The sequence below is a fragment of the Thalassospira xianhensis MCCC 1A02616 genome, assembly GCF_003326475.1.
In the GTDB taxonomy this organism is placed as follows: Bacteria; Pseudomonadota; Alphaproteobacteria; order Rhodospirillales; family Thalassospiraceae; genus Thalassospira; species Thalassospira xianhensis.
The window spans coordinates 57,047-172,389 of sequence record NZ_JPWA01000004.1 but is presented as its reverse complement, the minus strand read 5'-3'; the positions used below and the strand labels follow the sequence as shown (position 1 = coordinate 172,389).

Genomic DNA, 115,343 nt, shown 5'->3' with positions numbered 1-115,343 from the left:
CGTTAAAAGCCTGATCGCCAAGCATGACATCAAGTGTGATTGGAAACCCGGCATTCTGCATGCGGATCATCGCGAACGGTTCGTTGCCGGAACCCATGAATATACCGAAAAGCTTCAGACCGAATATGGCTATGACGCAATCCGAAGCGTGGGCCGGGATGAAATCCGCGACATGCTGGGTTCTGAATTCTATCACGGCGGATCGCTTGATATGGGTGCGGGGCATATTCACCCGCTGAACTTCGCATTGGGTATTGCCGATGCGGCGCGTGCAGCCGGGGCGCAGATTTTTGAAAATGCGACGGTTACAGGCTATGACAACAGTGAAAAGGTTGTTGTCAAAACGTCATCAGGCCATCGGGTGACAGCGGATATGATGGTGCTGGGTTGCAACGGGTATCTTGACGGGTTGGAAGACCGGGTTGCCAGACGGGTGATGCCGATCAACAATTTCGTTATCGCGACCGAGCCATTGGGCGATGATCTGGCGCGGGAATTGATCCGCGATGATGTTGCCGTCGCGGATTCAAAATTCGTGATCAATTATTATCGTCTGTCGGCCGATAAACGCATGTTGTTTGGCGGCGGGGAGACGTATAGCTATCACTTCCCCAAAAACATCAAATCCTTTGTTGCCCCGCATATGCTGGAAGTTTATCCGCAGCTTAAAGACGTTAAAATCGATTATGGCTGGGGCGGGACGCTTGCGATTACGATGAACCGTATGCCGTTCTTCCGCAAGGTCGAGGACCGGGTATTCACCGCGACCGGGTATTCAGGGCATGGGGTGGCAATGGCGACACTGGCGGGGCAGATCATGGCCGATGCGGTATCGGGCACGATGGAACGGTTTGATGTGATGTCAAATATCAGCATTCCAAGCTTCCCGGGCGGGAAGGCACTGCGCTATCCATTCCTGGTCCTTGCCATGACCTGGTATTCAATCCGCGACAGGCTGTAAAGTTTTCAGGATGCTTCGGCTGATGCGTGTGCGCTGCCGCTCGTCACGCCACTGGCGGTAAGGCGGGCCTTGGTCTTCTGCCAGATGGCTGGATTGACAGTCAAAATACCTGCGTCGGTAAATGATACGTCATATCCGCGATTAATGGCTGCCTGCATCGTTGCTTTGACGCAGTAATTGCCATCCAGACCGACGATTTGCAGTCTGCCGACTTTCTGGCGTTCCAGAACGCGTTCGAGTTCGGGGGCGGTAAAGGCATCGGCACGCGCCTTGGTGATATCGTGATCGATATCACCGTTCAGGCGGGAATCAAGATCAAGGCCAACTGATTTCGGGCTGCCACGCCCCTTGTTCAACAGCTTTACCAGAAGATTGATGTACCAGCCCTTGAATATCTGACGAACCGAGATCACCGGCTGGCCGGTTTCGTTGGCAATTTCAACAAGTTCGTTGATCGCGGAAATCGTTTTTTCGACCATGGCCGGGTCATAGGCATTTTTGCCCGTGGCCAGCGTAAAATCTTCTTGCAGATCAATGATGACAAGGGCGCTGTTGGGGCGTTGCGAAAAGTCTATTTTCTTGCCCTTTGTCGGGCTCAGATGACGCTTGTGGCCATAAATCGTATAGGTGGTAATCAGGGCTAGAATGATGACTGCTCCGATGCCAAACCAAAGCCACATATCGTCTTTCTCCGCTCTCGTCCGTCGTACTTTGCAATCGGTCTGGCACATAGCAATCTTGCAGGGCTGCCAATATAAGCCCTTTGATTTGCCAGTTCAGTGCGCGTGAAGATTGCCCCCGTCTAGTAATAACACGTAACAATATTTTGTTCGGAGCAGGACAACGTTGTCAACATGTCGGTCTTAAGAAAGATGATAAAAAGTTTTGCAGTGTGCTGATTACTATGAGTTCTGGCCTATTTCGGGGACCATGCCGAAACCGGATCGTAACGTTCGCCTTTACCCAGAATGACACCATTGTGCGCAGCGATCCCGATTTCGAAACTTGATGCAATCCGAAGGGCGCGTTCCATGAAATGGCGTGCGGCAGCCGTTTCACAGTATTCTGAAAGTGTTTCGGCAAATAACTCAAGCCAGCGATCAAAATGGTTCCGGTCGATCCTGAGTGTCAGGTGCTTTTGCATCGGGCGGCCGTCATAGGCACCACTGGCAAGTGCCACAGATGCCCAGAACATGCACATCCGTTCCAGATGGTGATCCCAATCAGTAATTTTTTCCGCGAATACCGGGCCCAGCATCGCGTCATCGCGCACCTTTGCGTAAAAGCCATGCACGATATTTTTGATCATGTCGTGATCAATGCCTGTTTCCTCGCGGATTTTTCGGGTCGCGATTTCGCGGCGTTCTTTGATTTCGGCAAGGGTCGGTTGATCTGACATGGTCGTCTCGTGCTCGATAAGGATTGATCCGGGCAATAGCGCAAAGGCTGGGGCCGCGACATGACATAGGTCAGTTTGCCCGATTACGCAAACTCGTCACGCAAACCATAATATCGATAGGCGAGGCTGCGGCCGATCCGCCGGAACCTTGCCAGCGGGAAACGATCGGGCGGTGTACCCATGATCGCACCGACGTCATCCGGGCCCTTGATACCAAGGATTTGCTGACCCAGCATTTTCCCGGCCACACTTCCAAGTGCGACGCCATTGCCATGCCATGCAAGCCCCGTCCAGACATCCCGATGCCCCGGAACCCGTCCCACATAGGGGCGGAACGATTGTGACAGACAGGCAAGCCCGTTCCAGTGGTGGGTGATTTCAACATCCTGCCATGCCGGGAACATCCGGTGAAAATGCGACAACAGGTGCCGTTTTGCGGCATCAAAGGCCGTCGGGGTTGCCGTGATACCGCCACGCCCACCAAACATGAAGCGATTGTCGGGCAGCTTGCGGAAATAGTGCAGCAGAATGCGGCTATCAAATGCCATCAGGTCGCTGGTCCAGCCTTGGTCGGCAAGTTCACTATTGGACATCGGACGCGTGACAAGGATACCGGAAAACACCGGCATCAATCGCCCACCAATCCAGTCGGGCAGGTTTTCGGCACTGTAGCCGTTGGTGGCGACGATGACCTTTTTCGCCGAAATTCGCACATTTTTGCAGGTCAGGATGTAACCGTCCCCGGTGTCTTGGAGGTCTTCGATGGTCGCCTGTTCGAATATCCGAACACCTTTGGTCGTGCAGGTGCGGTGCAACCCGGCAAGATATTTTAAGGGATGTAGTCCAAAGCCCTGTTTGACATGCAATCCTGCATGGGTTTCCCGAGCATAAAGGCCGCGTTCACGAAGCTGATCCTTTGTCAGGAATTCGGTTTCGATACCGGTGAAATGGGCATTTTCGGCTGCCTCTTCACGCAATTCTTTCACGCGGTTGGCCTTGTGCGCCAGTATGACTTCGCCGTCCGAATGACGATCCGCATCGACATTCCACTCTTCAAGCCGTGATCCGACAAGGTCGATTGCAGCACGCTGAAGCTTGGCAAAATGGCGTGTTTGGTCATCACCAAACTGTTTGGCAAGCTGGGCATAGCTTTTGCCGCTTCCGCCCATGCAGCAAAATCCGCCATTGCGCCCCGATGCGCCCCAACCTGAACGTCCTGCATCAAAAACGGCAACATCAACGCCATTCTCCGCCAGTTCCAGTGCGGCCGACAGCCCCGTATATCCGCCCCCGATAATCACAACATCAGCTGTGACCGTGCCGTCATCCGGCATTTTATCGCAATCGGGAAGGGGGGCCGCACTGCCAACCCAATAGCTGTCAGGCAGTGTAGAGGTCTGATAGGCCGGGGCCTGATAAAGTCGTTTGAGCATGATGAACTCTTTTGGGGCGAAGGCGGGAAAATAGCAAACACCCGGCGGATATTATATCGCGCCGGGTGTTTGTGTAATGTCTTGATTCAAATCGGAACTTACATTTTACCGATTTTCTTGGCCGTGGCATCAAAGGCTGCCCGGGCACGTTTGACCAATTCATCGACTTCGCCATGCGTGATGCAAAGCGGCGGCGATGTCACCATCCGATCACCGCAGGCCCGCATGATCACGCCATGTTCAACACAGGCATCGCGGCAAATGGTGCCAACCGTGCCCGGCTTGTCGAACGGTTTGCGCGTTGCCTTGTTATCGACCAGCGGAATACCGGCAATCAGACCGACGGTTTCAACCGCACCGACCAGTGGGTGATCTGCAAGGGTTTTGAGCTTTTCGGCAAAATACGGACCGATATCGTCACGAACACGCTCAACCAGTTTTTCATCACGAATGATGCGGATATTTTCCAGCGCAACCGCGGCAGCTGCCGGGTGGCCGGAATAGGTAAAGCCGTGTGTGAACTCGCCGCATTCATTGATCAGGACATCAGCAACCCGTTCGCCCACCATGACAGCCGAAATCGGAAGGTAACCCGATGACATGCCTTTTGCCATTGGCATCAGGTCCGGTTTGATATCGAACGTGTCCGAACCAAACCAGTTACCGGTGCGGCCAAAGCCGCAAATGACCTCATCAGCAATCAAAAGGATATCATATTTTTTGCAGATGCGTTGAATTTCCGGCCAGTAGGTTGATGGCGGAATGATCACGCCACCGGCGCCCTGGATTGGTTCACCAATGAAGGCTCCGACGCGATCCGCACCGAGTTCTTCTATTTTTTCTTCGAGCTTGCGCGCCGCAATCAGGCCGAATTCTTCGGGCGTATGATCGCCGCCTTCACCGTACCAGTATGGCTGATCTATATGAGCGACATCGGGCAGAAGCGGCCCGCCCTGCGAATGCATTCCGGCCATCCCGCCAAGCGACGCCCCGGCAATGGTTGAGCCGTGATAGGCATTCTTGCGGCTGATGATGTAGGTGCGTTCCGCCTGACCTTTAAGCTTCCAGTATTGCCGGACCATACGGACAACCGTGTCGTTCGCTTCCGAGCCGGAATTGGCATAAAAGACGTGGTCCAAACCATCGGGCGTAATTTCGGCAAGAACTTTGGAAAGCTCGATCGCAGGCGTGTTCGCGCACTGGAAGAAGTTGTTGTAGTAGGGCAGTTCAAGCATCTGGTTATAAGCGGCTTCGGCAAGTTCCTTGCGGCCATAACCGACATTGACGCACCACAGGCCAGCCATGCCGTCCAGATACTGTTTACCATGCGAATCTTCGATGAATACGCCTTTGGCGCGTGTAATCACGCGTGTGCCACGACTGTTTAGGTCGGCCGTATCGGTAAACGGATGAATATGGTGCTGCTGATCGATATCCTGCCAATAGGCGGTTTTGTCGAAATTATTCATAACGTCTCCTGACAGCGGTAGTCGCCTGCTTTGTGCGATATGTTGAACATCTGAGACAAGTGTTCGTTTTTTTGAACACCTTTGCAAGGGGAAATTTTATGAAACAAATTTGTCGTTCTGGAGCCAAATTTGATATGGGCTGGTTGTTTCAAACCATTCTTAATATCCATGGCAGTCGCGTCAGGGATTTATTTTGCAGTGCATTATTTGCACGATATATCGAACGAGGGGCTTGACCGCAATCATTGGGCGGGGCACGATGAAAAAGTGAATAAATAGGCTTTTCTGGGAGTATTAGACGATGAACAAGTCGTTCGTCGAAGACAGTAGGGCGGAAGCTCAACGATTCTTTGAAGCAAATCCGGATATCGAACTTGTCGAATTACTCATTCCTGACGTGAATGGGGTGTTCCGGGGCAAGCGAATCAGCAAGCAGAAGTTTCTCAAAAGCTTTCATGAAGGCATCAACATGCCGGGTTCTGTGTGTCTGGTGGATATCACCGGCGATAACCCGGAAGGCACCGGCCTGCTTTGGTCCAGTGGCGATCAGGACAATATTGCCCGGCCGATCCCGGGAACCCTGCATGCGGTTCCGTACGGTGAACTGCCTTTGGCGCAGGTCATGATGAGCCTGTATAATCTGGACGGTACCAAATTCTTTGCCGATCCGCGCAATGTGTTGCAGGGGGTTGTCGACCGTTTGGCTGCTGACGGTTTTTATCCGACTGTCGCGCTGGAACTTGAATTCTATCTTGCCGATCAGAATGAACAAACCGCTGCACCGTTGCCACCTGCGCCACTTGGTGGCGGGATCGCATCGGACGGTGTTCAGGTCTATGGCCTGCAGCAGATCGAGGATTTCGAAAAAGTCCTTCATGACGCGGTTGCCGAACTGAACCGGCAGGGCATTCCAGCTGATACAATCGTTGCCGAAGCCGGGCCCGGCCAGTTTGAAATCAATCTGGGGCATGTTAATGACCCGATGCAGGCGGCTGATCACGCGATGCAGCTAAAACGCGTTGTCAAAGGCATTGCCTGGGATCACGGCGTGACAGCAACATTCATGGCCAAACCCTATTCCGATCAGGCGGGCAACGGATTGCACGTCCATGTGTCGTTGCGTGACAAGGAAGGCAAGAACGTCCTTTCGCCCAAGGGGGACGAGGATGTTTCGGACCTCCTGTTGAACGCGATTGGCGGTTTGCAGGCGTCAATGTTTGAAAGCATGGCGATTTTTGCGCCCAACCCGAATTCGTATCGCCGGTTCCAGAACAAGGCCTATGCGCCGATGTCTCCAAACTGGGGGCTTAACAACCGTACGGTTGCCTTGCGTATTCCGGCAGGTAGCCCGGAAGCGGCACGTATCGAACATCGTGTATCGGGTGCGGATGCCAACCCGTATCTGGTTCTTGCCTGTGTTTTGGCGGGCATGCATTACGGCATGAAGAACAAGCTTGATCCCGGTGACCCGATTGTCGGCAATGGCTATGAACAGCATGGCGGGCGGATCGTCCCGCGCAGCATGATTTCTGCACTTGATCGTTTTGTCGAGGGTGACATCGTCAAGGAATATCTGGGCGAGCGGTTTGTCGAGGTTTTCGATATCTGCCGACGTTCCGAATATGACGAATTCTTTTCCGAGGTCACGCCGCTTGAATACCGCTGGTATCTTGACGCGGTATAACGCAACTTTTGCAAAATGGTCGCCGACAAGAGCGACCGACAGGGAAGAGACCGGATGTCACAAAAGGTTGGGGACCGCCTGAAAGCTGTACGTACCATGTACGGGTTGTCCCAGCGTGAACTGGCGCGTCGCGCCGGTGTCACGAACAGCACGATCTCGACGATTGAACAGAACCGGGTCAGCCCGTCGGTTGATAGTCTTGCCAAGGTTCTGGCAGGTATCCCCATGAGCCTGATCAATTTCTTTACGATAGATCTGGAAAACGGCGAGGAGATTTTCTTTCGCAAGGAAGACCTAGTCGAGCTTTCCGATGGCACAATGTCGATGCGTCTTGTCGGTGCAACCCGCAAGGACCGCAATCTGCGCGTCCTTCATGAAATCTATCCGCCCGGCGGCGATACCGGTGACAATCTGATCGTCCAGAAGGGCGAGGAAGCCGGTGTTGTTGTCCGTGGCAAGCTTGAGGTCACGGTGGGCGAACGGGTTCAGGTTCTTGGACCGGGTGATGCCTATTACTTTAATGCGGAAATCCCGCACCGGTTTCGCAATGCGGGCGACATTGAATGCGAAGTCGTCAGTGCCGCAACACCACCGTCATACTGATTGCACAATCATCATGTTTGAATATCGCGCGGAACAAACCAAACGCGCGATCCGTCAGGAGGATTTCCGATGACAAACCAGTTGAATTTCGAACAGCTGAGCGCACAGGCTGCAAGTCTGACGATCCGCAATAAGGCGTTTATCAATGGTGTCTATGTTGATGCCGCATCTGGCAAGACATTCGATTGCATCAGCCCGCGCGATGGCACTGTTCTGACCAAGGTCGCCGAATGCGATGTGGAGGACGTCAATCGCGCGGTGGCATCGGCCCGTGCGGTCTTTGAAAAAGGCAGTTGGTCGGAAGCATCCCCGGGCAAGCGCAAGGCAGTGATGATGAAGTTTGCCGATCTGATGGAAAAGCATGCTGCCGAACTGGCGCTGCTTGAAAGTCTTGATATGGGCAAGCCGATCAGCCTTGCGTCGGGTGATGACATTCCGTTGTCCTATAAATGCATTCGCTGGTATGCCGAGGCGATCGACAAGATTTATGACGAAATTTCACCGGGTGAAGCACGCGCAATCGGCATGATCACGCGGGAACCGCTTGGCGTTGTTGCCGCGGTCGTGCCGTGGAACTTCCCGTTGATGATGGCGGTCTGGAAGCTTGGCCCGGCATTGGCGATGGGCAACTCGATCATTCTGAAACCTGCCGAACAATCGCCATTGACCGCAATACGTGTCGCGGAGCTGGCGGTAGAAGCGGGCATTCCTGCCGGTGTTCTGAACGTTCTGCCGGGCTTTGGTCCGACGGCGGGCAAGGCGCTTGGCTTGCATCCGGATGTCGATTGCGTGACCTTTACCGGCTCGGGCGAGGTGGGCAAACTGTTCCTGCAATATTCCGGTCAGTCGAACATGAAACGCGTCTGGCTGGAATGCGGTGGCAAAAGCCCGAATATCGTTCTGGCCGATTGCCCCGACATGGACGCGGCAGCAGAAGCTGCAGCAGGCGGCATTTTCTATAATCAGGGCGAGGTTTGCACAGCCGGTTCGCGCCTGATTGTCGAAGAAAGCATCAAGGACGAATTCATCGAGAAAGTGGTTGCAGCAGGGCGCAAAATGCAGCCGGGTGACCCCCTGGACCCGAACAGTCAGATGGGCGCGATTGTCGATGAAAATCAGATGAACCGCGTTCTGGGCTATATCGAGAAGGGGGCGGCAGAGGGTGCAAAACTTTGCACCGGCGGCAAGCGTGCACGCACCGAGTCCGGTGGCTATTATGTCGAACCAACCGTTTTTGATGCGGTCAAAAACGACATGACAATTGCCAAGGAAGAAATCTTTGGCCCGGTTTTGTCGGTGATTTCGGTCAAGGATTGGAAAGAGGCTGTTCAGACGGCAAATGATACGCCATATGGACTTGCTGCGGCAGTTTGGACGCGCGATATCAACAAGGCCCATCTGGCGGCTAAAAAGCTGCGTGCCGGTCTTGTCTGGGTCAATTGCTGGGACGGAGGATCCATCACCATGCCGTTTGGCGGTTACAAGCAATCGGGCACCGGTCGCGACCGTTCGCTGCATGCGATGGACAAATATTGTGAAATCAAGTCGACCTGGATTGCACTGGGCGACGCCTGAGGTTCGGAAAGGACAAGGGGACGAATTATGAGCAGTACCGGGGTTATTGATACCAAAGGCGGCGACAACGCTTTTACTGCAAAATCCGTGCATCAGAATACCAGCGAGCCGATGTATTCAGGTGCGCTGTCATTCATGCGCCGCAAATATACCCGTGATCTTACGGGCATTGATGTTGCGGTAACCGGTATTCCCTTTGATCTTGCAACGTCAAGCCGTCCCGGTACGCGCCTTGGTCCGCAGGGGGTGCGCCGAGCGTCGGTAAATCTTGCATGGGCACCGCATTTCCCGTCCGGGCGCGATATTTTTGGTGAACTGGCCGTGATCGACTATGGCGATATGGTGATTGATCCCGGTTATCCGCATAAGATCCCGGAAATGATTGAGGATCACGCACGCGATATCGTTAGCTCGGGTGCGAAAATGTTGACCATCGGCGGCGATCATTTCATCAGCTACCCGATCCTGAAAGCTCATGCCGAAAAGTACGGCAAGGGGATTTCGCTGATCCAGTTCGATGCCCATTCCGACACATGGGAAGATGACGGCGATCGTATCGATCATGGCACCATGTTCTGGCATGCGGCAAAGAATGGCATTGTTGACGCGGCGAAATCGATTCAGGTTGGCATCCGCACGCATAATGAATCTACCCACGGATATAACATCCTGTATGGGCCGGATGTGCAGGCGATGTCGATTGATCAGATCGTTGCCAAAATCAAGGACGTGGTCGGTGATAATCACGCCTATATCACCTTTGATATTGATGGGCTTGATCCGTGCTATGCCCCGGGCACTGGTACGCCAGTACTGGGCGGGTTGACCAGTCATCAGGCGGTTTCGATCCTGCGCGGTCTTGCCGGGGGGATCAACCTGATAGGGTCGGATGTGGTCGAAGTTTCTCCACCTTATGATGTTTCGGACATTACATCATTGGCCGGGGCGACAATTGCGTGGGAAATGCTGAACATCCATGCGGTAAACCGAAAGCCGTAAACACGCGATTATAAAGAATTCAAAAAGGGGCCGGTATTTTGTCAATACCGGCCCTTTGCTTTTGGGGGCTGCTGTGATGTTATTGCACCCGATCAGTGTATTGGAGGAAAGATATGAAACCGGTTTCAATTTCGCTTTTGACGATTTGTGGCATTGATGAACTGCCAACCCATCAGACCAGATCGGTTTCGCATGTGCTTTCCGTCCTTGATCCGGAGCGTCCTGACCCGGATGCCTTTGCGGCATATGCGCCGCATGAACGTACCATTCTGCGCTTCCACGATATTATCGAGGAGCTACCGGGCCAGATAGCCCCGACATCTGCCCATGTTGAAGAGGTTCTTGCCTTTGGCGAGGGGCTTAAAAACACGGTTGATGCCCGTAAGGACGGGCATTTGCTGGTGCATTGCCATATGGGCGTATCACGTTCGACCGCGGCGATGCTAACCCTGATGGCGCAGACCCAGCCTGACGTGGCAGAAGATGAACTGTTTGCCACTCTTCGTGCCATTCGTCCGATTGCATGGCCAAATTCGCGCATGATTGCCTTTGCCGATAATCTGCTTGGCCGAGACGGCAAATTGACCGCAGCCCTTAACCGCCATTACCGCTATCAGCTTGAACATGACGATCATTTCGATGAGTGGATGACGTCGCTTGGCCGCGTGCGTGAAGTGGCACTTGGAAAAGCTGCCTGAAGTTGCAGTGTTACACCCGGAAATCAGCCACTTTGTGATCAAAGTGGCTTTTCCTTTGCCTGTCGAATTGAATCGATTTAAAAACGTCGCGTCCCACAGCAAATGATAATGCCCGCAACCCCGTTGCCGGGAGACATAAACGGAGAAACGCTATGAGCGCAAAAGCAGTTTGCCTTGGGGAATTGCTGATCGATTTTGTTCCGACCGTAACTGGCACCGGCCTTGCCGATGCGCCGGCATTTGCCAAGGCCGCAGGCGGTGCGCCGGGCAATGTGGCTGTGGGATTGCAGCGGCTTGGCATTGAAACGGGTTTTATCGGTAAGCTTGGCGATGATGCATTCGGTCATTTTCTGGTCGATACGCTCAAAGCCGACAATGTCGATACATCGGGCATTGTCCTGACCAAAGAAGCCCTGACAGGGCTTGCCTTTGTTTCATTGCGGGCCGATGGCGAACGCGAATTTTCTTTCTATCGCAGCCCGTCGGCCGACATGTTGCTGTCCCCATCCGATCTGAATCAGGACATGCTGAAGGGATGCGCGCTGTTTCACTATGGCACGCTTTGCATGATCGACGATGATCCGCGCGCGGCGACGCTTGCGGCCATCGACATTGCACGTGAAAACGGCGCCATCATTTCATGTGATCCGAACCTGCGCCTGCCGCTTTGGCCCAGTGCGGATGCCGCACGTGACATGCTGCGTCTTGCGATTACCAAGGCGGATGTTGTCAAAATTTCCGACGACGAAGTCGCCTTTATCACCGGCAAGGATGATCTTGAGGCTGGCGTAAGGGAATTGTGGTGCGATCACTGGAAACTGATGATCGTGACGTCGGGTCCGAAAGGCAGCCGGTTCTTTACCCCTGATTTCGAAGGCTCGGCCAAGCCGTTCAAGGTTACCGCTGTTGATGCGACCGGGGCAGGGGACGGTTTTACTGCAGGCTTCCTGTCACGTTTGCTCAAAGATCCGGAATTGTTGAAATCTGCGGAAAAGGTCGAAGCTGCCTGTCGCTTTGCCAATGCGGTTGGCGCCATTACCGCAACCAAACGCGGTGCAATTGCCGCCCTTCCGACCGAGGAACAGGTTTTGGAATTTCTTTCCGCGAATTGATTGCGCGGATAATATTCATGCGATGGCAATCCTGTTCCCGCCGGGTTGCCATCAAAATGTCCCACAAACTGTCCCACAAATGGTCGTATCGGCGTGTTAGTGTTTTGACATGACGTCGATATTGTTTGCTATCTGTTTGAAGCCGAGGGTGGAATGTCCACAGAAAATCTGACGACCTGCTGGGAAAAGCTTGATCGACTGGGCGCGGAAGTTTCCAAAAGTCTGAATTTGCGCAAGGCCTTTGCCAATGATCCGGCACGGTTCAACCGTTTCCACGTTACGCAGGATGATCTGTTTATCGATTATTCGAAAAACCTGATCACCGATGATGTGATGGCAGCACTACGTGAATTGGCAGAAACGGCCAACGTCGAAAGCTGGCGTGAACGGATGTTCGCCGGTGACCGGATCAATGTCACCGAAAATCGCGCTGTTCTTCATACGGCACTTCGCAATCTGGATGGCAATCCGGTGATGGTCGATGGCAAGGACGTTATGCCTGACGTCAAAGAAGTCTTGGCACGTATGAAACGCTTTGCCGTGCGTGTGCATACCGGCGACTGGAAAGGCCATACCGGCAAGGCGATCACCGATGTTGTCAATATCGGTATTGGCGGTTCCGACCTTGGCCCGGTCATGGTGAACGAGGCACTCCGCCCGTATCATATCGACGGCATTCGTTGCCATTTTGTTTCCAACGTGGATGGCGCGCATATCGTTGATACGCTCAAAGATCTTGACGCGGAAACGACGCTTTTCATCATTGCATCCAAAACCTTCACCACCGACGAAACCCTGACCAATGCCTATTCGGCGCGCGACTGGCTGGTGGGTTTGCTGAAAGACGAGGGGGCAGTTGCCAAGCATTTCGTCGCTGTATCGACTGCCTTGGACAAGGTCGCCGAATTCGGCATCGATACCAAAAATGCATTCGGATTCTGGGACTGGGTCGGCGGACGGTACAGCCTTTGGTCGGCGATTGGATTGCCGATCATTCTGGCGGTTGGTTACGAGAAGTTTGAAGAATTGCTCCGTGGTGCGCAGGCGATGGATAACCATTTCCGTTCTGCACCGCTTGACCAGAACATTCCGGTGACACTGGCCCTGATCGGGGTGTGGTATCGTAATATTCTGGGGGCTTCCAGTCAGGCGATCCTGCCTTATGACCAGCATCTGTCGCGCCTTCCGGCCTATTTGCAGCAGGCCGATATGGAAAGTAACGGCAAATCAGTTACCCGCGATGGCAAGCCGATCTATTATGAAACCGGTCCGATCATCTGGGGCGAACCCGGCACCAACGGCCAGCACGCCTTTTATCAGTTGATCCATCAGGGTGCAGAACTGATCCCGGTTGATTTCATCGTTGCGGCGAATGCCTTGCACCCGTTATCGAACCACCATGACAAACTGGTCGCAAACTGCTTTGCGCAGGCCGAAGCCCTGATGCGCGGCAAGACAGAGGCGGAAGTCCGCGATGAACTTGCCGGTGGCAATCTGTCCCCGGCCGAGATTGATGTTCTGGCCCCGCAAAAGGTCTTTGCCGGGAACAAGCCCAGTACCATGATCCTCTATAAGCAGCTTGATCCCTTTACGATGGGGCGTCTGGTCGCAATGTATGAACATAAAATCTTTGTTCAGGGGATTATCTGGAACGTCAATTCCTATGACCAGTGGGGTGTTGAGCTTGGCAAACAACTTGCCAAGGAATTGCTGCCAATGGTTCAGGGGAATGAAACTGCCGATAGCCGTGACGCTTCAACCGCCGGTCTGATCCATCAGTTGCATGCCCTTCGGGATTAATTTTGATCCGACAAATCTGTGGATTTATGGGGCGGTGTCAGCCTGACTGGCACTGCCCTTGTTGTTTGCGCGATGATCCCGACAACGGGCAGAGCAATATTTGACATAGTCCCAGCAATTACGCCATTTGCGCCTCCAGGCAAACGGTCGATTACAGGTCAGGCAGGTTTTGTGTGGCAGGTCTGATTTTGCAGGCCTTTGACCATTGGCATTTCGGCGCATCCCAAATTACCCGATCAGTGTCTCGATCATGGCATGGGCCGCGCATTTTCCGCTGCGCCATGCGGCTTCCACCCTTGCACCAAGACACCAATCGCCCGCGGCAATGACGCGCCCGTTCATGCCGCTAAGATGACTTTTTCCAAGCGGTTTGATCGTGCGGGCATATCGCCAGCGATGCGTGTTTATGAACACCACATCGGGAAGCTTTGCACCACTTGCCTCGCGCAGCTTATCAAGCAATCGGGATGCGATGCGTTCCTTGTCCTCTTCAAGGTTGTCGCGGGACCATTCCGGACTGGCATGCAAAACCCAAAGATCGGGGGATGGCTTGTGGATCAGATGACGGTGATCGCCACTGCGCGCTGCCCAGCTTATCGCCGGATCAGGATGGATCATTGCGTCAAATGCCGTTGGCAACGGTTTGGCAAAGGCAATCATCACAGCCCAGCATGGGGCCATTTCAACATCGGCAATCGGATCAAATCGTGCGGCAAGCGGTTGCAGCAATTCTGCCGATTGCGGGGCTGGCGCGGTAACGATCACACCGTCAAACGGGCCGAATTCACCATCCATATCGTCATGCAGGACAAAATTGCGCGGTCCGGCGGTTTCGATACGGATAATGCGGTGTTGCTTGCAGATTTCAAACGGTGCCAGAAGCGGGGTGATCAGTTTATTCATCTGGGGTGCGCCCTGATACCAGATATCTTTGGCGGCATTGCCGTCTGTGATTGATTGCGATGGCATATGCAGGTGCGCCAAAGCTCCGCGATGTAGGTTCGGGTTCCAGTTCCGGGCTGCTTTCCGGTTTTCAGCCTGATGCAGGAATGCCTTAAAATCAGGATTGAGGGCGGTGACATATTGGGTACCGTGATTGAAATCGCCAAATTTGGTGCGCCGTGTTGCCAGACGTCCGCCCGTGCCGCGGCTTTTTTCAAAGACCGTTACATTGATGCCGACCCGGTGAAACGTAGATGCTGCCTTTAAACCGGCCATTCCTGCACCGATAATGGCGATCCTGATTGTGGCCATTTTTGTTCTTCCTGCGTGAAAATTATCAACCTTTGATGTCTTACGCTGGCCGATGGCGTTTGGAGCATCGTGCAGTGCCCGATATTTATGAAACTGTCACCTTGTCGTCATCAAACTGTTACGCGTTATCAGCAGGTTATCTGCCACGATTAAACCGAACATCAGGGGGAATTTATGCGTTATTCTTTAATGGCGACTGTGGCGATGTCTGTGCTTCTCGGGGCTTGTGGTACGGCATCTCATTCGAGCAACATGGCCATGACGGTCGATACGGCTTCACCGGCGGCCAAACCGCTTTCGATTGTGCCGATGGGTGAATATCGCAGCGGTCTTTTTGACGAAGGTGCGGCTGAAATCCCGGCTTATGATCCGGCAAACAAGCGCATTTTCGTTGTGAATGGTGGTGAAAAGGCAATCGATATTCTCGATATGTCGACCCCGGACAAACTCGCCAAACTTGGCTCGATCAAACTTGAAACCTGGGGGAAGGCAGCAAACAGCGTTGCCATCCATGGCAACATCGTTGCCGCCGCGGTCGAGAATGACGACAAACAGGCACCGGGCAAGGCAGTCTTCTTTGATACCAATGGTGATTTCATTGCTGCGGTAACTGTCGGCTCGTTGCCTGACATGATCAAGTTTACCCCGGATGGTAAATACGTTTTGGTTGCGAACGAAGGGGAGCCGAATGACGCATTCGACAATGATCCCGAAGGCAGCATTTCGATTATTCCGGTGTCCGGAAATCTTGCCGATCTGTCGGATGCCGATGTGCGAAATATTTCCTTCGCATTCCTGAACGGGCCGGACCTGCCATATGGCATGCGCACGTCAAACCCGGGCACTTCGAGCGTGGCACAGGATGTCGAGCCGGAATATATCGCCGTCTCGAAAGACAGCAAAACGGCCTATGTTTCGCTTCAGGAAAACAACGCGGTGGCGATCATCGACATTGAGACCGCAAATGTTATTCGGGTTGCCGGTCTTGGCTTCAAGGATCATTCGGTCAACGCGTTTGATGCCAGCGACAAGGACGGCGAAATCAACATTCGCACCTGGCCGGTCATGGGAATGTATATGCCAGATACGATCGATACGATCGAAATCGGCGGCAAAACCTGGGTCCTGACGGCAAACGAGGGGGATTCCCGCGATTACGACGGTTACAGCGAAGAAACCCGTGTTGGCAAACTGCCCCTTGATCCGGTCGCATTCCCGAATGCTAGCTCCTTGCAGAAGGACGAAAACCTTGGACGTCTGAAAACGACCACGGCGCAGGGGGATACGGATGGTGATGGTGATTTCGACGTGATCTATAGCTATGGCGCACGTTCGTTCTCCGTCCTTGATGCCGATGGTAATATGGTCTTTGACAGTGGTGACAAGTTTGAGCAGTACATGGCCGCTAATTACGGCAATGTGTTCAATGCATCTGACACCGAGAACTACAGCCGTGATGACCGTTCTGATGATAAGGGGCCGGAACCCGAAGGTCTGGCAACCGGTTACGTCAATGGTACGCCTTATGCTTTCATTGGTCTGGAACGCCAGGGCGGATTTATGGTCTATGACCTGACAAATCCGACCAATCCGCAATTCGTGACCTATCATTCAGATCGTCGTTTTTCCGGTAATCCGGAAGCAGGTACTGCGGGTGAACTTGCACCGGAAGGCATGCTGTTTGTTGATCCAAAAGATAGCCCGACGGGCAACGCCATGCTGATCGTAGCAAGCGAAGTATCGGGCAGCACGAAAGTTTATGACCTGAAATAGGTTGTATAAGTCTCTGCATGCAAAGGATTTGTAGATCAAAAGCCGGGGATTCTCTCCCCGGCTTTTTCATTTATCCCGTCCGTTTGGTAAAATGGTTCAATACTGCAACGATATGAACTAAACTCCGCGCCACGGTCCGGTTACGGACCTGTCGACCGAAGGGAGGCGGAGACTGAGTACGCGACGTGAACCCCATATTCTGGTTGTCGATGACGATCAGGAAATCCAGAAGCTTCTGAAAAAATTCCTGCTCCAGCACGGGTTTCGTATCACCACCGTTTCCGACGGGGCGGAGATGCATCGTGCGCTTCGCGACTGGAATATTGATCTGGTGATCCTTGATATCATGTTACCCGGCGAGGATGGTTTTGCGCTGTGCCGGGATGTGCGCCGCAATTCCAAGGTACCGATTGTCATGCTGACCGCGGTGGGCGAGGATACGGACCGTATTCTTGGTCTGGAACTGGGTGCAGATGACTATCTGACCAAGCCGTTCAATCCGCGCGAATTGCTGGCACGTATTCGTGCCGTGTTCCGCCGTTTTGAAACCGGCACCGTGACACAGGTCCATCACGAAGAAACCAAGACCCAGAAAATCCTGTTTGCCGACTGGACGCTCGACATTGGATCACGCGAATTGCGCGATCTGGATGATGTTGCCGTGCATTTGTCGACCGGGGAATTTTCGCTGTTGCTGGCGCTGGTAAAGCATAACAAGCGTGCGCTTTCGCGTGAACAGCTTGTTGATATCGTACGCGGTCAAAGCTCGATCCCCTTTGATCGCAGTATCGATATCCAGATCAGCCGCCTGCGCCGGAAAATTGAAAAAGATGCCAAAAATCCCAAACTGATCAAAACAGTGCGCGGGATCGGCTATCAGTTCTGCGCCGATACGAGGACCGTCTAGGAATTCGATCCATGACAGATCAGATTGGTGCGTTTTCCGAATATATGCGGCGGTTCAAGCCCCGCACGCTGGGCGGACGCATCTTTATGATCATGATGGTCGGTGGTGTCATCATCGCCGGGATCAGTTCAATCGCATCGAAATACATTATCGAACGAAGCGAACGGATCAGCCGTGCCTATACGCTGGGCTTTACCATTCGCGAACTGATCCTGATCGCGGAAAGCCCGGAATTACAGGGAAATATCGTTGATATAGCCGCGCGTGACGGGCTTTCTGTCCGTGTTCTGCCACCTGACGACATCGGTACAATTCTTCTGTTTTCGCGCCCGGCACAACATATCGCAATGCCTGCGCGTCTGGCTGATACAGGCTGGCCAACATCGGTAAAGGTCCATTTTCGTCGTGGTCGCCTTGGTTCCGAACAGCGTGACCTGATTGAAACGGCCGAAAATCCCAGCCTGTTTTTTGCCGGTCTATCGCGCGAAATAGCACGTCAGGGGTTAGAAGCCCGTATCGAGATCATGTTGCCATCAGGCATGCGGATGCTGCTTAATCATCCGGTACTTTGGGCGGATTATGCATCGCCATCCATGGTTTTTCTGATTTTTCTGGTCGGGGTTATCGCGGTGTTGGCGGTATTCGCTGCCTTGGCCGACCTTCTGGCCGGGCCTTTCAAAAATCTGACCGAGGCGATCATTCGTCAGGGCGACGAAGTCGAAGGCCCCCCGGTCGAGGAACGCGGCCCGACCGAGGCAAGATCAATGGCCGCGGCCTATAACGGATTGCGCGAACGGATTTCACGCATGCTGGGGGATAGAACCCGCATGCTGGCCGCGATTTCACACGATTTGCGCACGCCCAGTACGCGCCTGCGCCTGCGTGCGGAATTTATCGATAATGATGAGTTGCGCGAAACCGTATTGCGTGACCTTGATGAAATGGACGGGCTTTTGAATGATGCGCTCGATTTCCTTGGTGACTGGATTCACAAGGAAGAAGAGCGCACAGTTGATTTCACATCGGTTCTCGAAGCGATTTGCGACGATTACGCCGATCTTGGTCGACCTGTCAGTTTTGAGGGTCCTCAGCCGCTTCGGTTCAGTTCGGTGCATACGGTTTTTGGGGGCGGGGATGAAGCGCATTCATTTGGCGACAAGCGTAGCATCCGTCTGACCTGTCGGCCGGGAACCTTAAAACGTGCCTTCACCAACCTGATCGAAAATGCCCTGAAATACGGTTATCGCGCCTATGTCAGTCTGGATGCGACAGCCGACACGGTTCTTATTTCCATTCGGGACGAGGGGCCGGGCATTGCCGAGGAACATCAGGAAAATGTTTTTTTGCCATTCTTCCGTGTCGAGGGATCACGCGCGCGTACCACCGGCGGCAGTGGGCTTGGCCTGTCGATTGTGAAAACGGTTATAGATGCCCATGACGGTACGGTACGGCTACGCAATTTGCCCAGACGCGGGCTTGAGGTCACGATTGCATTGCCACGGCGCGTCGCCAAAACCTGATACCAAAAAGGCCCGGAAACATCCGGGCGTTTTTGGTATCAGGGGGATCAAGGTGATACCCCAAAGAGAAGAAAGAACGGCGGGTGGCCCCCAGAACCACCCGCCGATCAGATCAGATCCGAAGTTCCGTTACCGGATCAAACAGACTGATCTGAGACATGTCGGCCGAGAATGTCATGATCTCGCCCGGTTGCGGTGCCCGGTCTGGCCGGACGCGCGCAACGATTTCCTTTCCGCCGATTTCGACAACCGTCATGGTGTCGGCACCGGTCGGCTCAATGACTTCGACCTTACAGTCGAAATTGAAATATTGGCTGCCCGGTTGGTCGGAGCCGGTACGCTTGTGCGTAAGGCCTTCCGGACGGATGCCAAAAACGACATCTTTACCGACATAGCCTTGATAGCTTTCCGGTGCATCTTTCAGCGGCAGAATGATCGGGTCGTTATCGCGTTTGATCGATACGGCCAGATTGCCATTGTCATTGATCAGGGTTGCATTGATGAAGTTCATCGACGGCGAACCGATGAAGCCGGCAACAAAAATGTTGTTCGGGCGTTCGTAGATATTCTGCGGCGTATCGAACTGCTGCAGGATGCCATCTTTCATGACCGCAATGCGCGAGGCAAGGGTCATGGCTTCGATCTGGTCGTGGGTCACGTAAACGATGGTGGCACCGAGACGCTGATGCAGTTTTTTGATCTCGGTACGCATATCGACGCGCAGCTTGGCATCAAGGTTCGAGAGCGGTTCGTCGAACAGGAAGATGTCCGGATCACGAACCAGCGCCCGGCCCATTGCAACGCGCTGGCGCTGACCACCCGAAAGCTGGGATGGCTTACGATCCAGCAGGGCTTCGATCTGCAGCAGTTTGGCAACATCGGCGACGGCCTTGTCGCGTTCTGCCGCCGAAACACCACGGATTTCAAGGCCGAAGGTGATGTTCTTGCGAACGGTCATATTCGGGTAAAGCGCGTAGGACTGGAACACCATCGCGATGTTGCGGTCCTTGGGATGCACGTCGTTGATCACGCGATCACCGATGCGGATTTCCCCGTCGCTGGAACCCTCAAGACCTGCAATCAGGTTCAGAAGGGTGGATTTGCCGCAACCCGACGGGCCGACCAGAACCAGGAACTCGCCGTCTTCAATAGCAATATTGATTTCTTTGAGAACCTCGACAGGACCGAAGGCCTTGCGAACTTTATCAAGGGTGAGTGATGCCATTTGCTTATCCCTTCACCGAACCGGCGGTCAGGCCGCGGACGAAGTATTTTCCGGCCAGAACATAAACAAGCAGGGTCGGCAGACCGGTCAGCAGAGCTGTGGCCATATCGACATTGTACTGTTTCACGCCGGTCGTGGTGTTGACGATATTGTTGAGTGCGACAGTCATCGGTGCATTGTCGCCAGAGGCGAAGGAGGCACCGAAAAGGAAGTCGTTCCAGATCTGGGTGAACTGCCAGATCACCGACACCACGATGATCGGTGTCGAAATCGGCAGAATGATACGCCAGAAAATGGTGAAGAAACCTGCGCCGTCGATGGTGGCTGCCTTCACCAGTTCATCCGGGATCGAAACATAGTAATTGCGGAAGAACAGGGTGGTGAAGCACAGGCCGTAAACGACATGCACAAGAACAAGACCGGTGGTCGAGCTGGCAAGGCCAAGTGACCCCAGAACCTGTGACATCGGCAGCAGCACAACCTGAAACGGAATGAAGCAACCAAACAGCAGCAGGGCAAAGACGATATTAGCCCCTTTAAAACGCCATTTGGTCAGGGCATATCCGTTGATCGCACCAAGGAAGGTCGAAATCAGAACCGCCGGAACCGCCATTTTGACCGAGTTCCAGAAGTAAATTTTAATGCCTGAACATTCAACGCCGACACAGGCTTCATTCCACGCATAGGTCCAGGCATCGAACGTGATGACGCGCGGCAGCGAAATGAGTGAGCCTTCCCGGATTTCATCGAGCGACTTCAACGAGGTCGAAATCATCACGAAAAGCGGGAACAGATAGTAGGCGGCAAACAGGATCAGAACGAGATATAGCAACCCGCGCAGTATGGTATGTTTCCAGCCTGCGTCGTGGCTGTAATGCTGAATATCAGCCATTTTTCTTGCCTCCGCGCAGTTCGGAATACAGATACGGCACAATGATTGCCATTACGGTCGCCAGCATCATCATGGCACTTGCGGCACCCACACCCAGCTGGTTGCGCTGGAAGGCCATCGTGTACATGAAGGTTGCTGGAAGATCGGACGAATAGCCGGGGCCGCCGCCGGTAAGTGCAATGACAAGGTCGAAGCTTTTAACGGCCAGATGGGCCAGAACAACAATGGCACTGAGGAAAACCGGACGGATCGACGGGATGATAATGCCGAAATAGATGCGGGGCAGGCTGGCACCATCCATATAGGCTGCGCGAATGATGTCCTGATCGACGCCGCGCAATGCCGCAAGGAACATTGCCATTACAAAACCCGATGCCTGCCAGACGGCTGCGATCACGACGGTATAGATCGCCATGTCCGAATTCACCAGCCAATCGAATTTGAAGCTGGTCCAGCCAAGGTCATGCATCATGCTTTCCAGACCAAGGCCCGGATTGAGAAGCCATTTCCATACGGTGCCGGTCACGATAAATGACAGCGCCATCGGATAAAGGAAAATAGTGCGAAGTACGCCTTCGGCGCGAATGCGCTGATCCAGAAGGACTGCAAGCAGGCAGCCAAGAAACAGGCAGATAACGATAAAGAGACCGCCGAAAATCAGCAGATTCTCGATGGCAACATGCCAGCGTTCCATTTGCCAGAGGCGTTCGTATTGCCGCAGACCAGCCCAATCCCAGACCGGAAGCATGCGCGATTTCGAAAACGCCATATAGCCTGTCCACAGGATGAACCCGTAGACAAAAAACAGGGACGCAGCAAAGGACGGTGCAACAACGATCTTCGAAAGATGGCGTTGGATGCTGGCCGTCAGGTTGCTTTCGGTGCTTGAAGAAGCCCCCATACCCTTTGCCTCAAACAATTAAAGTAGCGGGAATCCGGCCCCGGAAATGTCCGGGGCCGGCGCGTTGTCAGTCAATGTGACTGCACAGGTCAGATGAGATTAGTCTTTGGCCAGTTCAACTGCTTCGACAAGACGCTCGACGGCTTCGTCGGACGACATTTCGGAGTTGAAGTGGGCGGTCACGACGTCAACGATCGCACCCGAAAGGTGACCGCGAAGCGCCATGCCGTGTGCCATGGACGGCAGGAAGCCACCAGCGTCCTGTGCTGCCAGAAGGTCAGCTTCGGATTTCTTTGCGCAATCGTCGAATTTGTCGAGTGCTACACCAAGACGGGCCGGAATCGACCCCTTAAGAAGGTTGAAGGTTTCCTGGAATTTCTCACCAACGATCAGTTCTGCAAGCAGTTTCTGACCTTCGACCTTGTCATCGCCGGAAACATTGAACATCGCGAAGCTGTCAACGTTGAACAGGTAACCGTGTTCGGACGGGGTTGCCGAGCAGATGAAGTCTTTGCCCGGGACTTTACCCGCTGCAAGGAATTCGCCTTTTGCCCAGTCACCCATGATCTGCATGGCGGCATCGCCATTCATGACCATTGCAGTTGCAAGGTTCCAGTCACGGCCCGGGAAGTCGGCATCGACATAACCGCGGATTTTGCGCATCTGGTCGAACACGGCTTTCATCGTGTCGGATTTCAGCGCGTCCTCGTCGAGGTCAACCAGAGCCTGCTGGTAGAATTCCGGACCGCCAAGACCGAGAACGACGGTTTCAAAGACGGTTGCATCCTGCCACGGCTGGCCGCCATGCGCGACTGGTGTGATGCCAGCAGCTTTCAGCTTGTCGGCAAGGGCGTTGAATTCGTCCCAGGTTTTCGGCGCTTCGGTGGCACCAACTTTGGCCAGCAATTCCGGGTTTGCCCAGATCCAGTCAACACGGTGAATGTTTACCGGAACGGCAACATAGTCGCCTTCATACTTCATGACGCTCTGAATTGCCGGCGGGATCACCTTGTCCCAGCCTTCAGCTTCGGCAACGTCATTGAGATCAGCGAGTGCACCCTGTTCGGCCCAATCCTGGATCGCCGGGCCTTTAAGCTGAACGGCAGCCGGGGCATCGCCCGACAGAACACGCGAACGCAGCACGGTCATGGCTGCGTCACCGCCACCACCGGCAACCGGGCTATCAACCCATTTGCCACCATGTGCTTCGAAATCTTCTTTAAGGGCAGCTACGGCTTTGGCTTCCCCGCCCGAAGTCCACCAATGAAGGACTTCGGCAGTCGGTTCGGCATGTGCAAAGCTTGCAGTCGCGAGAGCAGAGAACGCCACACCGGTGGCGAGAATGGTTTTGCGCAGATTCATTTAAGGTTTCCTCCCTGGCTTTAAACCAATTGCAGCGACAACATGCTGCCAAGGGGAACCCTTTGCACTCACAAAACTGTAACAGGGCGTTTCCAGAATGCGAACTGAAACAAACTGTTACAAAAATGGCATTATATCTTTGGATTATATTGCGGAGCAGCAAAGATGATTAGCGTATTTCGTTGCAAGACAGTTATTCCAGTGATGCACAATTCGATCAAATCTGCTCGAATTTGTAACAGCCACTAACAAAAAGTGCAGATTCAATTTAATGCGGGACCTTCAGGCTGACCGTCATGTACGGGGCAGGAGGAGCCTTGCGTTAAATGGATATGACTTGAATTGCTGCTGCAACGTTTCCGCCTTTGATCGAAGATCTCAAGATGCCTTGACATCAAATGGCTTGGCACTATTAATCGCAGTCATGAAAAACGTTATTTGCCTGTTTGCTGATTTCTATTACGGCCCTGCCACATAAGGCGGGAGCGTTTTCTATGTTCAACCGCTGCGTCGTCGGCGGTTGATTTTAAAAGGCAGGCACCGGCATCGCAGCTCTTCGGAGACAGACGATGCCTTTTTTATTTCCAGATCATCCGACGATAGGGATTTTCGGGTTCGGCGCCTTTGGGCGTTTGACAGCCATGCATCTGGCGGATCATTTTCCGCTTTTGGTGCATGACATTAATCCGGATGCCGTTTCGGCATGTGTGTCGGCAGTAACGCCCGGAAACATTCGGGCGGCTGACAGTATAAACGTGGCGAAATGCGATATCGTCATTTTGGCTGTGCCGGTTACAGAAATGAGGGCGTTGATCACACGGATTTCACCGCATTTGCGTGCGGGAGCCATTGTTCTGGATGTCGGGTCCGTGAAAATGGAACCAGCTCGGGCAATGCTTGAGGGGCTTCCCAATCATGTGGATATTATCGGGACCCATCCGTTGTTCGGTCCGCAAAGTGCCCGGGACGGTATTGCCGGGCTCAAGATCGCGATATGTCCTGTTCGGGGCCGCAAATTCCGCCGAATTGCGGCGTTCCTGCGCCACGTTCTGCGGCTTAAGGTGTTCGTTGTTACACCAGATGAGCATGACCGCGAGGCTGCCGTCGTGCAGGGGATGACACACCTGATTGCCAAGGTCCTGGTCCGGATGGATCCGTTGCCTGTGCGCATGACAACGGCAAGCTTTGATTTGCTGTTAAAGGCCACCGAAATGGTACGTTACGATGCGCCAAGCGTTTTCTGGGCGATTGAAAATGCGAACCCTTATGCTGGTGCCGTGCGGGAACAGTTCTTTGAATTGGCAATGGGCGTGCGTGACCAACTTGCCGGTGACAAATGTGCTGTTGTCACGGTAACCGCAGAATGAGTGGGGAGGTCGTGATTGGCTATGTTGCGTTGCCGCATGTCAGATGTGCGCTGAAATATATGATTTGTTTCAATTTTTCTTCTGATCAGGGCCGTAGTTTCACAATTGAACCCATTCAATTGTGACATTTTGGAATAGATGATATGCAATCTTTGGCAGTTGAGACATATGTCACTTGGGAGCATATTGCATTACAGAAAGTGAAGTGATGAACGCGCCGACCAAAACGCGGAAGACCCGCAGGCAAGCGTTCTTATTCTTATCCCAAGGAGGTTCAACATGTTCCTGTCCAGTATTCTCGTTGCTGTTCGCCGTTGGGCCTATGCACGCTCTGTCGCGAACGAACTCTACAATCTCGACAAGCGTGACCTGGATGATGTCGGGATTTCGCACTGGCAGATCAAAGACGTAGCGCGCAAAGCTGCTCGTGACGCGATCGCTTAAGCCAGACTGAATTTCGACAGCGCCAGTTTGTAGGCAGCTGTGTAAGCAGAAGCCGGACATTTCGTCCGGCTTTTTGTTTTTCTGTCTTCTGAATATGCCGCTGTTTTTCAGATGATCCGAGCTACCACAGGCTTGGCTGATGTGATGGCTTTGGGATTTTTCCGGTATCCATCTGTGTCAGGAAATGTTCGGCCTGTTCAATTAGTGCCGTTTTACTGTTCCCATTCATACGCGACCAATTGCGATATGGCATAGCAAGGCGCGGATTTCTGCCGAGTTTATCGACATTACGATCCAGGAAGTGCCAGTAAAGTGCGTTAAAGGGGCATGCATCGGACTCTGTGTTCTTATTGGGATTGTATTGGCAAGCCGAACAGTAATCAGACATCCGGTTGATGTATTTTCCACTCGCAGCATAGGGCTTGGACGCCATTTTTCCGCCGTCGGCATAAAGTGCCATGCCAAAGGTGTTGGGAAGTTCCACCCATTCAAACGCGTCGATATAAACTGCCAGATACCATTCACCGACTTCCTTTGGGTCCAGACCCGATAGAAGCGCAAAGTTGCCAATTACCATCAATCGCTGAATGTGATGGGCGTAGGCATTGTCGAGTGTTTCGGTGATGGCCCGATGCAGGCAGTTCATTGCAACGTCACCATCCCAGAAAAAGGCGGGCAGGGGGCGCCTGCCATCAAAATAGCTGCCTTTTCCGTATTCCGGCCCCATGTGCCAGTAAAGACCACGGACATATTCACGCCAACCGAGAATCTGACGAATAAAGCCTTCGGCGGCGTTAATCGGCACATTACCGTTGCGATAGGCAACTTCGGCGGCACGGCACACTTCATCGGGAAGCAAAAGGCCAACATTGATGTAGCCGCTTAGTAGGCTATGATAAACAGTACTGCTTTTTACTGTCATCGCATCCTGATAGTCGCCAAATAGCGGCAATCGATGTTCGATAAAGTGATCAAGAGCTTCTAGTGCATCCTGTCGGGTAACCGCCCAACCGAAACTTTCATGCTTCCCACTAGCATTTGGGAAATCTTCTACAACACGTTCCAGCAATGCCTGCGTGATCGTGTCCGGTTTGAAGGTCAGGGGACTTGGCAGCCGGTGGTCATCGGGAAGACGTTCGCGATTATCGTGATCAAAATTCCATTGATCGCCGACCGGTTTTCCGTCCGGCTCCATCAATATGCCAGTCGTACGTCGCAGTTGCCGATAGAAATACTCCATACGGAGTTCCTTTCGGTTTTCAGCAAACTCCGCAAATGCCGAAAGCGGGGCAAAGAAACGATCATCTTCGCGAACATCAAGCGTGATATCAAATGTGTCGGCCCATTTTTCGACCTCGCTGAGTATTCGCCATTCACTTGGCTCCGTGACGATCACCTGTTTCACCGGGTGATGTTTCAATGCCAGTTTCAGGGCATCGGTAAAGCTATTGGTCGGCTGGTTCTCATAATCGAAATAACAAACCGCGAAACCCTTTTCACGTAATTCCTGAGCGAAATGGCGCATCGCAGACAGAATGAAGACAATTTTCTGCCTGTGATGGGCGACATAGTTTGCCTCGCTGTTCGGTTCCGCCATTACAATCAAGTCGTGATCAGGATCGGCATCCCTTAAACTTGCCAATGAAACAGACAGCTGATCACCAAGTATGAAACGGATTGATTTGATGGCAGACATTTAACGGGCGACCTCCGGCAGCGAAAATCATAATTCCGACTCGTACGCGAAAAAAGGTCCCAGAGATTGGTTGAAACAAACAAAAACAACCGAAAACGGGCGGATCGATTTTCATTCGCAATGGTTGCTGCGCGAATGATTTTTACTTGTGTGCCGTGAATTGAGAATTAGCGTAAAAATCGGCTAAATTATTGATAATGGTAATCAAAGGCGCGGTTTTCCCTTGAAAATGGGGATGGTCGATCCCACTATTCGAGCAGCCCAATCATCAGGAGTGCCACCATGAAGGGTGATCCCAAGATCATCGGTTATCTCAATCGCGTGCTGACCAACCAGTTAACGGCGATTAACCAGTATTTCCTGCATGCCCGTATGCTCCGCGACTGGGGCGTGGAAGAAATGGGCGAGTACGAATACAAACTTTCGATCAAGGAAATGAAACGTGCCGATGACACCATTGAGCGCATTCTGTTCCTTGAAGGCCTGCCCAATCTTCAGAATTTGAACAAGCTTATGATCGGCGAGAATGTCGAGGAAATCGTTTCCTGCGATATGAAGTTCGAACTGGCAAGTCTGCCGCTTCTGCGCGAGGCGATTACCGCCTGCGAAAAAGCCGAAGATTTCGTAACCCGCGATCTTCTAGTCAAATTTCTTGAAGATCAGGAAGAACATGTCGACTGGCTGGAAACAGAGCAGTGGCAGATCGAAAATGTCGGGATGCAGAATTACATTCAAAGCCGTTCTGGCGACGGCGACTAACACAGCAGGAGCTTAAACGCCATGAAGGGTAACAAGAAGGTTATCGACGCGCTGAACAAACAGCTTACGGCTGAATTGTCTGCTGCAGACCAGTACAACACCCATGCCGAGATGTATCTCGATTGGGGTTTGCATGCGCTTTATACCCGGATGCACCATGAAAAGGACGAAGAGCTCGAGCATGCAAAACGCCTGATCGAACGTATTCTGTTCCTTGAAGGTGTGCCCGATACCGCGTCGCGCAGTCCGATCAAGATCGGCAAAACCGTGCCAGAGATGATGAAAAATGATCTTGAGCACGAATATCATGTGATCGATCTTCTGAAAAAGGCGATCAAACTTGCCGAAAAGGAAGAAGATTATCAGACGCGTAATATGCTGACCACCTTGCTGGATGACAGCGAAGAAGATCATGCATATTGGCTTGAGCAGCAGATCCGTCTGATCGATATGATGGGCCTGCCGAACTATATCCAGTTCCGCGCTGTTGGTGAACCGAATCCGCACGGTTAAGGTTGCCCAACATCATTCGAAAACCCCGGCATTGTCCGGGGTTTTTTATTGTTTATCAGATGCTTGGTGGTGAATTGATAATGCACAATTAATTCGCCCGTTTTCCGCTTGACCTTCCAGTTGCTGGAAGCTCTATGGTCACCCATATCAAGTTATTGATCATGGAATGGTGACCAAAATGGATAGGCGATCAGAACCCGACATCTCCGAGACTGGTGGCAATGGTGCGCCCGGTTTGACAAAAACTGTGGGTGAAGGGGCGCGTGACGAAGTGACCCTGCAAATCGGTGGGATGAGCTGCGCATCCTGTGCTGGGCGAATTGAAAAGGCATTGGGAAAGCTGCCCGGTGTATCGTCCGTCGTGAACCTTGCGCTGAATTCTGCACATATCACCTTTGATCGTAATCAGACGTCTGTCGGGAAACTGGCCGACACCATTCGTTCTGCAGGATATTCCGTAGCGGATGAAAGCCGGTCTTTCGATATTGATGGCATGACTTGTGCCAATTGTGCGCTTCGTGTGGAAAAGGCATTGGGCAAGCTGCCCGGCATTACCGAAGCCAATGTTAATTTTGCGCTGGAACGTGCCGATATCCGTACTTTACCCGGGCAGCTTGATGATGCGGATGTCATCGCTGCTGTTGAGAAGGCTGGCTATCACGCGGTTTCACGTAACAAGTCCGATCCCGCCAACGGACAGCAAGATATCGAAAAAAACGGTTTCGATAAATCGCTTCTATGGTTGGGGGCGTCAATCATCCTGACCGCGCCGCTGGTTGCCCAGATGATCTGGATGTATCTGGGGATCAATTATCATTTGAACCCGTGGGCTGAACTGGCCCTTGCGACCCCGGTGCAGTTTCTGATCGGTTGGCGGTTCTATCGCGGTGCATGGATGGCGCTGCGTAACGCCAGTGCCAATATGGACGTGCTGGTAGCACTTGGTACATCGGCCGCCTATCTCCTGAGCCTGTATAACATGCTGGTGGCGGGGCATGACGGGCAGACCCATCTTTATTTCGAAGCATCGGCCGCGATCATCACCCTGATCCTTGCTGGCAAGATCATGGAAGAGCGCGCCAAACGCGGTGCGTCGGCGGCCATTCGTGAACTAATGGCATTGCGTCCGCGTCGGGCACGTAAACTTGATCAGGACAATGGCGAAGTTGAAATCGATATTGCCGAACTCGTTATCGGGGATATCGTTCGGGTCTTGCCCGGCGAACGGGTTCCCGTAGATGGCAAGGTTTCGGCCGGTGAAAGTGAATTGGATGAAAGTCTGATCACGGGGGAAACACGCCCCGTGGCGCGTGTGCCCGGCGATACGGTTGTCGGCGGTGCGGTCAATGGCACCGGGCGGCTTGATGTCGAAGTCACCGCAATCGGCGAAGACACAACACTGTCGCGGATCATTCGGCTGGTTGAACAGGCCCAGACCGGAAAGGCACCGGTTCAGAAACTGGTCGATAAAGTTTCCGGGATTTTTGTGCCCGTGGTCGTCTTGATTGCTTTGGTTACCTTTGGCGGATGGCTTTTATTCGGTGCCACTATGGAAGCATCTATTGTGGCCGCTGTTTCGGTTCTTGTTATTGCCTGCCCCTGTGCATTGGGGCTTGCGACACCAACCGCACTGGTGGCGGGCACGGGGGCCGCGGCGAAAAGCGGTATCCTGATCCGGAACTTCGATGCGCTGGAACAGGCACACAATGTCGATACTGTCATTTTTGATAAAACCGGCACCCTGACCGAAGGCAAGCCAACAGTTCGAGACATCAAACATGCAGAGGGCACAGATGAAGCCGGACTGCTGCGGATGGTTGCCGCCGTGCAGGCCGCAAGCGAACATCCGCTGGCGCGCGCAATCGTCAATGCCGCACGCAAACAGGAAATTAAAATTCCTGACATCACTGATTTTAACAGCAAAACCGGTGCCGGTGTTCAGGCAAAGGTCGAAGACCACAATGTCGTTATAGGCAATGAGGCAATGCTTGCCGATCTTGGTATTGGATTGCCAGATGGTGACCTTGGCAGCAAGATTGCCGATTACGAAGGGCGCGGCCAGACCGTCATTCTAGTTGCGATTGACGGCAGGTTCGCGGGGTTCATCACGCTGGAAGATCGCATTCGTGCGTCGGCTAAACAGGCGATAACCGATCTGAAAGCGCGTGGAATCAACAGCATCATGTTGTCTGGAGACGGTGAAGATGTTGCCTCCTATGTTGCAGAGCAGCTTGGTCTTGAAGAAGGCCGCGGTCGTATCCGGCCGCAGGACAAGGCGCGCGAGGTCGAAAAACTGCGCAAGGCTGGCCGTCATGTTGCCATGGTCGGCGATGGTATCAATGATGCGCCAGCCCTGGCGGCGGCGGATGTCGGTATTGCGATGGGGGGCGGTACCGATGTGGCCATGGAGACGGCGGGCATTACCCTGATGCGGTCTGACCCGGCACTTGTCGAGGGGGCAATTGATGTGTCGATCGCAACACGGCGCAAGATCGCCCAAAATCTGTTCTGGGCTTTTGCCTATAACGTCATCGGTGTTCCTTTGGCTGCATTCGGTATCCTTAGTCCCGCGATTGCCGGGGCTGCCATGGCGCTAAGCTCGGTATCGGTTGTCAGCAACTCGCTTTTGCTACGCCGGTGGAAAGTCCGCGGAGAAAAATCATGAACATTTCCGATGCATCCCGCGATAGCGGTCTTCCGGCGAAAACCATTCGTTATTACGAAGATATTGGTCTGATAAAGCCCCGCCGCCTAGGGAATGGCTATCGCGATTATAGCGACGACGATTTGCACAAACTGCGCTTTTTGCAGCGTTCCCGAGGTCTTGGCTTTTCCGTCGAGGATTGCCGGGTGTTGCTGTCGCTTTATGAGGACCGCAACCGTGCATCAGCGGATGTAAAGCAGATCGCCAAAACGCATCTGGTTGAAATCGAACGCAAGATCGCGGAATTGCAAAGCCTGCAAAGGACATTGTCGCATCTGGTTGACGCCTGCCAAGGCGACCACCGGCCACATTGCCCCATTATCAATGATCTGGCTGGGTAGCCTGTCCAGCATGAAAGAAGGACGAAGTTCGGTGAAAAAGAAGTCGATTTTCGCCATCGGCGGAGCTCTATCTGCAATCATCGTGATTGGTTTGGTCGTTTATGGTAACAGCCAGACAGAAGATGCCGGGCAGGTCCGTTTGCGGCCTGATGATTTGCAATTGGTGGCAACGGGCAAGAAAATCTATGATGCCAATTGTGCGTCCTGCCATGGTCGTGATTTCAAAGGCGAGCCAAACTGGCGCGAGCGGAGCGATGACGGGTTGTTGCCTGCGCCGCCCCATGACGAAACCGGCCATACGTGGCATCATCCGGATGACTTGCTGTTTGCATTGACCAAATATGGTCCGGCAAAAATGATCGGCGATGGCTATCAATCGGCCATGCCGGGGTTCGAGGATGTTTTGACTGACGAGGAAATCATTGCGTCGCTGTCTTATATCAAAAGCCGCTGGCCGCAGGAAATCCGGCAGCGTCATGACCAGATGAACCAATCCGCAGCCCGTTAACAAAGAAGGCCCGGCAGGATGCTGCCGGGCCTTCGTGTTCTTACACTGTCAAACCTAAACGCGTGGCAGCGTGATCCGAACCGTTGTGCCTTTCCCAAGATCGCTTTCGATGCTCAGCCGACCGCCATGCAATTCGACCAGAAGCTTCGCCAGAGGCAGACCAAGGCCTGTGCCTGCACTTTCCTTGACCCCCGAAGGATGCAATTGCGAAAAACGGGCAAGCGCGCGGGGAATGTCGTTCGGGCTCATGCCGACACCATTATCCTGTACGGCAAAGCAGATTTCATCGTCCAATACCGTTAATGTCAGCGAAATCTGACCCTTGTCCGGGGTGAACTTGGCCGCGTTGCTCAGGATATTGATCAGAATCTGTTTTAGCTTCAACCGGTCGAAGGGCATGACCAGCGGTTCTTCCGGCAAATTCAGGGTCAGTTTGTGATGCCGTTTCTTGATGTCGTCATGGACAAGCTTTGCTGCTTCGCGCGTCACGGAACCGATGTCATCCTCGGCCAGTTGCAGCGCCATCGAACCGTTTGACAGTTTGGATACATCAAGAACGTTGTTCACGAGTTCCAGAAGGTGGGTGCCGGCCTCGTGAACGTCACGGGCGCAATCGCGATAGCTTTCCGAAAGTTCTCCTAGAACACCTTCCGCAATCAGCTCGGAATTCCCGATGATGGCATTAAGCGGGGTGCGCAATTCATGCCCCATATTGGCTATGAAGTCCGATTTTGACGCATTGGCATCTGATCGGTCACGATTCTGTTCCATCAAAGTGCGTTCGGCCTGTTGCTGCCGGTCATTTTCCAGAAGCGTCATCAGGACAGCTGTGCAGGTTTCGCTTTCACGGAAATATTCCAGCGGAGCAATGGAGAGATCGCACATATGGCTTTCGTCGCTGGCATTGACCAGCACGATATCGCCGCGCCATGTCCGACCGGATGCAAATACATCATCTATGTCATTAAGAAGCCCGGCAGACAGGAAACCTGCCTTGCGCCCGATCATCCTGTCACGCGCGACACCAATCAGATTTGCCATGGCGTCATTGCATTGCAGAACCTTGCCGCTACGTTCGCAAATTACTGCGGCATAGGGCAGTGCATTCAAAACAACCTGATCTGCCAATGGCGCAGTTTCAGCGTCAAGCGGGGAGTCTGTGGTCATGTCGGCCCCTGGTCCCATCGTTATCCAGTAATCAATCGTTTAAAAACGGTCGATGCCCAGTCCGAGAAGCGAGATGTCAGGTGTGCGACCGTCGATAAGATCGGCAACCGCCTTTCCAGAACCACAACTCATGGTCCACCCCAATGTCCCGTGCCCCGTATTAAGGTACAGATTATCATATTTGGTATCACTAATAACAGGGGCAGAATCCGGGGTTACGGGACGCAGTCCCGACCAGAACTCGATTGTCGAACGATCACCGGAATTTGGAAACAATTCGAATGCCTTATCGGCAATCATCTTTTGGCGGCGTTCCGACATTCTGAGGTTGTAGCCGTCCAGTTCTGCCGTCCCCGCGGCCCGAAGCCGGTTCCCAAGACGCGAATAGACCATCTTTACACTGTCGTCGATCAGGGCCACCTGCGGGGCACCGTTATATCCGGTGGTATCGATGCTTATAGAATATCCCTTGCACGGGTAAACTGGCAAATGGATGCCAATGGGCTTTAAAAGAAGCGGGCTGTAGCTGCCCAGACACATCAGGTAGCTATCACCGGAAATATCGCCCTGATCCGTGCTGACGGCGGTAATGCGCCCCTGATCCTGTTTCAGTCCGGTGACGATGGTATCGAGTTTGAATACTGCACCCCGTTGACGGCACCGGTCCGCCAGAAGTTCGGTAAATTTGCGTGCATCGCCGCTTTCATCGTCGGGCGTAAAACTGCCGCCGATGATTTTGGCGTTGCTATCGCGCAATGCCGGTTCGATTTCAAGGCATTCCTCGGCGCTGACCATGCGGCGGTTCAGGCCGAATTCCTGCATCTGGCGTGTTGCCTTCTCAACCGTTGCCAGCTCGTTCTCGTTGCGGCAGACGTGGAGGATACCCTGTTCAAGGTGATCATATTCAAGGCCAAGTGTACTGCGCAGATCTTTCAGGCAGGCGCGGCTGTATGTCGCGACGCGCAGTGCCTTTTCCAGATTCACGCGTGCACGTTCGTCGGTACAATTGCGCAGGAACCGCAGGCCCCATGAAAACAATTGCGGGTCCCAGCGCATGCGGAACAGAAGCGGCGCTTCTTCGCGGCCAAGCCATTTCAGAATTTGTGCCGGGGTATGTTCATTTGCCCAAGGGGTCGCATGGCAGGCGGAAATTTGCCCGCCATTGGCGAAGCTTGTTTCCTGTCCGGCGGCGTGCTGTCGGTCGATGACCGTAACCTGATGGCCGTTTTCCAAAAGATACCAGGCCGCCGTCGTCCCGATGACTCCAGCGCCCATCACGACAACATGCATGCCGGAAAAGCCTCGTTGCGGATCGTTAAGTACGCGTTAGTCTCTGACTCGCGATTGCGTTTGCAATATACTGATCGGGAAAACAAATAGCTACCGGTGTCTGTCCGATTTCCCGATGATCGGATTGCGATAACACTGAAGCGAATGTCACAGGTGAAAATGTTCGAAATCCTTACCACCGAACAGATGTATGAAGCCGACCGCAAAACCATCGAAGCCGGAACGACTGGCGATGCTCTGATGGAAAATGCCGGTGCGGCCGTTGTCGCAGAAATCGTATCGCGCTGGACGCCGAGTTCGGTAACGGTGCTATGTGGTCCGGGCAATAACGGCAGTGACGGATTTGTTATTGCCCGTCTGTTACGTCATGCTGGTTGGTCGGTGCGGTTAGGGTTGCTGTGTGATGCTGACAAGCTTACCGGCGATGCCGCATTGAATGCCGGGCGTTGGGACGGTGCTGTCGAGAGGCTTTCGCCTGCATTGCTGGTCGGGGCTGACCTGATTGTTGATTGCCTGTTTGGTGCGGGGCTGGCCCGATCAATCGAAGGTGAGCTTGCTGAACTGGTTTGTGCCGTAAATGCCTGTGGCGTGCCGGTTATTGCCGTCGATGTGCCAAGCGGTGTGGATGGTAACAGCGGTGAAGTGCGCGGCGTATCGATCAAGGCGGACGTAACCGTGACATTCTGTCGTCCAAAACCCGGGCATCATTTGTTGCCCGGTCGTATTCTGTGCGGGCAGGTAGTTGTGCGTGATATCGGCATAACCAATCAGACCATCCGCGATATCCGTCCGTCTTTGATGCGGAACGAGCCCGGTATCTGGCTGGCAGGCATACATTGGCCAAGTGTTGACGGACACAAATATCATCGTGGTCATCTGCTGGTGGTGGGTGGGGCATCCATGACCGGGGCAGGGCGACTGGTAGCACGTGCGGCACGACGTGCCGGGGCAGGGTTGCTTACGGTCGTCGCCGATCCTTCGGCCCTTCCGGTTTATGCGGTTGACAGCCCGGGTATCATGACAGCCCCGATTGCCAGTCTGGATGATCTTTTAAAGGATTGTCGTCACAATGCGCTGGTCATCGGGCCGGGATTTGGTGTCGGCGATGAAACATGCAGCCGTATCATTCCGTTGCTGCATTATTGTCGTTGCACGGTTTTGGATGCGGATGCGCTGACAAGCTTTGCCGAACAACCCAGTACGTTGTTTTTTGCCATTCAGGGGCCCACGGTCCTGACACCGCACGAAGGCGAATTTGCGCGGCTATTCCCTGATATCGAAGGAGACAAGCTAAGTCGTGCACGTGCCGCTGCCAAGCGAAGCGGCGCAACTGTCCTGATCAAGGGGGGCGATACGGTAATTGCCGCCCCTGATGGCCGGGCGGCAATCAATGCGATTGAAGCGCCGTGGCTGGCAACGGCTGGGTCGGGCGATGTTCTTGCGGGGATTATTGGCGGGCTGATGGCGCAGGGCATGGAAATGTTCGATGCCGCCTGCATGGGGGTGTGGCTTCATGCCCGCGCCGGGGCCGATCTTGGCCCAGGGCTGATTGCCGAGGATATCCCGGAACATCTTCCGGTTTTGCTGGGCGAACTTTGGCACGCATTGCCCAAATGATTTAACAGATCGAACACAAATGGTCTGTCTTCCTTTCATTAAGATGGGATTGGATCGATGGCTGGCGGAATATCGGCGCGATCACAATATGAATGGCAGTGGATGTTGCCCAAAAGGGGCCGCAAACAAAATAATGTGAAACGCCAAGGCTGTTGCAAATAGGCGGCGGTTCGGCACGGAGCCGGCGCAACAGGTTTTGGAGAACGGGATGTCGCAGACCTTTCTGGATAGAACGCTTGATAACCTGCGTTCTGCATGGCGCGAATTGCGCGACAGCACGGTCGCGCGCGGGCTTGGTTTTGATGAAAACGAGAACCGCAAGGAAAGATGGCGCAACCAGATAGAAGCCTGTCTGGCACGGCGTGGTGGTGCGGTTTCGGCACGTGCACGGGCGGCGACTTTGGGGCATGACTTTTTGCGGCTTGATGAAGCCGGAAAAAAGGAGTTCCTGCACCTTCTGATCGCCGAATTTGATGTTGACCGGGACCGGGTTTCGGACGTTGTTGCCGATTGGACGGCGGCAGATGATGTCGCCGAACGTGCATTGCTAGAAGCAGAGTTACGTACAGCATTGGTGCCGCCATTCCGGTCATTGCTGAAAGAATTCAATTCATTACCCCAAGGCGTTAAATTTCTGGTCGATCTTCGTGCTGATCTTTTGCGATGGCGCCGCGAAGCGCCGGGGCTTGGCATTCTTGAACGTGATCTGAAGACATTGCTGGCAGGCTGGTTTGACATCGGCTTTCTCGAGCTGTCGCGAATTACCTGGAATTCGCCAGCCGCACTGCTTGAAAAACTTATCGCCTATGAAGCCGTTCACGCGATCAAAAGCTGGGATGATCTTAAGGGGCGTCTCGAACCGGATCGCCGGTGCTTTGCGTTTTTCCATCCCGGCATGCCAGATGAACCACTGATTTTTGTCGAGGTTGCACTGGTCAACGGGATTGCAGGCAGTGTCGACGATCTGATCAACCGGGACGAAGACGCGGTCGATCCCGGGCACGCCGATACAGCAATCTTTTATTCGATCTCGAACGCGCAGGCCGGTCTGGCCGGGATCAGTTTTGGTGATTTCCTGATCAAGCGGGTGGTCGCAGAATTACAGCGTGACCTGCCGAACCTTAAACAGTTCAGTACCCTGTCTCCGATTCCGGGATTCCGGTCATGGATGCAAAAACAGGTCGACGCGCGCAATCGTGGCGAAGTGACCGGTTTACCAGCAATTGCGGGAGCAAGTGCAACAGTCAGGGCGAATAGGGGACTTCCTGTTCATATCGAAGCGGCGATTACCGACTGCGAAGACCTGTTTGAACCGCAACCGTCTGCGGAGCGGCCCGAACAGGTAAGCCCGGAAACCCGCGAGGCGCTAGAGCAGTTATGTTGCTGGTATCTTCTGAATGCACGGCGTCCTGATAGCGGGACTGCCTTTGACCCGGTTGCGCATTTTCATCTGACCAACGGCGCGCGTGTGGAGCGGTTGAACTGGCTTGGCAATGGAAACGAAGCCGGTTGGCAGCAGTCTTTTGGCATGATGGTCAACTATCTTTACGATCTTGCCGATATCGAAAAGAACCATGAAAGCTATGTCGGGCAGGGTAGAATAGCCGCTTCGGGGGCGGTAAAGCGCCTTGCACGATAGTTTTTTGCACCTTCAAAGAACCTTGTGAAACGCAGAAATCCAGCCTGCCGGAAATTAAATTCAGGCCTGAATGCATCTGTCTAAAAGGCGATGCTTGCATGAGGTGATCGAAGTTTGTATTAAGGCGCACCCACACCGGTACTTCCGGTGTGTTTGGTATGCTTGTGTGCGGGCGTGGCGGAACTGGTAGACGCGCTGGATTTAGGTTCCAGTGGAGCAATCCGTGGGGGTTCGAGTCCCTTCGCCCGTACCATAAGCTGACCATAAATTAAGACCAGGATGCATATTCGTTTAGTCATATTGACTTTCTGACGTCCGGACTGCGTCGCGTAACGGACATTATTCGAACCAAGCAAAAGAGTTATCTATGCAGGTTACTGAAACCAAAAACGAAGGCCTGGCGCGCGAGTTCAAAGTCGTTGTGCCCGCCGCTCAGATCGAAGAAAAAGTCGTCGCCAAACTTGACGAGATCAAAGACCAGGTTCGCCTTCCGGGCTTCCGTCCGGGCAAAGTACCGGCGAAACTGCTGCGCCAGCGCTATGGCCAGGCTGTCATGGGTGAAGTCCTCGAAGCCGCTGTAAACGAAAACACCGGCAAGGTTCTTAACGATAATGACCTGCGCCCGGCCGTTCAGCCGAAAATCGAAGTCACCTCGTTTGACGAAGGCAAGGACCTTGAGTTCGACATTTCTGTCGAAGTCATCCCGGCCATCGAACCGATGGACTTCAAAAAGCTGAAGCTGACCCGCGAAGTCGTTGAACTTGACGATGCGAAAGTCAACGAAACGCTTGACCGTATTGCAGCAGCACAGGGAACCACCGAGCCGCTCGCACGCAAGCGCAAGTCGAAAGCCGGTGACGTTGTCGTCATCGATTTCCTTGGCAAAATCGGCGGCGAAGCTTTCGAAGGCGGTAAAGCCGAAGATTACGAACTCGAACTCGGTTCAGGCTCGTTCATCGAAGGTTTCGAAGACCAGCTGACCGGTGTGAATGCCGGTGATGAAGTTGTCGTCAAGGTGAAATTCCCGGAAGCCTACGGTGCGGCTGAACTTGCTGGCAAAGATGCCGAGTTCGACGTAACCGTCAAGGAAATCAAGGAAAAGAAACCGGCTGCTCTTGACGATGAACTCGCCAAGAAACTCGGCCAGGAAAGCTTTGATGCTCTCAAAGACGCAATCCGCAAGGATTATGGCCGCGAGTACGAATCGGTTGCCCGCCAAAAACTGAAACGTCAGCTGCTTGACGCGTTGGCTGAAAACCACAGCTTCGAGCTGCCGATCAGCCTGGTCGAGAACGAGCTGGAAGGCATCATCGCCCAGATCAAACAGGCGCGTGAAGCCGGTCAGGAAGACGACGAAACCAAAGGCAAGTCCGAAGAAGAACTGACCGCCGAGTTCCGCGAAATCGCAGAACGCCGTGTTCTTCTTGGTCTGTTGCTGGCAGAAGTTGGCCGTAAAAACGAAATCCAGGTTACCCAGGAAGACGTGAACAAGGTCCTTGTTGCCGAAGCCCAGAAATACCCGGGTCAGGAACAGCAGGTTATTGAATTCTATAAAAATAACCCGCAGGCCTTGCAGGCGCTTCAGGGCCCTGTATATGAAGACAAGGTCGTGGATTTCATCGTCGAACTCGCCAAGGTAGAAGACAAGACCGTTTCGGTCGAAGACCTTCTGAAGCCGGAAGAGGAAGACGAAGCTCCGAAGAAGAAATCGGCTGCCAAAAAGGCGCCGGCTAAAAAAGCTGCAGACAAAGAGGCTCCGGCCAAGAAAGCTGCTGCAAAGAAGCCGGCCGCCAAGAAAAAGGCCGATAAATCGGAAGAGAAGTAATCCGTCCGACATACCGGTTTAGGATGCAGCAAGGAGATTGCAGTCGATGATTGAAGCACAGATGAACTCGCTCGTGCCGATGGTGGTTGAACAGACCAGCCGTGGTGAACGGGCCTACGACATCTTTTCCCGTCTTCTCAAGGAGCGGATTGTCTTCATCAACGGCCAGGTTCATGACGGCATGTCGTCACTGATCTGCGCGCAGTTGCTGCATCTCGAATCGGAAAACCCGGACAAGGATATCTCGCTTTACATCAACTCCCCGGGCGGGGTTGTGACGTCGGGTCTGGCGATCTATGACACCATGCAGTACATCCGTTGCGATGTTTCCACGGTGTGCATGGGGCAGGCGGCTTCCATGGGGTCGCTGTTGCTGATGGCCGGTGCAAAGGGCAAGCGTTACTGCCTGCCGAATGCGCGCGTCATGATTCACCAGCCGTCCGGTGGGTTCCAGGGCCAAGCATCGGATATCGAAATCCATGCCCGCGAAATTCTGGCATTGCGTCAGCGTCTTAACGAGATCTATGTCGAGCATACCGGCCGTGATCTCAAGACGATTGAAGACGCGATGGAGCGTGATAACTTCCTTACCCCGGATCAGGCCAAGGAGTTTGGTTTGATTGACGAGGTGGTTACGTCGCGTCCGAAACCGGATTCTGATGCGAAAAAAGATTGATCGTTTGATAACGATCCGATGAAAACGCCCCGGTGTTTTGCCGGGGCGTTTTTTTTATGGCTTGCGCACATTCATCCTCTGGTCATAGACAGGAGGTATAAGTAGGTTCTGTGACATTGTTTGGAACATGCGAAATTCCATAACGTTCAGGTGATAATGAACAGGGGTTTCGCATCCTTGGGTGCGCTCCCATATCAAACATGTGGCCATATGGCCGATAAGCGCAGATTAAACGTTGAGATCGGTATCGTTTACCGGCTAACATGGCGATAAAAGATAACGTCAAACGTAATTGGGGTTTGTATGAGCAAATCGAATAGCGGGGACTCCAAGAACACTCTGTATTGTTCTTTCTGTGGAAAGAGCCAGCACGAGGTTCGCAAGCTCATCGCCGGTCCAACCGTATTCATCTGTGATGAATGCGTAGAGCTTTGCATGGACATCATCCGCGAAGAGCACAAAACCCATCTCGTCAAATCGGCTGACGGGGTGCCTTCTCCGCAAGAGATTTGCAAGGTTCTTGACGATTATGTAATCGGTCAGGGCCATGCGAAGAAAGTTCTCTCTGTCGCGGTTCACAACCACTACAAACGCCTGCATCACGCCAGCAAGAACGAGGATATCGAACTTGCCAAGTCGAACATCATGCTGGTTGGTCCGACCGGCTGTGGTAAGACGCTTCTGGCGCAGACGCTTGCGCGCATCCTTGATGTGCCTTTCACCATGGCAGACGCCACGACGCTTACCGAGGCAGGTTATGTCGGTGAGGATGTCGAAAACATCATTCTCAAGCTGCTTCAGGCAGCGGACTACAATGTCGAACGTGCGCAGCGCGGCATCGTCTATATTGACGAAGTCGACAAGATTTCGCGCAAGTCCGACAACCCTTCGATCACCCGTGACGTGTCGGGTGAGGGTGTGCAGCAGGCCCTTCTGAAGATCATGGAAGGTACGGTTGCATCGGTTCCGCCGCAGGGCGGCCGCAAGCACCCGCAGCAGGAATTCCTGCAGGTCGATACCACCAACATCCTTTTCATCGTTGGCGGTGCCTTCGCTGGCCTGGACAAGGTGATTTCGCAGCGTGGCAAGGGCAGTGCGATTGGTTTCGGTGCGGATGTCCGCAGCCCTGAAGACCGTCGTACAGGCGAAGTCCTGCGTGAAGTGGAACCCGAAGACCTGCTGAAATTCGGTCTTATTCCGGAATTCATCGGCCGTCTGCCGGTTCTGGCAACGCTTGAAGACCTCGACGAGGATGCGCTGGTCAAGATTCTGACCGAGCCGAAAAATGCGCTTATCAAGCAGTATCAGCGTCTGTTCGATATGGAAGACGTGAAACTGACCTTCCAGCCTGATGCGCTGGTGGCGATCGCCAAAAAGGCGATCGAGCGTAAAACCGGTGCGCGTGGCCTGCGTTCGATCATGGAGGGCATCCTGCTTGATACCATGTTCGATCTGCCGACCCTTGAGAGCGTCGAGGAAATCGTGATCAACCGTGACGTCGTCGAAGGAAAGGCAAAACCGTTGCTGATCCATGCCGAACGACGTGAAGGTGTCGAGCACAGTGCCTGATTTCTGATCCCGCACCGGCATCCTATTGCGGTGCGGGAATTTCAGATTATCTTTTGAATGTTCGCGTTACTGGCGGGGCCTATGGCAGGACCCCAGCAACGTTTTGGCTCAGAATAGGGAATAGAACATAATGGTTGAATTGGCGCGTGGCGAAATTTACCCGGTACTGCCGTTGCGCGACATCGTAGTGTTTCCGCACATGATTGTTCCGCTGTTTGTCGGACGTGAAAAATCAGTGCGCGCACTTGAAGATGTTATGCGCGAGGACAAGCAGATTCTGCTTGTTACCCAAAAAGATGCGGGTCTTGATGACCCGTCTGTCGACGATCTGTATGAAATCGGGACTGTCGCAACCGTGTTGCAGCTTCTGAAGCTGCCGGACGGGACGGTCAAGGTGCTTGTCGAAGGTGGCAAGCGCGCGGAGATTTCCGGTTTCGTCGACAATCCCGAATTTTTCCAGGCTTATGCCGCTGTTCGCGAGGAAGCTGACGAGGATGACAGCGAGCTTGAAGCGCTTGCGCGTTCCGTCGTGACCCAGTTCGAACAATATATCAAGCTGAACAAGAAGATACCGCCGGAAGTTCTGGTATCGGTTAATCAGATCGAAGAGCCCGCGAAGCTTGCCGATACGGTGGCATCGCATCTGTCGCTCAAGATTTCCGAAAAACAGGAACTTCTGGAAACGACCCTTGTCGGGGATCGTCTGGAACGCATTTTCGGTTTCATGGAATCGGAAATCGGCGTCCTGCAGGTCGAGAAAAAGATCCGCAACCGCGTCAAGCGCCAGATGGAGAAAACCCAGCGAGAGTACTATCTGAACGAGCAGCTTAAAGCCATTCAGAAGGAACTGGGCGAGGGCGAAGACGGCAAGGATGAAGCTTCTGAAATCGAAGAGAAGCTGAACAAGGCCAAGATGCCGAAGGAAGCCAAGGAAAAGGCCCAGGCCGAGCTTAAGAAGCTGCGCAATATGAGCCCGATGTCCGCCGAGGCCACCGTGGTGCGCAACTATCTTGACTGGATGGTGTCGATTCCGTGGAACAAGCGTTCGCGTGTTTCGCTTGATCTGAAAAAGGCCAAAAAGGTGCTCGACAAGGAGCATTATGGTCTTGAGCAGGTCAAGGAACGCATCCTTGAATATCTTGCGGTTCAGGCGCGTATCAAAAAGGTCAAAGGCCCGATTCTATGCCTTGTCGGTCCCCCGGGTGTTGGTAAAACCTCGCTTGGGAAATCGATGGCCAATGCGACCGGTCGTACGTTCGTGCGTATGTCGCTTGGCGGGGTGCGTGACGAGTCCGAAATTCGCGGTCATCGCCGGACCTATATCGGTTCCATGCCTGGTAAAATCATCCAGGGCATGAAAAAGGCGAAATATTCCAACCCGCTTTTCCTTCTCGACGAGATCGAGAAAATGGGTTCGGATTTCCGTGGTGATCCGGCTTCGGCGTTGCTTGAAGTTCTTGATCCGGAACAGAATTCGACCTTTAACGACCACTATCTAGAAGTCGATTACGATCTTTCGGATGTGATGTTCGTTACGACGGCCAACAGCCTGCGCATGCAGCAGCCGTTGCTCGACCGTATGGAGATCATCCGGATTTCGGGTTACACCGAGGATGAAAAAGTCGAAATCGCCAAGCGCCACCTGATCCCGAAACAGGTCAAGGAAAGCGGCCTGCGTAAGGGCGAGTGGAGCATTTCGGATGACGCGCTTCGCGATCTGATCCGTTATTACACCCGCGAGGCCGGTGTGCGTAGCCTTGAGCGTGAGCTGGCGAAGCTTGCGCGTAAGGCGACCAAGCGCATCATGCTTGAGAACCTGAAAACCGTTCGCGTAACCCCGCGTACGCTTGGCAAATATGCCGGCATTCGCAAGTTCCGTTATGGCGAAACCGAAGGCGAAGATCAGGTCGGTGTTGTTACCGGTCTGGCCTATACCGAATTCGGCGGTGATCTGCTGCAGATTGAATCGGTCACCGTACCTGGCAAGGGCAACATGAAAACCACCGGTAAACTCGGTGAAGTCATGACAGAATCGATCCAGGCGGCAACGTCGTTTGTCCGTTCGCGGGCCACCCAGTTCGGCATCAAGCCGACCCTGTTCCAGAAACGTGACATTCACGTTCACGTTCCGGAAGGGGCGACGCCAAAAGACGGTCCGTCGGCCGGTGTCGGCATGGTGACGTCGGTGGTTTCGGTTCTGACGGGCAATCCGGTTCGCAAGGATGTCGCAATGACGGGCGAAATCACGCTTCGCGGTCGTGTGCTTGCGATCGGTGGTTTGAAAGAAAAGCTTCTTGCGGCCTTGCGCGGCGGTGTGAAGATCGTCCTGATCCCGCAGGAAAACGAAAAGGATCTGGAAGACATTCCGGACAACGTCAAACGCGGCATGGAAATCATTCCGGTTTCCCATGTTGACGAGGTTCTCAGCCACGCGCTGGTCAATCCGCTGGTTCCCATCGAGTGGGAGGAAGAGGTGGATGACGTTGCTGTCAAAACCAAGGACGGCGAAGAATCGGAAGTCGGTGGTGTTACCACTCACTGATAAGCGAAAAAAACGTTCGAAAACCGGGGGGATGGCGGCGCCATCCCCCCTTTTCTGTGGATAACTTTGGCCAAGAATCGGCATTGATCCACAGCGGCAGGGCTGTAAAGACGAAAAAAATCAAAAAAACGTTCGAAACCGCAGAAAACTGCGTCTCTCGCATTGACGAGAACTTGGCGACCTGCTTACACTGCCCATGCAACAGGTTTGGGGCAAACCAAATTTCCTCATAACTCCGAACGTCCAATAAGGGGGCCAGGAAGTGAATAAAAACGATCTCGTTGGAAGTGTAGCTGCTAAAGCCGATCTGTCCAAAGCGGACGCTGCTAAAGCCGTTGACGCTGTTTTCGATTCCATTACCGAATCTCTCAAAGGCGGTGACGAAGTTCGTCTCGTCGGTTTCGGTACCTTCGCTGTCGCTGCTCGCGCTGCTTCAAAAGGTCGCAACCCGCGCACCGGTGAAGAAATCGACATTCCGGCATCGAAACAGCCGAAATTCAAGGCTGGCAAAGGTCTTAAGGACGCCGTCAACTAAGTTTGACGAAGTTCTGAAAAAAAATGCCGGTGACAAGCGTCACCGGCATTGCTTTTTCAAAAAAGCATGTTATGTTCCGCCCGCTTCCGCAAAACGGGGCATCAAAATACGGGTGATTAGCTCAGCTGGTTAGAGCATCTCGTTTACACCGAGAGGGTCGGGAGTTCGAATCTCTCATCACCCACCATTCTTGCAAAAGTCGGCCTCGCGCCGGCTTTTTGCATTTTCGGGTCATTCCATTTTCTTTTTGCGAATCAGCACATTATCGCAGTGCACCGCGAATCGTCGGTCAGAATCGAAACGCGATGCAACGGTTGACGCCATAGCGCCTGACAGGCAAGCTTGATCAAGCAACACCAGCCAGGATGACGCCGCGATGACCATGATCTCCGAAATCCCGTTTTTCGTGCTTGTGGCGTCGTTGCGCAGGCGGGCTGTCCATCAGGGGCAATTGATCGCGCGGGGGGCTCTGGTGGCGATTATAGCGCCCCTGATGCTGGTTGGCTGTTATCTGCCCGATGACTTCACCATTGATCTTAATGTCGAACAGAATGGCGATTACCGGTTCAGCTATCGCGGGTTGCTGGTGCAGCCGACCATTACCGAGGCCCTTCTGAACGAAGAAATTGATGCCGACGAAGAAGAGGAACGGGTTGCCAAGGTGCTAGCGGACCTGAAACGCGATTCCGGTGTCAAACAGCTGACCTATCAGGGCGAGGGCATTTTCAATATTGTCTATGAACGGCGCAGCAACATCATGCGCGACAAAAGCTTTGTATTTGTCCGGCGCAATTCGCGAATCCTTGAAATGTTCTTCCGCGCGGAATCGAACACCGTTGAAATACGCGGCGGCTTCGTTCCTGACCAGTATGAAGAACGTCTGACCGCACTTGGCTATCAGATGACCGGCAAGATCGAATTGCGCACCACGGCAGGTATCCGCAGCCACAACGCAGCCGAGTTTGTCAAAACAGCGGGTCAGAACAGGCTGCGCTGGGAAATCAAATCGATCACCGATCCGGTGCCGAATGTGATCATCGGATAGGGAGCGGGCCGGGGAAATCGGGCAGGCTGATCTGGCCCGAAAGATCGGGAATTTTCATTGACCGGGATGTGCCGGGCTACATTTCCCGATGACGCTGTTTTCCTGGGTAACGTCGATGAACGCATATGCGCACTACAGGAACTTTGTATCCTGTCTTTGTCGATGGCATTCAAAATTGTTCTTGATTTGTTCTTTGTTTGGTGGTAAGGATATATCATCAACTTGATAATTGCGCCTGCATTGTGGGCGAGAGGGGCCGGAATCTTTGGATTTCCGGCCCTTTTTTGTGTTTTGGAAAACCCCGAAAATCCGGGGCAATCCCTGCGTGGTGCCGTCACAGGATGTTTGCAGGGCAAACGGAACGGGCGAGGCATGTGCTGTTCCCAAAGAAAGAGGGCAATGATGGTGAATGTCGGTGATTTCGATGACGAGGGGCCGTGAGGCCGTGCGGGCGCAGGTTGAGGCGCTGTAGGAGTGGGGCAGGCGGGGATGCCTGTTGGTTCCCGCATAACGACCCCGGCGGGCATGGAGGTTCCATGCGGCGGGGTATCCGGACTGTCATGTGAGCGGAGGAAGATAAATTCACGGCGCGGTGCCAGCCGTTTTATGAGGCATCCATATCAGGAGCGATCCGCCCGAAACGGCCAAAAGTCATTACGGAAGTGGTGCGCCAATCGCACAACAAAGGGAGCGATAATCAGCCGTCCCGGTTTGGGGCGCGATTGGTCGGGACCCGGACCCGGACCGGATGGCGAGGCCGCAAGGCATCGAACGGAGGCCTTCAGACCGAGACGACCAAAAGTCATTACGGGAGTGTTTTATCAACCTTGCAAAAGAGCGAGGCAACAAGCTGCCATTCCGGCTTGGTCGTGGTTGGTTGGGGCTCGGACTGGATGCCACGGGTATCGGGAGGTGCTGGGGCAGCACCAAGGGCATTAGGCCGCCACCATCTTCGGGAAGGGTGATTTGGTCCTGTGTGGCAGGTTCCTTGGCGGGCTGAGTGGTCATCATCCAGGATTCCCGGCAGCCGTCAGGCGAACGGGGCCGCAGGTTGTTTGGGGCATCGAGAGGAGGGGAGATCCGTCTGGAGTGGCTAAGGGACTTTGCCAAAGTGGCGTGCTGACTGCGCAAAAGGAAAGGGACGGCAAGCTGCCGTCCCGTTTTTCGTTCGAGGCCCGGATTGGATGCAGGGGTCAGTAGACCATTTCGTCCTCGCCCCCCCCTTCGGAGATGACGATCTGGCCTTGGGCTGCGAGTTCCTTGGCGAGCTGGACGATCATCATCTGGGATTCCTCGACATCCGACAGGCGGACGGGGCCCAGTGCGTCCATGTCTTCGCGCATCATCTTGCCGGCACGTTCGGACATGTTTTTGAAGAACAGATCGCGCATCGCATCGGTCGAGCCTTTGAGGGCCAGTGCGAGTTTGTCTTTTTCGACCTGACGGAGCAGCGTCTGAACGCCGTTGTTGTCGAGACGGGCCAGGTCTTCGAAGGTGAACATGAGGGCCTTGATCTTTTCCGCAGAGTCGCGGTTGCGTTCCTCGAGGGCGGTGAGGAAGCGGTCCTGGCTTTGGCGATCCAGGCTGTTGAAGATGTCGGCCATCAGTTCGTGGTTGTCGCCGCGCGAGCCGCGCGCAAGGTTCGACATGAATTCGGTGCGGAGTGTTTTCTCGATATTGTCGAGAACCTCTTTCTGCACGGCCTCCATGCGCAGCATACGCATGATGACCTCCATCGAGAAGTTTTCCGGCAATAGCGACAATACAGCGGCCGAGTGGGATGATTTCAGTTTCGAAAGCACCACGCCAACGGTCTGGGGGTATTCGTTTTTGAGGTAGTTGGCGAGAACCGCCTCGTTCACGTTGTTGAGCTTGTCCCACATGGTGCGGCCGGCGGGGCCGCGAATCTCTTCCATGATGCCGTTGACACGGTCTTCGGGAAGGACTTTGGACAGCAGGCGTTCGGTCGTATCGAACGAACCGACCAGCGAGCCGGTCGAGGAAAGCTGGTCTGCAAATTCCACAAACAGACGTTCAACGATATTGGAGCTGATGGTGCCAAGACCCGACATGGTCTGGGAAATCTCTTTGATTTCCTCGTCATCCATCATGCTGAACATTTTGGTGGCGTGTTCTTCACCAAGTGCCAGCATCAGAATCGCGGCTTTTTCCGGGCCTGCAAGCGACCTGTATTCTTCTTTTACGCGCCCCACTGGTGGTCTTCTCCGTCACTGCGTTCATTCGCCGGGTTTGTTCACCCGGGCGAACATGCCTGTTTCTAGCGGCAAAGAATATAATCTATTTATCAACAATTCTATAAAAGCTAAGCGCAGGATGCAAAGGTAACTGACGAAACCGTCCCCGGAAGTGATTGGAAAAGCGTTATTTGTCCAAAAGCCGGGGCCTGTGATGTGTTTCACAGGGTGATGATCTCCGGCGCAATTGACGAGATGGTTGAAAACGCTGGTATCAGCTTGACTTGCCATAGGTGCTGGTCTAACAAAGGCGCGCCAATAGCTGGTCATTTGGGGGCGTAGCTCAGTTGGTTAGAGCGCCGGCCTGTCACGCCGGAGGCCGCGGGTTCAAGTCCCGTCGCTCCCGCCATGATCACGCATCTGTTGTCTTTGTTCGGACGTTTCGTCCTTTCCGCGATCGCCTTTTCACGTGCAGCGCATGTTGCTTTGCAAGAAACGGACTTGATCATGACGTTACGCGACCCGATATCGGAGAGCAGAGAATGGCAAAAAGATTAGGAAGTTTCCGGCCTTAGGCAGTGTTAAAACCGCTTACGGGGCTGGAACTTGTGCGGTGCATACGTTATGGTGCGCCGGTATAGGCCAGGTGGGGACCTGGTCGGGTCAAAAGAGGCCTGTTCTTGAGAGGTCAGAGAGATGCAAGAGCTTCTTTCGGAATATCTTCCGATCCTGATTTTCATCGGGATCGCCGTCGGTCTCTCGGCGGTTATCGTCATCGCGTCGCTGGTTCTGGCCAAGCAGGCTCCTGATGTTGAAAAACTGTCCGCATATGAATGCGGATTTGCGCCGTTTGAAGACGCGCGCATCAAGTTTGATGTCCGGTTCTATCTGGTCGCCATCTTGTTCATCATTTTCGATCTCGAAGTTGCGTTCCTGTTCCCGTGGGCTGTGACCCTTGGCGACATCGGCACCTTCGGTTTCTTTTCTATGGTGATCTTCCTGGCTGTGCTGACGGTCGGATTTGTCTATGAATGGAAGAAGGGAGCATTGGAATGGGAGTGAGCACCAATACAGGCGCCCCCCTGGCACCCGGTCAGGATCAGGATACCCTGCTTAAGGGCGTGTTCGACGAGATGAATGACAAGGGCTTTGTCCTTGCCAATCTCGACAAGCTGGCAAGCTGGGCAAGCACCGGTTCGCTGTGGCCGATGACATTCGGTCTGGCCTGCTGTGCTGTGGAAATGATGCATGCCGCCGCGTCGCGTTACGATCTTGACCGTTACGGTCTTGTGTTCCGTCCGAGCCCGCGTCAGTCCGACGTGATGATCGTTGCAGGGACGCTTACCAACAAGATGGCACCGGCACTTCGCAAGGTTTACGACCAGATGGCCGAACCGCGCTGGGTGATCTCGATGGGATCATGTGCGAATGGTGGCGGTTATTATCACTATTCCTATTCGGTGGTGCGCGGTTGTGATCGCGTTGTTCCGGTGGACGTATATGTTCCCGGGTGCCCGCCGACAGCCGAAGCGCTGATTTACGGCGTGATGCAGTTGCAAAAGAAAATCCGCCGTACCGGTGTCCTGACACGCTGATCCTTAATAGGGGGCTTGCATGAGCGAAGTGCTCAGCGATAACAGCGCCGCGCTGAAAGATCTTAAAGATCTAGTGGTGTCCCAGTTTGCCGACAAGGTTCTGGAAACCCAGTACCGTTATGGCGAGCTGTCCATCGTGGTCAAACGCGATGCTATTCTTAAAGTTCTGACGTTCCTTCGCGATGATGCGGGCTGCCTGTTCAAGCAGCTTGTCGACATTTGCGGGGTTGACTATCCCGAACGCGCCGAGCGTTTCGACGTCGTGTATCACCTGCTGTCGCTCAAGCATAACCTGCGTGTGCGCGTCAAGGTTCGTACCGACGAAGATACCCCGGTGCCAAGTGCCGTTCCCGTTTACAACGCCGCCAACTGGTTCGAGCGCGAGGCATGGGATCTGTTCGGCATCTTCTTTGACAATCACCCGGACCCGCGCCGTATCCTGACGGATTACGGTTTCGAAGGTCATCCGCTTCGCAAGGATTTCCCGCTGACCGGTTATGTCGAGGTTCGCTATGACGACGAGCAGAAGCGCGTTGTCTACGAGCCGGTGAAACTGGTTCAGGATTTCCGTAACTTCGATTTCGAAAGCCCGTGGGAAGGCATCCAGCATGTTCTTCCCGGCGATGAAAAGGCGGAGGGCAAGGCCTGATGTCGGAACAAAAAATCAAAAACATGACCATGAACTTCGGCCCGCAGCACCCTGCGGCGCACGGCGTTCTGCGTCTGGTTCTTGAAATGGACGGCGAGGTTATCGAACGCGCCGATCCGCATATCGGCCTTCTGCACCGCGGTACGGAAAAGCTGATCGAATATAAAACCTATATTCAGGCGACCCCGTATTTCGACCGTCTCGACTATGTCGCGCCGATGAACCAGGAACATGCCTATTGCCTGGCCATCGAGAAGCTGATGGGTGTCGAGGTGCCGAAACGCGCCCAGTATATCCGCGTCCTGTATGCGGAAATGGGCCGTATCCTGAACCATCTTCTGAACCTGACGGCCTTTGCGCTTGACGTTGGTGCGATGACCCCGCTGCTGTGGGGCTTCGAGGAACGTGAAAAGCTCATGGAATTCTATGAGCGCGCATGCGGTGCCCGTCTTCATGCCAACTATTTCCGTCCGGGCGGCGTTGCAGCCGATCTTCCGGCCGGGTTGCTGGCCGATATTGATGCCTGGTGTGATCAGTTCCCGAAATTCGTCAAGGATTTCGACCGTATCCTGACCGGCAACCGTATCTTCAAACAGCGTACTGTTGATATCGGGATCGTTTCGCCCGAGGAGGCCCTTGACTGGGGCTTTACCGGTCCGAACATCCGTGCATCGGGCATGGCGTGGGATCTGCGTAAATCGCAGCCCTATGACTCGTACGAAGATTTCGATTTCGATATTCCCATCGGCAAAAACGGCGACTGCTATGATCGCTTCCTGGTCCGTTTCGAAGAAATGAATCAGTCGCTGCGGATCATGAAGCAGGCCATTAAGGAAATGCCTGATGGTGCTGTTATCGTTGAAAATAACAAGGTGGCGCCGCCGTCGCGTTCAGAAATGAAACGCTCGATGGAAGCCCTGATCCATCACTTCAAACTCTTTACCGAAGGGTTCCACGTTCCGGCGGGCGAATGCTATGCCGCGGTCGAGGCACCGAAGGGCGAGTTTGGCGTGTATCTCATTTCGGATGGCTCGAACCGTCCGTATCGCTGCAAAATTCGCGCACCCGGGTTCCCGCACCTTCAGGGCATCGACTTCATGTCCAAGGGCCACATGCTGGCCGACGTCGTTGCCAATATCGGGTCGCTTGATATCGTGTTCGGTGAGATTGACCGATGAGCCATTTGAGAAGACCAGCTCCGAGAGAGCTTCAGCCTGTCAGCTTTGCGTTTTCCCCGGAAAACATGGAGCGGGCAAAAAAGATTATCGCCAAGTATCCGGAAGGCCGCCAGCAGAGCGCGGTCATGCCGCTGCTTGATCTGGCACAGCGTCAGACCGAGGGTAACTGGGTTCCGACAGTCGCAATGGATTACATTGCCGACATGCTCGATATGCCGGCCATTCGCGTCTATGAGGTGGCGACCTTCTATACGATGTATAACCTTGCCCCGGTCGGCAAGAACTTCATCCAGGTCTGCACCACGACCCCTTGCTGGCTGCGCGGTTCGGCGGATGTCGTTGATACCTGCAAGAAGGAACTGGGCATCGGAATCGGTGAAACCACCGAAGACGGCCAGTTCACCCTGATCGAGGTTGAATGCCTTGGCGCGTGCGTTAACGCACCGATGATGCAGATTAACGACGATTATTACGAAGACCTGACTGCCGATAGCACCAAGTCGATCCTTGATGCCCTGAAAAAGGGTGAAAAGCCGAAAGCCGGTCCGCAGATCGGTCGTCGCGGCTGCGAGCCGATCGATGGTCCCAAGGTTCTGAAGGCATTCTGTGGCTGCGGCGCTGCCGATCAGTCTGCTGATGCAAGCGAAGGGGAGGCCTGAGATGCTGCAGGATAAGGATCGTATCTTTACCAACCTGTACGGTTTTCAGGACTTCGGTCTTAAAGCGGCACAGGCGCGTGGCAACTGGGACGGCACCAAGGCCCTGATTGAAAAAGGGCGCGACTGGATCATCAACGAGATGAAGGCATCCGGTTTGCGTGGTCGTGGGGGCGCTGGCTTCCCGACCGGCCTGAAATGGTCGTTCATGCCCAAGGAATCCGATGGTCGTCCGAGCTATCTTGTGGTGAATGCCGACGAGGGCGAGCCTGGTACGTGCAAAGACCGCGAGATCATGCGCAATGATCCGCATACCCTGATTGAAGGCTGCCTTCTGGCCAGCTTCGCGATGAACGCCCATGCTGGATATATCTATATCCGTGGGGAGTTCTATCACGAGGCATCCAACCTTCAGCGTGCGATTGACGAAGCCTATGAAGCCGGTCTGCTTGGCAAGAATGCCTGCGGTTCGGGCTGGGATTACGACCTTTATCTGCATCTTGGTGCAGGGGCGTATATCTGTGGCGAGGAAACCGCGCTGATCGAAAGCCTTGAGGGCAAGAAAGGCCAGCCGCGTCTGAAGCCGCCATTCCCGGCCAATGCCGGTCTGTATGGCTGCCCGACGACGGTGAACAACGTCGAATCGATTGCTGTGGTGCCGGAAATCCTGCGCCGTGGCGGTGCATGGTTCACCGGTTTTGGCCGTGAAAACAACCACGGTACCAAGCTGTTTGCGATTTCCGGCCATGTCGAAAAGCCCTGCACGGTCGAGGAAGCCATGAGCATTCCGCTGCGCGAGCTGATCGACAAGCATTGCGGCGGTGTTCGCGGCGGCTGGGACAATCTTCTGGCGGTTATTCCGGGCGGTTCGTCCGTTCCGCTGATGACCAAAGACATTTGCGACAATGTGCTGATGGATTTCGATGCCCTGCGTGAAGTGGGATCGGGTCTTGGTACGGCGGCGGTGATCGTGATGGATAAGTCCACCGACATCGTTTACGCCATCGCACGTCTGTCGGAATTCTACCAGCATGAAAGCTGTGGCCAGTGCACGCCGTGCCGTGAAGGTACGGGCTGGATGGCGCGCATCATGGCGCGCATGGTCCGGGGACAGGCCACGCTTGATGAAATTGACCTGCTGTGGGATGTGACCAAACAGGTCGAAGGCCACACTATTTGTGCGCTTGGCGATGCAGCTGCATGGCCGATCCAGGGTCTGATCCGTCACTTCCGTCCCGAAATGGAACGGCGGATCAAGGAATATCGCGCACGGATCGCGGCCTGAGAGGGGCCTGTTGAGAGGGATTGAGACATGCCGAAACTGACAGTTGACGGTATTGAAGTTGAAGTAGAAGCCGGGGCGACAGTCCTTCAGGCCTGTGAAGAGGCCGGGAAGGAGATTCCGCGTTTCTGCTATCACGAACGCCTGTCAATCGCCGGCAACTGCCGTATGTGTCTGGTCGAGATGGAACGCGCACCGAAGCCGGTCGCGTCCTGTGCCATGCCTGCGGCAGATGGAATGGTGATCAAGACGGATTCCGATCTGGTCAAGAAAGCACGCAATGGCGTGATGGAATTCCTGCTGATCAACCATCCGCTGGATTGCCCGATCTGTGACCAGGGCGGTGAATGTGACCTTCAGGACCAGGCGATGGCCTATGGTTTTGACGCGTCGCGCTATGCCGAGAAAAAGCGTGCGGTGAAGGACAAGGAACTGGGCCCGATCGTCAAAACGATCATGACCCGTTGCATTCACTGCACCCGTTGCGTCCGTTTTTCCGAGGAAGTCGCCGGTGTCGGCACCATGGGTGCGGTTTACCGTGGCGAGGATACCGAGGTCGGACCGTATATCGAAGCATCGATCAATTCCGAACTTTCGGGGAACCTGGTCGATCTTTGCCCGGTTGGCGCGCTGACATCCAAGCCCTATGCGTTTACCGCACGTCCGTGGGAACTGAAAAAGACCGACAGCATCGACGTTATGGATGCGGTCGGATCGAACATCCGTATCGATTCCCGCAGTGCCGAAGTCATGCGCGTTCTGCCGCGTACCAATGACGACGTGAACGAGGAATGGATTTCGGACAAAACCCGTTACGCGATTGACGGCCTGAAACGCCAGCGTCTGGATCGTCCGTATGTCCGTGTCGATGGCAAGCTGAAAGCAGCAAGCTGGGACGAGGCATTTGCCGCGATCAAGGCAAAGGTTTCGGGGCTGGACGGCAAGAAGATTGCAGCAATTGCCGGTGACACGGTTGATTGTGAATCGATGACCGCCCTTAAGGATCTGATGGGGATCCTTGGTTCGCCGAACCTTGATTGCCGTCAGGACGGTTCGAAAATCGGCGGTCCGCGTGCATCCTATATCTTTAACACCACGATTTCGGGCATTGACGAAGCCGATGCCTGCCTGATCGCTGGGGCAAATGTCCGTGCCGAAGCACCGATCATCAATTCCCGCCTGCGCAAGCGCTGGCGTGCGACGGCCGGTGACTTCAAGGTTGGTATCATCGGCGAAAGCTGGGACCCGACCTATAAGCATGACTATCTTGGTGCCGGTGCCGAAACGCTTTCTGCGGTTCTCGATGGCAAAAACGATTTCGCCAAGGTTCTGAAAGCCGCCGAAAAGCCGATGATCATCGTTGGCATGGGTGCGCTTAACCGTGACGACAGCGATGCGGTTCTGGCGACCGTCCGGGCGATTGCCGACAAATACGGCATGGTTTCGGGCGAATGGAACGGCTTTAACGTCCTGCACACCGCCGCATCGCGCGTTGGTGGCCTTGATCTGGGCTTTGTTCCGGGCGAGGGTGGTCTTGCGACCAATGACATCCTTGATGCTGCGGCAAAAGGCGATGTCGAGGTTGTTTACCTGCTGGGTGCCGATGAAATCGACATGTCGAAACTTGAGAAGGCCTTTGTGGTCTATCAGGGGGCGATGGGCGATGCCGGTGCACAGGCCGCAGACGTGATCCTGCCGGGTGCTGCCTATACCGAAAAGAACGGTACCTACGTCAATACCGAAGGCCGCGCCCAGCAGGGCTGGCGCGCTGTTTTCCCGGTTGGCGACGCCAAGGAAGACTGGGCGATTGTTCGTGCGCTTTCGGGCGCACTTGGCCAGGCGCTTCCGTATGACAGCATTGAAGCCGTGCGTTCGCGCATGGTTGAGCTCAGCCCGACTTTCACCTCGCTGAATGCTGTTACCAAGGCAGAGTGGGCCGATTTCGGCAAGAAAGGCGATATGAAGCCAGACAGCTTTACCTCGCCGGTTCGCAATTTCTATATGACCGACCCGATCAGCCGTGCATCGGTGACGATGGCCAAATGTACAGAGGCCTTCGTCAAGGATGCGGCTGCCGAGAAGGTTGCCTGAGTTTGGGGGGCGGCGATGACATCGTCGCCCGTCCCGCAAGGGGGTGTCCCAATTCAGGGACGAAACGCAAAAGATACGGTTTGACCGATGGAACTTCTTTGGGACGGATATATTGAACCGCTGGTCTGGATCGTCGCCAAGATTTTGGCGATTGTTGTCCCGCTGCTGGTTGCTGTCGCCTATCTGACCTATGCCGAGCGCAAGGTCATCGGTGCGATGCAGTTGCGCAAGGGCCCGAACGTTGTGGGGCCGTTTGGTCTTCTGCAACCGCTGGCCGATGGTCTGAAACTGTTTCTGAAAGAAACAATCGTTCCGACCAGTGCCAACAAGGGCGTGTTTATCATCGCCCCGATGCTGACTTTCATTCTGGCGATCATTGCCTGGGCGGTTATTCCGTTCGACGAGGGCATGGTTCTGGCGGATCTGAATGTCGGTATTCTGTACCTGTTCGCGATTTCATCGCTGGGTGTTTACGGCATCGTGATGGCCGGTTGGGCATCGAACTCCAAATACGCCTTCCTTGGTGCGCTGCGTTCCGGCGCCCAGATGGTTTCGTACGAGATTTCGATTGGCCTGATCATCATTTCTGTTCTGCTGACCACCGGTTCGCTGAACCTGAGCGATATCGTTCGCGGACAGGGCGGCGGTATCTGGGAATGGAACTTCATCTATCACCTGCCGATGTTTGTGGTCTTCATCGTGTCGATCCTTGCTGAAACGAACCGCGCGCCGTTTGACCTTCCGGAAGCGGAAGCCGAACTGGTGTCGGGTTATAACGTCGATTATTCGGCGATGACCTTTGCGCTGTTCTTCCTGGGTGAATACGCGAACATGATCCTGATGAGCGGTCTTTGCGCCGTTCTGTTCCTGGGGGGCTGGACCGCGCCGCTGCCGGTTCTTGATTTCATCCCGGGGCCGATCTGGTTCATTCTGAAGATCTGCTTCGTTCTGTTCATATTCCTCTGGGTGCGTGCGACATTCCCGCGTTACCGCTATGACCAGCTTATGCGTCTGGGTTGGAAAGTCTTCCTGCCGCTGTCATTTGCCTGGGTCATGCTGGTCGCCACGTTCCTGGTTGCTTTTGACAAGGTCCCGGCCTGATCGCCGCGCATCGGATAAGAGAGAGGTAAACGATGTCATTTATTGATCGGACGGCCCGGAGCTTCCTGCTGGTGGAACTCGTTTCCGGCATGGCGCTCACCCTGAAATACATGTTCAAGCCGAAGGTGACGCTGAACTATCCGTATGAAAAGGGTCCGCTTAGCCCGCGTTTCCGTGGCGAACATGCGCTGCGTCGCTATCCCAACGGGGAAGAGCGTTGCATTGCGTGCAAACTTTGCGAGGCGATCTGTCCCGCGCAGGCCATCACCATCGAGGTTGAGCCGCGCGACGACGGTTCGCGTCGTACGACGCGCTACGATATCGATATGACGAAATGCATCTATTGTGGTTTCTGCGAGGAAGCCTGCCCGGTGGATGCAATCGTTGAAGGTCCGAACTTCGAGTTCGCAACCGAAAACCGCGAGGAGCTTCTCTATGACAAGGACAAGCTTCTTGAAAATGGCGAGCGTTGGGAAGCCGAGCTTGCTGCACGATTGGAGGCAGACGCACCTTATCGGTAAGTGTCGCGTCTGATCGTATAAAGAGAGTTCATGGGCCGCTTCTGCCATTGGGGCGGGGCGGCTCGCCAAGGGGGTACCTTATGGTCGTACAGGCTTTGGCTTTTTACCTGTTTGCTACTGTCGCGGTTCTGTCCGCGACTGCGGTTGTGACCGTTCGCAACCCGGTGCATTCGGTACTGCTGCTGATTTTGACATTTTTTAACGCAGCCGGGCTTTTCGTCCTGCTGGGTGCTGAGTTTCTCGCCATGCTGCTCGTCGTCGTCTATGTCGGCGCGGTCGCGGTTCTGTTCCTGTTCGTCGTCATGATGCTCGACATCAACTTTGTCGAGATGCGCGAAGGTTTCCTCAACTATCTGCCGATCGGGGTTCTGATCGCGCTGGTGCTGTTTGTGGAACTGGCGTTTGTCGGCGCGGGCTGGGCACTGTCTGATGACAAGGTTGCGGTTCTGGCGCATCCGACGCCCGCCGGACTGACCAATGTCGAGGCGCTTGGCCAACTGATCTACACCGATTACGCATACATCTTCCAGGCCGCCGGTCTGGTGCTGCTTGTTGCGATGATTGGCGCAATTGTCCTGACGCTGCGTACCCGTGAAGGTGTCCGCCGTCAGAAAATCTCCGAGCAGGTCAAACGCGATCGCGCTGACACGCTTGAAGTCAAAAAAGTTCCGGTCGGTAGGGGGATCTGATGGAAATCGGTCTTGCACATTATTTGACCGTCGCGGCGATCCTTTTCACACTCGGGATCTTTGGCATCTTCATGAACCGCAAGAACGTCATCATCATCATGATGTCGATCGAGCTGATGCTGCTGGCAGTCAATATCAACCTTGTCGCGTTCTCGTCGTTCCTTGGCGATCTCGTCGGACAGGTCTTCACCATCTTCGTCCTGACCGTTGCCGCCGCCGAGGCAGCGATCGGTCTTGCGATCCTGGTGGTCTATTTCCGTAACCGCGGCACGATTGCGGTTGAAGACATCAACATGATGAAGGGGTAAGGCAGATATGTATCCTCTGATTGTATTCCTGCCCCTGATCGCTGCCACGATCGCAGGCATCATCACGCTGGCCGGCGCCATGTCGTCCACGTCCGATGCCGGTCACGGTCATGACAGCCACGGCCATCATCACGGTGTTTCGACGTCTGATCGCATTTCCCAGCTGATTACGGTTGGCGGTGTGGTGACGGCCTTCATCATTTCGATTTTTGCCTTTGTCGATGTTGCCCTTGGCGGCAACCCGATCACGGTTCAGCTGTTTACCTGGATTTCTTCGGGCAACTTCACGGCTGAATGGGCGCTTCGTTTTGATACGCTGACCTGTGTCATGCTGATCGTTGTGACGGGTGTGTCGTCGATGGTGCATATCTATTCCATCGGTTACATGTCGCACGATCCCGACAAGCCGCGTTTCATGGCGTATCTGTCGCTGTTTACCTTTGCCATGCTGATGCTGGTGACCGCAGACAACCTGATCCAGTTGTTCTTCGGCTGGGAAGGGGTGGGGCTTGCGTCCTATCTTCTGATCGGTTTCTGGTATTCCAAGCCGTCGGCATCGGCCGCTGCGATCAAGGCGTTCATCGTCAACCGTGTTGGTGACTTTGGCTTCGCCCTTGGTATCTTTGCGGTTTACGTCCTGTTCGATAGCGTTCAGTTCGATGTGATCTTTGGCAATGCCGAGGAAGTTGCCGGAACGACCCTTTTGTTCCTTGGTCACGAGTTTTCGGCGCTTGAGATCACCTGTTTCCTGCTGTTTATCGGTGCGATGGGCAAATCGGCACAGCTTGGCCTGCATACGTGGCTGCCTGATGCGATGGAAGGCCCGACGCCGGTTTCCGCACTTATCCACGCGGCAACCATGGTGACGGCCGGTGTGTTCATGGTCGCGCGCCTGTCGCCGATCTTTGAGTATGCCGAAACCACCCTTGCCATCGTGACGGTTGTCGGTGCATCGACCGCGTTCTTTGCCGCGACCATTGGTTGCGTTCAGAACGACATCAAGCGCGTGATCGCCTATTCGACCTGTTCGCAGCTTGGCTATATGTTCTTTGCCTGCGGTGTGTCGGCCTATTCGGCAGGCGTGTTCCACCTGATGACGCACGGCTTCTTCAAGGCGCTTCTGTTCCTTGGTGCCGGTTCGGTGATCCATGCGATGTCCGACGAGCAGGACATGCGCAAGATGGGCGGCATCTATAAGATGGTTCCGCTGACCTTTGCGGTGATGATGGTTGGTACGCTTGCGATTACCGGTTTCCCGGGGCTTGCGGGCTTCTATTCCAAGGACCTTGTCATCGAAAGCGCGTTTGCGGCACATACCGCAGTCGGGACCTATGCCTTCTGGGCCGGTATCCTGGCGGCACTGATGACGTCGTTCTATAGCTGGCGCCTGATCTTCATGACCTTCTTTGGCACCCCGCGTGCGGACGAGCGGACCATGGCACATGTCCATGAAAGCCCGGCTGTCATGACGCTGCCGCTTCTGTTCCTGACCATCGGTGCAATCTTTGCCGGCTGGTTCGCCAAGGACTGGTTCGGTGGTGGTGACTATGAAGAGATGCTGGCGTTCTGGAACGGCGCGATCTTCATGGCCGAAGGTCATCAGGCCCTTGAACATGCACACCATGTTCCGGGCTGGGTCAAACTGGCACCGTTTGTTGCCATGGTATCGGGCTTTGTCATCGCCCTTGTGATGTACAAGCTGGTTCCGTCGCTGCCGCGTCAGTTGGCCAACACCTTCAATGGTCTGTACCGCTTCGCGCTGAACAAATGGTACTTCGACGAACTTTACGACAAGATTTTCGTCAAGCCTGCCTTCTATCTTGGCTATGGCTTCTGGAAATCGGGCGATGGTGCATTGATCGACGGTGTCGGTCCGGATGGTGTCGCCGCAGCATGCCGTAACATTGCACGTCGTGTCAGCGCCCTTCAGAGCGGTTTCGTCTATCACTATGCGTTTGCGATGCTGATCGGTATTGCCGCCTTGGTGTCTTACACAATTTGGAAGATGGGTTAACGGGCGATGAGCGATTATCCAATTCTTTCGATCGTCACCTTTTTACCGTTGATCGGCGCACTGTTCGTGCTGCTGATCCGCGGGGAAGAGGCGAATGTCGCCCGCAACTCCCGATGGGTTGCTTTGTGGACGTCGGGTTTCACCTTTGTGGCATCGCTGATGCTGTGGGTGAATTTCGATAGCACCACGGCCGATTTCCAGTTCGTTGAAAAAGCCGACTGGATGCCGGGCCTGAACATTTCCTATCACATGGGCGTGGATGGCATTTCGATGCTGTTCGTCCTTCTGGCGACCTTCCTGACGCCGATCTGCATTCTGTCGGCTTGGGAAGCGATCCAGAAACGCGTGAAGGAATACATGATCGCGTTCCTGATCCTGGAAACGATGATGGTCGGTATGTTCAGCGCGCTTGACGGTCTGCTGTTCTACCTGTTCTTCGAAGGCGTTCTGATCCCGATGTTCATCATCATCGGTGTATGGGGCGGTCAGCGTCGTGTTTATGCAGCCTTCAAGCTGTTCCTTTACACGCTGCTGGGTTCCGTTCTGATGCTGGTGGCGCTGCTTGCGATGTATTTCGAAGCGGGCACCACCGACATCCCGACACTGATGGCGCACGGGTTTAGCTATAATATGCAGCTTTGGCTGTGGCTGGCGTTCTTTGCATCCTTTGCCGTCAAGGTACCGATGTGGCCGGTTCATACATGGTTGCCCGATGCCCACGTTGAGGCACCGACCGCCGGTTCGGTGATCCTGGCGGGTGTTCTTCTGAAAATGGGTGGTTACGGTTTCCTTCGGTTCTCGTTGCCGATGATGCCGCTGGCGTCCGAAACCTTTGCCCCGCTGGTGTTCACGCTGTCGATTGTGGCGATCATCTATACGTCGCTGGTCGCGCTTGCACAGCAGGACATGAAAAAGCTGATTGCCTATTCGTCGGTTGCCCATATGGGTATCGTCACGATCGGTGCGTTCACCTTTAACCAGCATGGTATCGAAGGTTCGATCTTCCAGATGTTGAGCCACGGTGTGGTTTCCGGTGCATTGTTCCTGTGTGTTGGTGTGGTTTATGACCGCATGCATACCCGCGAGATCGATGCCTATGGCGGTCTTGTGCACCGTATGCCGGGTTATGCCGTCATCTTCATGTTCTTTACGATGGCGTCTGTCGGTCTTCCGGGGACGGGTGGTTTCGTTGGCGAAATCCTGGCATTGCTGGGCGCGTTCGAAGCCAATACCTGGGTGGCATTCTTTGCCGCGACCGGTCTGATCCTTGGTGCGGCTTATGCGCTGTATCTTTATCGCCGCATCGTGTTCGGGGCCCTTACCAAGGAAAACCTTAAGTCGATCCTTGATATGAGCCCGCGTGAATGGCTGATCTTCGCACCGCTGGTGATCATCGTTCTGTGGATGGGGGTCTATCCGGTCTCCTTCCTCGACATCATGCATGTTTCGGTTGAACACCTCGTCAACCAGGTCGAAACGGCGCAGGCTGCCGCAGCTCAGGCTGCGCAGCTGGCGGCGAATTGAGGGGAATGAACATGGGAGTTTCTATGCTCAACCTCGGGGCGGCATTGCCCGAAATCTTTATGGCCGTTTCGGCCCTGGCCCTTCTGATGCTTGGCGTTTTCGCCGGCAAGGACAAGGCATTCCGCACCGTTTCGTGGCTTGCGGTTGCAGCCCAGATCGTCGCCCTCGTGCTGGTGGTTCTAGGTGACGGCGGGGTGGCGTTCTATGGCCAGTTCACGGCCGATGCCTTTGCCAAATTCACCAAGGTCATGATCCTGATCGGTTCGTCGATTGGTATCGTGATGGCAATGAATTATGCCGAACGCGAAAACATGTCCCGGTTCGAATTCCCGATCCTGATCCTGCTTGCCACACTTGGCATGATGGCGATGGTATCGGCGACCGACATGCTGTCACTGTATCTTGGCCTTGAGCTTCAGTCGCTGGCACTTTACGTGATCGCAGCGATCCGCCGCGACACGGTTCGCGCCACGGAATCGGGCCTGAAATACTTCGTTCTGGGGTCGATTGCGTCGGGCATGCTGCTGTATGGCATGTCGATGGTCTATGGCTTTACCGGTTCGACCAACTTTGCCGTTCTTGGCGATGTGATCAGTGCAGGCGGCCTTTCGGTCGGGACGCTGGTTGGTCTGGCCTTCATGTTTGCCGGTCTGTGCTTCAAGGTTTCCGCGGTTCCGTTCCATATGTGGACCCCGGACGTCTATGAAGGTGCACCGACCCCGGTGACGGCGTTCTTTGCCGTCGCGCCGAAGATTGCCGGTCTGGCACTGTTCGTTCGTGTTGCGGTTGGCCCGTTTGCCGGTGTTGTCGAAGACTGGCAGCAGATCATCGTTCTGGTGTCGATCCTGTCGATGGCATGGGGGTCGTTCGCGGCGCTCCGTCAGGACAATATCAAACGTCTGATGGCCTATTCATCCATCGGTCACGTCGGTTTCGCACTGGTCGGTCTGGCTGCGGGAACGTCCGAAGGTGTGCAGGGGATTCTGGTTTATCTGGGTATCTACCTTGTCATGAACCTTGGTACCTTTGCCGTGATCCTCTCGATGCGTCGCAATGACCGCATGGTCGAGGAAATCACCGATCTTGCCGGTCTGGCCAAAACCAAGCCGCTGATGGCTGCCGTTACCGCGATCCTGATGTTCTCGATGGCCGGTATTCCGCCGCTTGCAGGGTTCTTTGGCAAGTTTTACGTGTTCAAGGCAGCGGTTGATGCCGGTCTTGTGACGCTGGCGGTGATCGGTCTGGTGACCTCGGTCGTCAGTGCCTATTACTATCTGCGGATCATCAAGGTGATGTATTTCGACGAGCCGGTCGAAGCGTTCGACAAGAACGGCACCGAGATGAATGTGATCATGGCGGTTGCGACGGTCATTCTTCTGGCTTTCGTTTTCTTCCCGAACCCGTTGATGGATAGTGCCGGCGTTGCCGCGACGGCCTTGCTCGGGCAGTAAGGATGACCAAGCCGACGATCCGGCTTCCGGAAGGTTTTTACCTTCATGAACTGGAAGTGATCGACAGCACCAATGAAGAGGCGAAACGCCTTGCTGATGAGGGCGCCCATAGTGGCGCCCTTATTTGGGCCCGCCAACAGACATCGGGCAGGGGACGGCGCGGCCGCGCATGGTCATCCCCGGTTGGCAATCTTTATTCTTCCCTTTTGCTGCGTCCTGATTGTCCGCTTTTTGAAGCAGCCAAACTGACATTCCTGATTGCGGTCGCAATGGCCGAGGCGATTGAGCTGGTCAGTGGCAACCGGATCAGACCGGATTGCAAATGGCCCAATGACCTGATGGTCAATGGGCGCAAGATTTCGGGTATTCTTCTGGAAAGTGCATCGAACAACGGTTCGGAAACCGATTATCTGGTGATCGGTGCCGGTGTGAATGTTGCATTTTATCCCGATGATGCCGAACGTCCGGCGACGTCGCTTTCAGCCCTTGGCGCGCCGGTATCGGTGGGGGAACTTCTTTCGGCCTATGTCGCGCGGGTGGCAAGCTGGCTGCCGGTCTGGGAAACGCAGGGGTTTGCCCCGGTGCGCGAGGCGTGGCTGACACGTGCATACGGTATGGGTGAGCCGGTGATTGCGCGTCTGACCGAAAGAACGCTTGAGGGAACGTTTGTCGGGCTTGATGATGATGGATCGCTTGTTCTAAGAGAAGCAGGCGGAACCGAGCATCGCGTCGGGGCTGGCGAAGTGTTCTTTAAAGCATAAATAAACACGGGACGATAACGGGGAGACGAAACATCATGTTGCTGGCGATTGATGCCGGGAATACCAACATCGTTTTCGCGGTGTTTGACGGCGATACGATCAAGGGGCAGTGGCGCTGCTCAACGACGGTTGAGCGCACGGCGGATGAACTTGGCGTATGGCTGCATCATCTGTTTACCCTGTCGGATGTGCCCAAGGATGCGATTACGGGCGCGATCATCGCGACCGTGGTTCCGGCGGCCGAATTCAGCCTTAAAACCCTGTGCCGGCGTTATTTCAATGTCGAGCCGATGGTGGTCGGCGATCCGGCGGTTGATCTGGATATGAAGATCATCATGGATCGCCCAAGCGAGGTCGGTGCCGACCGGCTGGTCAATGCGGTTGCGGCCCACAAGCTTTTTGGCGGGCCGCTTGTGGTGCTTGATTTCGGGACGGCAACCACGTTTGACGTGATCGATGAAGAAGGCAATTACCTTGGCGGTGTGATTGCGCCGGGCGTGAACCTTTCGATCAAGGCGCTCCATATGGCGGCCGCCCAGTTGCCGATGGTCGCAATTGAGGCACCGCGCAACGTGATTGGCAAAAACACGATTGAAGCGATGCAGTCCGGGGTTTATTGGGGCTATGTCGCGATGATCGAAGGGCTTCTGGCGCGCATTCGCAAGCAGCAGGGCGTTGATAACATGAAAGTTGTCGCGACCGGCGGGCTGGCACCGCTGTTTACCAAGGCGGTTGACGAGATCGAACATCTGCATGGTGATCTGACGATGCTGGGGCTTTTGATGATTTATCGCCGCAACAGCGAAAAATCGAACTAGACTGTTAACCGACAATGACTGTGAAGTGACGCGGGTGCGCCCCGTGATCGTGTTTCTCACCGCTGAAAGACAAGGGTGATCATCCGTGGATTTGTATTTGCCGAAAGACGAATTGCTGTTTGTGCCGCTGGGAGGATCTGGCGAAATTGGCATGAACCTCAATTTGTACGGATATGACGATCAGTGGCTGATGGTCGATATGGGCGTGTCCTTTGGCGAGGAAGGATTGCCCGGTGTCGATGTTGTCATGCCCGATCCGTCCTTTATCGAGGAACGCAAAGACAAACTTCTTGGCCTTGTTCTGACGCATGCGCATGAGGATCACCTTGGCGCGGTGCCATATCTTTGGCCGCGACTGAAATGCCCGATCTATGCCACCCCGTTTGCCGCCGAATTCCTTAAGGCCAAACTGGCGGAAACCGATTTTGCCGATCAGGTGCCGATCCATGTGATCGAGCTTGGCGGACGGTTCAAAAAAGGGCCGTTTGATATCGAATTCGTCACAATGACCCATTCGATCCTGGAACCCAACGCGCTTGCGATCCGCACCCCCAAGGGGCTTGTGGTGCATACCGGCGACTGGAAATTTGACCCCGAGCCGCAGATTGGCGAGGCATCCGACGTCAAGAAGCTTGAGGCGCTTGGCGATGAAGGGGTCATGGCGCTGATTTGTGATTCAACCAACGTTTTTTCCGAGGGTAAAACCGGATCGGAAGGCGATGTTGCCAAGAACCTGTCGAAACTGTTTGCCGAAACGCCGCAGGGCCGGATTGCGGTTGCGTGTTTTGCGACGAATGTCGCGCGGTTGCAGTCGATTGTTGAAGCAGCACATGAAAACAACCGCTGTGTCGGGCTTGCCGGGCGGTCATTGAACCGTGTGACCGAAGCTGCGCGGGCGGTTGGCTATCTGACATCCTATCCGAACCTTTTGACCGATGAAGACGCCATGGAGGTCCCCAAGGATCAGGTATTGCTGATCTGTACCGGGTCGCAGGGCGAACCGCGTGCGGCAATGTCGCGCATTGCCAAGGGCGATCATCCGACCGTGCAGCTTGATCCGGGTGATACGGTTGTATTTTCGGCGCGTGAAATTCCGGGCAATGAAAAATCCATCGGCTATATCCAGAACCTTCTAATCCGGCGCGGTATCCGCGTGATTACGGCGCGTGATGAACCTATCCATGTTTCGGGCCATCCGGGCAGGCAGGATCTGGCGCGGATGTATCAGTTGACCCGGCCCAAAATTCTTGTGCCGGTGCACGGCGAAACCCGCCATCTGTGCGAACAGGCTGCCCTTGGTGCGGAATGCCAGATCCCTGAGCAGGTGATCCCGCATGATGGCACGGTCATTCGCCTGTCGCCGGGCAGTGCGCATGTGATTGGCGTTGCCGAAAGCGGGGTGCTTTGCCTTGATGGCGGGCGGTTGCTTAAACGGGATTCCGATACCATCCGCAACCGCAATCGCATCGTCTGGAACGGTGTGATGTTTGTGACCGTGGTGCTGAACCAGTTTGGTGAAATGGTCGGCGAGCCGATGATCACGGCACCGAGCCTGTTTGACGAGGACGGCGATGATGTCCGCCTTGATCATTTTGCCGCCGAGATCGGCAACCGGGTCGATCAGCTTGACGATGACGAGGTGCTGGACGATGCCGCGGTGATCCTTGCGATCCGGCAGGCATTGCGCCGCCCGGTGCGCCAGCGGCTGGGCAAGCGGCCACTGATTGAGGTGCATCTGGTTCGCGTCAACGAGAAGAACTAGCCAATCCGGGAAGGCGCGTACGACCAAAAGGGCAGTTGTCTTTGGTATTGTGCGCGTCCTAGATTGGCGGTGATCGGGCAGATCACATTGCAGGAGTAGAACATGATTGGACGGCTGAACCATGTGGCGATTGCGGTGCCGGACCTTGAGGAAGGTATCCGGCTTTATCGTGATGTGCTGGGTGCGAAGGTTTCCGACCCGCAGGACGAGCCTGATCATGGGGTGACTGTGGTATTTGTCGAACTGCCCAACACAAAGATCGAATTGCTTTATCCACTGGGCGAGGGATCACCAATTCAGGGGTTCCTTGACAAGAACACATCGGGCGGCATTCACCATGTCTGCTATGAGGTTGAGGATATTCTGGCGGCGCGCGATCAGCTTTTGAAAAATGGCGCGCGCGTGCTGGGCACGGGGGAGCCCAAAACCGGTGCGCATGGCAAGCCGGTTCTGTTCCTGCATCCCAAGGATTTCAATGGGACGCTTGTTGAACTTGAACAGGTTTAAGTTTGTTTCTCTCCATATCGGCCCTTCTTCCCGCAACCAAGAAAAGAGTGCAGCATGAACTGGTTTTCCGCGATCCTTGTTTACATCGTGATCTGGTGGCTGGTGCTGTTCATGGTGTTGCCGGTTGGCGTGAAGCGCGAGGAAAATGTTCAGCCCGGCCATGATAGTGGCGCGCCGCAGAAACCGCATATGTGGAAGAAGGTTCTGGCGACCAGCCTGATTTCGGCAATTTTGTGGGTGGTGGCGTATTTCGTGATTACGAGCGGCATGATCGAAGTCCGGCCGCCGCAATGATCGGGTGGCCACATTCAAAAACAAACCCCGCACATTTGTTGCGGGGTTTTTGTTTGCAGGGCTGCAAAAAGATCGGGGAAGGGAGGCGGAAAACGCACCAATCGGGAAGAAGCCAAAAAAAAAGCAAGATCACAAGGATCTTGCTAAGATGCTATTTTTATAGCTGTTTTCCCGTAATCTTTTTTTGCTTCCTCCTAAGACCTGGGCACTTGGCACAGGTTTTATTTCGACGTCGCGCCTGCTTCTTGTATGCTTATTGGCAACAAAGCCTCCCGCAATTTTATGAGCGGCTGCGATACATCTCCCGCAACGATCTTGCGCCGTTAGCGGAGGATCAAAAAGCCACATATTTCACTTTTGTGCAAGATGTTTTGACCAAAATTCACAGATGATTCGATGTTGCATCGCACATAAATAGGATGGACCGGCGATATGAAGGATTTTGTAACGACCCGCTCTATGAAAATCGGGATTTATCCTGTGAATTTCATGGTTTCGATGTTTGTTGCTGGCGTGATCATGACCGGTGCGGGGGGCGTTTGGGCACAAAGCGACTCCCCCTTGCCGGGGCCGGCGGCGGGTGAAAATGCCGCATCGGACGGGGCAGGTGCTGCGAGTGCTGAGAAGGCGAAGCCCACCATCACGGTCACGCGGTCGGCCTGTCGGGAACTGGTCAGCCATGTGCCAGATGACGACGTGGCCTATAAACCCGGTGTCGATGTTTATGGCCGCAAGGTCGCCCCGGCCGATCTGGATGGCGGCAACCAGATACTGAATTCGCTGCCCAAGGAAATCGAATTTCCAGTGACGATTGATTTCTTTGAATATGCGGGGATTTCGGTGCCGGACGGGATCAGCGGCGAGTCCAATATCGGCAAGATCACCTATCGCAACGGGCGGGTTTATTTCAACGATACGCCGCTTGGCAACGAGGCGGGACAGGATGAACTGGCGGCGGCATGCCGGGCGGCAGGGTTCCGTTAAGGTTGTACCTGAAAAAGCCCGTGTGTTTTCGCAAACCTGCCACGATTGGGCGCTAGATCACGTCTTGCCGATATAAAGCAAGTTCCGGCTTGCGTTTCGGGCTGTGCTGTCGCATTTTCCGGGCAAGGTCTTTTGTATACCTGATATTTTTCAGCTTTGATCATCACGAGGCATTGATGCGTCTTTCCCAGTTCTTTCTGCCGACCCTCAAGGAAACACCGGCAGAAGCACAGATCGCTTCCCATCGACTGATGCTGCGTGCCGGTATGGTGCGCCAGCTTTCGGCGGGGATTTATTCCTGGCTGCCGCTTGGCTATCGCGTGCTTAAAAAGATCGAACAGATCGTGCGCGAAGAGCAGGACGCGATTGGCTGCAACGAAGTGCTGATGCCGACCATTCAGCCAGCCGAACTTTGGCAGGAAAGCGGACGGTACGAGGATTACGGCCTTGAAATGCTGCGCATCACCGACCGTCATGACCGCAAAATGCTGTTTGGTCCGACCAACGAGGAAGTGATCACCGATATCTTCCGCAAGGATGTCCGGTCCTATAAGCAGCTTCCGCAGATGCTGTATCATATTCAGTGGAAATTCCGCGACGAGATCCGCCCGCGCTTTGGCGTGATGCGCGGCCGCGAATTCCTGATGAAGGATGCGTATTCGTTCGATGTCGATTACGAAAGTTCGCGGCACGCCTATAACAAGATGTTTCTGGCCTATTGCCGGACCTTTACCCGACTTGGCGTGAAGGCGATCCCGATGGTGGCCGATACCGGCCCGATTGGCGGCGATCTTAGCCATGAATTCATCATTCTGGCGGAAACCGGCGAAAGCGAAGTGTTCTGCGACAAGAAGTGGCTGGACAAGGACCTGACGGGCAGGGGTGTTGATCTGAACGATCGTACCGGGCTTGAAAACTGGGTCCAGACGACGCTTGAAGATTACGCGGCGACCGAAGACAAGCATGATCCGGCCAATAGCCCGATTTCCGGTGACGACATGATCGCGACGCGCGGGATCGAAGTCGGCCATATCTTCCATTTCGGTGCGAAATATTCCGAGCCGATGGGGGCCACCATCCTTGGCCCGGACGGCAAGGAAGTGCCGGTCCAGATGGGATCATACGGCATTGGCGTTTCGCGCCTTGTCGGCGCATTGATCGAGGCATCGCACGACGAGAACGGCATCATCTGGCCGGAATCGGTTGCGCCCTACAAGGTTGGCCTGATCAACCTGCGCACGGGTGATGATGAATGTGACGCGGCCTGCGAAGACGTTTATGCCAAGCTGCATAACGCCGGGATCGAAGTGCTTTATGATGACCGCGACATCCGTGCGGGCGGCAAATTTGCCGATATGGACCTGATCGGTCTGCCTTGGCAGATCGTGATTGGCCCGAAAGGCCTTAAAGCCGGTGTGGTCGAGCTTAAAAACCGCAAATCCGGCGAGCGGATAGAAGTCACGCTTGAAGCCGCACTTAACCAGATCGGCGCCTGATAACGATTTTGCAAACGGGGCAGCCTTGGCTGCCCCGTCCTGATTTCCGGAATTCTTTCCGATACGCTTCCATACGCTTCCACGAGGATCATTTGCGCATGTTCAGTCCGTTCGAACGTCTGGTGGCTTTCCGCTACCTGCGTCCCCGTCGGCAAGAAGGCTTTGTTTCCGTCATCGCCATCTTTTCGCTGCTTGGCATCATGCTGGGCGTTGCGACCCTGATTATCGTCATGTCGGTCATGAACGGGTTCCGGGCCGAATTGCTTGGACGTATTCTGGGACTGAACGGGCATATATCGGTTTATGCGCAAAGTCCGGATGGTCTGCCCAATTATGATGCGATTGAAAAGAAGATCGCGGAAACCGGCAATGTCACGCTTGTGACCCCGGTGGTCGAGGGGCAGGTGATGGCATCGAACAATGGCCGCGCATCCGGTGCCATCGTGCGCGGTGTGCGGGCGGCTGACCTCGCCAAACGTCCGACGATTGCGGACAATATTGTTTTTGGATCGCTGGACGATTTCAAGGGCGAGGATACCGTGATCATGGGTGCACGCCTTGCCATGAAGCTTGGCGTCGGGGTAGGTGACAATGTCAATCTGATCTCGCCCAAGGGCAATGTGACGGCGTTCGGCTCCGTGCCGCGTGTGCGGGCCTATAAGGTTGTCGGGCTGTTTGATATCGGCATGTATGAATATGACAGCGGCTTTATCTTCATGCCGCTGGATGCCGCCCAGATTTATTTCCGCCTGCCGGAAAAGATCAGCCATTTTGAAGTGATGCTTGAAGACCCGTCGCGTCTGTCGTCGAGCATGAATGATCTGCTGTCGAACCTGTCGGGGGAACATCTGCGGCTGGTGAATTGGCAGCAATCAAATTCAAGCTTTTTCAATGCGTTACAGGTTGAACGTAATGTGATGTTCCTGATCCTGACGCTGATTATTCTGGTGGCGGCATTCAATATCATTTCGGGCATGGTGATGCTGGTGAAGGACAAGGGCCGCGATATCGCGATCCTGCGCACGATGGGGGCCACACGGTCATCGGTGATGCGCATCTTCTTCCTGGCCGGGGCATCCATCGGGGTTGTCGGTACGTTAAGCGGGCTGATCCTTGGCGTTCTGTTCTGCCTGAATATCGAAAATATCCGCCAGTTCATCCAGAGCCTGACCGGGGCGGACCTGTTTAATGCGGAAATCTATTTCCTGTCGCAGCTTCCGGCTGACATGGACGTCAGCGAGGTGGTTCTGGTCTGTGTGATGTCCCTGACCCTGTCGTTCCTGGCGACGGTTTATCCGGCATGGCGTGCATCGCGCCTCGATCCGGTGGAGGCGCTGCGTTATGAGTGATATGGTCAAGAAAACCGCGCAGGAACGTGCACAGAAAGTCGTCCTGCGGCTTGAAAAGATTGATCGCGTCTTCAATCAGGGCCCCGATCAGCTTGAAATCCTGAAATCCGTTGATCTTGAAATCCATCAGGGCGAGATCGTCGCCCTTGTCGGGCCATCGGGGGCGGGTAAATCGACCCTGCTTCAGATTGCGGGCCTGCTTGAGAAGCCTGATCGTGGCATGGTTTCGATTGGCGGGAAACGCAGCACGGACCTTTCCGATCTGGCGCGCACCGAGATGCGCCGCAAGCATATCGGTTTCGTTTATCAGTATCATCATCTGCTGCCGGAATTTTCAGCGATTGAAAACGTCGTGATCCCGCAGATGATCAATGGCCTGAAACGGCCGGATGCGACCGAACGCGGGCTTGAACTGCTGCGCTGTCTTGGTCTTGAAAAACGGGCTGAACATCGCCCGGCGCGGCTTTCGGGCGGGGAACAGCAGCGGGTGGCAATTGCGCGTGCGCTTGCCAATGTACCCGATGTGCTGTTTGCCGACGAGCCGACCGGCAACCTTGACCCGCATACCGCCGAAACCGTGTTCGGGATGTTGATGACGCTGGTGCGTGAAACCGGTCTGGCGTCGCTGATTGCGACCCATAACCCGGAACTGGCGCGCCAGATGGACCGGGTTGTGACCCTGCGTGACGGGCATCTGGTCGAACTTGATCCCGATACCCTTTCGTAATCCGTCGAAATTCTTTAAGTTAGCAGAGCACCGCGCCCCGGAGTGATCCGGGGTGGCGGTTTTCCTGCCTTTGCCATTCTTTTTCCGGGGTTTTCTGAAATGGAAAACGGTTTCGTCCATCTTCGTGTTCACACCAACTATTCGCTTGCCGAAGGTGCCATCACGACGAAGGAACTGGCAAAGATGTGCGAGGCGGATGGCCAGCCCGCGGTTGCGATGACCGATAGCGATAATATGTTCGGCGCGCTTGATTTTTCCGGTGTGATGAGCGGGGCGGGCGTGCAGCCGATCCTTGGCGTGCAGATCGGTGTTGAACGGTTTGGCGACCAGCCGGTTGTTGGCAGGATTTCGCGTGAACCCAACCCGGACAAGCTGGTTCTGATCGCAAAGAATGAGCGGGGGTATTTCAACCTTCTGAAGATCGTTTCGCGGGCACACATGACCAGCGAAGCAGGCAGCGAGCCCAAGGCGCTTTATGATCATATCGAACAATACAGTTCCGACATCATCTGCCTGACTGGCGGGCCGACCGGGCCGCTGGCACGGTTGATTGCCGAGGGGCAGCTTGAGGCGGCGACCGAATGCCTGAACAAGCTTTCGGGGATATTTGGCAACCGGCTTTATATCGAATTGCAGCGCCACGGCGAGCCGATCGAGGAAAAGGTTGAGCCGGGTCTGATCAAGCTGGCCTATGATCACAATATCCCGCTGGTCGCGACCAATGACTGCTTTTTCCCCAAGGCGGAAATGTATGAAGCCCACGATGTGTTTGTCTGCATCGGGCAGGGTGCGGTTGTTGGGCAGGAAGACCGTTGGCGCCTGACACCGGAGCACCGGTTCAAGACTGCCGCCGAGATGCGCGAGCTTTTCGCCGACATTCCCGAGGCCTGTGACAACACGTTGACGATTGCCAAGCGGTGTTCATGGCATGTCGAGAAAATTGATCCGATCCTGCCGCCGTTTGATTGCGGCGAAGGCCGCACCGAGGTCGACGAGCTGCGCCATATGTCCGAGGAGGGTCTTAGAGGCCGCCTTGCGAAATATGTCTTTACCGAAGATATGACGGATGCGCAGAAGGAAGAAATCGCCAAACCCTATTGGGAACGCCTTGAATACGAGCTTGGCATCATCAATCAGATGGGGTTCCCGGGTTACTTCCTGATCGTTGCGGACTTTATCCAGTGGGCCAAGGATCATGAAATCCCGGTTGGACCGGGCCGTGGTTCGGGTGCGGGGTCGCTTGTTGCTTATGCGCTTCTGATTACCGATCTTGATCCGCTGCATTTTTCGTTGCTGTTTGAACGCTTCCTGAACCCGGAACGCGTATCCATGCCTGACTTCGACGTCGATTTCTGTCAGGACCGGCGCGGCGAGGTGATTGAATATGTGCAGCAGAAATACGGCCATGACCGTGTGGCGCAGATCATCACATTCGGTAAATTACAGGCCAAGGCCGCTGTACGTGACGTTGGCCGTGTTCTGAGCATCCCGTATGGCTATGTCGACAAAATCTGCAAGATGATTCCGGGGGACCCGGCCAAACCGATCCCGCTTAAGGAAGCCATCGACATGGAGCCGGACCTGCGTCGGATTGCGCGCGAAGACCCGGATATTGACCGGCTGCTGTCCATCGCAATGCAGATCGAAGGACTTTATCGTAACTCGTCGACCCACGCCGCCGGGGTGGTGATCGGCGACCGTGACCTTGATGAACTTGTGCCGCTTTATCGTGATCCGCGATCCGATATGCCGGTGACCCAGTTCAACATGAAATATGTTGAAAATGCCGGTCTGGTGAAGTTCGACTTCCTCGGTTTGAAAACCCTGACGGTGATTATCGAGGCCGTCAATTTGATGCGGCTTCGCAAAGATGTCCCACAAGGCTTTGATATCAGTGCCATTCCCCTTGATGATCGGGTGGCGTTCAAGCTGCTTTCGGCGGCCGAGACGGTCGGTGTGTTCCAGCTTGAATCGCAGGGCATGCAGGACGTTCTGCGTGGGCTGAAGCCCGATACGATCGAAGATATTATCGCTGTGGTGGCGCTGTATCGTCCGGGCCCGATGGATAATATCCCGCATTACATTGCGCGTAAGCATGGTCAGGAAGAACCTGATTACATGCACCCGATGTTGCAGCCGATCCTCGAAGAAACCTATGGCATCATGATCTATCAGGAACAGGTCATGCAGCTTGCCCAGACGATGTCGGGCTATTCGCTTGGCGGTGCGGACCTGTTGCGGCGTGCGATGGGTAAAAAGATCGCCGAGGAAATGGAAAAGCAGCGGTCGCTGTTTGTTGACGGGGCGGAAAAGAACGGGGTGCCGCGCGGGCAGGCATCCGACATCTTTGATCAGGTTGCCAAGTTCGCATCCTATGGCTTTAACAAATCGCACGCGGCGGCCTATGCGTTGGTGGCGTATCAGACGGCGTATCTTAAGGCGAATTATCCGGTCGAGTTCATGGCCGCGCTGATGACGCTTGATATGCACAACACCGAAAAGCTGGCGATTTTCAAGCAGGAAGTCGAACGGCTTGGCATCGAAATCCTGCCGCCCTGCATCAATAATTCGCAAGTGGCGTTTTCGGTCGAAAATTATGATGGGGTTCGCAAAATCCGTTATGCACTGGCAGCGGTGCGTAACGTTGGTGATGCCGCGATGGAAAGCCTTGTTGCGGAGCGCGAGGCGAATGGTCCGTTCAAAGACCTGACCGATTTCGCATCGCGCATCGATAGCCGGGCGGTCAACAAGCGGTTGCTTGAAAACCTTGTGCGGGCAGGGGCACTTGATTGCCTGACGACGAACCGCAAGGTGATGTTTGAGCATGTCGACCGCGTGATGGCGGTTTCCCAGCGCGAAATGCAGGCGCGCAACAATGACCAGATTTCTATGTTTGGCGAGGATACCGGCTTTGGCAAGGATGCCATCCGGTTGCCCGATGAACGCGACTGGGTGCCGATGGAAAAACTGACCGAGGAATTTTCGGCCATCGGTTTTTATCTTTCGGCCCATCCGCTGGATACCTTTGGCAAAAGTCTTCAGCGGATCGGCATTGCGCCGATCAAGGAACTTCCGGCCCGCATGCGCGCCCAGAACAAGGGATCAATCAAGCTTGCCGGGACGCTGATCAATGCGCGTGAAATGATTTCCAAGAAAAACGGATCAAAATTCGCGTTTGTGATGTTTTCCGATCCGACCGGCAGTTTCGAGGTCGCGTTCTGGGCCGAGGCATGGGCCGCCTACAAGGAAATCATCAATGCCGGACGACCGGTATTGCTGGTGGTGGCAGCCGAAATGCGCGAGGGGCAGCTTCGCATCCAGGGGCAGAAGGTCGAAGACCTTGAGCATGCGGTTTCAGGGGCTGCCGAGGGTATCCGCATTCGACTGAACCGGCCTGATCCGGTGGCGGAAATCCGCGAACTGCTTGAAAAAGCGGGGAAAGGGCGTGGTCTGGTCAGTCTTTCGACGGTGTGTGCCGACGGCCGTATTGCCGAGGTCGAGCTTGAAGATACCTATAAGGTCGGGCCGTCCCTTATCGGAGCTGTCGGGGCCATTCCGGGTGTCGAACTGGCCGAGGAAATCTGATTGGCGCGGGCAGGCGGAAATTGTGATCGGGCTTCGGGTTCACTTTCCGGCGGTTTGAGCGTACTTTAAGGCTTGCATTCTTTGCAGGAGGGGGCTAAAACCCGCCCCGAACATCGCACGCGGGAGCGTGGCGAATAATGCTTTATGCAGAAATTCGTCCATCCGGTGTTTCACGCAAGCTGGCGTGAAATTCCCTTCCGCGGAGGTATTAACCGGAAAAAGGTAGGAATTTATCATGGCTTTGCCAACCTTTACCATGCGTCAGCTGATGGAAGCTGGCGTCCACTTTGGTCACCACACCCGCCGCTGGAACCCGAAGATGAAGCAGTTCATCTTTGGTGCACGCAATGACATTCACATCCTGAACCTTCAGGAAACCGTTCCGATGCTGCATCGTGCGATGCAGGCCGTTCGTGACGTCACCGCAGGTGGTGGTCGCGTTCTGTTCGTCGGTACCAAGCGTCAGGCATCCCCGGTCATCGCGGAAGCTGCGAAGCGTTGCGGTCAGTACTATGTGAACCATCGCTGGCTCGGCGGCATGCTGACCAACTGGAACACCGTTTCCAACTCGATCAAACGCCTGAAAGAACAGGACGAGATCCTGTCTGCCGGTGCAGAAGGTCTGACCAAAAAAGAAATCCTGAACCTGACCCGTTCGCGCGACAAGCTTGAGCGCGCGCTTGGCGGTATCAAAGACATGGGTGGTCTTCCCGACATCATCGTCGTGGTCGACACCAACAAGGAAGCACTTGCTGTTCACGAAGCCAAGAACCTGAACATTCCGGTTGTTGCAATTCTGGACTCCAACTCGGATCCGGCAAACGTTGCTTACCCGATCCCGGGCAACGACGATGCGATCCGTGCGATCCAGCTTTATTGCGACCTGTTCGTTGGCGCGGTTCTGGATGGTATCCAGCAGGAAATGACTGCTTCTGGCGCGGATCTCGGTGAATCCGAAGAAGTTCCGGCTGAAGCCGCTGCTGTTGAAGAAGCCGCTCAGGAAGCAGCTTCCGCATAAGTTTCATTTTGTACCTGATGAAACGGCGGCTAGCATGCCGCCGTTTCTTTAGGTGTTCACTGATCGCGTAATAGGGGCTTTAAAAATGGCTATTACCGCTGCTCTGGTTAAAGAGCTTCGCGAAACCACCGGCGCTGGCATGATGGATTGCAAAAAGGCGCTGTCCGAAACCGAAGGTAACCTTGAAGCTGCCGTTGACTGGCTTCGTACCAAAGGTCTTGCTGCTGCTGCCAAGAAAGCCGGTCGTGTTGCCGCCGAAGGTCTGGTGGGTGTTGCTGTTAACGGTACTTCCGGTGCCGTTGTCGAACTCAACTCCGAAACCGACTTCGTTTCGCGTAACGAAGACTTCCAGAAATTCGTCGCAGAAATCGCAAACCAGGCCGTTTCGGCCAATGGCGATATCGATGCGCTGAAAGCAACCCCGTTCCCGGGTACTTCGCGTAACGTCGAAGAACAGGTTACCCACATGATCGCCACCATCGGCGAAAACATGAACCTGCGTCGTTCGGCTGGTATCTCGGTCGAGAAGGGTGCTGTTGCGTCCTACATCCATTCCGCGATTGCGCCGAACCTCGGCAAGATCGGCGTTCTGGTTGCACTCGAATCCGAAGCTGATGCGAGCGTTCTTGAAGGCCTTGGCAAACAGATCGCAATGCACATTGCAGCAACCAACCCGGCTTCGGCCACGGTTGACGATCTGGATCCGGAACTGGTCGAGCGCGAGAAAGCCGTTCTGACCGAACAGGCCAAAGAATCGGGCCGTCCGGCTGAAATCATCGAAAAGATGATTGATGGCCGTATCCGCAAATATTACGAGCAGGTCGTTCTGGTCGAGCAGACCTTCGTGATTGACGGCGAAAGCAAAGTCAAAGACGTGATCGCAAATGCCGCAAAAGACGCTGGCAAACCGATCACCCTTAAGGGCTTTGTCCGCTTCGAACTCGGTGAAGGCATCGAGAAAGAAGAAAAAGACTTTGCTGCAGAAGTTGCTGAGCAGCTGAAGAAATAAACATCTGATCGAAATGGTGCGTCGTGTGTCATTTCGTGTATGATCCCAGACCGGCGAGGTCGGCAGCGCATAATCGCCCTGTTACTCGCCGGTCTTTTTATATCTGAATTTTGCTGAACCGGGTTTCGGGACAGTTTGAAATATCGGCAGTAAGAGGCAATCCAACATGGCAGAAAACGGCCAACTGAAATTTCGTCGCGTCCTTCTGAAACTTTCGGGCGAGGGGCTTCTGGGAAAACAGCAATACGGGATTGATCCCGAGACGGTTGACCGGATCGCAAGCGAAATCAAAGCCGTTCATGACATGGGTGCCGAGGTTTGCATGGTGATTGGCGGGGGGAACATCTTCCGCGGGGTCAAGGGGGCATCCCAGGGCATGGAACGTGCCACGGCCGATTATATGGGCATGCTGGCCACCATCATGAATGCCCTTGCGGTTCAGAACGCGCTTGAGCGCCACGGGGTCCAGACCCGCGTGCAGTCCGCCATTCCGATGTCATCGGTTTGTGAGCCCTATATCCGCCGTCGCGCGGTACGCCATATGGAAAAGGGCCGGGTGGTGATTTTTGCCGCCGGTACGGGCAACCCGTTCTTTACAACCGATACGGCAGCGGCACTTCGCGCGGTTGAAATGGGCTGCGACGCGTTGCTTAAGGGGACGCAGGTTGACGGGGTTTACACCGCCGATCCGAAAGTTGACCCGACGGCGGAACGCTATGATTCGCTGACCTATATGGAAGTTCTTGCCAAAGATTTGCGTGTTATGGATGCATCGGCTATTTCATTGGCACGCGAAAATGATATTCCGGTTATTGTATTTTCTTTGCATAATCCGGGCGCATTTGCCGACGTGGTTTGTGCAAATGGTACGTTTACGATTATTTCGAATGGAGACTGAAGGTGTCTGACGTTGCTGGCCTGAAAAAAGACCTTGCCCGCCGTATGGAAGGGGCTGTCGAAGTTTTGCACAAGGAATTCACCGGGCTCCGGACCGGGCGGGCCAGTGCAAACCTTCTTGAACCGGTCATGGTTGAAGCCTACGGCGTACCGACCCCGCTTAACCAGGTTGCGTCCGTCAGTGTTCCGGAATCGCGTATGCTTTCGGTTCAGGTCTGGGACAAATCGATGGTTAAATCGGTCGAAAAAGCGATCCGTGATTCAGGTCTTGGCCTGAACCCGGCGGCTGATGGTACGCTTGTTCGCGTGCCGATTCCGGCATTGAACGAGGAACGCCGTGCGGAACTGTCCAAGGTTGCCGGCAAATATGCCGAGCAGGCCCGTATTTCTGTCCGTAACGTCCGTCGCGACGGCATCGACCAGATCAAGAAATGGGAAAAGGACAGCGTGATCTCGAAAGATGACCTCCATAACGAGGAAAAAGAGATCCAGAAGCTGACCGACAAGGTCATTGGCGAGATCGACGAAGCGCTCGCCCATAAAGAACAGGAAATCATGCAAGTCTGATCATGACGGTGCTGGCATCTCAACCCAACCCTTCAGATTTGCAGGTCGTGCCGCGTCATGTTGCCATCATCATGGATGGCAACGGGCGCTGGGCGAAGCTGCGTGGCAAGCCCCGCACGATGGGACATCGTTCGGGGGTTGACGCCGTGCGTCGCACGGTTGAAGCCGCGGCAGAAATCGGTATCGAGTATCTGACCCTTTACGGATTTTCGACCGAAAACTGGAAGCGTCCGGAAAGTGAAGTCAGCGACCTGATGGGCTTGTTGCGGCTGTTCATCAAACACGAACTGGCAACCCTGCACAAAAACGGTGTCCGTATCCGGATCATCGGGGACCGCACACGTTTTGATGACGATATTCGTGTTCTTCTCGCTAATGCCGAGGAACGCACGCAGGGCAATACCCGTTTGAACCTGACCATTGCGCTGAGTTATGGTGCGCGGGCGGAAATCACCGATGCGGTAAGGCTGATTGCGCAGAAGGTTGCGGCCGGGGAAATCCGGCTTGATGCCATCGACGAAAACATGGTCGAGGCGCATCTGACGACGGTTGGAATGCCCGATCCGGATCTGCTGATCCGGACCAGCGGCGAACAGCGCATCAGCAATTTCCTGCTTTGGCAGTCGGCCTATACGGAGTTCGTGTTCGATCAGGTTCTTTGGCCCGATTTCGGACGTGAACATCTTGAAAAAGCGATAGAAAACTTTGCCGGACGGGAGCGGCGTTTTGGTGCAGTCATCTGAAGCCCGACGCCAGGAAGATACAAATTCAGGATTGAAGCCACGGGTTATTTCCGCATTGGTCATGACCCCGGTCGCCGTTGCGGCAGTGTGGTTCGGTTCCCCGTATTTCGAGTTTCTCGTCTTTCTGTTTTCAGTTGGCATGATGTGGGAATGGACGCGGATGTGCGTTCCCGGTCATGTTAATTCGATTTCGATTGTTGCTGCCTCGGCGCTTGCGGTTGCCATGCTTTTGCTGACAACCGGGGAATATCCGTTTGTCCTGCTGTCGATATTCGTCAGTGCGGCAACGGCATCTCTTCGACCGGGCAAGGACCGGTTTCTGGCGGCATTTGGCATCGTTTATGTATCGTTTGCGGCACTGGCGGCACAGTGGCTGCGCAGCATGCATGGTGATGGCCTGTTGCTGATCATGTGGCTGTTCTTTCTGGTGTGGGCGACGGATACCGGAGCCTATGCCTTTGGCAAGGCGATTGGCGGTCCGAAACTGGCCCCGCGTTTCAGCCCCAAGAAAACCTGGGCTGGTCTGATTGGCGGCATGCTGTGTGCGATGGTGATCGGCGGGCTGATCACCTATTTCAGCAGCAGTGAGATCCCGGTTTCGATTGTTCTGGCAAGTGCGGTCCTGGCGATTGTTGCACAGGTGGGGGATCTTGGGGAATCAGCGCTTAAACGCCATTTCAAGGTCAAGGACAGCAGCCACCTTATTCCGGGGCATGGCGGGCTGCTTGACCGTGCTGACGGGATGTTGTCGGTTTTTCCTGTCGCGTTTGTTATTGTGTATTTCATTGGATTGTCGTTGCGCTAGGGCTTGGACCCTGGAGGCAGAAATCCGCGAAGCTGGTGTTTGATGACAATTAAGAAATCAGTCTGCGTGCTTGGCGTGACCGGATCGGTTGGCAGTAGCACGGTAGATATCCTGAAAGCACATGCAGACAAATATGTCGTGGACGCCATTACCGCCCATCGAAATGTGCCGGCGCTGGCAAAGGCCGCCATCGAGCTTGGGGCAGCCATGGCGGTTATTGCCGATGAAAGCCTTTATGAAGACCTGAAATCGGCGTTGTCGGGCACCAAGATTCTGGTGGCTGCCGGTGATGACGCGTTGGTCGAGGCCGCATCGCGCCCGTCCGATATCGTTATTGCCGCGATTATCGGTGCGGCGGGGCTCAAGGCGACGCTGGCGGCCATTCGCCGCGGGGCAAGGGTTGGACTTGCCAACAAGGAAACGCTGGTGTGTGCCGGTGATCTGATGATGGCGGAAGTCGCGAAATACAAGGCGACGCTGATCCCGGTCGATTCCGAACATAGCGCGATTTTTCAGGTGCTGGAGCAAAAGTCGATCGACAAGGTTGACCGTATTCTTCTGACGGCATCGGGCGGGCCGTTTCGGGAATGGTCGCTTGAGGAAATGAAATCGGTTTCGCCCAAGCAGGCGCTTGCACATCCCAACTGGGACATGGGGGCGAAGATTTCGATTGATTCGGCAACCATGATGAACAAGGGCCTTGAACTGATCGAGGCATGCCGTCTGTTCCCCGTGCCCGAAGATCGTATCGAGGTGGTGGTGCATCCACAATCCGTCGTGCACAGCATGGTGGAATATTCCGACGGGTCGGTGCTTGCCCAGCTTGGCTCGCCCGATATGCGGACCCCGATTGCCTATGCGCTTTCATGGCCGGAAAGAATACGGGTTGATGTAGCGCGTCTTGATTTTGCCACGATCGGGCAGTTGAACTTTACCTCGCCGGATCTGAAACGGTTTCCTGCCCTGCGTCTGGCGCGCGAAGCGTTGCGGGCGGGGGGCACGGTACCGACTGTTCTGAATGCTGCAAACGAGATTGCCGTTGGTGCATTTCTGGGCGGAAAGCTTACCTTCCTGCAAATTGCCGAAACGGTCGAGCGCATGATGAACAGGATTGCCGCATCGCCGTTACGCGATCTCGACCAGATGTTTGATCTTGATGATATGATTCGTCGTGAAACGCTGGGCATGATCAAAACCGGTCTTTGAGTGCTAAAAATGCGGGGTTCGCCCCGAAAAAGGAACGTCTTCTATGGAAACCCTTCTTGCCTTTCTATTTGTTCTTTCGGTTTTGGTGTTTGTCCATGAATACGGGCATTACTGGGTCGCGATCCGGAATGGCGTGAAGGTTGAAGCGTTTTCAATCGGATTCGGGCCAGAGCTTTTTGGCTGGTACGATAAAAAGGGCACGCGCTGGAAAGTCAGCCTGCTGCCGCTTGGCGGGTATGTCAAAATGTTTGGCGACATGAACCCGGCAAGTGCCGGGCAGCGTGACGACCTTGACGACGAAGAACGTAAGCATGCGTTTCATCACAAGGGACTGGCAGCGCGTGCGGCGATTGTTTTTGCCGGTCCGCTGGCCAATTTCCTGTTCGCCATCATTGTTTTTACCGTTCTTTTTGCCGCGGTCGGCCAGCAGCGCGCCCTGCCGGTGGTGGGCGAGGTTGTTGACGGCAGCCCGGCGGCGATTGCGGAATTGCAATCCCAGGACCGGATCAGCGCGATCAACGGGCAGCCGATTGACTGGTTCAGCGAACTTTCGGATGTGATCCGGGCCAATGCCGGTACGCCGGTTTCGCTTTCGGTTCTGCGTGACGGGCAGGAAATCGAGGTTCAGGTAACACCCGAGGCCGTGACATCGGGCGAAGGTGACGATGTTGAGAGTTTCGGCCGCCTTGGCGTGACCGCCGGTGCCTTTGAGACCCAGCGCGACGGGATTATCGATGCGACCGGCAAGGCGTTTTCATCGACATGGAACCTGATCGCGCAGACGATGTCGGCATTGGGTGAAATGATTTCGGGCGAACGTGACAGTTCCGAGCTTGGCGGCCCGATCCGTATCGCACAGATGTCGGGCGAGGTTGCCGAGGGTGGCATTGGCCCGCTTCTGTTCTTTATGGCGTATCTTTCGATCAGCCTTGGGTTGATTAACCTGATGCCTGTTCCGGTTCTTGATGGTGGTCATCTGGTGTTTTATGCCATCGAGGCGGTTCGCGGTAAGCCCTTGGGCGCAAAAGCACAAGAATATGGTTTCCGTCTCGGGGCAGGTTTGGTATTCAGCTTAATCATCTTTGCAACTTGGAACGACCTGACGCAATTGGGCGTCTGGAATTTCTTCAAAGGCCTGGCAGGCTGATGATAGACGGCATCAGGGGGTTGAATTTGCTGCGTAATGTGAAAGCGGCTGCTTTGGCGGCAGTCTTGCTTGGTGGAACCGCGCCAACCATAATTCCGATGGTGGCCTATGCCCAGGGAAGCAGCGTTATCCGCGAAATCCGGGTAGACGGCAACAACCGTATCGAAGCCGCGACGGTTAACGCGTATCTGTCGGTAAAAGAAGGCGATCCCTATGATCCGCAAAGAATCAACGAATCGCTGAAGTCGTTGTTTTCGACCGGACTTTTTGCCGATGTTGCCATCGGTTTCGAGCAGGGTGTGCTGAAGGTCAATGTCGTTGAAAACCCGATCATCAACCGGATTGCCTTTGAAGGTAACTCGCGCCTGAAGGATGATGCGTTGGGGGCGGAGCTTCAGTTGCGTCCGCGCGTTGTTTACACCCGCACCAAGGTGCAGGCCGACGTTCAGCGTATTCTTGATCTGTATCGCCGTTCCGGCCGGTTTGCCGCGACGGTCGAGCCCAAAGTCATCCAGCTTGAACAGAACCGTGTCGATCTTGTCTTTGAAATTGACGAGGGCGAGGCGACCGGTGTTCGCAAGATCAACTTTGTCGGCAACAAGGCGTTTGATGATGGCGAATTGTCCGAAGTTGTCCGGACAACCGAGAGTGCCTGGTGGAAAATCCTGACGGCGGATGACAATTACGATCCGGATCGCGTCACGTTTGACCGTGAATTGCTGCGCCGTTTCTATCTTTCAGCCGGTTATGCCGATTTCCAGGTTCTGTCGTCGGTTGCCGAACTGACCCCGGATCGTTCGGACTTCTTCATCACCTATACCGTCAGTGAAGGCCAGCGTTACCGGTTTGGCGATATCAATGTCGTATCGCAGATCGACAAGATCGATCCGGCAACATTGATGCCGTTGATCGAGATTGAAAAAGGCGACTGGTATAATGCCGACCTTGTCGATGACGCCATTGATGCCCTGACCACCAGCATCGGTGATCAGGGTTATGCGTTTATCGATATTCGCCCGAATGTCGAACGCGATCGCGAGACCGGTGTCATCAACATCACCTTTACGATTGCCGAAGGGCCGAAGGTTTATGTCGAGCGCATCGATGTGGTCGGCAACGTCCGTACCCTTGATGAGGTTGTACGTCGCGAATTCCGCCTTGTCGAAGGCGACGCATTCAGCAGTTCGAAACTGAAACGTTCGCGCCAGCGTGTTGAAAACCTGAACTTCTTCAAGACGGTTGATGTGAAAACGCTTCCGGGCAGTGCACCGGATCAGACGGTTCTTGAGGTCGATGTTGAAGAAAAATCGACCGGCGAGTTTTCCATCGGTGCCGGTTACGGTACGGATGACGGGGCGTTTGGTCAGGCCGGTATCCGCGAACGTAACCTGCTTGGCAAAGGGCAGGATTTGCGTCTTGGCTTTACCATCGGGTCATCCAGCCAGCAGATTGATCTGTCCTTTACCGAGCCGTACTTCCTTGACCGCGACGTGAGTGCCGGTTTCGATCTTTATCGCCGTGAAGAAGACAACCAGGACGAAAGTTCGTACGACGAGAAACAAACTGGTATCGGTCTGCGTTCCGGTTTCCGTTATTCCGAAGCCCTGTCGCAGTCCGTTCGCTACGGGTTCGAGGTTAACGAGTATTCGGACATCGATGACGATGCATCGCGCCTACTGCGCGAGGAAGACCCGGAATTTTCCGAATCCACGATCGGTCAGACGCTGACCTATGATCAGCGTGACAGCACGATTTCGCCGAAGGAAGGCTACTTCATGCAGCTTTCCAACGATTTCGCCGGTCTTGGCGGGTCGGAAACCTATCTTCGCACGCGTGTGAATGGTGGATATTACTATCCGCTTGATCGTGAAAAGGAATGGGTGCTGTCGACCAAGGGGTCTACCGGTTATATCTTTGGTATTGGCGACGACACGCGCATTTCGCAGCGCTTCTTTACCGGCGGTTCGAACCTTCGCGGTTTTGAATCTGCCGGTGTTGGCCCGCGCGATATTGAGACAACCGATGCGGTCGGTGGCAAATTCTTCTATACTGGTACGGTTCAGATGGACTTCCCGTTAGGATTGCCATCAGAATTCGCCCTGACCGGTCGCGTGTTCAGTGATTTCGGTTCTTCTGAAGGGGTTGATGGGGCAAGGCCCGGCGAGATTCATGACGAGGGGTCTCTCAGGGCGTCTGTTGGTATTGGGGTAGGCTGGGAATCGCCGTTTGGCCCGATTGGTGTTGACCTTTCGCAGGCTATTCTCAAAGAAGATTACGACAAAGAGGAAGTGTTCCGATTGAACTTCGGGACCAGATTCTGATGAAAATGATGAAATCTATCCAGACTGCCATTGCCGCAATTGCCATGACATTTGCGGTCGGTACCATGACTGTTGCCTCTGCGCAGGAAAATAGCGGGGCGGAAACGACTGCTGTTGTGATGATCGTCGATTTTGAAGGCATCATGCGCGAAGCATCTGCCATGCAGGACATGACCAAGCAGATCAAGACGCGTCAGGAAGCCTATCAGCAGGAAATCGAAAAGCGTCAGCAGGCCCTGCGTAAGGAAGAGCAGGAAATCGCCCAGCAGCGAACCCTTCTGTCTGCCGATGTCATTCAGCAGAAACAGAAAGAATTTCAGCAGAAAGTGGCTGATTTCCAGAAGTTCGCACAGGGGCGCAACCGCATCCTTGACGAGGCGCTCAATGCATCGCGGGTGAAGTTCCAGAAAACGCTTATCGAAGTGATCGCTGATGTTGCCGAGCAGCGCAATGCAACACTGGTTTTGCATAAAAGCCAGGTCATCCTGCATGCTAACGCCATGGATGCCTCCAAGGAGGTGTTTGACCGCGTGAACAAGGCAATGCCGACCCTTAGCGTCGAGTTCAAGGAAGCGTCCTGATGGCGGATCCCCGGTTTTTTAAACGCAAGGGACCTTTCAGCGTTCAGGAAATTGCAGATTTGACCGGTGCGGAGCTGGTGAATGCACCCGATCCGTCGCGCCGTTTTGACGATGTATCGCCGCTTCAGAATGCGGATGCGTCAATCCTGAGCTTTTTCGACAATCGCAAATATCTTGATGCCTTTGTCAGCAGTTCAGCGGGCGGGTGTTTTGTTCGACCGGAATTCGTTGATCGTGCGCCGGCTGACATGGTGCTGTTTACGACGAGCGATCCGTACCGGGCCTATGCCAAGGCCGCAACGGCCTATTATCCGTTTGACGAGGCGAATGGCGTTGTTTCACCGCATGCCGTTGTTGCCGATACCGCCAGGATTGGAAAAGGTGTCCAGATCGACGCCGGTGCTGTGATCGGCGGGAACTGCGAGATTGGCGATGGCTGCATCATCGCCAGCAATGCGGTGATCGGTGAAGGTGTCGTGATCGGAGCCGGAAGCAAGATCGGTGCGGGGGCGACGATCAGCCACTGCCTGATCGGCAATCTGTGTCTGATCTATCCCGGGGCACGCATCGGGCAGGATGGTTTCGGATTTGCCATGGGGCCGCAGGGGCATCTTAAAGTGCCGCAGCTTGGCCGTGTCGTGATCGGCAACGATGTGGAGGTCGGCGCCAATTCGACAATCGACCGGGGGGCAGGGCCCGATACGGTGATTGGCAATGGGTGCCGTATCGACAACCTTGTACAGATCGGCCATAACGTCGAACTTGGCATGGGATGTGTTATCGTGTCTCAGGTCGGGATTTCGGGATCGACCAAGCTTGGCAACTTTGTTGTTGCTGCGGGTCAGGCCGGGATTACAGGCCATCTTGAAATTGGTGACGGCGCAAAGATTGCAGCACAGTCTGGCGTCATGAAGAATATCGGTGCGGGCGAGACCGTTGGCGGAAGCCCCGCTGTGCCGGTAATGGAATATCATAAACAGACCGTGGCCCTGTCACGGTTAATACGGAAAAAGAAGTAAGGGCAATACCTATGACCGAACTGGTGAGTGTTGATATTCAGCGCATTCTGGAAATGATTCCGCATCGTTATCCGTTCCTGCTTATTGACAAGGTTGTTGATATTGCCGTCGACGATTCAGCCGTTGGCATCAAGAATGTAACGATGAACGAGCCGCAATTTACCGGCCATTTCCCGGAACAGCCGATCATGCCCGGTGTTCTGATCATCGAAAGCATGGCGCAGACGGCGGCAATCCTTGTTGTCCAGACCCTTGGCGAGGATGCCGAAGGCAAACTGGTTTATTTCATGAGCATCGACAATGCACGGTTCCGCAAGCCGGTTGTGCCGGGTGACGTCATGCATATTCATGTGAAGAAAAAACAGAGCCGTGGTCCGGTCTGGAAATTCGAAAGCGAAGTCCGCGTTAACGATCAGGTCGTTGCAGAAGCTACCATCGCCGCGATGATCCGGGGCAACTGATAATGTCAAAAGTGCATCCAACCGCCATTGTCGAAGACGGCGCCCAGATTGGCCAGGATGTAGAAATCGGGCCATACTGTGTTGTCGGCCCGCAGGCGGTTCTGGGTGATCGCGTCAAGCTGCACAGCCATGTCGTGATCGCCGGAATTACGTCAATCGGCGAAGACAGTATGGTCTTTCCCTTTGCGTCGGTTGGTCATGCGCCGCAGGATTTGAAATTCAAAAACGAACCGTCGCGTTTGATTATCGGCAAACGCAACAAGATCCGTGAAGGGGCGACCCTTAATCCCGGCACCGAAGGTGGCGGGATGGAAACGACGATTGGCGATGATTGCCTGTTTATGGCCGGTGCCCATGTCGGGCACGATTGCCATATCGGCAATCATTGCATTCTGGTCAATAACGGAACGCTTGCCGGCCATGTTGTTGTAGAGGATTTTGCGATTGTTGGCGGTCTTTCGGCGGTGCACCAGTTTGTCCGCATTGGCAGACATGCTATGATTGGCGGCATGACAGGTGTTGAAAGCGACATCATTCCTTATGGTTCCGTGATCGGCAACCGTGCCTATCTTTCGGGGCTTAACCTTGTCGGGTTGAAGCGCCGCGGGTTTGACCGCGAAACCATCCATGCGCTTCGCAAGGCGTATCGTCTTTTGTTCGCACAGGAAGGCACCCTTGCAGAGCGGGTTGAAGAAGTCGCCAAGGATTTCGAGAATGTCGGACCGGTCATGGAAATCATCAGCTTCCTGAAAGCGGAAAGCATGCGTTCCGTATGCACGCCGAAATATGACAGCTCCGCAGGATAATCCCACAGCAAAGCTTGGTATCATTGCCGGTGGTGGTGCGCTTCCCGCCCGTTTGGCTGCTGCCGCGACAGCAGCCGGGCGGGATGTTTTTATCGTGAAGCTTGATGCCCATGCCGATGATCCTGCACTTGACGACTATGCCCATACGTCGCTTCGCATCGGGGCTGCGGCCAAAATCCTTGATCGTCTGAAATCCGAAGAATGCCGTGATGTCGTGCTTGCCGGGAAGGTGGCGCGCCCGTCATTTGCATCGATCCGGCCCGATTGGCGGGCGGCGAAACTTCTGATGAAAGTCGGTATGAAGTCGCTTGGCGATGACGGGTTGCTGCGTCTGGTGGCCGGGGAGCTTGAACGTGATGGGTTCCGTCTGGTTGGCGCGCACGAGATTTTGGGCGATCTTGCCGTCGAGGACGGCATTCTTGGCAAGGTGAAGCCCGATGATCAGGCCGTTTCGGATGCCCAGCATGGTCTGAAGGTCGCCCGGATTCTGGGGGCGGCTGATGTCGGGCAGGGCTGTGTGGTGCAACAGGGGCTCGTTCTTGCACTTGAGGCCATCGAGGGTACGGACGAGATGATCCGCCGGTCCGCCAATTATCGTCGCGAGGGTGTTGGCGGTGTCCTGGTGAAGTCGGCAAAGCCGCAGCAGGACAGGCGTCTTGATCTGCCGGCAATTGGTGTTTCGACCGTGGAAAACGCCCACAGTGCCGGATTACGCGGTATTGCGTTGCTTGCCGGTGGCACGATGATCATTGACCGCGAGAAAACCGTGAAGCGTGCCGACGAACTTGGATTGTTCATTATCGGGCTTTCAGTACTGGAACCTGCACAGGATGACTAGGCCGGAGACCCAACAGTCGCCAAAAATCATGCTGGTTGCCGGTGAGGCCTCCGGGGATCAGCTTGGTGGCCGGTTGATGGCCGCGATCAGGGCACGTCACCCCGAAACCCGTTTCATCGGTGTTGGCGGCCCGCGCATGACGGGAGAGGGGCTTGAGAGCCTGTTTCCGATGGATGAGATGTCCGTCATGGGGCTTGCCGAGGTCCTGCCGCATATCCCGCATTTGTTGAAACGTATCCGCCAGACCGCCGAGTATGCCATTGAACAGCAGCCCGATGTGGTGATCACCATCGATGCCCCGGATTTTAGCTTTCGGGTTGGCAAGAAGCTGAAAGGCAGGGGCATTCCGCTGGTGCATTATGTTGCGCCGTCTGTCTGGGCATGGCGACCGGGACGGGCAAAGAAAATTGCCGGTTTTCTTGATCATCTGTTGGCGTTGCTGCCGTTCGAGCCACCCTATTTCGAGCAGGTCGGGCTTCCGACCACCTTTATAGGCCATTCCGCGGTCGAGGAGCGACATGGCGGCGACGCCGGGCGGTTCCGGGAGCAGCACGGCATAGCGCCGGACAGCAAGATACTGTCAGTCCTTCCGGGCAGTCGTAATTCGGAAGTCACCCGCCTTTTGCCGGTTTTCCGTGAAGTCTGCGAACGGTTGGCGAAGGATTTCCCCGATGCCCGTATTGTTGTGCCAACCGTGAGCAAGGTCGCGCAGGTCGTGAGTGATGCGGTTGCCGACTGGCCGTTAAGGCCGATTGTTGTCACCGGGGATCAGGACAGGCGCGATGCGTTTGCCGCGTCCCATGCGGCGCTGGCGGCATCCGGAACGGTGTCGCTTGAACTGGCGATCACCGGGGTTCCGCATGTGATCGGCTATAAGTTAAGCCCGATTACGGCATGGATTGCGCGGCGATTGTTGCGGATTGATACGGTGACCATCGTCAATCTGGTGCTGGGCACGAAGCTTGTACCGGAATTCCTGCAACAGGATTGCACGCCGAACCGGATTATCCCCGTTCTGAAATCGCTGATGGCAGACGGCGAAGGCCGGACCACGCAGTTGGTTGGTTTCGATAGGGCCACAACCATGCTTGGCTTTGGTGACCGCCCGCCCAGCGAAAAGGCCGCGGACGTCATCCTTGAAATCATAGAGAAAAATTCATCGGCCAAGGCTGGCATTACCACGCAATAACGCATAGTTTGGCTTCATTGACCCAATAAATGACGGAGCCATTTCCAATGCGTTATTTGCACACCATGGTGCGTGTCGAGGATGTTGATGCATCCATGCGTTTCTATTGCGAGCTGCTTGGCATGAAAGAAACCCGGCGCATTGAAAGCGAGAAGGGACGTTTCACCCTGATTTATCTTGCACCCCCTGCCGATGAAGCCAGTGCGAAGGCCAACAAGGCCCCGGAACTTGAACTGACCTATAACTGGGATCCGGAAAGCTATTCCGGCGGGCGCAATTTTGGCCACCTTGCCTATGAGGTTGATGACATTTATGCACTTTGCCAGAAACTGATGGATGCCGGTGTCACTATCAACCGTCCGCCGCGCGATGGTCATATGGCGTTTGTCCGTTCGCCGGACGGTATTTCGATCGAATTCCTGCAAAAGGGCGAGAGCCTTGCCCCGGCGGAGCCTTGGGCCAGCATGGAAAATACCGGTTCCTGGTAATGCCGTAACCGGTTGATCAAAAAGCAAAAAGGCCCGGAAAATTCCGGGCCTTTTCTGTATCTGTCGTCGTGCGGATTAACGCTTGTTGACCGGAACGAACGGACGTTCGGAAACACCGGTGAACAGCTGTCGCGGACGGCCGATTTTCTGCGACGGATCTTCGATCATTTCTTTCCACTGGGCAATCCAGCCGACGGTGCGGGCAACTGCGAACAGCACGGTGAACATGCTTTCTGGGATGCCCATCGCCTTGAAGATGATGCCCGAATAGAAATCGACGTTCGGATAGAGTTTCTTCTCGATGAAGTACTCGTCTTCGCGTGCGATGCGTTCGAGTTCCTGTGCAACGTCAAGCAGCGGGTCCTGTACGTTCAGTTCCTTGAGAACTTCGTGGCAGGTTTCCTGCATGACTTTGGCGCGCGGATCGTAGTTTTTGTAAACGCGGTGACCAAAGCCCATCAGACGGAACGGATCGTTCTTGTCTTTTGCCTTGTTGACGAATTCCGGAATGTTTTTCACATCGCCGATTTCGTTCAGCATTTTAAGAACGGCTTCGTTCGCACCGCCATGTGCCGGACCCCAGAGGGATGCAATACCGGCAGCGATACATGCAAACGGATTTGCACCCGAAGAACCGGCCAGACGAACGGTCGAGGTCGATGCGTTCTGTTCGTGGTCGGCATGAAGGATCAGGATACGATCCATTGCGCGTGCAAGAACCGGATTGACTTCATATTCTTCGCACGGGTTGCCGAACATCATCTGCAGGAAGTTTTCTGCGTAGCCGAGTTTGTTGTTCGGATAACGGAACGGCTGACCGATCGAGTATTTGTACGCCATCGCAGCGATGGTCGGCATTTTCGCGATCAGGCGATAGGCCGAGATCAGACGCTGGTTCGGATCGTTGATGTCGGTGCTGTCATGATAGAAAGCGGACATCGCGCCAACCACACCGCACATGATAGCCATCGGGTGGGCGTCGCGGCGGAAACCGTTATAGAAATTGCGCATCTGTTCATGCACCATGGTGTGCATGGTGATGTCATTTTCAAATTGCGCCTTGTCTTTTGCGTTCGGCAGATCGCCGTAAATCAGCAAATAGCAAACTTCGAGGAAATCGGATTGTTCGGCAAGTTCGTCGATGGCATAGCCGCGGTGACGCAGAATGCCGACGTCGCCGTCAATATAGGTCAGCTCGGACTGGCAGGAGCCGGTCGAGGTAAAACCCGGGTCATAGGTGAAATATCCGGTATCGGCGTAGAGTTTCCGAATGTCGATTACAGACGGACCAACGCTACCCTCGATCACCGGTAATTCGATCGACTTGCCAGTGGCATTGTCGGTCAGTGTCACGGTGTGGGAAGTCTTGGAATTCTGAGCCATGACTATTTTTCCTTCCCTGTTTGAACGAACACGGTTTTCAAGTTGTGTGCAGCATAGTGCTGCGGCGCACAAAGCGCAAATTCAGTGTTTAAGTTTTTTATTTTACGCTGTTATTGGGCATCGAATTTGCGGATGCGTTTCAGCGTTTGGGATTTGCCAAGCACGATCATTACTTCGAAGATGCCAGGCGATGAGTTGGAACCGGTGAGCACGGCCCGCAAGGGCTGCGCGACTTTGCCGAGCTTCTGATCGAGTTTTTCGGCAATGTTGCGAACGCTTGCGTCAACGTTCTCTTCGGTCCAGTTTTCAAGCGCGTCGAGTTCCTTTGCCAGTTCGGCAAACAGGCCTTCGGGGGCGCTATCAATCAGGGACTGAGCTTTCTCGTTAAACGACGTGACGCCGTCTGTAACGTAGAAGGCCGAAGAGTCGGCGAGCTCGATGAGTGTCTTGGCTCTTTCTTTAAGCCCTGACATGCCTTTGATCAAGATTTCTTTTTGCGCTGCGTCAATTGCATCGACGCCAATCTGTTTTGCGATCAGCGGCGCAATGTCGTTTGCAAGGCGGGTATCATCTGCCTGACGCAGATAAACGCCATTCAGGTTGGTCAGCTTGGCAAAGTCGAAGCGTGCCGCACCCTTGCCAACATCTTTGATGTCAAACCATTCGATGGCCTGATCCTGCGAGATGATTTCCTCGTCGCCGTGACCCCAGCCAAGACGCAGCAGGTAGTTGTTCACGGCTTCGGGCAGGAAACCCATTTCATCGCGATAGGCATCAACACCAAGTGCGCCATGGCGTTTGGACAGCTTTGCGCCATCCGGGCCGTGGATCAGCGGAATATGGGCAAAGGTCGGGACATCCCAACCCATGGCGTCATAAAGCGCTTTCTGCCGGAATGCGTTGGTCAGGTGGTCATCACCACGGATCACGTGGGTAATACCCATATCGTGGTCATCCACCACGACCGAAAGCATATAGGTCGGTGTGCCATCGCCGCGCAGAATGACGTAATCGTCAAGCTGATCATTGGCAACGCGCACATCGCCCTGTACCTGATCGGAAATTACCGCATCGCCTTCCTGCGGCGCCTTGAGGCGCACGACGGGCTTGACGCCAGCCGGGGCTTCGGAGGCATCGCGGTCGCGCCAGGTGCCGTCATATTTCATTGGGCGACCTTCGGCGCGGGCCTTTTCGCGCATTTCCTGAAGTTCTTCCTGCGAGCAATAGCAATAATAGGCTTTGCCGGCCTTGATCAGTTCGTGGGCGACTTCGGCATGGCGGTCGCGACGGGCGAACTGGAAGGTCGGTTCTTCGTCTGCGGTCAAGCCTAGCCAGTTCAGCCCGTCAAAAATGGCTTCAACGGCTTCGGGGGTTGAACGTTCCCGGTCAGTGTCTTCGATGCGCAGCAGGAATTTGCCGCCGGTGTGTTTGGCATAAAGCCAGTTATAAAGGGCGGTGCGTGCGCCGCCGATATGCAGAAACCCGGTCGGAGACGGGGCAAAACGGGTAACAACCGTCATTCACTCTATCCGTTGGCTGGATGTTGTTGCTTGTCGTAATGACTTTTGGCGTGCACGCTATAACACATATGCGGCGGTGTTGCACCACAGCCGATGATAGATAGAAACTGTATGCCGGGCAGGCTATTGTACATTCGTCGAATAAGTCGCAATGGAATTAATAAAAATCAATATGTTGCGAGATTAATTTCGCAAACTGGATTGTTATTGGCCGTGTGCAGAAATTCCTGGATCCTGTGCACGGTTATATTCTTCGGGTTGGGATGTGGGGCGTATTTTTCACTTCCAGCGCGTTTGACGGTCGAGCAAACCGGGCTTGCAGTGATTCTTTTGCTGTCGGGATTGTGGATTTCGCGGCGCTGGATTTTGCCATTCTTTGTCATTTTGCTAATGACCGGCTTTTGCAGCGGGTTGCTGATCACGTCTATACATCTTGAAATGGCGCCGTCAAAGCTTCTGACCAAGACGCTTTACATGACGGAGATCGAGGGCGACATCACGCTTCTGGAGCCGCGCGGCGGGCGGATGCGCATGACCGTGGTGCCGACCCGGATCGCGGGGCTTGAGGACCGGGCGTTTGACTGGAAGGTGCGATTGAGCCTGCCGGGTGGGGATGGACTTGCGGTCGGGGACCGGATTGTTGCCAACGCGCGGCTGTTTCCGTTGCGCGCGGCGTCCGTGCCAGGGGATCCGGATTTTTCACGCGGTTTGTATCTGGACGGGATCGGGGCGACCGGTTTTGTTTTTGGCCATCAATACCGTGTGGCAAAGGCCGCGGATGCGGGCTTTCTGCAACCGTTATCAGAACGGATCGAATATTTGCGCCTTGCGATTATGGGGGAAATCGACCGAGTTCTTACGTGGCCTGAATCCGGAATTGCCAAGGCGTTGATTGTTGGCGAACGCGGTGATGTCGGCGAAGAGACGGCGGATGATCTGCGCAAATCGGGGCTTGCGCATCTGCTGGCGATTTCTGGTCTGCATATGGGACTTTTAAGCGGGACGGTGTTCTTTTTCCTGCGGTTTGGCCTAGCGGCAATTCCCGCCGTTGCGTTGCGGTTTCCTATCAAGAAATGGGCAGCCATCGGCGCGATGGCATCCGCCGTGATTTATCTCGGCCTGTCGGGGGCCAGTGTGCCGACGCAGCGCGCCTTTATCACCCTGACGATTGTCTGGGCGGCGCTGTTGCTTGATCGACGGGCGATATCGCTACGGCTGGTGGCGATTGCGGCCCTTGTTGTTTTGATCCTGCGGCCCGATGCGGTATTGGGGCCAAGCTTTCAGCTTTCATTTGCCGCGGTATCGGTGCTGGTGGCGTTTTACGATGGGCCGGGCAGGCAATGGTTTGAGGCATCAGGCGACCGATCGTGGGCCCTCCGGCTTTGGCTGTTTTTTGCCGGGCTGGTGATGACCGGGTTGCTGGTTACGGCGGTGACCGCGCCGATCATCGGGTTTCATTTCGGACGGATTTCAATGATCGGGATCGTGTCCAACCTGATTGCCATTCCTGTCATGGCGTTTTGGGTGATGCCGCTGATTGTGGCGACGCTTGTTCTGATGCCGTTCGGGGCCGGAGCATTGCCCTTGTGGCTGATGAAGCCCGGTTTGACCTTGCTGATTGAAACCGCAGGCCTTGCCGCTGATCAGGCGTGGGGCCTTTGGCATGTCGAGCAGTTCAGTGCAGTATTTGCCATCGGTATCATGATGGCGATTGCCTGGTGGCTGGTCTGGCGGGGGAGCGCGATTGCCCGCTTGGCTGCTATTCCGCTATGCGTGGCGATTACGGCACAAATCCTGTATCACCCGGCGGATATTCTGGTTTCGGGCGATCAGGAAAGCTGGGCAATCCGGGACCGGCAGCAAAACAGACTTATCCTGCCCGAAGGCATATCGGATTTTCAGCAATCGGTCTGGATGGCGCGGTTTGGCATTGCCGATCATGATGCCGATCAGATTATCGAGAAATGCGATGCTGCGGTTTGTTCTGCGATGGTCGGGGAACAGCGGGTGATTGTTGCCAATGATTTTGCCAATCCGTTCTATGCGTGCCGCCATGCCGATATGATCATCAGCCTGAAACGCGATATGCCGCGTGATATCTGTACGCCGTATGTGACCGTCATCGATGATGACCGGCTGTGGTGGCAGGGCGGTGTATCGGTTTCCCTGCGGCCGGGGAGTGCTCCGGTGATTGAAACCGTGCGTGAAACGTCCGGCACCTGGCCGTGGATCACTATCGGGGGCAGAGTGATCAAATAAAAACGCCGCCAGACGGGCTGACGGCGTTTTCAGGTTTGTTGGTACTTGTCTGATCAGTATTGGCGCAGCAGGCCGATCAGGCGTCCCTGAATGCGGACACGGTCCGGCGACAGGGCGCGTGTTTCATAACGCGCATTGGCCGGTTCAAGCAGAACTTCGCCGCGACCGCGTTTCAGACGTTTCAGGGTGGCTTCGGCGTCGTCAACCAGTGCCACGACGATGGTACCATCATTGGCCTGCTCGCAGCGCTGGATCAGAACCGTGTCGCCATCAAGGATGCCGGCATCGATCATCGAATCACCGGAAACCTCAAGCGCGTAGTGGTCGCCGGTCCCCAAAAGGGCGGCGGGAACCTGCACCATTGTGGTTTGATCGCGAAGGGCTTCGATCGGTGTACCGGCCGCGATCCGGCCAAACAGCGGCAGGGAGACGGATTCACCAGAGTCCGAGAAGGCCGAGGGCACGGTTGCCGGCCGGTGAGCGGCCTTTCGCGCAGTTGCGATGGATGTCACATTGGTTGGGGTTTCCGCCGCATCGTCATCGTTATTATCGGGAAGACGCAGGACTTCGAGCGCGCGGGCCCGATGGGCGAGGCGGCGGATGAAACCTCGTTCCTCAAGCCCGGTAATCAGGCGATGAATGCCGGATTTGGATTTCAGGTTCAGGGCTTCTTTCATCTCGTCAAAGGAGGGCGAGATGCCATGATCGCGGAGGTAATTATCGATATAGACCAGCAATTCGTATTGCTTGCGCGTCAGCATGATTTTTCCCGAACCAGTAATAAGAACAAACCGAATACATGAATGTTCTACTTTGGTTCTTGCAGTTCGTCAAGCACCACAAGCCGAAAAATCGCTGTTTAAGGGCATTCTTTCGGTCAAGAAACGAAATTCCGGTACTTTCGGGGGTCAGTCGGCGGTGAAAAGACCCGATTTACCGCCTTCCTTATGGACGACGCGGATATCGGTAATCCGCATGGCCTTGTCGACGGCCTTGCACATGTCAAATACGGTCAGTGCGGTAATAGAAACGGCGGTCAGGGCTTCCATTTCGACGCCGGTTTTCCCGGTGGTCTTGCAGATTGCGACAATATCGACCGCATCGGTATCGGTTGCCAGTTCCAAGGTGACTTCGACCGAGGTCAGGGGCAGGGGATGGCATAGCGGGATCAGGTCGGGGGTTTTCTTGGCCCCCATGATCCCGGCAAGCTGGGCGATGCCAAGAACGTCGCCCTTTTTATGGCCGCGTTCCGCGATCAGACGTGCTGTTTCCGCCGACATCAGGACACGACCCTTTGCGATGGCGACACGTGCGGTATCGCTCTTGGCCGAAATGTCGACCATGACGGCATTACCGGCGGCGTCGATATGCGAAAGTTTGTCTGCCATGCCTGTATCTTGTTCGGGTGTCAGGCCGCGAGGCCGAGAATGTTGCGGGTGGCGGCGGTGACGTCATCCTGGCGCATCAGGCTTTCGCCGATCAGGAAGCATTGCGCGCCGACCTTTGCCATGCGGTCGAGGTCATTGTGGGTGAATAGGCCACTTTCGGCGACCAGCATCCGACTGTCATCAACCATGTCGGCCAGTTCTTCGGTTGTGGTCAGGGAGACTTCGAGCGTTTTCAGATTGCGGTTGTTAACGCCAAGCAGCTTTGATTTCAGTTTCAGGGCACGTTCAAGTTCCGGTGCATTGTGCACTTCAATCAGGACATCCATGCCAAGGCTGTTTGCGGCGTCTTCAAGCTCTGCGGCCTGAGCATCTTCGAGAGCGGCCATGATCAGAAGGATACAATCGGCACCAAGGGCCCGGGCTTCGGTCACCTGATAGGGATCAAGCATGAAATCCTTGCGCAGCACTGGCAGGTCAACCGCGGCACGTGCCGCGATCAGATAGCTGTCATCGCCCTGGAAATAGGGGATGTCGGTCAGGACCGACAGGCAGCTCGCACCGCCAGCCTTATAGGCCTGTGCCAGAACGGGCGGATTGAAATCGGGGCGGATCAGGCCCTTGGACGGGGATGCCTTTTTAATTTCGGCAATCAGGCCGTACCGGCCATTGGCAACCGATGTTTCAAGCGCCTTGATGAAGCCGCGCGGGGCGGATTGCGATTTGGCGGCGGTTTCGAGGTCGGCAAGCGACTTTCGCGCCTTGCAGGCGGCGATATGGTCGCGTTTGTCGTTACAGATGCGTTCGAGTACGTCGCTCACGCTGCGGTCCCCTGATTGGAAATGCTGACAAGTGCCTGCAGGGTTTCTGCGGCTTTGCCGGAATCGATTGCTACCCGTGCCTTTGCGATGCCATCGGCAAGGTCGCTTGCGATGTCGGTAACGACAAGTGCCGCCGCGGCATTCAGAAGAACGATATCGCGATAGGCGCTTTTTTTACCGGCAAGAAGATCAAGAATGGCCTGCGCGTTGGTTTGGGCGTCGCCGCCTTTAAGCGCATCAAGAGTGACGATTTCAAGACCGTAATCTTCGGGATTAATTTCAAAGGTCGTGACCTTGCCGTTTTTGACTTCGGCAACAAAGGTCGGGCCGGTCGTCGAAATTTCGTCAAGGCCGCTATGACCATAGACAACCCACGCATGTTCCGAACCCAGGCGGTTCAGCACATTGGCAATCGGTTCGACCCATTCACGGGCGAAAACGCCCATGACCTGGCGTTTGGTTTTGGCCGGGTTGGCCAGCGGTCCCAGAAGGTTAAAGATCGTGCGCGTGCCCATTTCAACGCGGGTCGGCATCACGTGACGCACCGCCGAGTGATGGCGCGTTGCCATCATGAAGCACAGATTGATCTCCTTTAGCGCCTTTTCGAGAAGCGCCATATCGGCATCAAGATTGACGCCAAGCGCCAGCAGGACATCGGCCGATCCCGATTTTGACGACGCCGCGCGGTTGCCGTGCTTGGCAACGATGGCACCGCAGGCCGCCGCAACAATTGCTGCCCCGGTGGAGATATTGAAGGTGCCGCTGCCATCGCCACCGGTGCCGCAGGTATCCACCGCATTGGGCGGGGCGACAATGCCGGTCGCCTTGGATCGCATGACGCGCGCCGCCCCGGTGATTTCATCGACCGTTTCCCCGCGCAGCCGCAGTGCCATAAGGAAAGCCCCCATCTGAGACGGCGTTGCCTGACCGGACATCAGAACGTCGAAGGCCTGTTCGGCCTGTTCCTCGTTCAGTTTTTCGCCATTTGCGACTTTGGCCAGGATTGGCTTCAGGTCATATTCAGTCGACATGCGGGTTTCCTCGGTTAGCGGTCCGGTGCGGTTTCATGCGCCGGGGAAGTCTATAAAATTCTTCAAAAGGGCATGGCCGTGTTCGGATGCGATGCTTTCGGGGTGGAACTGGACCCCGTGGATCTGATGCTGTTTGTGACGCAGCCCCATGATCAGACCATCCCCGTTTTCTGCCGTGATTTCAAGGCAATCAGGCAGGGTCGCGCGATCCACGACCAATGAATGGTAACGTGTGGCTTCAAACGGGCTTGGCAGGCCGTTGAAAACGCTTTTGCCATCATGAACCATTGCATCGGTCTTGCCGTGCATGCATTCGGGCGCGCGAACGACATTGCCGCCAAAGGCCTGACCGATGGATTGATGACCAAGGCAGACGCCAAGCAGCTTGAGCTTGCCCGCAGATGCGGTGATCAGATCAAGACAGATACCGGCACGATCCGGGTCACACGGCCCGGGCGAGATCACGATGCCGTCGGGCTTTAAAGCCAGCGCGTCATCGACGGAAATTTCGTCATTGCGGCGTACTTCGACCTCCGGGCCGAGTTCGCGCAGATAGTGCCACAAATTGAATGTGAAGCTGTCGTAATTATCGATGAGGAGATACATCGTGGCGCCGGGCTGTGAATATCAGATCGGGCAGAGAATAAACGGCATTGCCGCTACGTCAAGCGATTGCAAAAACCATTTTCCTGCCTTTGTTTGTGACTTTAACAGGGTGCTAACCGGATCGGGTATAAAAGCTTCCGAACACAAGCCGACATAATCGGTATATAATCACCATATGGGTAACACGACCCAGCAAACGAGACTGGAGACCAGAGCGTGGCACGCCGGGCACAACCCGCCAAAAAGAAAAAAGCGGCACCGCGAAAAAGAAGCCGTGGCAAGGCTGCACCGAAGAAGAAATCGGGTGGTATTGGCCGCCTGATGCTCGGCGGTGCAATTGTTGCGGGGACCATTTCCGCATTCATCGCCGCAGGCAGCATGCTTGAGCTGGATCGTGCATCGCGTGATCTTGGTGAACGCGTGACAAAAGCCGAACCGGAATATACGCCCGAACCGGCCCCCGTGCCGGAAAGCCGGAATTATGATTTCAGCGAAAGCAACGGCAATCGCGACCGGACGGGATATATGGTTGGTGAACGGAAGCCGGGCGAAAACCCCGTAGCGGTGACCGAGCCGGAAAAGACACCGGAAACCCGATCACCTGATCCTGCCGTGCCGCCGAATACGGGTAACATCGGGGGCGGCGAATATAGTGACGGGCCGCCGCCATGGCAGAAATTTGCCGCCCTTACCCCGGAAACGGGAACCGCCCCGGTTATTGCGATTGTAATTGATGATGCGGGCCTTGATCAGCCGCGCACTGCACGCACGACAGAATTGCCGGGGCCGGTGACGATTTCCTATTTGCCGTATGCGCGCGACCTTCAGCGTCAGGTGCGCGATGCGCGGGCACGCGGTCATGAAGTCATGCTTCATATGCCGATGGAGCCGTCTTCTGCGTCTGTTGATCCGGGGCCACATGCCTTGCGGGCAAGCTATGACCGGGAAAAGATCCTTCACGAGATGACATGGATGCTTGACCAGTTTGACGGTTATGTCGGGGTGAACAACCATATGGGCAGCAAGTTCACATCTGACCCGGAGCGCATGCAGGTGGTGATGGAGGTGATGAAAGCACGCGGGCTTTTGTTCCTGGATTCCAAAACCAGTGCGAAGTCGGTCGGATTTTCGATGGCGCGCCAGTATGATGTCCCAGCGCTTGAACGGGACGTGTTCATTGATGACGCCGATGATGCCACAAAGATCGCCGAAATGCTGGCAAGGACCGAAAAGGTTGCCGCCAATCAGGGATTTGCGATTGCGATTGGCCATCCGCGCGACTTGACGCTGGAAGCCCTGCACAAATGGATTCCGGCGATTCAGGCGAAGGGATTTGTTCTGGTGCCGGTCACCGACATCCTGCGACGAACAAGTCCGAGTGCGACAGGTTGATGCGAGACCCTCGATCCGAAGAAACAGATTTTCATATCCAGCGGCAGGTCATTCTTGGTCTGTTGATGCTGCTGAGCGTGTTTATCGCAGGTTTTATTGGATATGAAGGATTGCCTTATGCGCTGACACGCATTGATCGCGCAGATACCACTGGCACAGTCATAAAGTATGAAAAGAACAATGGAAACTCGACCATTTGGTATCGTTTTACGGATGCTGATGACGTGCCATACGAGAGGTATGTGAGTTTACCAGCTGATGCCAAGTTTAGCACATCTGTCGGCGCATCTGTTGATGTGGCTTATTTTCCTCTTGTGCCGAGCTATTCGGACATAACTAATCTTTTCCAATACCGGAACGCGTCATCGACCATTGCCACATGTGCAATTGCAGCGACCGGAGTGTTTGCACTGCTGTTTTGTGCTGCACATTGGCGTTACCGCAAACACCGGAAACGGATGAGGCGTTATTAAGCAAACCGATGGGCTTCGCGGGCGGCGGCCATAAGCGCGCCTGCCTTGTTCTGGCATTCCTTGTGTTCGAGTTCCGGTTTGCTGTCGACGACGATCCCGGCGCCGGCCTGAATGTGGATCTGTTCGTCCTTGATAACGGCAGTACGCAGCGCGATGCAGGTATCCATCGATCCATCGGCCGAGATATAGCCGATACATCCGGCATAAATTCCGCGCCGGACCGATTCCAGTTCATCAATGATTTCCATGGCGCGGACTTTGGGCGCGCCCGATACCGTTCCGGCAGGGAATCCGGCCTTAAGCGCATCCATCGCATCATATTTATCGTCGATCTGACCGACGACGTTGGAAACGATATGCATGACATGGGAATAGTATTCGATCTGTTCGCGGTCGGTGACGCGCACCGTACCGGGCTTGGACACACGGCCGACATCATTACGCCCAAGGTCAAGCAGCATCAGATGTTCCGAGCGTTCCTTTGGATCATCGAGCAGGTCCTGGGCCATGACCTTGTCGTCATCGGGTGTCTTGCCGCGTCGACGTGTTCCGGCAATCGGGCGAATGGTGACTTCGCCGTCGCGCAGACGCACAAGGATTTCCGGGCTGGCACCGACCACCTGAAACCCGCCGATATCCAGATAGAACATGAAAGGTGACGGATTGATCCGGCGAAGGGCGCGGTAAAAGGCGAAAGGCGGCAATTGATATGGCAGGGTATAACGCTGCGACAGGACGACCTGAAAGATATCGCCCGCACGGATATACTCCTTGGCCTGATCTACCATTTGATGGAAACCGGCCTCGTCGACGCTGACCCTTGGATCGGGCAGGGTGGCGGGAACCGATTTGGACCGGCGATCAAGGAACAGGTTGCGCTGGAACTGCTGCACGACATCATTGAGGCGCGCGCAGGCAAGATCATAGGCCGCGTTTGCATCAATTCCGTTTTCCGGGCGGACCGGTGTTACCACGGTGACGGTATCGGCGATGGTATCGAAGCTTGCCGTCACCGTCGGGCGGATAAAGATGCCGTCAGGGACGCCGAGTTCATCCGGGTTGCTATCGGGCAGCTTTTCCATCAGGCGCACGGTGTCATAGCCCATATAGCCGACTAGACCGGCACTCATGGGGGGCAGGTTATCGGGCAGGGCGATGTGGCTTTCGGCGATCAGCTTTTTCAGGCTTTCAAGCGGTGCTTCGGGTTCGGCTTCGAACGCGTCGGCATCGGCAAGGGCGCGGCGGTTCAGTTCGGCCTTCTGACCAAAGCACCGCCAGATCAGGTCGGGACGCAGGCCAAGGAATGAATAGCGTCCGCGAACGGCACCGCCTTCGACAGATTCAAGCAGATAGGTGTTGGGCATGCCTTCGGCAATCTTGAGAAATGCCGAGACAGGCGTATCAAGATCAGCGGTCAGTGAGGTCCAAAGAACCTGTGAAATGCTATTATTGTAGTTCTGCTTGAAACTGTTGAAATCCGGTTTGATTTCCATGGTCTGTCCAATTTTGGTCGATTTGGGTGGGCTATGCGGGATAGGGCGGAGTTTAACGAAAAAGGGCGGCCCGATGAAAGGCCGCCCCATTCCGGATCGGGATCAGTTTGCCGCGGTTTGCGGATAAAGACCGTTGATCACGCTGTTATTGACGCTGACCGAAATCTCGTCCTGCAGATAATCGAGATACTGCGCAAGAATGTCTTCGTTCAGGGCCTGTTTCAGTTCGGTCACGACCGGGTCCGCATCGCCTTCGGCAATGGTGGCGGCTTTGATCTCGTCAAGTTTCAGAACCAGAACATTTTCACCGGACTGAATTGCCTTTGCCTTGCCTTCGTCAAGTGTGAAGAGGGCGGCTGCAACAGCCGGGCTGACACCGTCTGCAAGGCCCTGGCCGGTACGTTTGGTCAGGCCGCTTTCTGTGACTTCGGCATTCTCGCTGGTTGCGAGTGATGCGATATCGGCATTCTGGTCATTGATCGATGCCGCAAGCTGATCAGCTTTTTCAAGCATCAGGCGATTGCGTTCATCGGCTTTCCACGCAGCGACGACGTCGTCACGAACTTCTTCGAACGGACGCAGCGCGGCAGGGGTTACTTCATCAACGCGCGCGACGTAACGAACGCCGGTCGAGGTTTCTTCAAGGAAGCTGTCCTCGCCCTTGTCGAGTTCGAAAATCATGGCGTTGATTTCAGCACTGTCGGCGATGCCGACATCAAGGCCTTCGCCACGAACAACATCGTTCAGCTTATAGGTCTTTGCGCCAACCGCGTTCGCAGCTTCTTCAAGCGGGGTACCGGCACCCAGTTCATCGTCCAGTCTGGCAGCAAGGTCATAGATTGCGTCTTCTGCCTTGAACTGTTTTACGCCTTCTTCGACCTCGTTACGAACCTGATCAAGGGTTTCGGTCCGTTCCGGCGTAATGGCGGTTACGCGAATGATGTGCCAGCCAAGGGCGGTTTCGACCGGTTCGGAGAACGCGCCTTCTTCAAGACCAAAGGTCGCATCGCGCAGATCGGGCAGGATGTTGTCGGCGGTGAATTCACCAAGCTTCACAATCGACGGGTCCATGCCCGCATCCTCGGTCGCGACCGTCATGAAATCGGCGCCGTTCTGAAGGGCCTTGTAGGCCTCCTGTGCGCTTTCCTTTTCATTGGGAGCAAACAGGATCTGTTCGACCACGCGTTTTTCCGGTGTCTGGAATTCCGGCAGGCGATGGTTGTATGCCTCATTGATTTCGTCTTCGGTGACATCCATGTTCGCCGCCAGATCGGTCGCCGAAAGGGTGACCAGGGTCACAGTACGGCTTTCGGGAGCGGTGAATTGCGGCGCATTGTCTTCGTGATATTTACGAAGGGTCGCGTCATCGGGGGTTTCGATATTGTCGAATTCCGAAGGGTTCAGGGCAAAGAAGCTGCCGCCACGCTGTTCGTTGCGATAGGCGGCAATCTGCTGCGCCATGACGTCTGGTGCATTGACGGCACCGGCAAGGCTTCCGACAACCTGCTGGCCCATCATGTCACCACGTACGCCTTCGATGAATTCCGGTTCGGTATATCCGCTGGAATACAGCGCCTGAAGGAAACGTTCGCGGTCAAACTGGCCGGTGGTTTCGTTCTGGAAGCCAGGAGACGCAAAAATCGTATCGCGGACTTTTTCGTTGCTGATGCCAATTCCCATTTCCTTGGCGTTTTCACGCAGGATTTTCTGGGAGACCAGATTTTGAACCGTATTGTTCAAAAGGCCCATCTGGATGGCTTGCTGACGGTCGAAATTGGGACCGAAAACGCTGCGCATATTCTGGATGCTGCGCTGGAAGGCGCGATCCAGTTCGGCGGGACTGATGTTTTGGCTGCCGATTTCAGCAACCTGGCGTGAGGTACCAAGGTTGAGCATCGACGCATTCAGGCCCCATCCGACGAAGCTGATTGCGATCACACCAAGAATGATCTTGGCGAAGATTGATTTCGAAAAAGAGCGAATGCCAGCAAGCATATGATAAGCCTAACAATTCGTGGTTTGGTGCCAATGACAATGCAGGTGACATTGCATCGGCAGCGTTTCTTTTGTGTGCCGGAATCTTATAAAATCCCGTCGCAATTGCCGCGCATCTTAATGGCGAGAGGTAAGGGCGGCAACATCCGATTGCATTGACCTTGCCCGAAGTTCGGTTGACAGTGTTTTCCGGGGCTTGGCCGGGGCAAAGTCGCGTGTTAAAACCCGCGTCGAGCCGTGGTTTGTAACAATACGTGTCGGATCGGTTCCCGCATGGTAAAGCCATACCGATCCAAAACCCGTCGCAGCAAGAGGTACATAAACATATGTCACAGCGCCGTCCCCTGATCGCCGGAAACTGGAAAATGAATTGCCTGCGCACTGACGGGCTTGCACTTGCGCGCGGATTGTCTGATCGCGCCAAAGCCAAGGGTGATCTGGCATGTGATATTCTGGTATGCCCGCCGGCAACCCTGATTTCGGATGTTGCCGGTGTGACGAATGGCGGGGCGGTCATGGTTGGCGGACAGGATTGCCATGTTGCCGTTTCGGGCGCACATACCGGCGATATCGCCGCGCCTATGCTGGCCGATATCGGCGCAAGCCATGTTCTTGTCGGGCATTCGGAACGTCGTGCGGATCACTGTGAAAGTTCGACCGTGATCCGTCAGAAAACAATGGCGGCCCATGATGCAGGCCTGATTGCCGTTGTCTGTGTGGGTGAAACCGAGCAGGAGCGCGACCTTGGTGCCACGCTTGCGGTGGTCAATGGCCAGATCGCAGTTTCGGTTCCCGATGATGCGACGCCGGAAAATACCGTGATTGCCTATGAGCCGGTCTGGGCGATTGGCACCGGTCGCACGGCAAGCGTTGATGAAGTCGCCGAAGTCCATGCTGCAATTCGTGCAGAGCTGACGGCACGATTTGACGATGGCGACAAGTTCAGAATTCTGTATGGTGGGTCGGTAAAGCCGTCCAATGCGGCTGAATTGCTGGCTGTACCTGATGTTGATGGTGCACTGGTTGGCGGAGCGAGCCTCAAGGTTGACGATTTTTGGCAAATTATTGAAAGTTGCGCCTAGCCAACCGTCATAAAACACGTTAAATACGCATCAAATTTTTGCCCGATCCGGCCATAATCATGTTCGGATCGGAAGTTAGGACAAGAGTTTCGAGACCATGCAAACTGTCATTCTGGTAATTCACCTTCTTCTTGCGCTTGGCATGATTGCCGTCATTCTCGTACAGCGCAGCGAGGGCGGTGGGCTTGGTATCGGCGGAAGCGGCGGTGGCGGCGGCGGTAACTTCGGCGTCATGAGCTCGCGCAGCGCAGCAAACCTTCTTACACGTACCACCGCGATTCTTGCCGGGGCATTCATGATTACAAGCCTCGCCCTGGCATTGTTGTCCAACACTCATACCCGGCCGACATCCATACTGGACCAGGCACCGGCCCCGGCAGCTGAACAACAGCCCGCCGAGGACACCGGACCGGCGGCTCCGACCCGCTAAAAAATTAACCGACGACCAGAGGCGGCAAACTTGCCGCCTCAATTTTTGATTGTTGTATTCCCCGGTTCGTGATGCACTGAGCGGCATCGAACTGCGGCGTTTTGCTTTGAGATGAGGCAAAGACATGACCCGTTATATCTTTATCACCGGTGGCGTTGTTTCCTCGCTGGGCAAGGGCCTGGCGTCTGCTGCTTTGGGTGCCTCGCTTCAGGCACGTGGTTTCACTGTTCGCCTGCGCAAGCTTGATCCGTATATCAACGTCGATCCGGGCACCATGAGCCCGTATCAGCATGGCGAATGCTATGTGACCGAAGACGGGGCCGAGACCGACCTTGATCTTGGTCACTATGAACGTTTTACCGGCGTTTCGTCGCGTCGTTCCGACAACGTGACCACCGGGCGCATCTATTCCAGCGTGATTGCGCGTGAACGTCGCGGTGATTATCTGGGCGGGACCGTCCAGGTCATTCCGCACATCACGGATGCGATCAAGGAATTCGTCCAGTCCGACGCGACCGAGGATTTTGTCCTTGTCGAGATCGGCGGTACGGTTGGCGATATCGAAAGCCTGCCGTTCCTCGAAGCCATCCGTCAGATGGGCAACGAGCTTGGCGATGGCCGTACGCTGTTCATGCATCTTACACTCGTGCCGTATATTTCATCGGCGGGCGAGCTAAAGACCAAGCCGACCCAGCATTCCGTCAAGGAACTGCAAAGCGTTGGCATCCAGCCTGATATTCTGCTGTGCCGTTGTGACCGTGAAATCCCGGTCAATGAGCGCCGCAAGATTGCACGTTTCTGTAACGTCCGCGAAGCGGCCGTTATTCCGGCGTATGACGTTGACAACATCTATCAGGTGCCGATCAGCTACCACCAGTATGGTCTTGATAACGAAGTGCTTCATCACTTCGGCCTGCAGGCACAGGACCCGGATCTGCGTCCGTGGGAAGAAATCTGCAACATCATCCGTAACCCGGAAGGTGAGGTCACCATCGGGATCGTTGGCAAATACATTCAGCTGCCCGATGCCTATAAGTCGCTGACCGAAGCACTGACCCATGGCGGCATTGCCAACAAGGTCCGTGTCAAACTGGAATGGATTGCGTCTGACGCGCTTGAAAAAGAAGGCGATGTTAGCGAAATCCTGTCCAAACTGGATGCGATCCTGGTGCCGGGCGGATTTGGCGAGCGTGGCACGGAAGGCAAGATTGCCGCAGCGCGCTATGCACGAGAAAACAAGGTACCGTATTTCGGCATTTGCTTTGGCATGCAGATGGCAGTTCTTGAGGCTGCACGCAATCTTGCGGGTCTCAAGGATGCATCGTCATCGGAATTCGGTCCGACGAAAACCCCGCTTGTCGGTCTGATGACCGAATGGGCCAAAGACGGCGGTTCTGTCGAGCGTCGTTCGGATGAGGATGATCTTGGCGGCACCATGCGCCTTGGCAATTACGAGTGCAAACTGGTTGACGGTTCGCGTGCACGCGACATCTATGGCAGTGAGACCGTTCTTGAGCGCCATCGCCATCGTTATGAAGTTAACGTAAACTTCATGGGGCAGCTTGAGGAAAAAGGTCTTAAATTCTCGGGCCTGTCGCCGGATGGACGTTTGCCGGAAATCGTCGAATACCCGAATCACCCGTGGTTCATCGGGGTTCAGTTCCACCCGGAACTGCGTTCGCGTCCGCTTGATCCGCATCCGCTGTTTGTGTCCTATATCAAGGCCGCCAAAGAGCGCAGCCGTCTGGTTTGATCAAACAGCCTGAATGAAAGACTGCAAAATGACGGAAATCAAAACTGTCAAAGTCGGCAAAATCGAATTCGCCAATGACAAGCCTTTTGCCTTGCTGGCAGGGCCGTGCGCGATCGAAAGCCGTCAGCATGCACTGGAAATGTCCGCAGCCCTGAAGGAATTGTCCGAAGGGATGGGGATCGGGCTTGTTTACAAAAGCTCGTTTGACAAGGCGAACCGCACCAGCAGCACATCCAAGCGTGGTGTGGGACTTGCCGAAGGTCTCGACATTCTGGCCGAGGTCAAGGAAAAGACCGGACTTCCGATTGTTACCGACGTTCACCTGCCAGATCAGTGTGCGGCGGTTGCAGAAGTTGCCGACATCCTTCAGATTCCGGCATTCCTGTGCCGTCAGGCCGATCTTTTGCAGGCCGCGGGTAAAACCGGCCGTGCCGTCAATGTCAAAAAGGGCCAGTTCCTGGCGCCCTGGGATATGGCGAATGTTGCCAACAACATTGCATCGACCGGCAATGAAAACATCATGCTTTGTGATCGCGGGACCAGCTTTGGCTATAACACGCTGGTAACCGATTTCCGTGGACTTCCCACCATGGCCCGTCAGGGCTATCCGGTCGTATTTGATGCGACCCATTCTGTTCAGCAACCGGGTGGACAGGGGACAACGTCGGGCGGTCAGCGCGAATTTGCGCCGGTATTGGCGCGTGCGGCTGTATCTGTCGGCATTGCAGCCCTGTTTATCGAAACCCACGATAACCCGGATGCGGCCATCAGCGACGGCCCGAACCAGATTCCGTTAAACAAGCTTCCCGAAGTTTTGTCGGTTTTGATGGAACTGGACAAAGTGGCAAAAGCCAATCCGGTTCGTCTGGACATGTTTAACGATTGATATGCAAGTGCCGCCATCAGAGATGATGGCGGCATTTCTTTTATGCTGTAACCAAAGTACCCGATTGGGGTGCAGATAATCTCAGTGAGGAGAATGTTTCCGTCATGACCGCTATTATCGATATCCGCGGCCGCGAAATCCTCGATAGCCGTGGTAACCCGACTGTCGAAGTTGATGTAACCCTGGAAAGTGGCGCCTTTGGTCGTGCAGCCGTTCCTTCGGGCGCATCCACCGGTGCGCATGAAGCCGTCGAGCTGCGTGACAAGGAAGACCGTTATCTTGGCAAGGGCGTGACCAAAGCGGTTGCCTCCGTCAATGGCGAGATTTTCGAGGCACTGGCCGGTATGGATGCCGAAGACCAGGTCGAGGTCGACAGTGTGATGATTGATCTTGATGGCACGCCGAACAAGGGCCGTCTTGGCGCAAACGCCATTCTTGGTGTGTCGCTGGCGGTTGCAAAGGCGGCTGCCGAAGAAGCGGGCCTTCCGCTTTATCGTTATGTTGGTGGTGCTTTTGCTCGCACCCTGCCGGTGCCGATGATGAACATCATCAATGGCGGCGAGCATGCCGACAACGCGATTGACGTTCAGGAATTCATGGTGATGCCGGTTTCGGCAGAAACCGGTTCGGATGCGATCCGCATGGGTGCGGAAATCTTCCATAACCTGAAAAAGGCGCTTTCGGCCGATGGTCTGAGCACGTCTGTTGGTGATGAAGGTGGTTTTGCCCCGAATATCGGGTCGAGCGAAGAAGCCATCAGCTACATCATGAAATCAATCGAAGCAGCCGGTTATCGGCCGGAAGAAGACGTTGTTCTTGCCCTTGATGCGGCATCGACCGAGTTTTATAAAGGCGGCAAATACGTTCTGGCCGGCGAAAACAAGACCCTTGATGCCGATGGCATGGTCAAATACTGGGCCGATCTGGTCAGCAAGTATCCGATCTTCTCGATCGAAGACGGCATGTCCGAAGATGACTGGGACGGCTGGGCAGCCTTGACGTCGGAAATCGGCAACAAGGTCCAGCTGGTTGGCGACGATCTGTTCGTGACTAATCCGAAACGTCTTGCCGATGGCATCAAGAAGGGCGTTGGCAACTCCATCCTTGTGAAGGTCAACCAGATCGGTTCTCTGACCGAAACGCTTGAAGCCGTCGAAATGGCGCACCGTGCCGGCTATACTGCCGTCATGTCGCACCGTTCGGGCGAGACCGAAGATTCAACCATTGCCGACCTTGCGGTTGCAACCAATTGCGGCCAGATCAAAACCGGTTCGCTGTCGCGTTCTGATCGTCTGGCGAAATACAACCAGCTGATCCGCATCGAAGAGATGCTGGGAACTGGTGCATATTATCCGGGCCGTTCGATCCTCAAATAAGGTTCGGAACCCCGGTTGAGACCGAAAGCCGTCCTGCAATGTCAGGGCGGCTTTTTGTTGTTCAGGATCAGCTAATTGAGCGTAGTGACAGCATAATAGCGCCGCTGTTTTAAGCTTATTTTTACCCTGTTGTGATTAGCTTTAAGCGTAATTTTGCGGGGATTTTTATTGCGGCGATATTTATGCCTTTGTGATCAAAGGAAAATAACGCACGCAGTTTTTCCATTCCGAACCCGGAATGGTGGGTTTCCTGTTGATTCTTTTCTCGCACGCATGGGGCAGGGGTAAATGTCGTCAACATCGCCGGTTATTCGCCGACTTGGTCAGGCAATTGCACCGGTTATTGCATTTACCATCATGGTCTATTTCATCTTCCACAGTGTGGAAGGGAACCGTGGATTGCTGGCATACTGGTCGATGCAGGATCGCGTTGCCGAGATTGCCAAAGTCCGTGATGAAATCACGGAAAAGCGAAAGCATCTTGAGCAGCGCGTTATTGCGATGCGCCCCAAGCATCTTGATCCGGATCTTCTGGATGAACGGGCACGTGCGATGCTGAATGCGGCCCATCCCGATGATCTGATTATCTTCCATCACAATGGTTACCCTGCGGACGATACCATCGCTGCCAGCCAGTAAGTGGCAACAGGGCAGGCGGTTTAGAATCCGGTTTCATTTTTGCAGACGAAACAGTTGGTGCCGAATGTCATGGCGTCGGCTTTTGGCTTTGTCATTGCCCGTATTCCCGTCGAAATTGTTTCTGGCAGAATTTTCTGTTCCCGTTATGGCATTGTTTCAACTGCCTTTTGGTTCAGTATTACCTTTTGGTAGCTTGAGATAAAACAGATGCAACCCCCTGTGTCTTCTGGCGGTTGCGAAATAAACGTGTCGGATCTGTGATATTCTTTTCAGGAAAGCATAGCATTTGTGACCTGTTGGAATGAACGGGGATGAAGCCGGTTCCTCAAGTCACTGGAAATGCTGAAATTATGTATATCTGCCAAAAAACATGAATTAACCAATATCAGGTTTATTTGTGATTGTGCGTTGCAAAACAACAGTTTAATGGTGGTTAGATTGCTTGCCTCTGCACGTGGTTTTAGGTAGTCATTTCGGTGGTCCAGTACCGAATTAAGCACTCATACATGATGCTTAAGCGATAGCCATCCACCGGGAGGAAACATGGCGACCACACCAAAACGCAAACGCGGCACGACGCGCGCCGACAATCAGGCGAGCAGTGACGATCTCCTCAAATATTACCGTGAAATGCTGCTGATCCGTCGCTTTGAAGAAAAAGCCGGTCAACTTTATGGCATGGGTCTTATTGGTGGCTTCTGCCATCTTTATATCGGGCAGGAAGCTGTCGTTGTCGGCATGCAGGCTGCTGTAACCGGTGATGATGGTGTTATCACCAGTTACCGTGACCACGGTCACATGCTGGCATGTGGCATGGACCCGGCGGGTGTCATGGCAGAGCTGACCGGCCGTGAAGGCGGTTATTCCCGCGGCAAGGGCGGCTCGATGCACATGTTCTCCAAGGAAAAGAATTTCTATGGTGGCCACGGCATCGTTGGTGGTCAGGTGCCACTTGGTACCGGTATTGCCTTTAACTACAAATATCGCGGCCAGGATCGCGTTTGCCTGACCTATCTTGGTGACGGTGCCGTCAACCAGGGGCAGGTCTATGAATCATTCAACATGGCGGCACTCTGGAAGCTTCCGGTGGTCTATTGCATCGAGAACAACCAGTACGCCATGGGCACCTCGGCACAGCGCCACTCGGCGAGCCCTGATCTGTATCAGCGCGGTGCGGCTTATGGCATTCCGGGTGAACAGGTTGACGGTATGGATGTTCTTGCGGTCAAGGAAGCCGGCGAACGTGCCGTTGCGCATTGCCGCGAAGGCAAGGGGCCGTACATCCTTGAGCTCAAGACATATCGCTATCGCGGTCATTCCATGTCTGACCCGGCAAAATATCGTACCAAGGACGAGCTCGACAAAATGCGCAAAGAGCACGATCCGATCGATATGGTCAAAAAGCTGCTGATCGATGGCAATATCATCGACGAGGCAGGTCTTAAGGACATCGATAAAGACGTGAAAGCGGAAGTCGCCAAGGCGGCTGAGTTCGCGCAAAACAGCCCGGAACCGGATGTTTCCGAACTGTTCACAGATATTCTGATCGACGCGTGATCGCGAAATCCGCGAACCGCTTTTGACCGATATTTCCCGGGAGAGAGGGAACAATGCCGATTGAAGTTTTGATGCCGGCCCTGTCGCCGACCATGACAGAAGGCACTCTTGCCAAATGGACCGTCAAGGAAGGCGATACTGTCGCGTCCGGTGACGTGATTGCAGAAATTGAAACCGACAAGGCCACGATGGAAGTCGAGGCCGTTGACGAGGGAACCATTGGCAAGATCGTGATCGCCGAAGGGACCGAGAACGTCGCGGTGAATGCTGTCATCGCCTATATCCTCGAAGAAGACGAGGATGCTTCGGCCCTTGATAATGTTTCGGCGTCTTCTGCGCCGAAAGCCGAAGCCGCACCGGCCGAAGCCAAGGAAGAAGAAAAAGCACCGGCCAGCAGTGCAAGTGCTGCACCGGTTGCTGCCAGCGGCGCGATCGAACGTGCCGAACAGGACCCGCGCGCCATGAGCGTGATGAACGCGACGCAGGACGAGAAAACTTATACCTCGTTCAAGACGCAGACCGTTCGTGAAGCCCTGCGTGATGCGATGGCCGAAGAAATGCGCACGGATGAAAACGTCTATGTCATGGGCGAGGAAGTCGCGCAGTATCAGGGGGCTTATAAAGTCACCCAGGGTCTGCTTGACGAATTCGGTGACAGACGCGTCGTCGATACCCCGATCACCGAATACGGTTTCACGGGTATGGCAACGGGTGCGGCCTTCATGGGCCTGAAGCCGGTTGTCGAATTCATGACTTTCAATTTCGCCATGCAGGCGATTGATCACATCATCAACTCGGCAGCCAAGACGCTTTACATGTCTGGTGGCCAGCTTGGGTGTCCGATCGTCTTCCGTGGCCCGAACGGTGCGGCAGCACGCGTTGGTGCGCAGCACTCGCAGTGCTATGCATCCTGGTATGCACATTGCCCGGGTCTTAAAGTGATCGCTCCGTGGTCGGCTGCCGATGCGAAGGGCCTGCTTAAGGCTGCCATCCGCGATCCGAACCCGGTTGTCTTCCTTGAAAACGAAATTCTTTACGGGCAGAGCTTCGAAGTGCCTGATGATGATGATTTCGTTCTGCCGATCGGCCAGGCAAAGATCGAACGCGAAGGTACCGATGTGACCATCGTTGCGTTTTCGATCATGGTCGGCAAGGCGCTGAAAGCGGCAGAACAGCTTGCTGAGCAGGGCATTTCCGCCGAAGTCATCAACCTTCGGACCATCCGTCCGCTTGATGTGAACACCATCGTTCGCTCGGTCATGAAAACCAACCGTCTCGTGACCTGCGAAGAAGGCTGGCACTTTGCTGGTATCGGTGCCGAGATCGCATCGGTCATCATGGAACATGCGTTTGATTACCTGGATGCGCCGGTTGCGCGCGTTACCGGTGAAGATGTTCCGATGCCATATGCTGCCAACCTCGAAGTGCTTGCACTTCCGCAGGAGCAACACATCGTCGATGCGGCCAAGGCCGTTTGCTATCGCTAAGTAAAACGGACAGGGGCAGGGCGCGGCAAACCCGCGCCGCCCCGTTACCGGGAGATTGCGTTCATGCCTGTTAAGATATTGATGCCGGCCCTGTCGCCGACCATGACCGAAGGCACCTTGGCAAAATGGCTTGTCAAGGAAGGCGATACCGTTGAATCGGGTGACGTCATTGCCGAAATCGAAACCGATAAAGCCACGATGGAAGTTGAAGCCGTCGACGAAGGCAAGATCGGCAAAATCCTTGTTTCCGAAGGCAGCGAAGGTGTTGCCGTAAACGAGGTTATCGCCCTTCTTCTTGAAGAAGGCGAGGATGCAAGTGCGCTTGACGGTGCAGATACGTCTGCGGCGTCTACTGGCGGTGCTGCACCGGCTGCGGAAGCGCCGAAACAGGAAGAGTCGAAATCAGAGGCTGCACCGGCAAAAGGTCAGGCACCTGCCGCACCGGTTTCCGGTGGTGATCGGGTCAAGGCAAGCCCGCTTGCGCGGCGTATTGCGGCGAACGAAGGCGTTGATCTTGGCAAGGTAGAAGGCTCCGGCCCGCGTGGTCGCGTTGTCAAACGCGATGTCGAGGCTGCGATGTTGTCCAAACCGGCGGATAAAGCTGCTGCTTCGACACCTGCTGCCGAAAAGCCGGCGGCAGCCCCGCAGGCACCAGCGGCGTCTGGCTGGAACCCGGATCTGACCGGTTTGCCGGAATACGAAGAAATCCCGAACAGCTCGATGCGCAAGGTTATCGCGCGTCGTCTGACCCAGTCCAAACAGCAGGTTCCGCATTTCTACCTGACGGTCGATTGCGAACTCGACAATCTGCTTGCCACCCGCAAGCAGCTTAACGAGAAAGCCGGCGAGGGCGTTAAGGTATCGGTCAATGATTTCGTCATTCGTGCCGCATCCATTGCGCTTAAACGCGTACCGGCGGCCAATGCGGTCTGGACCGACGCGGCCATCCTGCAGTGCAAACAGCAGGACATTTCGGTGGCTGTTGCCATCGAGGGCGGTCTGATCACCCCGGTTATCCGCAATGCGGGTGGTAAGGGGCTTGCCGAAATCTCGACCGAGATGAAGGCACTGGCTGGCAAGGCACGCGAAGGCAAGCTGAAGCCGGAAGAATTCCAGGGCGGGACTTTCTCTGTCTCCAACCTTGGCATGTTTGGCATCAAGGAATTCTCTGCCATCATCAACCCGCCGCAGGGCTGCATTCTGGCCGTTGGTGCCGGTGAACAGCGCGCAGTCGTCAAGGACGGCGCACTGGCAATCGCCACTGTCATGAGCTGCACACTTTCGGTCGACCACCGTGTGGTCGATGGTGCGGTCGGTGCTGAATTCATGGCTGAATTCA

General features: G+C 54.8%; 101 protein-coding genes and 3 tRNA genes (2 of these 104 running past the window's edge). 81 read left to right on the top strand and 23 right to left on the bottom strand.

Annotation, left to right across the window (positions count from 1 at the left end; translation table 11 throughout):
- Nucleotides 1–961, top strand: the 3' portion of a protein-coding gene (locus TH5_RS05615; protein WP_114121024.1) for an NAD(P)/FAD-dependent oxidoreductase. Its footprint begins 353 nt before the window's first position; only the last 961 of its 1,314 coding nucleotides appear in the window; its start codon lies beyond the left edge, outside the window; the stop codon is at nt 959–961.
- 5 nt (nt 962–966) lie between these two features.
- On the opposite strand, the gene TH5_RS05610 is transcribed toward TH5_RS05615, so the two are convergent.
- The 4 genes from TH5_RS05610 to TH5_RS05595 all read right to left on the bottom strand — a co-directional run bounded on the left by TH5_RS05610 (nt 967) and on the right by TH5_RS05595 (nt 5,262).
- Nucleotides 967–1,641 carry a cysteine hydrolase family protein gene (locus tag TH5_RS05610; RefSeq protein WP_114121023.1) on the bottom strand — a complete coding sequence of 225 codons (675 nt, stop codon included), beginning with the start codon at nt 1,639–1,641 and terminating at the stop codon, nt 967–969.
- Between the two features lie 236 nt (nt 1,642–1,877).
- Entirely contained in the window at nt 1,878–2,360 is a 483-nt protein-coding gene (locus TH5_RS05605) for a group III truncated hemoglobin (RefSeq protein WP_062953123.1), read from the bottom strand.
- A gap of 83 nt (nt 2,361–2,443) precedes the next feature.
- Nucleotides 2,444–3,793 (bottom strand): NAD(P)/FAD-dependent oxidoreductase, encoded by a 1,350-nt coding sequence (locus tag TH5_RS05600; protein ID WP_114121022.1) that lies wholly within the window; start codon nt 3,791–3,793, stop codon nt 2,444–2,446.
- A 98-nt stretch (nt 3,794–3,891) separates the two neighbouring features.
- Nucleotides 3,892–5,262 (bottom strand): aspartate aminotransferase family protein, encoded by a 1,371-nt coding sequence (locus tag TH5_RS05595; RefSeq protein ID WP_114121021.1) that lies wholly within the window; start codon nt 5,260–5,262, stop codon nt 3,892–3,894.
- Between the two features lie 301 nt (nt 5,263–5,563).
- Here TH5_RS05595 and TH5_RS05590 point away from each other — a divergent pair, with 301 nt between their 5' ends.
- The 7 genes from TH5_RS05590 (at nt 5,564) to pgi (ending at nt 13,733) form a co-directional block, all read left to right on the top strand.
- Nucleotides 5,564–6,946: a glutamine synthetase family protein gene (locus tag TH5_RS05590; RefSeq protein WP_114121020.1), complete on the top strand. Its 1,383-nt coding sequence runs from the start codon at nt 5,564–5,566 to the stop codon at nt 6,944–6,946.
- Nucleotides 6,947–7,000: 54 nt separating this feature from the next.
- Complete coding sequence (locus tag TH5_RS05585) at nt 7,001–7,549, top strand: cupin domain-containing protein (protein ID WP_007089374.1); 549 nt, start codon at nt 7,001–7,003, stop codon at nt 7,547–7,549.
- Nucleotides 7,550–7,618: 69 nt separating this feature from the next.
- Nucleotides 7,619–9,124, top strand: coding sequence for an aldehyde dehydrogenase (locus tag TH5_RS05580; protein WP_114121019.1), 1,506 nt, complete (start codon nt 7,619–7,621; stop codon nt 9,122–9,124).
- A gap of 27 nt (nt 9,125–9,151) precedes the next feature.
- A complete protein-coding gene (gene speB / locus TH5_RS05575; protein ID WP_114121018.1) occupies nt 9,152–10,123 on the top strand; it encodes an agmatinase in 972 nt (323 codons plus the stop codon).
- 113 nt (nt 10,124–10,236) lie between these two features.
- Nucleotides 10,237–10,821: a tyrosine phosphatase family protein gene (locus TH5_RS05570; RefSeq protein WP_114121017.1), complete on the top strand. Its 585-nt coding sequence runs from the start codon at nt 10,237–10,239 to the stop codon at nt 10,819–10,821.
- 152 nt (nt 10,822–10,973) lie between these two features.
- On the top strand, nt 10,974–11,933 hold the full coding sequence (locus TH5_RS05565; protein ID WP_114121016.1) for a PfkB family carbohydrate kinase: 960 nt from the start codon (nt 10,974–10,976) through the stop codon (nt 11,931–11,933).
- A gap of 153 nt (nt 11,934–12,086) precedes the next feature.
- Nucleotides 12,087–13,733 carry a glucose-6-phosphate isomerase gene (gene pgi / locus TH5_RS05560; RefSeq protein WP_114121015.1) on the top strand — a complete coding sequence of 549 codons (1,647 nt, stop codon included), beginning with the start codon at nt 12,087–12,089 and terminating at the stop codon, nt 13,731–13,733.
- A gap of 24 nt (nt 13,734–13,757) precedes the next feature.
- On the opposite strand, the gene TH5_RS05555 is transcribed toward pgi, so the two are convergent.
- The gene (locus tag TH5_RS05555) at nt 13,758–13,955 is read right to left on the bottom strand and encodes a DUF2256 domain-containing protein (RefSeq protein ID WP_114121014.1); all 198 of its coding nucleotides are present in this window, start codon (nt 13,953–13,955) and stop codon (nt 13,758–13,760) included.
- Nucleotides 13,956–13,961: 6 nt separating this feature from the next.
- Nucleotides 13,962–14,987 carry an NAD(P)/FAD-dependent oxidoreductase gene (locus TH5_RS05550; protein ID WP_114121013.1) on the bottom strand — a complete coding sequence of 342 codons (1,026 nt, stop codon included), beginning with the start codon at nt 14,985–14,987 and terminating at the stop codon, nt 13,962–13,964.
- Between the two features lie 174 nt (nt 14,988–15,161).
- Here TH5_RS05550 and TH5_RS05545 point away from each other — a divergent pair, with 174 nt between their 5' ends.
- The 3 genes from TH5_RS05545 (at nt 15,162) to TH5_RS05535 (ending at nt 19,187) form a co-directional block, all read left to right on the top strand.
- Entirely contained in the window at nt 15,162–16,760 is a 1,599-nt protein-coding gene (locus TH5_RS05545) for a choice-of-anchor I family protein (RefSeq protein ID WP_244204822.1), read from the top strand.
- A gap of 172 nt (nt 16,761–16,932) precedes the next feature.
- Nucleotides 16,933–17,667, top strand: coding sequence for a response regulator (locus TH5_RS05540; protein WP_037991605.1), 735 nt, complete (start codon nt 16,933–16,935; stop codon nt 17,665–17,667).
- Nucleotides 17,668–17,678: 11 nt separating this feature from the next.
- Entirely contained in the window at nt 17,679–19,187 is a 1,509-nt protein-coding gene (locus TH5_RS05535; protein WP_114121012.1) for an ATP-binding protein, read from the top strand.
- A 112-nt stretch (nt 19,188–19,299) separates the two neighbouring features.
- Here the strand turns inward: TH5_RS05535 and TH5_RS05530 are convergent, their stop codons facing one another.
- The 4 genes from TH5_RS05530 to TH5_RS05515 all read right to left on the bottom strand — a co-directional run bounded on the left by TH5_RS05530 (nt 19,300) and on the right by TH5_RS05515 (nt 23,567).
- The gene (locus TH5_RS05530; protein WP_114121011.1) at nt 19,300–20,412 is read right to left on the bottom strand and encodes an ABC transporter ATP-binding protein; all 1,113 of its coding nucleotides are present in this window, start codon (nt 20,410–20,412) and stop codon (nt 19,300–19,302) included.
- Between the two features lie 4 nt (nt 20,413–20,416).
- Nucleotides 20,417–21,304, bottom strand: a complete 888-nt coding sequence (locus TH5_RS05525) for a carbohydrate ABC transporter permease (RefSeq protein WP_007089385.1) — start codon at nt 21,302–21,304, stop codon at nt 20,417–20,419.
- Nucleotides 21,297–22,205, bottom strand: coding sequence for a carbohydrate ABC transporter permease (locus TH5_RS05520; protein ID WP_007089386.1), 909 nt, complete (start codon nt 22,203–22,205; stop codon nt 21,297–21,299). Before TH5_RS05520 ends, TH5_RS05525 begins: the two co-directional genes overlap by 8 nt.
- A gap of 99 nt (nt 22,206–22,304) precedes the next feature.
- Nucleotides 22,305–23,567, bottom strand: coding sequence for an ABC transporter substrate-binding protein (locus TH5_RS05515; protein WP_114121010.1), 1,263 nt, complete (start codon nt 23,565–23,567; stop codon nt 22,305–22,307).
- Between the two features lie 569 nt (nt 23,568–24,136).
- Here TH5_RS05515 and TH5_RS05510 point away from each other — a divergent pair.
- A complete protein-coding gene (locus TH5_RS05510; protein WP_114121009.1) occupies nt 24,137–24,934 on the top strand; it encodes a prephenate dehydrogenase in 798 nt (265 codons plus the stop codon).
- 279 nt (nt 24,935–25,213) lie between these two features.
- Complete coding sequence (locus tag TH5_RS05505) at nt 25,214–25,378, top strand: DUF1127 domain-containing protein (RefSeq protein WP_007089389.1); 165 nt, start codon at nt 25,214–25,216, stop codon at nt 25,376–25,378.
- Between the two features lie 121 nt (nt 25,379–25,499).
- Here the strand turns inward: TH5_RS05505 and TH5_RS05500 are convergent, their stop codons facing one another.
- Nucleotides 25,500–27,074 (bottom strand): cryptochrome/photolyase family protein, encoded by a 1,575-nt coding sequence (locus tag TH5_RS05500; RefSeq protein ID WP_114121008.1) that lies wholly within the window; start codon nt 27,072–27,074, stop codon nt 25,500–25,502.
- 282 nt (nt 27,075–27,356) lie between these two features.
- Here TH5_RS05500 and bfr (TH5_RS05495) point away from each other — a divergent pair, with 282 nt between their 5' ends.
- The 5 genes from bfr (TH5_RS05495) to TH5_RS05475 all read left to right on the top strand — a co-directional run bounded on the left by bfr (TH5_RS05495) (nt 27,357) and on the right by TH5_RS05475 (nt 31,899).
- Nucleotides 27,357–27,833 (top strand): bacterioferritin, encoded by a 477-nt coding sequence (gene bfr, locus TH5_RS05495; protein WP_062948534.1) that lies wholly within the window; start codon nt 27,357–27,359, stop codon nt 27,831–27,833.
- Between the two features lie 21 nt (nt 27,834–27,854).
- Nucleotides 27,855–28,346: a bacterioferritin gene (bfr, locus tag TH5_RS05490; protein ID WP_114121007.1), complete on the top strand. Its 492-nt coding sequence runs from the start codon at nt 27,855–27,857 to the stop codon at nt 28,344–28,346.
- Between the two features lie 178 nt (nt 28,347–28,524).
- Complete coding sequence (locus tag TH5_RS05485; protein ID WP_114121066.1) at nt 28,525–31,011, top strand: heavy metal translocating P-type ATPase; 2,487 nt, start codon at nt 28,525–28,527, stop codon at nt 31,009–31,011.
- Nucleotides 31,008–31,391: a Cu(I)-responsive transcriptional regulator gene (cueR, locus tag TH5_RS05480; RefSeq protein WP_114121006.1), complete on the top strand. Its 384-nt coding sequence runs from the start codon at nt 31,008–31,010 to the stop codon at nt 31,389–31,391. The genes TH5_RS05485 and cueR overlap by 4 nt, the downstream gene beginning before the upstream one ends.
- A 31-nt stretch (nt 31,392–31,422) precedes the next feature.
- Nucleotides 31,423–31,899, top strand: a complete 477-nt coding sequence (locus tag TH5_RS05475) for a c-type cytochrome (protein WP_208638405.1) — start codon at nt 31,423–31,425, stop codon at nt 31,897–31,899.
- 54 nt (nt 31,900–31,953) lie between these two features.
- Here the strand turns inward: TH5_RS05475 and TH5_RS05470 are convergent, their stop codons facing one another.
- Nucleotides 31,954–33,066, bottom strand: a complete 1,113-nt coding sequence (locus TH5_RS05470) for a PAS domain-containing sensor histidine kinase (protein WP_114121064.1) — start codon at nt 33,064–33,066, stop codon at nt 31,954–31,956.
- A gap of 39 nt (nt 33,067–33,105) precedes the next feature.
- Entirely contained in the window at nt 33,106–34,356 is a 1,251-nt protein-coding gene (locus tag TH5_RS05465) for a D-amino acid dehydrogenase (RefSeq protein ID WP_114121005.1), read from the bottom strand.
- Between the two features lie 159 nt (nt 34,357–34,515).
- On the opposite strand from TH5_RS05465, the gene TH5_RS05460 reads away from it, so the two are divergent.
- From TH5_RS05460 to TH5_RS05415, 10 genes are all read left to right on the top strand, one after another.
- Complete coding sequence (locus tag TH5_RS05460; RefSeq protein WP_167443472.1) at nt 34,516–35,973, top strand: NAD(P)H-hydrate dehydratase; 1,458 nt, start codon at nt 34,516–34,518, stop codon at nt 35,971–35,973.
- A gap of 208 nt (nt 35,974–36,181) precedes the next feature.
- Nucleotides 36,182–37,612, top strand: coding sequence for a malonyl-CoA decarboxylase (locus tag TH5_RS05455; RefSeq protein ID WP_114121004.1), 1,431 nt, complete (start codon nt 36,182–36,184; stop codon nt 37,610–37,612).
- Nucleotides 37,613–37,780: 168 nt separating this feature from the next.
- Nucleotides 37,781–37,865 (top strand) — tRNA-Leu (locus TH5_RS05450).
- A 114-nt stretch (nt 37,866–37,979) separates the two neighbouring features.
- Nucleotides 37,980–39,437, top strand: a complete 1,458-nt coding sequence (gene tig, locus TH5_RS05445) for a trigger factor (protein ID WP_114121003.1) — start codon at nt 37,980–37,982, stop codon at nt 39,435–39,437.
- A 46-nt stretch (nt 39,438–39,483) separates the two neighbouring features.
- A complete protein-coding gene (gene clpP / locus TH5_RS05440) occupies nt 39,484–40,113 on the top strand; it encodes an ATP-dependent Clp endopeptidase proteolytic subunit ClpP (protein ID WP_062948548.1) in 630 nt (209 codons plus the stop codon).
- 303 nt (nt 40,114–40,416) lie between these two features.
- Nucleotides 40,417–41,682: an ATP-dependent Clp protease ATP-binding subunit ClpX gene (gene clpX, locus TH5_RS05435; RefSeq protein ID WP_062948550.1), complete on the top strand. Its 1,266-nt coding sequence runs from the start codon at nt 40,417–40,419 to the stop codon at nt 41,680–41,682.
- 130 nt (nt 41,683–41,812) lie between these two features.
- Nucleotides 41,813–44,224, top strand: a complete 2,412-nt coding sequence (gene lon / locus TH5_RS05430; RefSeq protein WP_114121002.1) for an endopeptidase La — start codon at nt 41,813–41,815, stop codon at nt 44,222–44,224.
- Between the two features lie 262 nt (nt 44,225–44,486).
- Nucleotides 44,487–44,759, top strand: a complete 273-nt coding sequence (locus TH5_RS05425) for an HU family DNA-binding protein (RefSeq protein WP_007089403.1) — start codon at nt 44,487–44,489, stop codon at nt 44,757–44,759.
- Nucleotides 44,760–44,869: 110 nt separating this feature from the next.
- Nucleotides 44,870–44,946, top strand: a tRNA-Val gene (locus TH5_RS05420).
- A gap of 189 nt (nt 44,947–45,135) precedes the next feature.
- Nucleotides 45,136–45,804, top strand: a complete 669-nt coding sequence (locus TH5_RS05415) for a hypothetical protein (protein ID WP_114121001.1) — start codon at nt 45,136–45,138, stop codon at nt 45,802–45,804.
- Nucleotides 45,805–46,997: 1,193 nt separating this feature from the next.
- Here the strand turns inward: TH5_RS05415 and fliG are convergent.
- Nucleotides 46,998–48,017, bottom strand: coding sequence for a flagellar motor switch protein FliG (gene fliG, locus TH5_RS05410; protein ID WP_062948556.1), 1,020 nt, complete (start codon nt 48,015–48,017; stop codon nt 46,998–47,000).
- Between the two features lie 314 nt (nt 48,018–48,331).
- Between fliG and TH5_RS05405 the strand changes: the two genes are divergently transcribed.
- The 41 genes from TH5_RS05405 (at nt 48,332) to TH5_RS05200 (ending at nt 90,436) form a co-directional block, all read left to right on the top strand.
- Nucleotides 48,332–48,408 (top strand) — tRNA-Asp (locus tag TH5_RS05405).
- 287 nt (nt 48,409–48,695) lie between these two features.
- Nucleotides 48,696–49,061 (top strand): NADH-quinone oxidoreductase subunit A, encoded by a 366-nt coding sequence (locus TH5_RS05400; protein WP_007089406.1) that lies wholly within the window; start codon nt 48,696–48,698, stop codon nt 49,059–49,061.
- Nucleotides 49,052–49,594: a NuoB/complex I 20 kDa subunit family protein gene (locus TH5_RS05395; protein WP_007089407.1), complete on the top strand. Its 543-nt coding sequence runs from the start codon at nt 49,052–49,054 to the stop codon at nt 49,592–49,594. Before TH5_RS05400 ends, TH5_RS05395 begins: the two co-directional genes overlap by 10 nt.
- A 19-nt stretch (nt 49,595–49,613) precedes the next feature.
- Complete coding sequence (locus tag TH5_RS05390) at nt 49,614–50,243, top strand: NADH-quinone oxidoreductase subunit C (protein WP_208638404.1); 630 nt, start codon at nt 49,614–49,616, stop codon at nt 50,241–50,243.
- Nucleotides 50,243–51,421: an NADH-quinone oxidoreductase subunit D gene (locus TH5_RS05385; protein WP_037991326.1), complete on the top strand. Its 1,179-nt coding sequence runs from the start codon at nt 50,243–50,245 to the stop codon at nt 51,419–51,421. The genes TH5_RS05390 and TH5_RS05385 overlap by 1 nt, the downstream gene beginning before the upstream one ends.
- A complete protein-coding gene (nuoE, locus tag TH5_RS05380; RefSeq protein ID WP_114121000.1) occupies nt 51,418–52,080 on the top strand; it encodes an NADH-quinone oxidoreductase subunit NuoE in 663 nt (220 codons plus the stop codon). Before TH5_RS05385 ends, nuoE begins: the two co-directional genes overlap by 4 nt.
- Nucleotide 52,081: 1 nt before the next feature.
- A complete protein-coding gene (gene nuoF, locus TH5_RS05375; RefSeq protein WP_062948564.1) occupies nt 52,082–53,362 on the top strand; it encodes an NADH-quinone oxidoreductase subunit NuoF in 1,281 nt (426 codons plus the stop codon).
- Nucleotides 53,363–53,389: 27 nt separating this feature from the next.
- Complete coding sequence (gene nuoG / locus TH5_RS05370) at nt 53,390–55,450, top strand: NADH-quinone oxidoreductase subunit NuoG (RefSeq protein WP_114120999.1); 2,061 nt, start codon at nt 53,390–53,392, stop codon at nt 55,448–55,450.
- 87 nt (nt 55,451–55,537) lie between these two features.
- Nucleotides 55,538–56,551 (top strand): NADH-quinone oxidoreductase subunit NuoH, encoded by a 1,014-nt coding sequence (nuoH, locus tag TH5_RS05365; protein ID WP_062948568.1) that lies wholly within the window; start codon nt 55,538–55,540, stop codon nt 56,549–56,551.
- Nucleotides 56,552–56,583: 32 nt separating this feature from the next.
- Nucleotides 56,584–57,072: an NADH-quinone oxidoreductase subunit NuoI gene (gene nuoI / locus TH5_RS05360; protein WP_114120998.1), complete on the top strand. Its 489-nt coding sequence runs from the start codon at nt 56,584–56,586 to the stop codon at nt 57,070–57,072.
- An 80-nt stretch (nt 57,073–57,152) separates the two neighbouring features.
- Entirely contained in the window at nt 57,153–57,761 is a 609-nt protein-coding gene (locus tag TH5_RS05355; RefSeq protein ID WP_114120997.1) for an NADH-quinone oxidoreductase subunit J, read from the top strand.
- The gene (gene nuoK / locus TH5_RS05350) at nt 57,761–58,069 is read left to right on the top strand and encodes an NADH-quinone oxidoreductase subunit NuoK (protein ID WP_007089416.1); all 309 of its coding nucleotides are present in this window, start codon (nt 57,761–57,763) and stop codon (nt 58,067–58,069) included. The genes TH5_RS05355 and nuoK overlap by 1 nt, the downstream gene beginning before the upstream one ends.
- A gap of 7 nt (nt 58,070–58,076) precedes the next feature.
- Complete coding sequence (gene nuoL, locus TH5_RS05345; RefSeq protein ID WP_114120996.1) at nt 58,077–60,083, top strand: NADH-quinone oxidoreductase subunit L; 2,007 nt, start codon at nt 58,077–58,079, stop codon at nt 60,081–60,083.
- 6 nt (nt 60,084–60,089) lie between these two features.
- Nucleotides 60,090–61,607, top strand: coding sequence for an NADH-quinone oxidoreductase subunit M (locus tag TH5_RS05340; RefSeq protein ID WP_114120995.1), 1,518 nt, complete (start codon nt 60,090–60,092; stop codon nt 61,605–61,607).
- An 11-nt stretch (nt 61,608–61,618) separates the two neighbouring features.
- Complete coding sequence (gene nuoN, locus TH5_RS05335; RefSeq protein WP_114120994.1) at nt 61,619–63,058, top strand: NADH-quinone oxidoreductase subunit NuoN; 1,440 nt, start codon at nt 61,619–61,621, stop codon at nt 63,056–63,058.
- Between the two features lie 2 nt (nt 63,059–63,060).
- Nucleotides 63,061–63,819 (top strand): biotin--[acetyl-CoA-carboxylase] ligase, encoded by a 759-nt coding sequence (locus tag TH5_RS05330; RefSeq protein WP_114120993.1) that lies wholly within the window; start codon nt 63,061–63,063, stop codon nt 63,817–63,819.
- A gap of 35 nt (nt 63,820–63,854) precedes the next feature.
- Nucleotides 63,855–64,637, top strand: coding sequence for a type III pantothenate kinase (locus TH5_RS05325; protein WP_085643374.1), 783 nt, complete (start codon nt 63,855–63,857; stop codon nt 64,635–64,637).
- Between the two features lie 85 nt (nt 64,638–64,722).
- Nucleotides 64,723–66,399 (top strand): ribonuclease J, encoded by a 1,677-nt coding sequence (locus tag TH5_RS05320; RefSeq protein ID WP_208638403.1) that lies wholly within the window; start codon nt 64,723–64,725, stop codon nt 66,397–66,399.
- 102 nt (nt 66,400–66,501) lie between these two features.
- Nucleotides 66,502–66,906 carry a methylmalonyl-CoA epimerase gene (gene mce / locus TH5_RS05315; protein WP_062961463.1) on the top strand — a complete coding sequence of 135 codons (405 nt, stop codon included), beginning with the start codon at nt 66,502–66,504 and terminating at the stop codon, nt 66,904–66,906.
- A gap of 54 nt (nt 66,907–66,960) precedes the next feature.
- A complete protein-coding gene (locus tag TH5_RS05310) occupies nt 66,961–67,200 on the top strand; it encodes a DUF1467 family protein (protein WP_062948587.1) in 240 nt (79 codons plus the stop codon).
- A 432-nt stretch (nt 67,201–67,632) separates the two neighbouring features.
- Nucleotides 67,633–68,184, top strand: coding sequence for a hypothetical protein (locus TH5_RS05305; RefSeq protein ID WP_244204821.1), 552 nt, complete (start codon nt 67,633–67,635; stop codon nt 68,182–68,184).
- 176 nt (nt 68,185–68,360) lie between these two features.
- Nucleotides 68,361–69,680 (top strand): proline--tRNA ligase, encoded by a 1,320-nt coding sequence (gene proS / locus TH5_RS05300; RefSeq protein WP_114120991.1) that lies wholly within the window; start codon nt 68,361–68,363, stop codon nt 69,678–69,680.
- Between the two features lie 98 nt (nt 69,681–69,778).
- Nucleotides 69,779–71,029: a lipoprotein-releasing ABC transporter permease subunit gene (locus TH5_RS05295; protein ID WP_114120990.1), complete on the top strand. Its 1,251-nt coding sequence runs from the start codon at nt 69,779–69,781 to the stop codon at nt 71,027–71,029.
- Complete coding sequence (locus tag TH5_RS05290; RefSeq protein WP_062948593.1) at nt 71,022–71,756, top strand: ABC transporter ATP-binding protein; 735 nt, start codon at nt 71,022–71,024, stop codon at nt 71,754–71,756. The genes TH5_RS05295 and TH5_RS05290 overlap by 8 nt, the downstream gene beginning before the upstream one ends.
- Nucleotides 71,757–71,855: 99 nt before the next feature.
- Complete coding sequence (dnaE, locus tag TH5_RS05285; RefSeq protein WP_114121060.1) at nt 71,856–75,341, top strand: DNA polymerase III subunit alpha; 3,486 nt, start codon at nt 71,856–71,858, stop codon at nt 75,339–75,341.
- A 235-nt stretch (nt 75,342–75,576) separates the two neighbouring features.
- Complete coding sequence (gene rpsB / locus TH5_RS05275; protein ID WP_062948597.1) at nt 75,577–76,359, top strand: 30S ribosomal protein S2; 783 nt, start codon at nt 75,577–75,579, stop codon at nt 76,357–76,359.
- An 85-nt stretch (nt 76,360–76,444) separates the two neighbouring features.
- Nucleotides 76,445–77,368: a translation elongation factor Ts gene (gene tsf / locus TH5_RS05270; RefSeq protein ID WP_062948598.1), complete on the top strand. Its 924-nt coding sequence runs from the start codon at nt 76,445–76,447 to the stop codon at nt 77,366–77,368.
- Between the two features lie 166 nt (nt 77,369–77,534).
- The gene (pyrH, locus tag TH5_RS05265) at nt 77,535–78,266 is read left to right on the top strand and encodes a UMP kinase (RefSeq protein WP_062948600.1); all 732 of its coding nucleotides are present in this window, start codon (nt 77,535–77,537) and stop codon (nt 78,264–78,266) included.
- A 2-nt stretch (nt 78,267–78,268) separates the two neighbouring features.
- Nucleotides 78,269–78,832: a ribosome recycling factor gene (frr, locus tag TH5_RS05260; RefSeq protein ID WP_062948601.1), complete on the top strand. Its 564-nt coding sequence runs from the start codon at nt 78,269–78,271 to the stop codon at nt 78,830–78,832.
- Nucleotides 78,833–78,834: 2 nt separating this feature from the next.
- On the top strand, nt 78,835–79,575 hold the full coding sequence (locus tag TH5_RS05255) for an isoprenyl transferase (RefSeq protein ID WP_114120989.1): 741 nt from the start codon (nt 78,835–78,837) through the stop codon (nt 79,573–79,575).
- On the top strand, nt 79,562–80,380 hold the full coding sequence (locus TH5_RS05250) for a phosphatidate cytidylyltransferase (protein ID WP_244204820.1): 819 nt from the start codon (nt 79,562–79,564) through the stop codon (nt 80,378–80,380). Before TH5_RS05255 ends, TH5_RS05250 begins: the two co-directional genes overlap by 14 nt.
- A gap of 42 nt (nt 80,381–80,422) precedes the next feature.
- Entirely contained in the window at nt 80,423–81,586 is a 1,164-nt protein-coding gene (locus TH5_RS05245; protein ID WP_114120987.1) for a 1-deoxy-D-xylulose-5-phosphate reductoisomerase, read from the top strand.
- A gap of 43 nt (nt 81,587–81,629) precedes the next feature.
- Nucleotides 81,630–82,733, top strand: a complete 1,104-nt coding sequence (rseP, locus tag TH5_RS05240) for an RIP metalloprotease RseP (RefSeq protein WP_062948609.1) — start codon at nt 81,630–81,632, stop codon at nt 82,731–82,733.
- A gap of 26 nt (nt 82,734–82,759) precedes the next feature.
- Nucleotides 82,760–85,054, top strand: a complete 2,295-nt coding sequence (gene bamA / locus TH5_RS05235; RefSeq protein WP_244204819.1) for an outer membrane protein assembly factor BamA — start codon at nt 82,760–82,762, stop codon at nt 85,052–85,054.
- Entirely contained in the window at nt 85,054–85,635 is a 582-nt protein-coding gene (locus TH5_RS05230) for an OmpH/Skp family outer membrane protein (protein ID WP_114120986.1), read from the top strand. Before bamA ends, TH5_RS05230 begins: the two co-directional genes overlap by 1 nt.
- Complete coding sequence (gene lpxD, locus TH5_RS05225; protein ID WP_114120985.1) at nt 85,635–86,654, top strand: UDP-3-O-(3-hydroxymyristoyl)glucosamine N-acyltransferase; 1,020 nt, start codon at nt 85,635–85,637, stop codon at nt 86,652–86,654. Before TH5_RS05230 ends, lpxD begins: the two co-directional genes overlap by 1 nt.
- Nucleotides 86,655–86,665: 11 nt before the next feature.
- A complete protein-coding gene (gene fabZ, locus TH5_RS05220; protein ID WP_007089442.1) occupies nt 86,666–87,115 on the top strand; it encodes a 3-hydroxyacyl-ACP dehydratase FabZ in 450 nt (149 codons plus the stop codon).
- A 2-nt stretch (nt 87,116–87,117) separates the two neighbouring features.
- Nucleotides 87,118–87,921: an acyl-ACP--UDP-N-acetylglucosamine O-acyltransferase gene (lpxA, locus tag TH5_RS05215; protein WP_062948617.1), complete on the top strand. Its 804-nt coding sequence runs from the start codon at nt 87,118–87,120 to the stop codon at nt 87,919–87,921.
- Nucleotides 87,902–88,759, top strand: coding sequence for an LpxI family protein (locus TH5_RS05210; protein ID WP_114120984.1), 858 nt, complete (start codon nt 87,902–87,904; stop codon nt 88,757–88,759). Before lpxA ends, TH5_RS05210 begins: the two co-directional genes overlap by 20 nt.
- The gene (lpxB, locus tag TH5_RS05205; protein ID WP_114120983.1) at nt 88,752–89,948 is read left to right on the top strand and encodes a lipid-A-disaccharide synthase; all 1,197 of its coding nucleotides are present in this window, start codon (nt 88,752–88,754) and stop codon (nt 89,946–89,948) included. The genes TH5_RS05210 and lpxB overlap by 8 nt, the downstream gene beginning before the upstream one ends.
- Nucleotides 89,949–89,995: 47 nt before the next feature.
- A complete protein-coding gene (locus TH5_RS05200) occupies nt 89,996–90,436 on the top strand; it encodes a VOC family protein (protein WP_007089446.1) in 441 nt (146 codons plus the stop codon).
- A gap of 75 nt (nt 90,437–90,511) precedes the next feature.
- Here TH5_RS05200 and TH5_RS05195 read toward each other — a convergent pair whose 3' ends face one another.
- Together TH5_RS05195 and gltX are read right to left on the bottom strand one after the other, a co-directional pair.
- The gene (locus TH5_RS05195; RefSeq protein ID WP_114120982.1) at nt 90,512–91,819 is read right to left on the bottom strand and encodes a citrate synthase; all 1,308 of its coding nucleotides are present in this window, start codon (nt 91,817–91,819) and stop codon (nt 90,512–90,514) included.
- A 110-nt stretch (nt 91,820–91,929) separates the two neighbouring features.
- Nucleotides 91,930–93,339 carry a glutamate--tRNA ligase gene (gene gltX, locus TH5_RS05190; protein WP_114120981.1) on the bottom strand — a complete coding sequence of 470 codons (1,410 nt, stop codon included), beginning with the start codon at nt 93,337–93,339 and terminating at the stop codon, nt 91,930–91,932.
- A gap of 213 nt (nt 93,340–93,552) precedes the next feature.
- Here gltX and TH5_RS05185 point away from each other — a divergent pair, with 213 nt between their 5' ends.
- Nucleotides 93,553–95,598, top strand: coding sequence for a ComEC/Rec2 family competence protein (locus tag TH5_RS05185; RefSeq protein ID WP_244204818.1), 2,046 nt, complete (start codon nt 93,553–93,555; stop codon nt 95,596–95,598).
- Between the two features lie 53 nt (nt 95,599–95,651).
- Here the strand turns inward: TH5_RS05185 and lexA are convergent, their stop codons facing one another.
- From lexA to TH5_RS05160, 5 genes are all read right to left on the bottom strand, one after another.
- The gene (gene lexA, locus TH5_RS05180; protein WP_114120979.1) at nt 95,652–96,359 is read right to left on the bottom strand and encodes a transcriptional repressor LexA; all 708 of its coding nucleotides are present in this window, start codon (nt 96,357–96,359) and stop codon (nt 95,652–95,654) included.
- A gap of 147 nt (nt 96,360–96,506) precedes the next feature.
- Entirely contained in the window at nt 96,507–96,986 is a 480-nt protein-coding gene (gene moaC / locus TH5_RS05175; RefSeq protein ID WP_114120978.1) for a cyclic pyranopterin monophosphate synthase MoaC, read from the bottom strand.
- 20 nt (nt 96,987–97,006) lie between these two features.
- Nucleotides 97,007–97,804 (bottom strand): indole-3-glycerol phosphate synthase TrpC, encoded by a 798-nt coding sequence (gene trpC, locus TH5_RS05170; protein ID WP_114120977.1) that lies wholly within the window; start codon nt 97,802–97,804, stop codon nt 97,007–97,009.
- The gene (gene trpD, locus TH5_RS05165) at nt 97,801–98,835 is read right to left on the bottom strand and encodes an anthranilate phosphoribosyltransferase (RefSeq protein ID WP_114120976.1); all 1,035 of its coding nucleotides are present in this window, start codon (nt 98,833–98,835) and stop codon (nt 97,801–97,803) included. The genes trpC and trpD overlap by 4 nt, the downstream gene beginning before the upstream one ends.
- A gap of 33 nt (nt 98,836–98,868) precedes the next feature.
- The gene (locus TH5_RS05160; protein ID WP_114120975.1) at nt 98,869–99,441 is read right to left on the bottom strand and encodes an anthranilate synthase component II; all 573 of its coding nucleotides are present in this window, start codon (nt 99,439–99,441) and stop codon (nt 98,869–98,871) included.
- A 216-nt stretch (nt 99,442–99,657) separates the two neighbouring features.
- On the opposite strand from TH5_RS05160, the gene TH5_RS05155 reads away from it, so the two are divergent.
- Together TH5_RS05155 and TH5_RS05150 are read left to right on the top strand one after the other, a co-directional pair.
- Nucleotides 99,658–100,833 (top strand): divergent polysaccharide deacetylase family protein, encoded by a 1,176-nt coding sequence (locus tag TH5_RS05155; RefSeq protein ID WP_114120974.1) that lies wholly within the window; start codon nt 99,658–99,660, stop codon nt 100,831–100,833.
- Entirely contained in the window at nt 100,833–101,306 is a 474-nt protein-coding gene (locus TH5_RS05150; protein ID WP_114120973.1) for a hypothetical protein, read from the top strand. The genes TH5_RS05155 and TH5_RS05150 overlap by 1 nt, the downstream gene beginning before the upstream one ends.
- On the opposite strand, the gene trpE is transcribed toward TH5_RS05150, so the two are convergent.
- Both trpE and TH5_RS05140 read right to left on the bottom strand, forming a co-directional pair.
- On the bottom strand, nt 101,303–102,799 hold the full coding sequence (trpE, locus tag TH5_RS05145) for an anthranilate synthase component I (RefSeq protein WP_114120972.1): 1,497 nt from the start codon (nt 102,797–102,799) through the stop codon (nt 101,303–101,305). The two genes, TH5_RS05150 and trpE, sit on opposite strands and share 4 nt — an antisense overlap.
- A gap of 102 nt (nt 102,800–102,901) precedes the next feature.
- Nucleotides 102,902–104,794 (bottom strand): SurA N-terminal domain-containing protein, encoded by a 1,893-nt coding sequence (locus TH5_RS05140; RefSeq protein WP_114120971.1) that lies wholly within the window; start codon nt 104,792–104,794, stop codon nt 102,902–102,904.
- 326 nt (nt 104,795–105,120) lie between these two features.
- Between TH5_RS05140 and tpiA the strand changes: the two genes are divergently transcribed.
- The 9 genes from tpiA to TH5_RS05090 form a co-directional block, all read left to right on the top strand.
- On the top strand, nt 105,121–105,876 hold the full coding sequence (tpiA, locus tag TH5_RS05130) for a triose-phosphate isomerase (protein WP_114120969.1): 756 nt from the start codon (nt 105,121–105,123) through the stop codon (nt 105,874–105,876).
- Between the two features lie 97 nt (nt 105,877–105,973).
- Entirely contained in the window at nt 105,974–106,306 is a 333-nt protein-coding gene (secG, locus tag TH5_RS05125; RefSeq protein ID WP_062948651.1) for a preprotein translocase subunit SecG, read from the top strand.
- A 124-nt stretch (nt 106,307–106,430) separates the two neighbouring features.
- Nucleotides 106,431–108,059: a CTP synthase gene (locus TH5_RS05120; RefSeq protein ID WP_062948653.1), complete on the top strand. Its 1,629-nt coding sequence runs from the start codon at nt 106,431–106,433 to the stop codon at nt 108,057–108,059.
- Between the two features lie 28 nt (nt 108,060–108,087).
- Entirely contained in the window at nt 108,088–108,945 is an 858-nt protein-coding gene (kdsA, locus tag TH5_RS05115) for a 3-deoxy-8-phosphooctulonate synthase (RefSeq protein ID WP_114121058.1), read from the top strand.
- 104 nt (nt 108,946–109,049) lie between these two features.
- On the top strand, nt 109,050–110,321 hold the full coding sequence (gene eno, locus TH5_RS05110; protein WP_114120968.1) for a phosphopyruvate hydratase: 1,272 nt from the start codon (nt 109,050–109,052) through the stop codon (nt 110,319–110,321).
- 288 nt (nt 110,322–110,609) lie between these two features.
- Nucleotides 110,610–110,960, top strand: a complete 351-nt coding sequence (locus TH5_RS05105) for an FtsB family cell division protein (protein ID WP_231858133.1) — start codon at nt 110,610–110,612, stop codon at nt 110,958–110,960.
- A gap of 543 nt (nt 110,961–111,503) precedes the next feature.
- Nucleotides 111,504–112,517, top strand: a complete 1,014-nt coding sequence (pdhA, locus tag TH5_RS05100) for a pyruvate dehydrogenase (acetyl-transferring) E1 component subunit alpha (RefSeq protein WP_062948658.1) — start codon at nt 111,504–111,506, stop codon at nt 112,515–112,517.
- A gap of 53 nt (nt 112,518–112,570) precedes the next feature.
- Nucleotides 112,571–114,004 carry a pyruvate dehydrogenase complex E1 component subunit beta gene (locus tag TH5_RS05095; RefSeq protein WP_114120967.1) on the top strand — a complete coding sequence of 478 codons (1,434 nt, stop codon included), beginning with the start codon at nt 112,571–112,573 and terminating at the stop codon, nt 114,002–114,004.
- 63 nt (nt 114,005–114,067) lie between these two features.
- Nucleotides 114,068–115,343, top strand: the 5' portion of a protein-coding gene (locus TH5_RS05090) for a pyruvate dehydrogenase complex dihydrolipoamide acetyltransferase (RefSeq protein ID WP_114120966.1). 38 nt of this gene lie beyond the right edge of the window; the window shows 1,276 of its 1,314 coding nt (coding positions 1–1,276); its start codon is at nt 114,068–114,070; its stop codon lies beyond the right edge, outside the window.

Excerpts from the sequence above, each read along its gene's own strand:
- TH5_RS05460 (WP_167443472.1), top strand. The coding sequence starts at position 34,516 with ATGTTCGAAATCCTTACCACCGAACAGATGTATGAAGCCGACCGCAAA.
- nuoE (WP_114121000.1), top strand. The coding sequence starts at position 51,418 with ATGAGCCATTTGAGAAGACCAGCTCCGAGAGAGCTTCAGCCTGTCAGC.
- clpP (WP_062948548.1), top strand. The coding sequence starts at position 39,484 with ATGATTGAAGCACAGATGAACTCGCTCGTGCCGATGGTGGTTGAACAG.
- TH5_RS05150 (WP_114120973.1), top strand. The coding sequence starts at position 100,833 with ATGCGAGACCCTCGATCCGAAGAAACAGATTTTCATATCCAGCGGCAG.
- TH5_RS05510 (WP_114121009.1), top strand. The coding sequence starts at position 24,137 with ATGCCTTTTTTATTTCCAGATCATCCGACGATAGGGATTTTCGGGTTC.
- moaC (WP_114120978.1), bottom strand. The coding sequence starts at position 96,986 with ATGGCAGACAAACTTTCGCATATCGACGCCGCCGGTAATGCCGTCATG.
- TH5_RS05400 (WP_007089406.1), top strand. The coding sequence starts at position 48,696 with ATGCAAGAGCTTCTTTCGGAATATCTTCCGATCCTGATTTTCATCGGG.
- trpD (WP_114120976.1), bottom strand. The coding sequence starts at position 98,835 with ATGTCGACTGAATATGACCTGAAGCCAATCCTGGCCAAAGTCGCAAAT.
- dnaE (WP_114121060.1), top strand. The coding sequence starts at position 71,856 with ATGGAAAACGGTTTCGTCCATCTTCGTGTTCACACCAACTATTCGCTT.
- TH5_RS05325 (WP_085643374.1), top strand. The coding sequence starts at position 63,855 with ATGTTGCTGGCGATTGATGCCGGGAATACCAACATCGTTTTCGCGGTG.
- lpxA (WP_062948617.1), top strand. The coding sequence starts at position 87,118 with ATGTCAAAAGTGCATCCAACCGCCATTGTCGAAGACGGCGCCCAGATT.
- TH5_RS05465 (WP_114121005.1), bottom strand. The coding sequence starts at position 34,356 with ATGCATGTTGTCGTGATGGGCGCTGGAGTCATCGGGACGACGGCGGCC.
- TH5_RS05590 (WP_114121020.1), top strand. The coding sequence starts at position 5,564 with ATGAACAAGTCGTTCGTCGAAGACAGTAGGGCGGAAGCTCAACGATTC.
- TH5_RS05550 (WP_114121013.1), bottom strand. The coding sequence starts at position 14,987 with ATGGCCACAATCAGGATCGCCATTATCGGTGCAGGAATGGCCGGTTTA.
- bfr (WP_114121007.1), top strand. The coding sequence starts at position 27,855 with ATGAAGGGTAACAAGAAGGTTATCGACGCGCTGAACAAACAGCTTACG.
- nuoK (WP_007089416.1), top strand. The coding sequence starts at position 57,761 with ATGGAAATCGGTCTTGCACATTATTTGACCGTCGCGGCGATCCTTTTC.
- lpxB (WP_114120983.1), top strand. The coding sequence starts at position 88,752 with ATGACTAGGCCGGAGACCCAACAGTCGCCAAAAATCATGCTGGTTGCC.
- TH5_RS05415 (WP_114121001.1), top strand. The coding sequence starts at position 45,136 with ATGACCATGATCTCCGAAATCCCGTTTTTCGTGCTTGTGGCGTCGTTG.
- bfr (WP_062948534.1), top strand. The coding sequence starts at position 27,357 with ATGAAGGGTGATCCCAAGATCATCGGTTATCTCAATCGCGTGCTGACC.
- TH5_RS05385 (WP_037991326.1), top strand. The coding sequence starts at position 50,243 with ATGTCGGAACAAAAAATCAAAAACATGACCATGAACTTCGGCCCGCAG.
- cueR (WP_114121006.1), top strand. The coding sequence starts at position 31,008 with ATGAACATTTCCGATGCATCCCGCGATAGCGGTCTTCCGGCGAAAACC.
- TH5_RS05470 (WP_114121064.1), bottom strand. The coding sequence starts at position 33,066 with ATGACCACAGACTCCCCGCTTGACGCTGAAACTGCGCCATTGGCAGAT.
- TH5_RS05600 (WP_114121022.1), bottom strand. The coding sequence starts at position 3,793 with ATGCTCAAACGACTTTATCAGGCCCCGGCCTATCAGACCTCTACACTG.
- clpX (WP_062948550.1), top strand. The coding sequence starts at position 40,417 with ATGAGCAAATCGAATAGCGGGGACTCCAAGAACACTCTGTATTGTTCT.
- TH5_RS05230 (WP_114120986.1), top strand. The coding sequence starts at position 85,054 with ATGAAAATGATGAAATCTATCCAGACTGCCATTGCCGCAATTGCCATG.
- rpsB (WP_062948597.1), top strand. The coding sequence starts at position 75,577 with ATGGCTTTGCCAACCTTTACCATGCGTCAGCTGATGGAAGCTGGCGTC.
- TH5_RS05530 (WP_114121011.1), bottom strand. The coding sequence starts at position 20,412 with ATGGCATCACTCACCCTTGATAAAGTTCGCAAGGCCTTCGGTCCTGTC.
- nuoL (WP_114120996.1), top strand. The coding sequence starts at position 58,077 with ATGTATCCTCTGATTGTATTCCTGCCCCTGATCGCTGCCACGATCGCA.
- pgi (WP_114121015.1), top strand. The coding sequence starts at position 12,087 with ATGTCCACAGAAAATCTGACGACCTGCTGGGAAAAGCTTGATCGACTG.
- lpxD (WP_114120985.1), top strand. The coding sequence starts at position 85,635 with ATGGCGGATCCCCGGTTTTTTAAACGCAAGGGACCTTTCAGCGTTCAG.
- fabZ (WP_007089442.1), top strand. The coding sequence starts at position 86,666 with ATGACCGAACTGGTGAGTGTTGATATTCAGCGCATTCTGGAAATGATT.
- tpiA (WP_114120969.1), top strand. The coding sequence starts at position 105,121 with ATGTCACAGCGCCGTCCCCTGATCGCCGGAAACTGGAAAATGAATTGC.
- secG (WP_062948651.1), top strand. The coding sequence starts at position 105,974 with ATGCAAACTGTCATTCTGGTAATTCACCTTCTTCTTGCGCTTGGCATG.
- TH5_RS05500 (WP_114121008.1), bottom strand. The coding sequence starts at position 27,074 with ATGTCTGCCATCAAATCAATCCGTTTCATACTTGGTGATCAGCTGTCT.
- TH5_RS05095 (WP_114120967.1), top strand. The coding sequence starts at position 112,571 with ATGCCGATTGAAGTTTTGATGCCGGCCCTGTCGCCGACCATGACAGAA.
- TH5_RS05210 (WP_114120984.1), top strand. The coding sequence starts at position 87,902 with ATGACAGCTCCGCAGGATAATCCCACAGCAAAGCTTGGTATCATTGCC.
- speB (WP_114121018.1), top strand. The coding sequence starts at position 9,152 with ATGAGCAGTACCGGGGTTATTGATACCAAAGGCGGCGACAACGCTTTT.
- TH5_RS05290 (WP_062948593.1), top strand. The coding sequence starts at position 71,022 with ATGAGTGATATGGTCAAGAAAACCGCGCAGGAACGTGCACAGAAAGTC.
- lexA (WP_114120979.1), bottom strand. The coding sequence starts at position 96,359 with ATGCTGACGCGCAAGCAATACGAATTGCTGGTCTATATCGATAATTAC.
- nuoF (WP_062948564.1), top strand. The coding sequence starts at position 52,082 with ATGCTGCAGGATAAGGATCGTATCTTTACCAACCTGTACGGTTTTCAG.
- TH5_RS05200 (WP_007089446.1), top strand. The coding sequence starts at position 89,996 with ATGCGTTATTTGCACACCATGGTGCGTGTCGAGGATGTTGATGCATCC.
- TH5_RS05355 (WP_114120997.1), top strand. The coding sequence starts at position 57,153 with ATGGTCGTACAGGCTTTGGCTTTTTACCTGTTTGCTACTGTCGCGGTT.
- TH5_RS05245 (WP_114120987.1), top strand. The coding sequence starts at position 80,423 with ATGACAATTAAGAAATCAGTCTGCGTGCTTGGCGTGACCGGATCGGTT.
- TH5_RS05580 (WP_114121019.1), top strand. The coding sequence starts at position 7,619 with ATGACAAACCAGTTGAATTTCGAACAGCTGAGCGCACAGGCTGCAAGT.
- nuoH (WP_062948568.1), top strand. The coding sequence starts at position 55,538 with ATGGAACTTCTTTGGGACGGATATATTGAACCGCTGGTCTGGATCGTC.
- TH5_RS05570 (WP_114121017.1), top strand. The coding sequence starts at position 10,237 with ATGAAACCGGTTTCAATTTCGCTTTTGACGATTTGTGGCATTGATGAA.
- TH5_RS05120 (WP_062948653.1), top strand. The coding sequence starts at position 106,431 with ATGACCCGTTATATCTTTATCACCGGTGGCGTTGTTTCCTCGCTGGGC.
- TH5_RS05160 (WP_114120975.1), bottom strand. The coding sequence starts at position 99,441 with ATGTATCTCCTCATCGATAATTACGACAGCTTCACATTCAATTTGTGG.
- TH5_RS05395 (WP_007089407.1), top strand. The coding sequence starts at position 49,052 with ATGGGAGTGAGCACCAATACAGGCGCCCCCCTGGCACCCGGTCAGGAT.
- TH5_RS05330 (WP_114120993.1), top strand. The coding sequence starts at position 63,061 with ATGACCAAGCCGACGATCCGGCTTCCGGAAGGTTTTTACCTTCATGAA.
- TH5_RS05195 (WP_114120982.1), bottom strand. The coding sequence starts at position 91,819 with ATGGCTCAGAATTCCAAGACTTCCCACACCGTGACACTGACCGACAAT.
- TH5_RS05455 (WP_114121004.1), top strand. The coding sequence starts at position 36,182 with ATGTCGCAGACCTTTCTGGATAGAACGCTTGATAACCTGCGTTCTGCA.
- TH5_RS05555 (WP_114121014.1), bottom strand. The coding sequence starts at position 13,955 with ATGCGCCGAAATGCCAATGGTCAAAGGCCTGCAAAATCAGACCTGCCA.
- tig (WP_114121003.1), top strand. The coding sequence starts at position 37,980 with ATGCAGGTTACTGAAACCAAAAACGAAGGCCTGGCGCGCGAGTTCAAA.
- TH5_RS05535 (WP_114121012.1), top strand. The coding sequence starts at position 17,679 with ATGACAGATCAGATTGGTGCGTTTTCCGAATATATGCGGCGGTTCAAG.
- trpE (WP_114120972.1), bottom strand. The coding sequence starts at position 102,799 with ATGGAAATCAAACCGGATTTCAACAGTTTCAAGCAGAACTACAATAAT.
- TH5_RS05390 (WP_208638404.1), top strand. The coding sequence starts at position 49,614 with ATGAGCGAAGTGCTCAGCGATAACAGCGCCGCGCTGAAAGATCTTAAA.
- nuoG (WP_114120999.1), top strand. The coding sequence starts at position 53,390 with ATGCCGAAACTGACAGTTGACGGTATTGAAGTTGAAGTAGAAGCCGGG.
- TH5_RS05310 (WP_062948587.1), top strand. The coding sequence starts at position 66,961 with ATGAACTGGTTTTCCGCGATCCTTGTTTACATCGTGATCTGGTGGCTG.
- TH5_RS05595 (WP_114121021.1), bottom strand. The coding sequence starts at position 5,262 with ATGAATAATTTCGACAAAACCGCCTATTGGCAGGATATCGATCAGCAG.
- TH5_RS05520 (WP_007089386.1), bottom strand. The coding sequence starts at position 22,205 with ATGGGGGCTTCTTCAAGCACCGAAAGCAACCTGACGGCCAGCATCCAA.
- TH5_RS05305 (WP_244204821.1), top strand. The coding sequence starts at position 67,633 with ATGAAGGATTTTGTAACGACCCGCTCTATGAAAATCGGGATTTATCCT.
- nuoI (WP_114120998.1), top strand. The coding sequence starts at position 56,584 with ATGTCATTTATTGATCGGACGGCCCGGAGCTTCCTGCTGGTGGAACTC.
- TH5_RS05545 (WP_244204822.1), top strand. The coding sequence starts at position 15,162 with ATGCGTTATTCTTTAATGGCGACTGTGGCGATGTCTGTGCTTCTCGGG.
- pyrH (WP_062948600.1), top strand. The coding sequence starts at position 77,535 with ATGGCAGAAAACGGCCAACTGAAATTTCGTCGCGTCCTTCTGAAACTT.
- TH5_RS05105 (WP_231858133.1), top strand. The coding sequence starts at position 110,610 with ATGTCGTCAACATCGCCGGTTATTCGCCGACTTGGTCAGGCAATTGCA.
- pdhA (WP_062948658.1), top strand. The coding sequence starts at position 111,504 with ATGGCGACCACACCAAAACGCAAACGCGGCACGACGCGCGCCGACAAT.
- proS (WP_114120991.1), top strand. The coding sequence starts at position 68,361 with ATGCGTCTTTCCCAGTTCTTTCTGCCGACCCTCAAGGAAACACCGGCA.
- TH5_RS05295 (WP_114120990.1), top strand. The coding sequence starts at position 69,779 with ATGTTCAGTCCGTTCGAACGTCTGGTGGCTTTCCGCTACCTGCGTCCC.
- TH5_RS05485 (WP_114121066.1), top strand. The coding sequence starts at position 28,525 with ATGGATAGGCGATCAGAACCCGACATCTCCGAGACTGGTGGCAATGGT.
- TH5_RS05585 (WP_007089374.1), top strand. The coding sequence starts at position 7,001 with ATGTCACAAAAGGTTGGGGACCGCCTGAAAGCTGTACGTACCATGTAC.
- nuoN (WP_114120994.1), top strand. The coding sequence starts at position 61,619 with ATGGGAGTTTCTATGCTCAACCTCGGGGCGGCATTGCCCGAAATCTTT.
- lon (WP_114121002.1), top strand. The coding sequence starts at position 41,813 with ATGGTTGAATTGGCGCGTGGCGAAATTTACCCGGTACTGCCGTTGCGC.
- kdsA (WP_114121058.1), top strand. The coding sequence starts at position 108,088 with ATGACGGAAATCAAAACTGTCAAAGTCGGCAAAATCGAATTCGCCAAT.
- TH5_RS05505 (WP_007089389.1), top strand. The coding sequence starts at position 25,214 with ATGTTCCTGTCCAGTATTCTCGTTGCTGTTCGCCGTTGGGCCTATGCA.
- TH5_RS05515 (WP_114121010.1), bottom strand. The coding sequence starts at position 23,567 with ATGAATCTGCGCAAAACCATTCTCGCCACCGGTGTGGCGTTCTCTGCT.
- TH5_RS05255 (WP_114120989.1), top strand. The coding sequence starts at position 78,835 with ATGACGGTGCTGGCATCTCAACCCAACCCTTCAGATTTGCAGGTCGTG.
- TH5_RS05340 (WP_114120995.1), top strand. The coding sequence starts at position 60,090 with ATGAGCGATTATCCAATTCTTTCGATCGTCACCTTTTTACCGTTGATC.
- mce (WP_062961463.1), top strand. The coding sequence starts at position 66,502 with ATGATTGGACGGCTGAACCATGTGGCGATTGCGGTGCCGGACCTTGAG.
- rseP (WP_062948609.1), top strand. The coding sequence starts at position 81,630 with ATGGAAACCCTTCTTGCCTTTCTATTTGTTCTTTCGGTTTTGGTGTTT.
- TH5_RS05610 (WP_114121023.1), bottom strand. The coding sequence starts at position 1,641 with ATGTGGCTTTGGTTTGGCATCGGAGCAGTCATCATTCTAGCCCTGATT.
- gltX (WP_114120981.1), bottom strand. The coding sequence starts at position 93,339 with ATGACGGTTGTTACCCGTTTTGCCCCGTCTCCGACCGGGTTTCTGCAT.
- TH5_RS05140 (WP_114120971.1), bottom strand. The coding sequence starts at position 104,794 with ATGCTTGCTGGCATTCGCTCTTTTTCGAAATCAATCTTCGCCAAGATC.
- TH5_RS05525 (WP_007089385.1), bottom strand. The coding sequence starts at position 21,304 with ATGGCTGATATTCAGCATTACAGCCACGACGCAGGCTGGAAACATACC.
- eno (WP_114120968.1), top strand. The coding sequence starts at position 109,050 with ATGACCGCTATTATCGATATCCGCGGCCGCGAAATCCTCGATAGCCGT.
- tsf (WP_062948598.1), top strand. The coding sequence starts at position 76,445 with ATGGCTATTACCGCTGCTCTGGTTAAAGAGCTTCGCGAAACCACCGGC.
- TH5_RS05605 (WP_062953123.1), bottom strand. The coding sequence starts at position 2,360 with ATGTCAGATCAACCGACCCTTGCCGAAATCAAAGAACGCCGCGAAATC.
- TH5_RS05565 (WP_114121016.1), top strand. The coding sequence starts at position 10,974 with ATGAGCGCAAAAGCAGTTTGCCTTGGGGAATTGCTGATCGATTTTGTT.